Raw genomic sequence first — 115343 nt, 5'->3', positions numbered from 1 at the left:
CAAACGAATTGCTCATCAGGTAGCGGGAAGAGGCCGGTGCAAGCCGGGTATCTGCAGTGGTCCAGTTCAAGGCGGGCAGTTCGGGATCGGGCTGGCCGTCCCAGAGGTGCGGCGGCAGCGCCTGTGCGGTGTTTTCCGGCGCCAGGCTCAGCCAACAGAACGCTGCCTCCAATGCACCGGCCGCGCCCAGGGTGTGGCCGGTGAGGGGTTTGGTCGACGAGCAGGGCACGCCCTGCGGGAAGATGGCGTTTACGGCCAGGCTTTCCATGGCGTCATTATGACTGGTCGCGGTGCCGTGCAGGTTCAGGTAACCAATCTGCCCGGGCTTTACCCCGGCGCTGGCCAGTGCCTGTTGCATGGCTTGTTGGGCGCCACGGCCGTTGGGCTCGGGGGCGGAGATATGGTGTGCGTCGCAACTGGCGCCCGCGCCGAGCAGGGCGATCGAATGCTCGTCGCCCGGTTCGCGGGTCATCAGGAACAGCACGGCGGCTTCGCCGATATTGATACCGTCGCGGTTTTGCGAGAACGGATTGCAGCGTTGTGCGGAAACCGCTTCCAGTGCGTAAAAGCCGTTCAGCGTGAGCTTGCACAGGGTATCCACGCCGCCACACAGCACGGCGTCACACAACCCCATGTCCAAGGCCCGGCGAGCGCTGAGCAGGGCGCGAGCGCTGGAAGTGCAGGCGGTGGAAATCACGTAGGCCGGGCCGCTCAGTTGCAGCCAGTCGGCAAGGAAATTGGCCGGTGCGCTGAGGACCTGCTGCGGGTACTGATAGTCGGCGGGGAACTGCTGGTCGCGCAGCCAGGCAGCAATCCCCCGACCGGCCTCATCGATGCCCGAGGTGCTGGTACCAAGGATCACGCCGATACGATCGCGCCCGTAACGCTGGATCGCCTGCTCAATATCGCCTTCGATCTGCTGAGTCGCGGCCAACAGCAGTTGATTGTTGCGGCTCTGGTGGGCGGCGAGATCGGCTGGCAGCTGCGGTAGTTCGGCTTTCACCGCGCCCACTGGCAGGTGGCGTTCCGGCACCCAGCCGCTTGCTGCGCACATGCCCGAATCATCGGCGGCGAACAGCTTGCGGGAGACCTCGGCACGGCCTTCGCCCAAGGCGCAGATCAGGCCCACGGCGTTGAGATAGGCGGTCATGGTGCGGTCTCGCTGTTCAGCGGGCTGACGCCATAACTGACCGCCGGGCTGTCTTGATCGCGTCTGACGTCCAGGTCGAAGACATTGGCGCTGTGGTATTCGACTGTCCAGCGCTCCTCCAGGTGGCGATGGGTGCCCCGACGTTGCGCCTCGGGATAGTTATTGCGCAGTTCGGTGTCGGGTGTCAGGGCGAACAGCAGCGCGGCGAACAGTTCGCGGGCTTCGGGATTGGGCGGCAACAGGCCGTCCGCCTGCCACTGGCCGTTGATCAACAACAGCCGCGCCTGGGGAATGCCCAACGGGTCCATCATCGACCAACGCAGCCCCTGGGGTTCCTGCTGAATGATCAGCAGCCAGTCCTGACGCTGTTCGCCCTGTTGGCGCTGGATATGCAATTGCAGCGGCGTTTGCAGGTGCGGCAGGATCGTCGGCAGCGGCGCCTGATGCGTGGAGCAGGCACTCAGCAGCAGGACGCAGCACAGCAACAATGCGCGAATCATGGAGTTGCCCCGTCGAGTGGCTTGCGCGCCACCACATTGACCAGGGTCTCTTCGCGCTGGCCGAACGGCTTGGGCTTGCGCAGCTTCAGACGTTCCAGCAGGCCGAAGTCCTTGGCCCGGCTCCACCACAGATAGGGGTAGGAGACGTTCTGTGGACCGAAGGCAAAGCCCTGGTCGCGAATCATCTGCAAATATTGCGCGGCGCTTTTCTGTACGTGCATCGGATGGCGAAAAAACCAGCGAATCACCCAGGTATCGATATAGGCCTCGGTGGATTCGGCGAACAGCAGATAGCCGCCGGGCTTGAGCACACGATAGAACTCGGCCAGGGCCCGCTCCTGCTCGACCAGATGATGGAAGGTCTGATGGCAGAACAGCAGATCGACACTGGCGTCGGGCAACTGCAGGGCCGCGCAGTCGCTGCCGATCAGCTCGATATCGATACCCTGGGCACGGGCTTCGGCACGGCTCGTGGTCAGGCTGTCAGGGTCGGCATCCACGCCCAGCAGGCGCGATGGAGCGAATACCTCACGCAGGCGGCGGAAGGATTTGCCCTGGCCGCAGCCCGCATCCAGCAGCACCGGGGCATTGGGCAACTCGCTATCGAACAGGTTGCGCAGATCGTTGATCGCTACCCGCAGCACATGATGCTGCCAGGTATGGCTGCGCAGGAACCACAGGCCGAAACGGGTTTCCTCGACGTAGCTGTCGCTCAGGAACGGACCGCTCATGCCGCACCTCCAGCGCAGTGTTCGGCCAGCATGCGCAAGCGTCGCTTGGGTTCGCTGACAAAGGGGTTGCGTTCATCCCAGGCGTAACCGGCAAGGATCGAACTGATCATGCTGCGAATATCCTGCGTGCTGTCGGGGTAGAAAATCACGTCCTGGAAGCTGCCGTCGTACCAGCCTTCAACGTAGGCGCGGAAGGTATCCACGCCGCGCTTGAGCGGCACAGCGAACTCGCTTTGCCAGTCCACGGCCGCTCCCTGCAACTGGCGATGCAGCAGGCCGGCGGCCATGCTCGCCGAACGCATGGCGATGGTTACGCCCGAGGAGAATACCGGGTCGAGAAATTCGGCAGCGTTGCCCAATAAGGCGAAGCCTGGGCCGTGCAGGTTTTTGACGTTGGCCGAGTAGCCACCGATGGTGCGCGCCGGAGTATCCCATACAGCGTTTTCCAGCAGGCTCTTGAGGTGCGGCGTTTCATCGACGAACTGACGCAGGCAGGCATCCAGGTCGGCTGGCTTGTCCTTGAAGCGTTCGGCAGCAGCGACCACGCCCAGAGAGCAGCGGCCATTGCTGAACGGAATCGACCAGAACCACACGTCGCGGTGCTCGGGGTGGATACTGACGAGGATTTTCTCGCGGTCGAAGCGTTTGCTGTCGATACGGTCTTCGATGTGGGTGAATACCGCCTGACGCAGCGGAAAATTCGACGGTGCTTCCAGATCCAGCATGCGCGGCAGCACACGGCCATAACCACTGGCGTCGAGAACGAACTGCGCCTCGACGCTGTACTCGCTGCCGTCCAGGCGCCGTACGGCCAACACGGGGCAGGTGGCGCTGAAGTCGGCGGCAATGATCTCTTGCTGGTAGCGAATCTCCACGCCCTGCAGCTCGGCCTGATCGGCCAGCAGTTTGTCGAACTCGCCGCGCTGAACCTGGAAAGTCGTGGGCTTGCCCTGGCTGAAGGTATCGCCGAAGTCGAATGCGCTGTAATGATCCTTCCAGGCGAAGGCGGCGCCGTTCTTCTTCTGGAAACCGGCGGCGTTGACCGCCTCGAGCATGCCTGCTTCTTCGACGAAATCCAGGCAGTGGGACAGCAGGCTTTCACCGATGGAAAAGCGCGGAAACTGCTGGCGCTCGATGATCAGCACGTCGTGACCGTTGCGTTTGAGCAGTGCAGCGGCGATGGCCCCGGCCGGGCCTGCGCCGATCACTACAACGGTACGGCTTTCTCTATCCGTGTCTTGCCTGTCAGTTACGGGCACAAGATTTCCCTGCCTGTTCGATTGATTTGGGAGACGGCACACGCCCCATGCCGGCCAGCGCGGGCAGCAGGGTGGCAGTCAGGCTCATCAGCATCAGCGCGAAGTACAACGCCGGGCTGATCAGTTGTTGTTGCAGCAGCAGATTGAGGAAAACGATTTCACTCAGGCCGCGAATATTCAGCAGCAGACTTTCGCGCCAGCGGCTGGCGCCACTGAACGATGGCGTGGCCCAGCGCAGACCCAGCCAGTTGCCAAGGATTTTACTGGTGATGGGCAGCAGGATCAGCATGGCCAGTTGCAGCCAGCCCAGTTCGACCATGGCGCTGTGCAGGTTGATCTGGACAATACCGAACGTGAGGATCAGCGGGATTGCCAACAGGTTCTGCAAGCGTTGCAGCCATAGCGGATTGATCGGCGCCACCCATGGCTGTTTCAGCCCTGCCATGCACAGCAGATAACCAATGCCGAAGATCAGCGCATTGAGTTTGTAATGCTCGGCCACCACCAGCAAGGCGAAGAAGGCGGTGCTGTAGAGCTTTGGCTGACGCAATTGCAAGGCGCGCAGGAGTAACGGCACACAGGCACCGAGCAGCGGCAGCAACAGGCTGCTCAGATGCAGGCTGCCCTGGGCCAGGCCGAACAGGCTCCAGCAGGCCAGGTCGATGAGGATCGCGGTCTGCACCAGGCGCTTGATGGCGCTGGGCGGATAGTCGATATGGCGCAGATACAGGTACAGCACCGGAATGGCGGTAATGGCGAAGACCAGGCCGATGGCCAGATCACTGAGCCAGGACTGTTGCGGCAGCAGCCACAGCGCGCAGGCCACTCCGGTGACGAAGGGCACGGTAAAACTGGGCAGGGCGATCTTCAGGCTCTGGCGGTCCAGATGCAGGTCAATCACATCGCTGAGGATATGCCCCAGGACAATGGCGAAACTCAGGCCGTACAGGGATTTCAGCCAGGTCGGGCTGATCAGTTGCGCGCCGCTGAGCTGCCAGTGAGGTTCGATCCAGAACAGCATCAACAGCGGCAGGCCCAGACTCGCCAGCAGTAACTGACTGACGATGGGGATCAGCCCCAGCCGCCGACCCAGGCGCGTAGCCAGGGCGAACAGCAGCAGTGTCATCAGCCAGAACAGCAGGATCATCATGGCGTGGCCTCTGCGCCAGCCGGCACCGCCACCGGCTTGTGCGCGGCCCAGGGCGCGAGCATGAAGCTGAACGCCAGGCCCAGGCTGACCGACAGGCCGAAGTTGCTGATGGCTGGTGTATTGGACACCGCCAGCAGGCCGAAGGATAGCCAGGTGGTCAGCGCGGCCAGCAAGGTCCCCAACAGGCTGACGGCAGCCCCGCCGACCTGTTCGCGCATGAGGATTGCGTAATCGACGCTGATCGCCGTCACCAGCAACAGGCCGAACAGGCTGAACAGCGTCAGCGGCTGCCCCAGCCAACCGAGGCTGGCCAGGCTGCACAAGGCCGCCAACAGCGGCAGCGCGACGATGCGCAGGGCGCCGCCGAAGCCGAACGGTGCGATCAGCAGCAGGACGATCAATGCGCAGGACAGCAGTTTCAGTTCGGCCGCGCTGACCTGGGTCTTGGCGAACACACTGTTCAGCTCACCGAGCCGGTCAACCAGCACCACGCCTTCAAGCCCCTGGGCCTGAACACGCATCAGCATGGCATCGTTAAGGCCTTGCAGGCTGACGATCCCGGCGACACCGTCCTCATTCGCACCCAGCCACAGCGTGCGCCAGGGCTCACCCAGCGGTCCGGCCAGGACGCTGTCGATATCGGCGATCGGCAAGGCCTGGAGCTTGTTCAGCTCGGCCTGCAAGGCATCGGCGGGAACGCCCAACTCAAGCAGTGGCTGCCAGAGCTCGGGCAGACGTTTCAGGGCCTGGCGTGTGGCCTGTTGTTCAGCAGGCGAGGCGACGATCTGGTTGAGGGACAGATAGCCTTGCAGCTTGTTCATATCTACCAATTGGTCGAGGCGCTGGCCCAGAGCCGCTTCCCGTTCCAGCAGCTGTTGCGGGTCCTTGCCCCGCACCAGGAAAAACTGGCTGGTGGGCTGGAAGCCGGTGATGCGGGCGATGCTTTGCGCTTGCTGGGTCAATTGCGGCGGTGCGGAAATCCATTGGCGAATATCGTTGCGGGTGGTCAGGTGCCAGAGGCCGCCAATGCAAAACAACAACAGCAGCGCCAGCAGCCAGGGCGTGCCGATGCGCCGCAACAGAGCTTCGCGACAGGCCAGTAGGCGCTCGCTAAAGCGCAGCGGCCAGTGCGCCGGGCGCAGTTCGACGTTATTGAATAGCGCGGGTAGCAGGCACACGGCGGTCAGGTAGGCGCCGACCAGTCCGGCTGCTGAAAACACCGCGATTTGTGTGAGTGCCGGAAAGGGCGTCCACGCCAGGGCCAGGTAGCCGATGCAACTGGTGGCCAGGCTCAGGCTCAGGCCGGGCAGGGTCAGGCGCAGGGCGGGCCAGCTTTTCCATGGCTTGAGGGTCCAGCTCTTGGACAGATAGTGAAGCGGGTAGTCCACCGCCACGCCGATCAGGCTGGAGCCCAGGACCAATGTCATCACATGCATATGGCCGAACAGTGCGACGCAAGCCACGGCACCAAACACCATGCCCACCAGTACCGGGACGAAGGCCAGCAGTACTCGCCAGCGGCGGAAGGCCAACAGCAGCAACAGCAGAATCCCCGCCGTGGCGCCGCCGCCGACCCAAGTGATTTCCCGGGTGGCCTGACGCTGACCATCGGCGGCATACAACAGGCCGCTGGCGGCCAGCATTTGGCCGTGATCCTGCATAACCTGTTGGCGAGCGCTGTCCACCAGATCCGCGACCCGCAACGGCAGGTGCATATCGAAGGCATCGCCCTGGGTACGGGCGCGCAACAATACCCAGCTGATGCCATCGCTGCTGGCGATCAACGCGCCGCTGCCGATATCCGGCTGCACCGAACCGTGCCTGGGCATGCCGCTCTGGATTCGTCCGGTCAGACCCAGCCAGTCGTCCTGGCTCGGCACCAGACTGAAGCCGCCGAATGGGTCGAAGAGGTTTTGTACGCGTTGCTGGATAAAGGCTTGAGGTTGTTCGATCAATTGCCTGCGATCGGCCGCAGACAGCATCGCCAGACGGCCTTGCAGCAGTTGCGTGCGCAGCGCTGGCAGATCGGCCTGCAAGCTCCATTGGACCTTCTCGAACAGCCCGCTGGCCTGCCATTGCCCTGCCAGGGTCTGCGCCAGCTTGATCGCCTGTTCGCGGTCAGCGTGGCCGACCAGCACCAGCATCTCCCGGTTCAGCGGCTCCTGCATGCGCTTTTCCGCGAGCAATTCCAGGGCATCAGGGGCGGTACCCGGCACCAGTTCCATGAGATTGGCCGACAGCGGCGCAGCACCGCGCCATTGCCAGCCCGCGACGGCGAGTACCGCCAGCAGTATGATCAGAAACAGGCGCGGCAACAGACGTTCACTGGGCAAAGTCATTACGCTCCGCATCGCTCAGGGCCGGGACGCTCTGGCTGTCGATCATCTTCAGCACGGTGCTGTCGCCCTGGGTTTCCAACAGTTCGATACGCTGTACCAAAGCACCGCCATCGATATTGATTTGCTTGAACACCTGTTGCAGCAGCAGCGACCGCGGCGTCAGGGTCAGTTGCCAGGCCTGGGGATCGCCCTTGAGTTGCAGGTCGAAATCCCGTTGCAGGCCGCTGCTGTCGCCTTGCAGTACCGCCAGGAACAGGCGGTTCTGTTCGGCTCCGGCACTTTTGTTCGGCAGCAACTGCCAGCTCCGCCCGTCACGGCGCGAGATACCTGCCGGGACGATGCGGTAGTCCTGCTTGAGCGGGGTATCGAGCAGCCAGAGCAAGCCGAACTCCTTGGCCAGGACAAACCGGCCCTTGCTGATCAAGGGTTGCGGCAAGGCTCTTAGATGTTTCTCCTGAATGAAGTTCCCGCGCACCACCACTGGCCTGGACAGCTGTTCGCTCAGCTGAGGCAGATCGAACGCGTGAGCCAGGGGGGCCAGGGTGATGAGGGCGAGGACGCACAGAATGCGGCGCAGGATGTTTTTATGAAACAGCGCAAGACCTGCTGAATCACCGGAACTCTGTGGCAGCGAATTCATTCGCGAAAGCGCTGTTTCAGGCGATAAACATGCGTCGGATGTACTGGCCTCTTCGCGGATGAATTCGCTCCCACAGATTCGTTCCCACACTGCGCTGCGTTTGATGAGGCTGAAAACGCTCATGACAACACCTTGGCGACTGCATCGGTAAACACCTTGGGCGAGGCCAGTTGCATCTCCCGGGTCTGCATATCGACGGCCACCTGCACCGTGCAGGCGCGGGTCAGGCGTTCGCCGGTCACGGCATCGCTGATCAGGTAATTGATCTTCAGACGGTTTTCCCACTCCACCAGGCTGGCCCGCACCGTCAGCTTCTGGCCGAACACCGCGCCGCGTACGTAGCGCAGTTGCAGGTCGATCACCGGCCAGGCGTAGCCGGATTCCACCATCTGCGTGTAGTTGTGGCCGATCCGATCAAGCAGCGCGCAACGCGCCACTTCCAGGTATTTGACGTAGTGGCCGTGCCAGACGACGTTCATGGTATCGACGTCGAAAAACGGCACCAGCACCTCGGTGTCGGCGTGGAAAACCCCTTTGCTACGCATGCAGCCTCCAATGGCGTTCGGCGATCCGTTGCAGGCACAGGCGCAGTTCGCCTTCCAGGGCGCGGTCTTCGATAACCGGCGGGAAGTCGGCAGCCAGTTGTTCGTGCATCGCCGCCAGTGCCGGTGGCAGCGGGCGCGCATCGGCGGCCTTGCTGCGCAGCCAGACACCCTGATTGGCGGCGATCAGCGTGGCGGCGGCGACCTGTTCGGTCAGCTCCAGCACGCGAATGGCGTCGCGGGCGGCGATGGTGCCCATGCTGACCTTGTCCTGGTTATGGCATTCGGTGGAGCGCGAGAACACGCTGGCAGGCATGGTGTTTTTCAGGGCTTCGGCGGTCCAGGCGCTGGTGCCGATCTGCACCGCCTTGAAGCCGTGGTTGATCATCGCCCGGTCCGCCGGGGCGCCGGACAGATTGCTCGGCAGGCCATGGTTGTAGCGTTCATCCACCAGCAGCGCCAGTTGCCGGTCCAGCAGGTCGGCGACGTTGGCCACCAGCGTCTTGAGACTGTCCATGGCAAAGGCGATATGGCCGCCGTAAAAATGCCCGCCGTGCAGCACGCGCTCGGCTTCGGCGTCGATGATCGGGTTGTCGTTGGCGCTGTTCAGTTCGATTTCGATAAACGAGCGCAGCCAGTTCAGGCTGTCGGCCAGCACACCCAGCACATGGGGCGCGCAACGCAGGGAGTAGCGATCCTGCAGGCGATGCAGCGGCGCGGTCGGCGCGTCGATGGCCAGGTCCTGGCGCAGCCAGGCAGCGACTTGCATCTGCCCCGGATGAGGTTTGGCGGCAAACAGGCGCTCGTCGAAATGCTCGGGGTTACCTTGCAGGGCGACCACGTTCAGCGCGGTGATGCGGGTCGCCAGTTGCAGCAGGTAATCGGCGCGGGCGAAGGCCAGGCAGGCCAGGCCGGTCATCACCGCCGTGCCGTTCATCAGCGCCAGGGCCTCCTTGGGCCTCAGCACCAGCGGTTGCCAGCCCAGTTCGCGGTGCACATCGATGGCCGGGCGGCGCTCGCCTCGGAACATCACTTCGCGCTCGCCGGACAGGGTCGCGGCAACGTAGGACAGCGGGGTCAGATCACCGCTGGCGCCCACCGAGCCTTCTTCAGGGATCAGCGGCAGCACGTCCTGATCGAGGAAGGCTTGCAGACGCTCCAACAGTTCGACCCGCACTCCGGACACGCCATGGCACAGCGACTGCAAGCGCGCAGCCAGTACGGCGCGGGTCGCCTGGGCGTCGAGCAGCTTGCCCAGACCGCAGCCGTGGAAGGTATACAAATGGCGCGGCAGGGCCTCGACATGTTGCAGCGGCACGGCCACCACGCAGGAGTCGCCATAGCCGGTAGTGACGCCGTAGATCACGCCTTCCTTGTCCAGCAGCGAATCGAGGAACTGCGCGCCCTTGGCAATGCGTTCGCGGAAGGCACTGTCGCTCTGCAGGGTCGTGGGCACCTGGCGGTTGGCCAGGGCCAGTACGTCTTCGATCTGCAATGCACGCTCGCCGAAGGTAACCGGCTCAGGAACTTGATTCGTCATCGGACTTCCAGAAAGGGTAGAAATTGAACCACTGCTGCGGCGCTTGCAGGCAGTAGTGGCTAAGACGGTCGGCGTAGCGCTGGGTCCACTGGGCGATCACCTGCTGGCGGTCACTGCGGCGCCACTCGATGGCTTCGGCAAAGCGCTCCAGGGTCACTTGATAACCCTGAGGGGCCTTGAGGCAGAAAATCAGATTGATCGGGCATTTCAGCAGCCCGGCCAGCAACCACGGGCCTTGGGGGAATGGTGCCTGGCCGCCGAGAAACTCGACCCGCACATTGCGCCCGCCATGCAGCGGCACGCGATCCCCGGCAATGGCCAGCCACTCGCCATCGTCCAGACGCTGGCTCAGTTGCAGCATGATCGCCGGGTCCAGCTCGCTAACCTGAATCAGCCGCAGGTTGGTCGCTCCGGCCTCGCCCAGCAGGCGATTGAACTGCTCGGCATGCTTGGTGTGGACCAGCACGTTCATGGTGACCTTTTCCCCCAGTTCGGCCAGGGCCCGGCAGACCTCAAGATTGCCCAGGTGCGTGCCTACCAGCATCTGCCCGCGACCGCTGCGTAGCTCACTGCGCAAGAGGGTCGGGTCGATGATTTCGATCTGGGAAATCTTCAGCTTGCCGTTCCACAGGTCGAGTTTGTCCAGCAGCGAATCGGCGAAGGCCATGAACTGGCCGAACACCCGCCAGTGGCTGGGGCGCAGCTCCGGGCGTTGGCTCCAGTCGGCGAGGCGCTGCTGATACTCCCAGGCACTTTTGCGCGCCGATCGGCCGAACAGGAAGAAATACAGCACGATACCGTGCAATAACGGGCTCAGCACCCGCCTCCCCAGGTGTTTGGCGGCCCAGGCGGTGAGCTTCATCAGCAGGAAGCTGCCGCGCTCTTCATGGTTGGCCCAGTGCTGCTTGTCGGGGGCGTCACTCATGGCAATACCCGTCTGAACTGGATTGGGATCCTACGGGCGCGTGATTCTTGTTTCCGCTCATGGCAACCACCGCCGCCACAGAATCAGCGGAAAGCGCCCAAGCATGCCGAAGAACAGTTTGGTGTGCATTTTCGAGATCAGGGCGTTGTCATGGAACAGGCGGAAATGCGAAAGACCGTCCTCTGGGTAGTGCACCCGGGTCGGCAACCACTGCATCGTTTGATTGCGCCAGGAAAGGCGCACGAGGATTTCCGAGTCGAAGTCCATGCGCTTGCCGATCTGCACGTGCTCGATCAAATGCATGACCGGTGCCAGCGGATACATGCGAAAGCCGCACATGGAGTCCTTGATCTGCAACGACAGTGTATTGACCCAGACCCAGAAGTGCGTGAGGTAGCGCGCATACAGGCGGCCCTTGGGCACGCTGGCATCGTATTGCGGGTAACCGCAGATCAGCGCATCGGGCTGGGCGCGGGAGTGGTCGATAAACAGGGTGATATCGTCCAGATCATGCTGGCCGTCGGCGTCCACCTGTAAGGCATGGCTGAAACCCAGGCGTCGGGCTTCGTGAAAACCCGCCATCACCGCGCCGCCCTTGCCCTGATTGACCGGCAGGCGGACCAGGTAGACATTTTCGCCCGCAGCCAGCTGTTGCATTACAGCGGCGCAGGCCGGGCTGCTGGCGTCGTCCACCAGTATGCAGGGCAGGCCAGCGGCCAGCACAGCGTGCACGACCCTGGGCAGCGGCAGTTCGTGGTCGAAGACGGGGATGATTGCGCAGGGGTTATGCATGCAGCCCCCGCTGTTCTCGGATTTGTGCAGGGGCATTTTGTGGGGGCGAATTCAGTGGGAGCGAATTCATTCGCGAAAGCAGTGTTTCATGCGATGAAGATGTGCCAACTGGAATGGCTTCTTCGCGAATGAATTCGCTCCCACAGAATTTGTACCCGCCGGGTATGGCGCGTTGTTCAATCATCCGCGTTCTCCAGCAGAATTCGGCCGCTCGAACAGGGCGCATCACCATTGCGGAAGGCGAAGTACAACTTGCCGCGCTCGGTATCGAAACGCAGTGTCAGGCTGATCCGGTCGCCGGGGCGTATCAGTTGCTGGAACTTGAGCACTTCCATGCCGGCGAATCGAGGTGGCAGGTCGAGCAACCGACGGCCAAGCGCGATGGCCCAGTCGACTTGCACAACGCCCGGCAACACGGGTACGGAGGGAAAGTGCCCGCTGAAATACGCCAGGTCTGGTGGCACGCTCAGCTCAAGCTGCCACTCGCCATCGATGTGCTGCTGGCTGAGTACGTCGGGTTGCTTGCTGCGCGGGGCCATGAGCAACGCCTGGACCTCGGCTTGCGCCAGCTTGCCCTGTGCGTTGAACGGAAGCTGGTGCAGCAGACGCCAGCGGCGAGGCAGGGCCAGGGTTTCGCAGTGCGGGATGAGGTGTTGGCGCAGGGTCTGGGTCAGGGCACGACGGCCGCCGTTGCGCAGGGCATACAGACCTTTTTCGCTGAGTACGACCAAGGCGCCCAGAGACGCCCGGTTCTCCTGGACCACCCCCAGCCGCGCTTCGCTGACCCAGTCATGGGCCGCCAGCGCCTGCTCCAGCAGGGGCAGGGAGATGCGTTTTTCTTCCAGCTTGACGATACGGTCCAGCCGGCCGAGCAATTCAAAGCGGCCATCCGGACTCATGCGTGCGGCATCGGCGGTGTGCTCGATATGGCCTGCAGGCATATAGGTCGAGCTGATCAACAGGGCACCGTCGGCATCCTGACCCAGTTGCACGCCCTCGAAGGGCAGCCACAGGCTGTCGCCCTGACGCCAGGCGATGCCGCCGGTCTCTGAGCTGCCGAGAACTTCCGTCGGCCATTGCCCCAGGCGTTGCTGCAAGCTGGCGGCGGCATCGGCAGGCAGCGTGCCGCCGGAGGAAAATACCCGGCGCACGGCACTCAGGCCCGGCCAGTCGAGATTTTCGCCCATGCGCTTGAGCAGAGCCGGGCTGGCCACCCAGGCGAAGTTTTCGAACTCGCGGCTGGCGCGCTGCAAGTCCTCGGGGAACGGTAACTGTTTGCGCACGAAACGGCGTCCGGCGCTCAGGGGCCAGAGCACGCGGAACAGCAGGCCGTAGATATGCTGGGCGGCGACGCTGCCAATGATGCACGCGTTGCCCAGATCCTCGCCCCATAGGCGCTCCAGCACCTCGATCTCATTGACCAGTTGGCGCAGGCGCTTTTCGATCAACTTGGGTTCGCCGCTGGAGCCTGAGGTACACAGGCTCAGACGGCATTCATCCGGATCGAGGAGGGCGGCGGGCAGCGGCGCGGCTTGTAACTGCTCAAGGCAAAGGTCGTCTGGCTGATCGGTCAGCCAGCCATCCACGTGCCGCGACCAGCGTTCACGGGTCTGGGCCTGCAGGTCGGCGGGCAGCAGCACGCTGACCCCGGCTCGCCAGGCGCCGAACAGGGCGACGGCCAATTCACCGGCATCTTCCAGGTGCACGGCCAGGCGCTTGATGCCGCAGGCTTGCAGCCCGGCAGCGATGCTCAGCGCCTGTTCGCAAAACTGCGCGTGGTTCAGCGCCGGGGCCTGTGTCAGCGCGCGGGCCGGCTGCGGGTCGAGCAGCAGGCGCTCGGAGGGTATCCAGTCAACAGCCATGCGGTTCACGTGTTCCATTTCATGCGCCGCCTCTGACTCGGCGGCGGACCATCCATTCACCTGCAAACAGCAGGCCCATCAGTGCGTAGGAAAGCAACCCGGTCCATAGCGTCCACCACGCCAGGGGTGCCCATAGCGTAAGCGTCGCGGCAATCAGGCCATTGCCGAGGAAAAACCAGCACCAGACTTGCGTTACCTTGCGTGTGTAGGCAATCGCGACATCCGGCAATTGCGGCTCACGCAGGCGCGCCAGGCGTTCCACCATCGGCGGCCCGTAAACCAGACTAAGACCGAACAGACTCAGCATCGACGCGCAGATCAGCACCGGGTACCAACGCAACAGCGCCGGGCTGTCGAACACGCCCAGCAACAGGCAGAACACGATGGCGACCGCAGCGGTGATCATTGCGCCGGGACGCTTCTCGGTCGTCAGCGCCCGCCCCAGCCATAGCACACCGAGCAACAGCGCAAACTGCCAGGGCGCGAAGTGCCCCATGCCGTAGTACACGGCAAACGGATACAGTACACCGACCACTATCAGGCCCAGGCTGGTCAGCCGCTTCATGCGGCGCTGTTGACCAGTCGATAGACCGCCTCGACCACGTCATTCACGGTACGTACTGATTTGAATTCTTCAGCGGCGATTTTCTTGCCGGTCTTGCGCTTGATGTGATCGATCAGATCCACGGCGTCAATGCTGTCGATTTCCAGGTCCTGATACAGGTTGGATTCCAGACTGATGCGCTCGGGTTCAAGTTCGAACAGTTCGACCAGTGCGGCACGCAGGGTCTCGAAAATATCTTCACGGGTTTGCATGTTCAGTCCTCAGGCCGCTTGTCGGGCGCTGATGAACGCCGCAAGGCTGTCCACGTTGGCGAAATGGTCACGGGTGTCCTTGGCGTCGGCGTCGATCTTGATGCCGTAACGCTTCTGGATGGCCAGGCCCAGTTCCAGAGCGTCGACCGAATCCAGGCCCAGGCCTTCACCGAACAGAGTCTGGTCATTGCCAATGTCGTGCACGCTGATGTCTTCGAGGCCCAGGGCGTCGATGATCAACTGCTTGATGTCACGATGTAGATCGCTCATCTGCGGCGAGCTCCTTGATGAAGTAGTGATGCAAGTAATCGTTGAGCTTGCGTGAGGCCACCGGTGGCGGCCCCATTGCAGCAAAGGCTTGTGGATCTATATCGGCACCGACACGCAAACTGAAGTGCACGCGGCGCAGCGGGATGCGGTACCAGGGCTCGGCTTTGGTCAGGGTGGTGGGGCTGACCTGGATCACCACCGGGGTAATCAGCGCCGCGCCGCGCAGCGCAATGGCCGACGCGCCGCGATGAAACTCGGGGGCGTGGCCCGGGCGGCTGCGGGTGCCTTCGGGGAAAACGATCAGGGTCTGGCCGCTGCGCAGCACCTGGGCGGCGTTATCGAGCATCTCGGCACTGCCGTCGTTGCTGATGTAGCCGGTAGAGCAGACGGGGCCGCAGGTGAACGGATTTTCCCAGAGCTTGCGCTTGACCACGCAGTTGGCGTCCCGCACCAGGCCGATGAGGAAGACCACATCGATCAGCGACGGGTGGTTGGCGATGATCATCTGGCCGGGGCGACCCAGGCGCTCGGCGCCCTGCACCTCATAGGTCAGTACGCCGGTGCGGGCCATCAGGCGGATAAACAGCCAGAACAGCCGGCTGATGGTGTGACGGGCGCGCTGGCGACGGCGCTCGGTATCACCCGGCAGCAGATTGAGCAGAGGGAATATCACCAGGCGCAGACACAGGCCGCCCAGCCCGAACAGGAAAAAGCACAGGGCGGTGGCCAGCAGGCGCCAGTAGTAGGCGTCGCGGCGTTTGCTCAATGGCTGCGTTGCCAGTTCCATACTCGTCTTTTCCATGAGTGTCGGCACACGCTTTGAGCGCTGTTCAGGGTGCGCAGCAGGTTCAGGGCGTTTGGCCACTGGCTGCCCGATAGCTCTTCTTCGCAGGGACTGTCATCGATGCTGTTGAGTGACAGACTCCAGTCCGTGCCGGGAGTCAGCAGCAGACCAACGGCATAGGGGAAGGGCACGTCGTCGATCCACTGTGAATAGGCTTGCGGTGGTTGTTCTTCGGTAATGATCAGCAACACGGCGGCGGCGCCTTCGGCCAGCAGCGCGGCAGCTTCGAACACGCCGTGTTCCAGGCCATCACCATCGGCGGCCAATGCGGTCATTTCGCTGGTTTCGCCACGCAGGATCGACCACAGGCCAATCACCGCGTTATGCACCGACAGGCTGAACTGGGTCGGTGAAAGTGGTTCGCTATTGGCCACGTCGCAGAGGATTTCAAAGGTGCGCGGGGTTTCGCCGTGACGCGAGACAAATACCAGCGGCAGGCGCTCATGGCCTTCGGCCAAAGGCCAGCCCACGGCAAAGGCCATGCGCGCCAGACGCCCCAGGCGTCGGCGCTGCATGGCCGGCAGGAACGATACGTCCGGGGCCTCATCGCTGTTGTGCAGATGCGTGGGCTGCTGGCACCACTGCTGCCACTGTTCGACGCTCGCCAGACCGGGTGCCCAGGCGCGCCATTGTGCGATGTTGAAGGTGATCAAATTCTCATCCCGCCCCTGTGGGCTACTTCTTGTTGCTACTGCGGTGCTGCCGGGCGGCTGACCAGTCATCAATCCTGGGTGCGGCAAATTGGCCTGGTGGCGGGAATTATCCCGGTGGCGGCGAATAGTAGCAATTTGTAAGGGAGCAAATGTAGGAAGTAGACGACCGCATCGGTCGGATTATTCTTTGTCTTGGCCGGCAAGTGCTCGCCCTTGTCATGAGCATTGCTTAGACTCGGCCTCTTTCATCGTATTCATGCAACAGGGAGGTCGATCCATGCGTCGCGTGGTTTTCAATCAGAAGGGAGGTGTCGGCAAGTCCAGCATCGCCTGCAATCTGGCGGCGGTCAGCGCTCATGAGGGGTATCGCACGCTCTTGATTGATCTCGATGCCCAGGCCAACTCCACCCAGTACCTCACGGGGCTGACGGGCGATGACATTCCCATGGGTATTGCCGATTTCTTCAAGCAGACCCTGTCCGCAGGGTTCGGCAAGAAAAACCATGTGGATATCTACGAAACCCCCTACGACAATCTGCATGTGGTCACCGCCACTGCCGAGCTTGCCGACCTGCAACCCAAGCTTGAGGCCAAGCACAAGATCAACAAGCTGCGTAAGTTGCTTGATGAGCTGGATGGTGAATACGAACGCATCTACCTTGATACGCCGCCAGCCTTGAATTTCTACGCCGTTTCGGCGCTGATCGCCGCTGATCGAGTACTGATTCCGTTCGACTGCGACAGCTTTTCCCGTCAGGCCCTGTACGGCCTGATCAAGGAAGTCGACGAACTCAAGGAAGATCACAACGAAGGCCTGGAAGTGGAAGGCATTATCGTCAACCAGTTCCAACCCCGGGCCAGCCTGCCCCAGCAGATGCTCGACGAGTTGATTGCCGAAGGCTTGCCGGTATTGCCGGTGTACCTCAACGCCTCAGTGAAGATGCGCGAGTCCCATGAGGCCAGTACACCGCTGATTCATCTGGACCCGCGGCACAAGCTGACCCAGCAGTTCGTGGAGTTGCATCACTGGCTGGAAACCAACGCGCAGCGTTGATTAGCGGGCTTGGTTCCAGTCAAGCGATCTGACACGCCGTGGTTCTTTTGAAGCAAATGCTGGGGGTTGTGGGAGCGAATTCATTCGCGAAGGCGTGGTTTGAGGCGACACAAATGTGTCGAGTTTACCGGCCTCTTCGCGAATGAATTCGCTCCCACAATCGCTCACCGCTACTGGCGCTCGACGTTTAGACGTTGCCCAAACGGCGACAGCGTCTTGGGGTTGAACGTCCCTTCACGAATGTCCCGATTGATGCGCTCGGCCTCCTTTTGCGCCTTTTCGGCCAGGTCCTGCGGGATTTCGATGGTGGCTTCCATATCGGCGCTGAGGGCCTGTTGCGTGGCGATCACGGTATGGCTGCCCGGCATGCAGGCGCATTTCACCACATTGCCGTGGGTGCATACGGCGACGAATTCATCGACAAAGGTGGGGTTGCCCTGGGCGACATAACCGACGCTCTGGCATGCCGCGCACCACACCGGATCGCCCATCCGCGCGACCCGTTGCAGATCGACCAGATGGCTGGACGAAGCGCTCATGATAAATCCGCCGGTGCTGGTGGGGTCGCCTTCCCTGACTGCATAAGACATAACGATTGATACCCATGGTTGAGTCGGAAATCGCGATGCTAGGGGCAAACCGGGGCGGCGTGGGCGTCGAAAAGTGGAATAGGACAAGTCCTACAGAAAAATCGGCTAACTCTCTGGCCTTGCTTCTATTTTCCAACAACTCTGGGTTTATGACCGTTGGAGCGATCAATGAATACCTTGGCTACCCAGCCAGGCCATCAATTGCTGCAACGGAAACGCGCCGCTCTGCCGCGCCACTTCCCGCCCGTTCTTGAACAGGATCAGGCTGGGGATCGAGCGAATGCCCAGTTGCGCCGACAGTTGCTGATTGGCTTCGCTGTCCAGCTTGGCCAGTCGGCAGCGCCCCGACAGTTGCCGGGCAGCCTGTTCGAAGGTTGGTGCAAAGGACTTGCACGGCCCACACCATTCTGCCCAGACGTCCACCAATAGCGGCAGGTCGCCCTTGATCTGACTGGCGTAGTCGCCCTGGGTCAGGTTGAACGGGGTATTGAGCAGCACCGGCTGCTTGCAGCGCCCGCACTTGGGCTGGTCGGCCAGGCGCTCATTGGGGATGCGATTGAGGCCGTTACAGTGGGGGCAGGGAATAATCAGAGGATCGGACATGAGCGGCTCCGGTGTCGGAAAAGGGCATTGCCCCTTATCTGGAGCCGCGTCCACGGGATATCAACCGTTGAATGCACGCAATGAAGCTTCGAGCAGGCCCCCACCCATCTCCAGTTCGCGGTTGATCATGGCGACCAGCGAACGCATCTGACGCAGATCGGCATCCACCGCTTCAGCGCACAGTGCCTGGGTATGGCCGAGTACCTGGGCCAGTTGCTCCAGGGCATCGCGCACGGGAACGCCGGATTGCACGGCGAAGACATTGCCGAAAGGGGTATGCAGAGTGGTTGGAGGTTGATTCATGGGCCTGTCCTTGGTTGGCGGCCACCCTTGTGAGGGGTGGCAGCTATACGCAGGTTGACGGACCGGTGAAACTGAGTGAAAAAACCGGCGCACTTTGAGGGCGCCCCACGTATAGCAGCCATAACAGACCTGTTTTTCACTCAATTGCTTTCAGGCCGTCAAACCTGATCACGGGATATCCGTGACGGCGGCGAGGATAGGCGGAGAAGTTGGAGAGAACAATATGTTAAAGAAATATCAGATTATTCCTACAGTGTCGGGTTATTAGGTCTTACATGTTGTAAGTAGTCTGTGGGGGCTGCTTTAGCCGGGAGTGCGGTTTTCCGGCTAAAGTCGGGCTCACGGGTGTTTTTCCTTTCGGACTATCCGTTCGAGGAGTTGTTTGCATCTGTTTTATCGCGATAGCCTTTTTGCATTCTTTAAGTAAAAAGGTGTTCAACATGAACCGTTGTAATAAATTGAAATTGGCTACTTGTGTCGGGGTTGTATTTGCATACGGGATTGCTTGGGCAGGGCCGCAAGTCAATGTGACATTTAAAAATAATGGCGGCGAAAGGGCGTATTATAGTGCGGTGGGTAGTAATGGCACGATGACCTATACCAATGCGAGTCCCAAGCCCGATAGCGAGGTGGAATCCGGAACTCAGAGCGCTTATGGCGTGCGCAGCAGTGTGTCCCCGGATATGGGCTACGCGGTCGTCGATTATCGGATGGGCAGCAAGACTTGCCGGTTTTCCACGACCTACACAAAAGCATTTACCAATGGCGTACGCACCCCTAAGTGGAATAAGAGTGCAGTAGCCGGAGGCGGTGCTCAATGTGATGTCAGAATTACCTCTGTCGATTATGCCTCTCACAATTGGTCTGTCGAATTCACCATGCAGTAATGTTATTGCCTGGGCATTCGCAACGAATGCTCAGGCCTTCTTTCCAGGGAGGTCGAAATGACTAATGGTATTCAACTAGATAGATCAATTGGATCTGTCGTAATGACACTTGCCAAAGTTTCCAGTGCTGGCGTTGAAAAAAGTGCAGGTTCCAAGTGCACCGAGGCCTTGTCTGCCACCCCAAAGCTTTCCAGCCTTGCCCGCCAATTGAGCGAAAGCGCCGAGCGCGCGCGAATCCGGGACAGCACGTTAAGTCGCCAGCAACTGGGGGAGCTGGGTCGCGAGATTGGATATAAAGTGTCGAACGGTTGTGCGCCGGAAATAAAAGCCAGGCGCGCTCAGGAAGTGCCTGACACGGATGATCCCGAGCGGCTGGAGCGTGCGGTCCAGGCAACCCGCTTTGTAGCCAATAATTATCAAGCCGATTCACGTGTCATCAATCCTTTTGCAGGGCTGTCCCGTGAGCAGTTGACCTTGATTGTTTATGACGAGCATGGCGGCTATACCCTCAACGAACGGGACGCCGCCAAGGTCGGCATCAAGCAGCTCGAGCGGCCATGGCGTGAACGAGTATTGGCCGATGCTCAGCTCGAGAGAAGCCAGACTGGTGGCGCCCCGAACTTCTACAGAGCCTGCGTTGCCCATTACCGGGCTTTGCCAAAGATTGAGCAGGCAATGCATCACCCTGACTACGAGGCCAATAATCTGCGTTTTATTGAAGAGGACCTTGAAGCACAGAGATCCGGCAAGAAAGATCAACCCATGCTGACCCTGATCGAAGTGCTCGCGCGCATGAACAGAAAACTCCCCATTTATGTGGCGGGCGGTGAAAATCCATCACCTGCCGTCAGGATCGACGATGCAAAAGAGATCAAGGCGTAGGCGCCGGCTGGCTGGCGACCGGTGAACTCTGTGGGAGCGAATTCATTCGCGAAAGCGGTAATACAGGCCATGCAAAGGTGTCGGGTGTATTGGTCTCTTCGCGAATGAATTCGCTCCCACAGGATTTGCTTACGTGCCCTGCCTACGCAACCTGTGCCCAATCAGCTATTCACGACGAACAACTGATCTCCAGATGCTTGCCCCAATCCGGCGGCCGCTGGGCATAGCGCTCCATATCGGTTTGTTCAGTGAACGGATTGCACAACACGCGGTGCAGGCGACGGACTTCTTCGTAGTCGCCGCCTTCGGCAGCTTCGATGGCTTGTTGGGCCAGGTAGTTGCGCAGGATGTACAGGGGGTTGACGGCGTGCATGCGGGTGCGGCGTTCGGCGTCGCTGCCCTGGTCTTCCTGGGCGCAGCGGCTCTGGTAGTCGTCGGCCCAGACGTCGAAGCCGCGCATGTCGACGAAGTCATCGCGCAATTGGCGCACGGCGTCGGCGGCGGGTTGCTCGCCCAGGCGGCGGAAGAACAGGCTGTAGTCCACACCGCTGTTCTGCATCAGTTTGAGCAGGCGGCTGATCAGCATTTCGTCGCCATCCTGCGCTGTTGTCAGGCCAAGGCGGCGGCGCATCAGGTCCAGGTAGTGAGCCTGGTACAGCGGCAGGAACAGACCGATGGCTTCGCGCAGGGCATCCACTTCAATGAACGGCGTCAGGGCCTGGGCCAGAGCACTTAGGTTCCATTGGCCGATGGGCACCTGGTTGCTGTAGGAGTAGCGGCCTTCGTGGTCAGAATGGTTGCAGATGAAGTTCTGGTCGAAGTCATCGAGAAAGGCAAATGGGCCGAAGTCGAAGGTAATGCCCAGGATCGACATATTGTCGGTGTTCATCACGCCATGGCAGAAGCCATAGGCCTGCCACTTGGCGATCAGCTCGGCGTTGCGCTCGACGATTTCCTTGTACATCGCCAGATACGGCTCCGGCTGTTCCAGGCATTGCGGGTAGTGCAGGTTGAGCACGTGATCGACCAGGGTTTTCAGATGGTCGTGCTGCTTGGTGTAGTAGAAATATTCGAGGCTGCCAAAGCGCACGTGGCTGGGTGCCAGACGCAGCAGCATGGCGCCCTGTTCCTGTTTCTCGCGCCAGACCGGAGTGCTGGAGCCGATGACACAGGCCGCACGGCTGCTGGGAATGCCCAGGGCGTGCAGGGCTTCGCTGGCCAGGAACTCGCGGATGGACGAGCGCAATACGGCGCGACCGTCGCCCATGCGTGAGAACGGCGTCTGACCGGCGCCCTTGAGGTGCAGGTCCCAATGCTCGCCCGCCTCGTTATACACCTCACCCAGCAACAGGCCGCGGCCATCGCCCAGGCGCGGGTTGTAGGAGCCGAACTGATGGCCGGAATAGACCATGGCCCGGGCGTCGGCATCGGCCCAAAGCTTGTGCCCGCTGAAAATCTCGGCGAATACGGTTTCTTCGGCCTGCGCTGGTTGCAGATCAAGCAGCGCCAGGGCCGCATCGCTGGCCACGACCAGGCGTGGCTCGGCCAGGGGGTCGGGCAGTACCGAGGTGGAGAAAACGTCACCCAGGCGGGCGAAGCGATTGTCGAAGGTCAGTTCGTCGAGGGCTTTCAAAGGCCACCTCCAGCAAAATGTCCGAGCATTTTGCTGGGGTTAACCCTGCCGCGTCCACTGACTAATCAGTCCAGGCGCAGTTCCGGTGGCTCCGGGGCATCCTTGGGCGCGGGTTTGATCGGCGCCTCTTTAGTGACTGGCATGGCTTCGGGAGTGCCTTCCTTGAGCGGCACCAGCTTGTATTCCTCGCCGTGCAGGTTCTTGAGGTAGACCTCCATCTGCCGGAAGGAGATGTTGATGTTCTCTTTCTTGAACTCGCGGTTGATGAAGCGGTTGATCTCGTCGATCACCGGGTTACGGTCGCCCAGGTCGCGCACGTGCATGCGCAGTTCGTGGTCCAGGGTGCTTTCGCCGAAATTGAGGAAGTAGACGATCGGCGCCGGATCCTTGAGTACACGCGGATTGTCCTTGGCTGCCTTGAGCAGCAGGGTACGCACCAGGTCCAGGTCCGAGCCGTAGTCGACACCGACCTTGAGGGTGACCCGGGTCACTGTGTCGGTCAGCGACCAGTTGATCAATTGTCCGGTAATGAATGTCTTGTTCGGGACAATGATGTCCTTGCGGTCGAAGTCGGTGATGGTGGTGGCACGGATGCGGATCTTGCTCACCGTACCCGACAGGTTGCCGATGGTGATGGTGTCGCCGATCCGTACCGGGCGCTCGAACAGGATCATGATGCCGGAGATGAAGTTGGCGAAGATCTCCTGCATGCCGAAACCCAGGCCCACGGACAGTGCCGCGACCAGCCATTGCAGCTTGTCCCAGCTCACGCCCAGGGTGGACAGGGTCGAGACGAAGCCGATTCCGGCGATGGCATAGGACAGCAAGGTGGTGGTGGCGTAGGCGCTGCCTTGCGCCAGGTTCAGGCGCGACAGCACCAATACTTCCAAAAGCCCTGGCAAGTTACCGGCCAGGACGAAGGTAATGGCGATGATTACCGCTGCGCCGATCAGGTCGCCGAGGCTGATGGGCACCATGCTCATGGTAGCGCCGGTGCCGCTGGTGTATTCGTAGAGGGTGATGTTGTCCAGATACGAGAACACCGAAATCAGATCGGCCCAGACCCAGTACAGCGCGCCGACGAAGCCGGCCAGCAGGGCCAGGCGGATCAGGCGCAGGGACTGGCTGTTGACCTGTTCGATATCCAGAGTCGGCTCTTCAATGACGCCTTCGCCGTCACCGCTTTCCTTGGCTGCCTGGCGCTTGGCCAGTGCACGCTGGTAGGCCAGGCGCCGGGCTGCGACGCCGAGGCCGCGAACGAAAGTCGCTTCGATGACCAGCCAGAGCATGATCAGGTACAGGGTGTCGATCAGACGATCGCTGAGTTTGAGGGCGGTGTAGTAGTAGCCGAAGCACACGGCCAGGAACAGCGCCACAGGCAGGGCGGTGAACGCCAGGGCCATCGCCTTGCGAAACAGTGAGGCGTTGTGATGGTTGGGGCTTGCCAGCAGCAGGCGGCTGAGCAGCCAGGTCATCAGCGCATAGCAGGTCAATACCACGCCAATACCGATCACATCGTCAGCCAGGGCGGCGGGTTGGTGTTCGGCCACGGCGACGACCGTTACCAGCGCCAGTACCACCAGGCCCAGGCGGCGGATCCAGCCGCGCAGGAACTCGACCTGGACTTTCTCCCAGCGGAAATGCAGTTGCGCGACACCGTCCGGTGCCAGGGTTCGATAGGCGGTGTAGAACACCAGCCAGGCCAGAGCCAGTTGCAGCAGCGCCGCACCCATATTGGCGTTCTGCCCACGGGCGTCGACCTGCAGGGCATAGGCGCACAGGGCCAGGGCCAACGCCACCGGCATGGCCAGCAATACGTTGATCAACAGCGCCAACGGGGTTTGCCACCAGTTGTCACGGCGGAAGTGGCCGATATTGGCGTGCAGGCGTGTCAGCTTGTGATAGAGCGCATTGCGTTTCCAGGTCAGTACGCCAATCACCAACAGCAACGGCAGGAACAGTAGCGGGCGCTGGATCAGGCCGTCGGCCAGTTCCGTGACGCTGGATGTCCACGGCAGCGTCGTGACCTGTTTCTGCAGACGCGGCCCGATGCCTTGCAGCCATTCCAGATCCAGCGGCTTATTGCTGGGGATCCAGAACATCTGCTCGTCGAGGGTGGTGCGCAGGCCGATGGCGGTGCTGACCAGTTGTTTCTGGTTCAACTGCAAGGTGATGGATTCGTTGAGCAGGGCGCTGAGTTCGCGGTTCAGCCGTTCGAGCAGGTCGCTGCGCGTGGTTGCCAGGTCGAGCAGGGTCTTGCGCAGGGCCGGGGTAACGTCCTGAGGCGCCTGGGTCGTCAGCAGCTTGTCGACGTAGGCGGTGGGGCTGCTCATTTGCTCGCGCTGCTGGTTGATGTCGAACTGGTACAGGCGGATATCGGCGATTTCGTCGGCCAGGCCCTTGTCCAGGACCAGATGCGGCAGGGCCTGCTTCTGCTTGTAGAGAATCTTGGACAGCAACAGGCTGCCGCGCAGCACGCTGATCTGCTCGTCCAGGGTCTGGTCGCTCTGGGTCAGGGCATCGAGTTGCTGCTTTGCCTTGAGGTTCTGCTGGGTCAGCTCGTTGAGGCGGTCGGTGCCGCGCAGCAGGTAGTCGGAGAGCTTGAGATTGGCCGCGCTTTCACTGGCCAGCAGGCTGCTGCCGCCGGATTTTTCCGCTTCCAAGGACAGCTCAGTGACGGTTTTCTGCGACTGTGCCCGGCGCTTGTCGTTGATCAGGGTTTGCAGGTCCTGAATTTCCTGATCCATGCGCGCGGTTTTTTCCGTCAGCAGGTCACGCTGGCTGTTACCCAGATCCTGTAACTGGCTGTTGCCTGCCAGTTCCTGTCGCCGCAACAGGTTCAGTGCGTTGATCGAAGCCAGTTCGGCATTGAGCAGGTTGCGCTGGTCGGCGTTGAGCAGCTTGCCGTTGTCCTTGCCAGCCTTGAGCAGCATGTTGATCTGCTGGATGCGGTTCTGATTGGCGCTGATCTCGGCCTGTGCCCGTTCGGGGCGGGTCTGGGCGGTGATGGTCAGGCTGTTGGCGTCGTTGAGGGCCTTTTGCAGATCGCTCTGCTGCGCGCCGCGCTGGGCCAGCATCTGCTCAAGCTGCGGCACATCAAGGTTGCCATAGCGCTGCGCCACCGGTGTGGTCTTGGCTTCCTTGAGCCTGGCCAGTTCGCGCTGGTTGTCGGTGGTCTGCTTGGGCGCCTGGCTCAACTGCTGCTTGAGGTCGTTAAGCTTCTGCCCGCTGTCCTGCTGGGCATCGATGAAGCTCAGGGTCTGTTCCAGCACCTGCTGCAAAGCTTTCTGATCGGCGTCGGCGAGTTTGCGATCAGCGATTTTGTCCAGGCTTTGCTGGACGGCATCGCGAGAAGGCGGATCGGCCGCCAGGGCGGAGAAGGTGGACAGGCAAAATCCGAACAGCAAGGCCGTAAACAGGGTACGCAAGGACAAGATAGACACCGGTCGAGCTAGGCAAGAAAAGGGAGTGTAGGGCGTGTTGGTGTTTCAGGACAAATACCGAGTACCAATCAACTGGAGGCGAATTCTGTGGGGGCGAATTCATTCGCGAAGAGGGCCGTACAGTCGAAGTAGCTCCGTTGTTTGAACCCCCCGCCTTCGCGAATGAATTCGCTCCCTCAGAGCTTCCACAAAATTCGCTCCTACCCGCAATAGAGCGTTTTAGAGGAATAACCCGGGACCCGGGCGGCTTCCTTCGGGGAATCTGACACCGACTTTTAGAATTTTGTTTCCGTCCATGACCGCAACTGTCCAGATTGTGCCGTTCCACTCGATCTGGTCGCCTACAACCGGTTCGCCGCGGTTCTTCTGCACGATGAACTGGCTCAGCGGTTGTTGCGGGTCCAGACCGTCGAGTTTCAAGCCATACAGGGCCGCAACCGCACCCAGTTGCGCATCGCCTTCGAGGACGAAGTCGCCGAAAAAACGCAGATCCAGGCCACGTTGCGGCGCCTGGCTGAACAGTTTGCCCAGGGCTGGCAGGTCGTGTTCATGACCGATGACGCAGAGCAGGTCATCGACTTCCAGCACCGTACTACCGGAAGGGTGCAGCAGTTGCTGGCCACGGAACAGCGCGGCGATCCGCGTACCGTCGGGCATCTTCAATTCGCGCAGGGCGGCGCCTATGCACCATTTCTCGGCGCCAAGGCGATAGACGAACAGTTCCCACTCACTGGTGACGTGCACTTCCAGGGCCGCGCGAGAAATCGGCGCAGGCTCTGGCGGGACGGTCACTTTCAGCAGCTTGGCCACCCACGGCAGGCTCGTGCCCTGTACCAGCAGCGAGACCAGCACGATAAAGAACGCCAGGTTGAAATACAGCTGCGCATGGGGCAGCCCGGCCATCAACGGGAACACCGCCAGAATGATGGGTACCGCTCCGCGAAGGCCGACCCAGGCGATAAACGCTTTTTCGCGACCATGGAAAGCTTTGAAGGGCAGCAGGCCGGCCAGCACCGACAGCGGCCGCGCCACCAGAATCATCCACAGCGCCAGGCCCAGGGCGGGCAGGGCGATGGGCAGCAGGTCATGGGGGGTGACCAGTAGGCCCAGTACCAGGAACATGCCGATCTGCGCCAGCCAGGCCATGCCGTCGAGCATATGCAGGATGCCGTGGCGGCTGCGGATGGGTTGGTTGCCCATGACCAGGCCGCACAGGTACACGGCAAGGAAGCCGCTGCCATGGATGGCGTTGGTCAGGGCGAATACCGCAAGGCCGCCCGCAATTACCAGAATCGGATAAAGACCGGCAGCCAGATTGATCCGGTTGACCAGCTGCAGCATCAGCCAGCCGCCGCCCAGACCGATGATGCCGCCGATGCCGAACTCCCGCACCAGATGGCCGAGCAGGCTCCAGTGCAGACCGGTTTCGCCGCTGGCGAGCATGTCGATCAGGGTCACGGTGAGGAATACGGCCATGGGGTCGTTGCTGCCGGATTCGATCTCCAGGCTGGCGGTGACCCGTTCGTTCAGGCCCTTGCCGCCAAGCAGCGAGAATACCGCAGCGGCATCCGTGGAACCGACGATGGCGCCAATCAGCAGACCCTGGATCAGGTTCAGATCGAACAGCCAGGCCGCAACCAGACCGGTCAGGCCGGTGGTAATCAGCACGCCGATGGTGGCCAGGGACAGCGCCGGCCACAGCGCCACGCGGAAACTGGCCACTCGCGTGCGCAGGCCGCCGTCGAGCAGGATCACTGCGAGGGCGAGGTTGCCCACCAGGTAGGCGGTTGGATAGTTGTCGAAGACGATGCCGCCGCCGTCCACGCCAGCAGTCATGCCTACAGCGAGGATAATGACCAGAATCGGGATGCCGAGGCGCGAAGACAGAGAACTGACCAGAATGCTCGCCGCTACCAGCAACGCGCCGATCAGGAACAGGCTGTTGATGGTGGTGGCATCCAAAGGCGGTACTCCATAAACAACGAAAGGGGTTAACGCACACGGATAGACCATGCAGTCAACGTGCCAAGGGATTCTAACCTGTTGAATTGGTTCGCTGTCAAAGCATTGCTAATGATTAATCAGAAGATCGTGCGTCTGTGGGACCGGCTTTAGCCGGGAAGGCGGTATGTCTGGGCAATAAAGATGGGATGAATAGGCCGACCTCTTCCCGGCTGAAGCCGGTCCCACGGATTTTCGCTAGCTGGATATGAATAATTACCGCTTGCCCCCTCGCTCAATCTGCTCACGTGCATGCCTTTCTCTCTACAAAGGAAAGCACCATGCATCGCCCCCAAATCGAGCCCTCGTTCAGTTTTACCCAAGGGACCGCCGATGTGCGTTATGTCCGTGACGAACAGCGCCTCAAGCAGATGGCGCGGCAGTTCGTCGACGATTACCCGGACGTGCACGGCGTGGCCTATGCCGAAGCGGGCAAGCTGTTGCAGCGTCACACTGGCAGGCGACTGGATCCGGATAAAGTCTATTGGCACCGCTTTGCCAGCGCCGCCAGCAGCCCGAGGACCTTCACCGGCTGGCAGCACGCCGGGGAGCCGGTAGAGTCCATGACTTTTGTCGAACTGATGCTGCATCGCTTCTCGGCCCATGATCAGCAGGCCAGCGACGAGCTCTCCCTTTACGGCGGCTTTTACACCGACGGACCGCTGCACGGCGTTTACGATGAGCGCAACGAAGTGGCGCTGTTGCCGCAGCAGGTCCTGACGGATTTCTGGGCGCTGGATTTCAGCGCCCTGTTCCATGAGCGAATCAATGACTTCTGGACGCAACACGGCAACACCTTCTGCACCCTGGCCCGTTCCCGCTTTCTCGCCGCAGCCGGTCATCAATTGCGCGTGGGCGGCCTTACTGTGCCGCAGTTCAAGCAGCTGACCGGCGCCGTGGTCGGCACGTTGCAGCCGGTCATGACCCTGCATGCGCTGCAAGTCACCCTCCATACCGGGCCGGGTGTGTCCCTGCACACTTTCGATATTGGCGGCCACGTGTGCAGCGATAGTTTCCGTATCGTCGGCAATGGCTGGCAGGTTCTTTATCTGCCTGGGGATGCCCAGGTGTTCTATATCTTTGCCTCTCAGCGCGAGTTGTATCGCTGGGTGCGCTCGCGCCTGACTTCTGCGGCAGCCCGCAATGCCTTCAAGGCGATGTTTTTGCGCACCGATGGGCAAAGGCGGCTGCATGGCGATACGTTCGACGAGACTCTGCGGCAGATCGTTGCTACACCCTGGCATGCCGGGCAGAACCTCGTGAACAGCGCCGACAGGATCATCAGTGGCGATGTCTTCGAATATCTACGCGACGTTGCGCAACAGCAAATGCTCAGCGATGCCCAGGTTCTGATGACGACCAATAGCGATCTGCGCAAGCGCATGTGGATGGGCTACCTGAGTGCCTGTATCACGGTGCTCGGCAGCTTCGCCCCGCTGGGCTGGCCGGTGGCGCTGACGCTGGTGGGGGCCGGGATTGCCAACGTCGCATTGCATGTTGACCAGGCCATCCACGGTAAAAATGCCAGGGAGCGCAAGGCCGGTTTGATCGGCGCCATCTTCAATTCGATTTTCCTGGTGTTCAATCTGCCGGTGCTGGCGGGCCTGAGCAGGGCTGCCGCAGTCAGCGCAGCCAGACAGGCTGTCTTGCCGGTGGCCGATGATGTCGGCGTGACGTTCGAATTCAGCTCTACCAGTGACCTGTCGGGGCTCGAAGGTAATGTAGTGCTCAATGCCGAGCCCACGCATATCCTGGGGCACATGCGCGGCGTGCAGCAGCTGGCCAACGGCGAAACCTGGATCAACCTCGATGACATGCCCTATCGGGTGGGTTACAGCGAAGAGGCCGGCCACTGGAGCATTGTCGATCCGGACGAGCCGGGGGGCAGCGCGGCCCTTGCGGTACGCCTCAATACGCTGGATGAGTGGGAGTTGGTGCCGGTTGCAGGCGATTTGGCCATCGGCGCAGGACCCGGCCAGATCAGGTCGGTACGTTCGGCGTTCTGGGATGTGTTCATGCAGTTCAATTTGCCGGACGAGACCTTGCAGTCGCAACTGGGGCTGGCCCGTCAGGAAGCGGCCATCAACCTGCCTGAGGTCGAGCCAGGCGGGCGCATTGGCCGGGATGCCAGCGCCGATGAAATCTACATCGATGCCTGGGGCGATGTGCATCGGGTGTTCAAGACCGCAGACGGGCGCTATGTCGGCGGGCGTATCAAGCTGTATACGAGCGAGGACTTGGCATTCAACAACTATCTGCGCACGGGTGTGCCTTCAGGCCCGGGGCAGGCCCGGTTGATCGAAGAGCTGGCAGACGACCTGCAAGCGGTCGGGCATAACAACAACGTCACGCTGTACCGCGGTGGCAACGGCGTGCGCGGCACCTCTGGCAGTTTTTTCCGTAATAGCGGTGTCAGGGCCGGCGACGTGCTGGTCAACACCGATATCAGCTCATTCAGCGAAAATCCCTACCTGGCCCGAGCGTTCTGCAGCAGTCAGGCGGGCCGCAATTCGCCTGACTTCGCCCTCAGCGGCGAGGCGATCATCTTTGATGACACGTCTGTGGTATTCGAACTGCCGGAAAAACACTACCTGGGCGCCACACCCATCGCGCCCTTTTCCACGGATCAGGAGGAAGTCGAATCGATCTTCCTGCCCGGCCATTACTTCCTGATCGACGGCATTCAACAGGTGACAGGGCTCAACTACCGCTTCATCAGGGTGCGCATCACCGAAATCCCCCAGCCCAAGGTCTGGCACAGGCTCTATGACATGCGCACCGGCGAGCCCTTCAGTCGCGAGCAGTACGCGGCGAAACTGGGCGAGGAAGGCAGTGTACTGGTAGAGCGATTTTTCCCGCTGCAACCCGCTGGCCTGCGCTATTAAAACCAGCCTTCCTGCATGCCCAGGCAAACATCATCACGGCTTTCCAGAATCGCCAGTTCGTGATGGCAGCCGGGGATTTCCCAGGTCAGGAAGTAGCGCGCCGCCTGCAACTTGCCCTGATAGAAGTCCGTGTCTGCCGGGTTGCCCCTGGCCATGCCCTGTTCGGCGTGAATCGCCTGCTCCAGCCAGCGCCAGCCGATCACGGTATGGCCGAAGACCTTGAGATACAGCGCCGAATTGGCCAGGGTCGAGTTGACCTTGCCCTGGCTCAGGTCGCCAAGCAGGCCGAGTGTCACGGCTTGCAGGCGTGCCACCAGTTGTTCCAGAGGCTGGCGCAGGGCATCCAGGCCCGGATAGCCCTGGGCCCGCTTGGCAGTGCCCGCAATCAGGCGCAACAGTTGCTTGAGCCCGGCACCACCGTTTTGCGCGAGCTTGCGCCCCAGAAGGTCGAGGGACTGGATACCGTGTGTACCTTCATGGATCGGGTTCAGGCGGTTGTCGCGGTAGTACTGCTCCACCGGGTATTCACGGGTGTAGCCGTGACCGGCGAGGATCTGGATCGCCAACTCGTTGGCCTTGAGGCAGAACTCCGAGGGCCAGGATTTGACGATGGGCGTCAGCAGGTCCAGCAGTTCATGGGCCTGCTGACGCACCTCCTCGGTCTCACCGGTAGTGGTGTCGTCGAATAGCCGGGCGGCATACAGCCCGAGGTCGAAGGCGCCCTCTACATAAGCCTTTTGCGTCAGCAGCATGCGCTTGACGTCGGCGTGGCGGATGATCGGCACCGGTGCGCTGTCCGGGCTCTTGCTGTCCGGCAGCCGGCCCTGTGGGCGTTCCCGGGCGTATTCCAGCGAATACAGGTAACCGGCGTAACCGAGCATTACCGCGCCCATGCCGACGCCGATGCGCGCCTCGTTCATCATTTGGAACATGCAGCTCAGGCCCTGATGCGGCTTGCCCACCAGATAACCAACACACTCGCCGTTATCGCCGAAGTTCAGCGCAGTGGAGGTGGTCCCGCGCCAGCCCATCTTGTGAAACAGCCCGGCCAGGATCACATCGTTGCGGGGGCCGAGGCTGCCGTCTTCATTGACCAGGAACTTGGGCACGATAAACAGCGAAATGCCCTTCACTCCGGCAGGCGCGTCGGGCAGCTTGGCCAGGACCATATGCACGATGTTTTCCGACAGCGGATGGTCGCCGCCGGAGATAAAGATCTTGTTGCCGCGCAGGCGATAAGTACCATCCGCTGCGGGTTCGGCGCGGGTGCGGATATCCGACAGCGACGAGCCGGCGTGGGGTTCAGTCAGGGCCATGGTGCCGAAGAAACGGCCGTCGATCATCGGTTGCAGGAACAGGCGTTTCTGTTCGTCGCTGCCGAAGCTTTCGATCAGATTGGCCGCGCCCATGGTCAGGAACGGATAAGCCGTGGTTCCCGCGTTGGCGGCCTGGAAATGGGCAAAACAGGCCTGGGACAACAGCGTCGGCAACTGCATGCCACCGGCTTCGAAACTGCGTGCGGCGTTGAGAAAGCCCGCCTCCAGAAAGGCATCGACCGCAGGCTTGACCTCGGGGATCAGCACCGCTGCGCCATTTTCGTAGCGCGGCTCGTTTTCATCAGCCTTGCGGTTATGCGGGGCGAAATACTTCTCGGCGATGGCGCGGGCTGTGCCAATGGCGGCATCGAAGGTCTCGCGATTGTGCTCGGCGAAACGCTCGCGCCGGGTCAGTGACTCGGCATCCAATACCTCATACAGCTCGAAAGCCAGATTGCGGGAATTGAGCAGCGTCTCGGACATGGCGGCCTACCTTTTGTTGGAATGCTGTGAGTCTAGGTCGGTGAATGAAAGGTGAATAGCATGATTGATGAGGATGATGATTGGCCCCAAATCATGTGCGGTCAGGATCCTGCAAAGACCGTATTCCAATATAAAGACGCCGACGCCCATCAAAGAACGCTGATCCGGGTAGGAGCGACTTGTTCGCGAGCAGGCCGGTCCACCCGCCGCATCTCTGTCTGTCGTAATTGGCGTGCAGCCGCCCATCCATTGATCAAGGCCCTTCGACCACGACGTATAAGCTGATTAATAAAGAAGTCAGGGCAGATAATTGATCAGGAGGAAGATCATGGCCATTTCTACAGCAGGAGAGCTGGATCCTGATTTTGCCGATCGCGGGCGATTGTTATTGGGGCGTGATTTTCATGAGGCGCAATTGCGTAAAGTCTATGCACTTGAGTCCAATTGCTCGCTGTGCATAGGCAGCATTCAGCTCAAGAATGAAAAGACTCACCGTTTCGCCGCTGCCCGGACAACGCCCGCGGGAGAGCTGGACCGCTCCTTTGCCGATGGCGGCTACTTGCTCGGCGAACCGGCGCGGGTATCGGTCCATCGATTTTCCGGCCTGGCCGGCAGTGACCGTGGCGACGTGTTTCTAGTGGGTAATTTTGCTGATAAGTCCCGGGACGAATTGCTGCGCTATACAGCCAAGGGCCAGTGCCTGAATCGCTGGCAGTTGACCGCTCCCAGCGCCAAATCCAACACTACCCATCCCATGATCACCACGGGACAGGGCGGTTGCCTGTGGTTGTGCTCAAGCACCATGCACAACGGCAAATGCGGCGGCGCCTTGTATCGCCGTTTGCCCGGCGGCGAGCGGGACGAAGGTTTCGCCGACAATGGAACCCTGGATTTTTGTCTTGATAACACTTACGTGCGTTTCAACGACCTGGCCATTACCGACGAACAGGGTTATCTGGTTGTGGCCGCCGATATTCACCCCTGGACTTCTTCCGACTCGAGCCTGTCACTTTGTTGTTTTGACCGGGATAACGGCGAGGTTGTTTCGGAGTTTGGGGTGAATGGTCGTTTTACTTACCCACCGAGTCATTCGCTGTATCGCTTGCTGTCGATTCAGCGCGTGATCACCAGCCGCTTTGGTTTGCTGGTGATCATTCAGGCCTACGACGGTCAGGGCGCTATCTACTCATGTTTTATTCGGGTGACGGAGCAGGGCGAGCTGGACGTCGGCTTCAACGCGGGCAAGCCTATCGTCATTGCCGGCGCCTATTCAGACGTGGCGGTGCAGTCCGATGACAGGATTGTGGTACTGGCAAGCAATCTCTACCCCGACACAGTGGTCAGGCGCTATCTGATCAATGGCGAGCAGGACCGCAGCTTTGGCAATGGCGGCGAGGTGCTGTTGGGGCAGCCGGGCGAACGCTTGTACGCCCTGGCGATACAGGCGGACGACAAGATTCTGGTCAGTGGAGTGGGGCGCAGCAGCGTGCTGTACCGGCTTCAGGGTTGAATAAAAACGGGGAAGAAACCTGAGCTTCTTCCCCGTTGTCCGGTTACCGGCCGATGACTTAACCGATGGTCATCAGGCTTGCATTACCACCTGCAGCTGCGGTGTTGACGCTCAGGGCGCGCTCGATCACCAAACGCTCCAGGGCAATGTTGCTCTCGCCATGGGACAGGCCATTGACGCCGACGATAGCACCGGCGCGTTGGGCGACCTGCTCACAGACCGAGCGCAACTGGTCCGAATCGCCGTGATGCAGCACGGCATCGAACACCACTTCGTCCTTGGTCCAGTCGGCCACACGCTGAATGCGCGCCTGTACTTCTTTAGGCAGGCGGGCAGCCAGGGTGCGACTCAGTTCGCCTTCCGGCCAGACTGCGGTGCTACCCACGGCCAATACGGCTGCCAACTGTGCCAGCAGATCGGTTTCGTCGTCGGCCAGGCACAGCACATGTTCGCGCGGCAGGATCGCATAGCTGTTGCGTTCGCCGGTCGGGCCGGTGAGCAGGCGGGTGATACCGCTTTGCGACTGGGTGGCAAAGTTGCTGCACAGCGCCTTGAGATCCGTGAGGGTCTGGCTCTCGGCCCAGGTTTGCAGGGCGGCCAGTGGTTTGCCCATGGCATCGCGCAGACGCACGTCTGGCGTGCTCAGGGCATCGCCACGGGCGAACGACTGTTCGATTGCATCTGCCGGGCGGGTCGACAGCAGGCGGTAAAGGTACAGCGGACCACCAGCCTTGGGCCCGGTACCGGACAGACCTTCGCCGCCGAAGGGTTGCACCCCGACCACGGCGCCGACGATGTTGCGGTTGACGTAGACGTTACCGGCGTTGACGTTGTCGATCACCTTGGCGATGGTTTCGTCGATGCGGGTATGCACACCCAGAGTCAGGCCGTAGCCGGAAGCATTGATCTGGCCGATCAGGGCGTCGAGTTCCTTGCGCTTGTAGCGCACCACGTGCAGAACCGGGCCAAAGATTTCCCGTTGCAGCTCGTCGAAGCTTTCCAGCTCGATCAGGGTGGGCATTACATAGGTGCCGCGCTTGATTTCTTCGCTGTCGGCAATCGCCATCTGGTAGACCGTGCGGCCTTTGTCGCGCATGGCCTGGATATGTTTCTCGATGCCGGCCTTGGCTTCGGCGTCGATCACCGGGCCAATATCCACGGACAGGCGCTCCGGATTGCCGAGGCGGCTTTCGGCCATGGCGCCCTTGAGCATTTCGATCACACGGTCTGCCGAATCTTCCTGCAGGCACAGCACGCGCAGGGCCGAGCACCGCTGGCCGGCGCTGTCGAAAGCCGAGGATACGACGTCGATGACAACCTGTTCGGTCAGGGCTGAGGAGTCGACGATCATCGCGTTCTGGCCACCGGTTTCGGCGATCAGCGGGATTGGCCGACCCTGGGCGTCCAGGCGACCGGCAATGTTGCGTTGCAGCAGGCGGGCCACTTCGGTGGAGCCGGTGAACATAACGCCTTTGATCCGATCGTCGCCGACCAGACGGGCGCCTACGGTTTCACCGCGACCTGGTAGCAGTTGCACCACGCCTTCGGGGATACCGGCTTCGAGCAGGATGCGCACCGCTTGCGCAGCGATCAGCGGTGTCTGCTCAGCGGGCTTGGCCAGCACCGGATTACCGGCGGCGAGTGCAGCGGCGACCTGGCCACTGAAAATCGCCAGCGGGAAGTTCCACGGGCTTATGCAGACCACCGGACCGAGTGGACGATGGGCGTCGTTGCTGAAGTCGTTGCGTGCCTGCACTGCGTAGTAGCGCAGGAAGTCCACGGCTTCGCGTACTTCGGCGATGGCGTTGGCGTAGGTCTTGCCGGCTTCACGGGCCAGCAGGCCCATCAGTGGCTGGATCTCGGCTTCCATCAGGTCCGCGGCACGCTCAAGGATCGTGGCGCGTTCGGCGGGTGGCGTGGCCTGCCAGATCGGCCCGGCATTGAGGGCGCTCTGGATGGCCGTATCGACGTCGTCCAGACTGGCTTCCTGAGCATGGCCAACTACGTCGCGCAGATCAGACGGGTTGAGTACTGGCGCAGCAGTGCCTTCGCTGACGGTGCCGCCGAGCATCGGGCCGGCTTTCCAGTCGGTGTGGGCCGTGGCCAACAGCGCCGAGGACAACGACGCCAGGCGGTGTTCGTTGGCCATGTCGATGCCGCTGGAGTTGGCGCGGTCCGGGCCGTAGAGATCTCGTGGCAACGGGATACGCGGGTGCGGCAGGCCGAAACCGCCTTCCTGGGTCGCCATGTGCTCAATGCTGCTGACCGGATCGGCCACCAGTTCCTGGATGGAAATGGACTGGTCGGCAATGCGGTTGACGAATGAGGTGTTGGCGCCGTTTTCCAACAGGCGGCGAACCAGGTAGGCCAACAGGGTTTCGTGGGTGCCGACCGGTGCGTACACCCGGCACGGACGGTTCAGCTTACCTTCGGAGACTTTGCCTACAACCTGCTCGTATAGCGGCTCACCCATGCCGTGGAGGCACTGGAACTCGTACTGACCGGGGTAATAGTTCTGACCGGCGATATGGTAAATGGCTGACAGGGTGTGGGCGTTGTGGGTAGCGAACTGCGGGTAGATGACTTCCGGTACCGACAGCAGTTTGCGGGCGCAGGCAATATAGGACACGTCGGTGTACACCTTGCGGGTGTAGACCGGATAGCCTTCCAGACCTTCGACCTGGGCGCGTTTGATCTCGCTGTCCCAGTACGCGCCTTTCACCAGACGGATCATCAGGCGATGACGGCTGCGGCGAGCCAGGTCGATCACGTAGTCGATCACATACGGGCAACGCTTCTGGTAGGCCTGGATAACAAAACCGATGCCGTTCCAGCCGCTCAGTTGCGGTTCGAAGCACAGGCGTTCGAGCAGGTCCAGGGACAGCTCCAGGCGGTCGGCTTCCTCTGCGTCGATGTTCAGGCCGATGTCGTATTGCTTGGCCAGCAAGGTCAGTGACAGCAGGCGCGGATACAGTTCGTCCATGACGCGCTCGTACTGGGCGCGGCTGTAACGCGGGTGCAGGGCCGACAGCTTGATGGAAATGCCCGGGCCTTCGTAGATACCGCGGCCGTGGGAGGCCTTGCCGATGGAGTGAATCGCCTGCTCGTAGGACGCCAGGTATTTCTGTGCGTCGTGTTCGGTCAGGGCGGCTTCACCGAGCATGTCGTAGGAGTAACGGAAGCCCTTGGCTTCGAAACGGCTGGCGTTGGCCAGGGCTTCGCCGATGGTCTCGCCGGTGACGAACTGCTCGCCCATCAGGCGCATGGCCATGTCCACGCCCTTGCGGATCATGGGTTCGCCGCTCTTGCCGATGATGCGGCTAAGGGACGAGGTCAGGCCGGTTTCGTTGTGGGTCGAGACCAGCTTGCCGGTCAGCAGCAGACCCCAGGTTGCGGCGTTAACGAACAGCGACGGGCTGTTGCCCAGGTGCGGCTGCCAGTTACCGGTGCTGATCTTGTCGCGGATCAGAGCGTCACGGGTGCCCTTGTCCGGGATACGCAGCAGCGCTTCGGCCAGGCACATCAGGGCCACGCCTTCCTGAGACGAGAGGGAGAATTCCTGCAGCAGGCCCTGGACGATACCGGCACGGCCGCCGGCGCTCTTCTGGTTACGCAGTTTTTCCGCGATGGACGCTGCCAGCTTGTAGGTGGCGTCGGCCATGGGCGCGGGCAGGCGCGCCTGTTCCAGCAGCATCGGTACCACTTCCGGCTCGGGACGGCGATAGGCGGCGGTGATGGCGGCGCGCAATACCGATTGCGGCAGGATGCTTTCGGCGAAATCGAGGAAACACTGGTGAACGGCATCGACCGGCGCGTCGGTCATGTCATCGCCGTCCTTGCCACCCGAACCGTTGAGTTCCGACAGGGTTGCACCCGCTTCCAGCTTCTCCAGGTAATTGAAGATGGCCTGCTTGATCAGCCAGTGCGGCGTACGATCAATCGAATGGGCTGCTGCTTTCAAGCGTTCGCGGGTCGGGTCGTCGAGCTTTACACCCAGGGTGGTGGTCGCCATGTGTTGTCCTCAATGTCGGCCACTGTGGGTGTGGCTTCGGCTTTGCCCAAGATTAGCGGCGCATGTGTCGGGGTGCAACCGGGTGCAACCTGTTTTTGGCAGTTTAATTTCCTACGGGTAACCCGAGCGAAACCATCGGCGACCCTCGCCGCACAAAGCTAGTGCTTTTTCTTCTGAAAAAAACGCCTGTTGCTCCGAAAGGGAGCAAGAAAGGTCTTCCAACACTTTATTTGTGAATAAGGTGCAACTTGTTCTCAAGTAGGGGTTGCACCTTGTTTGTCTTGTTGAATAGGATGCCCGCCTTCAGTGCCAACAGGATCTGAAACGTTCATTGGCTGTTGTTTTCCCTGGGAAAAATCAGTCACGTCGCCGGTGGCAAAGACCCCGGCGCTCTATAAAAACAAGCCAAGGCAAAATCAATGAGTGTCAGCAACCCTACCTTGATCACCTTTGTGATCTACATTGCCGCCATGGTCCTCATCGGACTCATGGCTTATCGCTCGACCAATAACCTTTCCGACTACATTCTTGGCGGACGCAGCCTGGGCAGCGTGGTCACGGCCCTGTCGGCCGGTGCTTCGGACATGAGCGGCTGGCTGCTGATGGGGCTGCCGGGCGCCATCTACATGTCGGGGCTGTCGGAAAGCTGGATCGCCATCGGCCTGATTGCCGGGGCCTACCTCAACTGGCTGTTCGTTGCGGGCCGCCTGCGGGTACAGACCGAGCACAACGGCGATGCCCTGACCCTGCCGGACTACTTTTCCAGTCGTTTCGAGGACAGCAGCGGCGTCCTGCGCATCATCTCGGCCGTGGTTATTCTGGTATTTTTCACCATTTACTGCGCCTCGGGCATCGTCGCCGGTGCGCGGCTGTTCGAAAGCACCTTCGGTATGTCCTATGAAACCGCCCTATGGGCCGGTGCAGCGGCGACCATTGCCTACACCTTTGTCGGTGGTTTCCTGGCCGTAAGCTGGACGGATACCGTGCAGGCCACGCTGATGATTTTCGCGTTGATCCTCACGCCGATCATCGTGCTGCTGGCCACTGGTGGCATCGACACCACCTTCCTGGCCATTGAAGCCAAGGACCCGAACAGCTTTGACATGCTGCGCAACACAAGCTTCATCGGCATCATTTCGCTGCTGGGCTGGGGGCTGGGCTATTTCGGTCAGCCGCATATCCTCGCGCGTTTCATGGCGGCGGATTCGGTCAAGTCGATTGCCAATGCCCGTCGCATTTCCATGACCTGGATGATTCTGTGTCTGGGCGGCACCGTGGCTGTTGGTTTCTTCGGCATCGCTTACTTCTCGGCCCACCCTGATGTCGCCGGGCCGGTGACCGAAAATCATGAGCGCGTGTTTATCGAACTGGCCAAGCTGCTGTTCAATCCATGGATCGCCGGTGTGTTGCTGTCGGCGATTCTCGCTGCGGTCATGAGCACCCTGAGCTGCCAGTTGCTGGTGTGCTCCAGTGCCTTGACTGAAGACTTCTACAAGACCTTCTTCCGTAAGAACGCCTCGCAGTTGGAGCTGGTCTGGGTCGGTCGCGCCATGGTGCTGCTGGTTGCGCTGATTGCCATCGCCCTGGCCGCCAACCCGAATAACCGCGTACTGGGTCTGGTCAGCTATGCCTGGGCCGGGTTCGGCGCCGCGTTCGGGCCGGTGGTGCTGATTTCGGTACTGTGGAAAGGCATGACCCGCAACGGCGCCCTGGCTGGTGTGCTGGTAGGTGCGCTGACCGTGATCGTGTGGAAACAGCTGAATCTGCTGGGTCTGTACGAAATCATCCCCGGCTTTATCTTCGCCAGCATCGCCATCGTGGTGTTCAGCCTGATCGGCAAGGCGCCATCGGCGGCCATGCAGGCGCGGTTTGAGGCGGCAGAGAAAGAGTTCAAGAACGCCTGATCGTCAGGCCGTTGGAGCGAGGCTTGCCCGCGAGGAGGCGGACAAGGTTTGTCAGATAGACCTTGTTGCGCCCTTCGCGGGCAAGCCTTGCTCCAACGCCTTGTTTATTTATTGTGATCGATATCCAGCTGGTAGAAGGTGGCCTTGCCGCCTTCGCTGGTGTAGCCGGTGTTGTCCTGGGTATATACCCCTGCCTTGAAGTACAGCGGCTTGTCACGCCAGGTGGCGCTGATCGGGCTGCTCCAGTTCATGTTCCGGGCGCTGACGCTGAGTTCGCCGCCGGGGCTCAAGTGTATGATGTACTTGAACGGCTCATTCATCGGTACGCCTTCGGCGATCTGGATAACCCGGCTGTGCTTGTCGTCGAAGCGATTGCGCACTTTGGCCACGATGTTGCCGGTCCCGGTGGCGTCCTTGAATTGATATTCCACTTTCAGCAGCGGTTCGGTGCTGTTGTAAGCATGGATCTGGCCGATGACGATGCGCCCGGATGACGGCACCTGGTTGACCGCCACCGTGGCGTTGAGGAAGTTGTCGGCGTCGGGGTACAGCCAGTTGTGCAACTCGCCGTTGGACCAGGTCTCGCGAAGCTCGCTGCGCGGGTAGATCGCGTTAGCAGTCCGTGAGCCCGTTACCGGCGCCCAGAACCAGATCACGTCCGAGCCGGAGTGGAAGTATTTGCCATCGTAACCTTTCATCAGCTGCGAGGTTTCGATAGTGGCAGGTGGCGAACCGACAGGGATGCTCAGGTTCCACGAAGCCATATCAATCATTTGAGTGCCTTATAACTGTCTCATTGCCAGCAGGAAGCGTCTGGCTCACCCTTCGCGGGTGTTCCTTATACGTTTCAGCAGGTGGGCTGTTAATACCGTTCCGTCGAACGGATGGCGTCAAAGTGCCGCCATTTTTGGCAGAAGCAGCGTATCCGCGGCCTGTGCGAGCATACCGTTAGTCGGTTAGCTTGAGGTTTAAAGGTGGCTATTCGCTAGCTGGCTACAGTTTCCTGTAGAGCGGTCTAAAGTGACGTTCACTCAGATGAGGGGCCTCAGGCTCTGTACGAAAAGTCGGCGAGCGAAGGCCAGGCAAGGAAAAAACAGGCGAGCAAGCGCAGTTTTATCCACTCAATGAACATGCCGAGCCTGCTTTAACGCAGCATGGGCGAGCGCAGCCACTTCTCGTACAGAGTCTGGAGCGGCTTGGCGTGAAATAACCCACATAGAGAAGCGGCATGGAATGCGTGCAACCCAAGGCAGTTGAAGGCTGCTCGGTTTTATTGGTCGTGGACGACTACCCGGAAAATCTGGTGACGATGCGTGCGGTTCTGCAACGAAAGGACTGGTGCATCATCACCGCCAGCTCTGGCGTTGAAGCGTTGGGCGTGCTTCTGGAGAAGGACGTCGACCTGGTGCTGCTCGACGTGCAGATGCCCGGTATGGATGGCTTTGAAGTCGCGCGCCTGATGCGCGGCAGTCAGCGAACGCGCTTGACCCCGATCATCTTCCTGACCGCGAACGAACAATCCCAGGACGCGGTGCATAAAGGCTATGCCAGCGGCGCCATCGACTACCTGTTCAAACCTTTCGACCCTGCCGTGCTCAGGCCCAAGGTCACAGCGCTGCTGGAACAACAGAACAATCAACGTGCGTTGCGACGCCTCAGTCAGGAGCTGGAACAGGCCAGGGCCTTCAATGCCTCGGTGCTGGACAATATTGACGAAGGCATTCTGGTCGTCAGTGAGAAGGGCATCATCACCTTCGCCAATCCGGCGATCTGCCGTCTGCTCAAGGGCACCGTGGAGAGCCTGTGTGGCACCGAACTGACCGATTATCTGGTCGAGCCCAATGTAGTGGAGTGGAACGACTCGGGGTTCTATCGCTATTACCGCAGCGCCGATACCTACCGCGTGCACGACGCTATCCTGCGTACACAGGGTGGTTGCCAGTTGCCTGTGGCATTGTCCTGTGCGCCGTTGCCGCTCGAACAGAAAGCCATGGTGCTGAGCATTCTCGACATGTCGGTGGTGCGCGATCTCTATCGCCAGCTTGAGCATCAGGCGGTAACCGATTCCCTGACCGGCCTGCTCAATCGCCGCGGTTTCTACCAGACGGTCGAAAGCATGCTGCTGCGCAACGACCATGTCGGTAAATACCTGGTGGTGCTGTACCTGGATCTGGACGGCTTCAAACGGATCAATGACTCTTTCGGCCACGATGCTGGCGATCAGGTATTGCTCTGGGTCGCCGGGCAACTGCGCGACTGCCTGCGCCCCTACGACGTTCTGGCACGTATGGGGGGCGATGAATTCACCGTGGTGATCGACGGCCTCAGCTATCCCGAACAGGCGGCCAAGGTGGCCGAGAAGCTGATCGAGCGGGTTTCCGGACGTCGGCAGTTCGATGGCGTGGAGGTCAGTCTTGGCGTCAGCATCGGCATCTCCACCTATCCCGATTGCGGCTCCAACCTCGATGGCCTGCTGCGCGCCGCTGATATCGCCATGTACGAAGCCAAGCGTGCCGGGCGCCAACAATACCGTTTCTACGATCAGGAAATGAACGGTCGGGCCCGCTCGCGGCTGATGCTCGAAGAAAGCGTGCGCACGGCCATCGACGGCAAGGACTTCTCCATGGTCTATCAGCCCCAGGTGTATATCGCCGACGGTCGCCTGCGCGGCTTCGAAGCGTTGCTGCGCTGGCAACACCCGAGTGCCGGAGATGTGCCGCCGGGGCTGTTCATTCCGCTGCTGGAAGAGACCCGGTTGATCAACAAGCTTGGCGGCTGGATCTTCGAACAGGGCGCCACCCAGCGGCAGATCTGGGGCGAGGTCTTCCCTGATGATCTGGTGGTCAGCATCAGCGTCAGTGCCACCCAGTTCAGCATGCCCAACCTCGCCTCGGAATTGCATCGCGCGGTCAACCGCTGCGGGCTCAAGCCCGGCCAACTGGAGGTGGAAATCACCGAAAGCTCTCTGGTGCAGAACCTTGTCCACAGCCGCAAGCAATTGCAGATGCTGCACGAGATCGGCGTGCGGGTGGCGCTGGATGACTTCGGTATCGGCGAGTGTTCGTTGGCTCACCTGCGCAATCTGGAACTGGACACCCTCAAGCTCGACCGCCACTTTATCGCCGGCATGCTCGACTCACCACGAGACAGAGTCGTGGCTCACAGCATCATCGAACTGTGCCGCAACCTGGATGTGCTGGTGATTGCCGAGGGTGTGGAAACCTACGAGCAATACCTGTGGTTGTCGGAGAATGGCTGCCAGTTGATTCAGGGCTTCCTGGTGGCGCACCCGATGATCGCCGATGATGCGGCGCGGTTTCCCCAGCCGTTCAACTGGGCCGCGCTCAAGCACCATTGAATGATCGGCGCAGCGCGCTTTTTGTGGGACCGGCTTTAGCCGGGAAGAGGCCGGTACATCCGCCGAATTTTTTCGCCAGAGATACCTCTTTCCCGGCTAAAGCCGGTCCCACAGACATTAGGTCGGATGCTGCTCAGAAATTGAGCATCACCCCGTGTAGCGTGCTTTGCATATCGCCGACGTCATTCACATACAACTGCACCTCGATCCCCGGCTTGCCCGGCACTTCGCCAACGTAACAGTCGGCCTGCCCCTGGCTGCAATAGAGATAGGCATGGGCACCCTGCAGGCCTTCGCGGTCGGCGAGGGTGCGGATGTCCTTGAGTGTGGTTTTGTCGTCGATGCCCACCTGATCAAGTTCCAGATAACCAGTGAATGGCCTGGCCGGTGTATCCCTGGCATCAAGCACGGCGGGGCCGCTGTTGTTCAGGTGCAGATAGACCCAGGTGATGGGCTGGTCCTCGTACTTGTCCGTCGGATTGAATTCATGCACATGTGGCCATTCGGACTGCACGGTAATGCCCAGTGCATCCCAGACACGGGTACCGTTATAGCCTTTGCGTGAGTTCGGGCCGAGGACGTCCAGGGCGCGTTGTAGCGTGTCCCCTGGCTTGAGGGTTTGTCCGGCGAAGGTAAAGCCGTTGGCAAAGCGCGGGTCACCAAATTCATCGACGCCGCTGCGGAGGATCAGTACCTGCGGCTCGGCGCCACGGGGTGCGCTGCGGGCCTGGCTGCGGGCTTTTTCCCGGTCCTCGTCGCCCCAGCGATTGAGCAGGTTGCCGGACCATTGCAGGGCCCGGTCTAGCTGTTCGCCGATCCCGGCGTGGGCCAGGGTGCAGATGAGCAGCAGGGCACTGGCGATCATGGCTTTACTCATGGCTCATCCCGTTGCATTGGCCGCTTCTGTACACTGGCGTCTTTCCATGACTTGTCTTGCGACCCCATGACTGCTCCCGTTCTCAAATACCTGCAAGCCTATCCGCAAGGGTTGCAGGATCAGGTCCGTCAACTGATTGCCCAGGGCAAGCTGGGTGATTATCTACAGCAACGTTACTCCGAACGCCACGATGTGCAGAGCGATAAGGCCCTGTATGCCTACGCCCTGGCGTTGAAGCAGGAGCATCTGCGCAACGCGCCGAATATCGACAAAGTGTTGTTCGACAATCGACTGGACCTGACTCATCGCGCCCTCGGTTTGCACTCGACCATCTCTCGGGTGCAGGGCGGCAAGCTCAAGGCCAAGAAAGAAATCCGCGTTGCCTCGCTGTTCAAGGAGGCCGCGCCGCAATTCCTGAAAATGATCGTGGTGCATGAATTGGCGCACTTCAAGGAGTCCGATCACAACAAGGCGTTCTACCAGTTGTGCGAGCACATGCAGCCGGGTTATCACCAGCTGGAATTCGATCTGCGGGTCTACCTGACCTGGCGTGACCTCAAGGGACAAGACGATGGACGTCAGTAAAACCAAAAGCAGTTTTTACCGCCGCCTGTACGTGGCCTACCTGATCGACAGTCAGCTGGCGAGCAGCGTTCCGGCGCTGATGGAGGTCACCGGCATGCCGCGTCGCACGGCTCAGGACACCATCACCGCCCTGGCTGATCTGGATATCGAGTGTGTGTTCGAGCAAGAGCAGGGCGCGCGCAATCATGCCGGACGCTATCGCATTCTGGACTGGGGCGCTATTGATCGGGACTGGATCGCCTTGCATCTGGCCCGGATCAAAACGGTGCTGGGCTACCCCTGAACGCACCGATATGGAGGTATCACTCCAGATCGCGACGCATGCCGATATGGGGGATTTCGTCCTCCAGATAGACCTCACCGACGGGGTTGAAGCCGTAGCGGCTGTAGTAGCCCTGTAGATGCGCCTGCGCCGACAGATAGATCGGTTGGTCGGGCCATTTCTTCTCAGCCTGTTCCAGTGCCTGGGTCATCAGTTGATGACCCATACCCTTGCTGCGCACTGATGGCGCTGTTACCACGCGGCCAATGGTGACATCGCCGTCCTGCTGAATTGGGTCGATAAGACGCAAATACGCGACCAGTTGATCGTCCTGCCAGGCCATCAGGTGGCAGGTGTCACCCGACAGATCCAGGCCATCGACGTCCTGATACCAGCACTGTTGCTCGACGACAAAGACTTCCGAGCGCAGCTTCAGGATGGCGTAGAGCTGCTCCTTGCTCAGATCGGTATGGTGTTTGCAGATCCATTTGATTGACATGTCGCTGACTCGCAGAGGAGAACCTGAACGCGATACTAACGTATCTGCACGCTTACCCAACAAACGCCGACACGAGAAAAAAATCAACGTCAGGGATCGGAGTTTTTCATGATGAACCGCACAAAGGTCACAGTGTTATGAGTTGTGCAATGCACGGAATGCGTCTTCAATAGAGGCTGATCGCCATTAGCGTGGCGACAACACGCTCGTCAGTTGGATGTCGGGCTCAGGCTCGCCTAAGGATTTTCGCGCATGTCCCGATTGCTTCGTGCCATGGGGTTTTTGGCTGCACTGATGGTCATGCAGCCCGCCTCTGCCGAGGTCCTGCGACTGGCAGGTGATGCATGGGCACCCTATGCCGATACTTCGCTGGTCAATGGCGGACTGGCAACAGACTTGATCCGTACCGCTCTGGCGCGGGCCGGTTACACCACCGAGTACGACCAGGTACCTTGGGCCCGAGGGCTGCTGGGTTTGAGTGACGGGCGCTACGACGTGCTGATTGATACCTGGTACAGCGAGGAACGCACCCATATCGGCCTGTTTTCCAAACCGTTCCTGATCAACCGTCTGGGCTTTCTCAAACGCAAGGACTCCTCCATCAGCTTCGTCCGGCTTTCCGATCTGTATCCCTATTCAGTGGCTACGGTTCGTGGTTACGCCTACTCACCCGAGTTCGACAACAACCCGAACATGAAGAAAGTGCCCGTGGCCAGTTTCTCCATGGCCTTGCGCATGCTGGCGGCAGGACGGGTGCAACTGGCCGTGGAAGACGAGTTCGCCGCACGTTTTGCCCTGTCCCGCGAATCAGCTGACGTCCGTGATTCGATCGATTTTCTCACCGTGCCGCTGAGCGAGAACAACCTGCATATCCTGGTCAGCTTCAAGAACCCTCGCTATGCCGAGATTGTGGCCAAATTCGATCGTGAGATTGAGGCGATGAAGGCCGATGGCACGTATGAGCGATTGTTCAAGTTGCATGATTTGTAGCTGCTTGCCAGAGGCGACTTTGTGGGACCGGCTAAAGCCGGTCCCACACTGTTCTCCATTGGTTCTACGCCGCAGCCGCCTCATGCTCCTTGATCAGATGCGCCGCCAGAGTCCGCAATGGCCCCAGCTGACGACAGATCAGTGCCAGTTGGGTCTGTACCAGACGCTGATTTTCATCCATGTCGTCGGGCATCTGTTCAAGCTCGGTGGCCAGGGCCTCTTCGCTGTCGCTCTGAATGGCCACCGGCTGTTTGTCGGCCAGACTCCGGGCGATTTCGTTGATGCTTTCTGCCAGCTTGACCCCGGCACCGTCGATCACATGCTCGCGCATCTCGGCGGGCAGTTCGGTACCGCGGTGCGCGCCGAGGCCTGACAGGTAACTGAGCAGGGTGTGGGACAGCACCAGGAAGCGGAAACCGGTATCGGCCTCCTTACGGAAGTGCCCCGGCTCCATCAGCATATTGGCCAGGGTGGTCGACAGGGCTGCATCGGCATTGTGGGCGTTGCGCCGGGCCAGGCGGTAGGCCAGGTCGTCGCTCTTGCCCGCAGCGTACTGCTGCATGATCTGGCGCAGATAGATACTGTTGCAAGTCAGGGTGTTGGCCAGCACCTTGTTCAGGCGCCGACCCTGCCAGTCCGGCAGGAACAGGAACACCGCAAGCCCGGCGATCAGGCTGCCGAGCAGGGTATCGAACAGGCGTGGCAGGAACAGCCCGTAGCTGTCGCCGACCTGATTGAAACAGAACAGGATCATCACCGTGATCGCCGCCGTGGACAGGGTGTAGCGCGTGGTGCGGTTGACGAAGAACACCACCCCGGCCAGTACTGCGCACATCGATTGCAGCAAAGGGCTGCTGATCAGGTCGAACAACGCCCAGCCGACGGTCAGGCCGATGGCTGTGCCGATGATCCGTTGGCCCAGCTTGCGCCGCGTGGCGCCATAGCTCGGCTGGCAGACGAAGACCGTGGTGAGGATGATCCAGTAGCCCTGAGACGGATGGATCAGATGCACCATGGCGTAACCCACGCAGACTGCCAGGGGCAGACGCAGGGCGTGGCGGAACACCAGGGAGGTCGGCGTCAGTTGCAGGCGCAGGCGGTTCCAGATGTCCTTGAGGTTCTGTGGCGAGCGATCCAGCAGGCTGCTGTCGGTGGCATCGGCCAGGGCGTCCGGGTTGCTGGCATCGCGCAGCAGGCGGTCGAGGGTGCTGAGGTTGCTGGTCAGGGCGCGTAGCGAGCGCAGCAGGCCGCGCCAGGCCGGGTTGCTCTGGATGCGCAGGTGCTCCAGAGAGGCGTGCAGGTCTTCCATGGCGTCAGCAAAACTGTCGTCGTAGACGAATGGCTGGCGCAGCTGGATCGACTCCGACAGCGCCTTGCACGCCGAACCCTGCTGACGCAGCAGGCGTTGGCAGCGGAACAACACGTCGCTGTGAAAAAACGCTTCGGCCAGGGAGTTGTAGGGGTAGTGCGAAGAGCTGGCACGCTCGTGGATGTCCTGAGCGAGGAAGTAAAGTTTCAGATAGCGGCTGACCTTGGACCCGGGGCGGTTGCTGCCGACCCGGTGCAGGATGATTTCCTTGGTTGCGTTCAGGGCTGCGACGACCCGGCCATTCTGCTTGGCCAGTTCCAGGCGCCGGGCTTCGACGTCGAGGGTGCGGATCGGTTCGAACAGCGACGACTTGAGCTTGAGATACAGCCCCAGCTCACGGAACAATCGGGCCAGGGCCTGCTGCACCGGCTGGTTGGAAAACAGTACCTGCCATAGCACCGAAAGCAGGCCATACCAGGCCGCACCCGCCACCAGTAGCATGGGTTCGTGCCAGAAGTCGGTAACCTCGCCGCCGCGCTGGTCGACGCCGATCATGGTGTAGACCGACAGAATCAGGGTGCCGTAGGCAATCGCACCGTAGCGCTCGCCCAAGGCGCCGAGCATGATCAGGCAGAAGGTCGCCACCGCCAGGGCGACGATAAAAAGCATGGGGTAGGGGAACAGTAACTCGACCGACAGCGCGGCGATGCTGAAACACACCAGCGTCACCGCGAGGGCGTTGAGGCGGCCTTGCCAGTTATCGTCGGTCTCGGCCAGGGCGCTGGCGATAATCCCCAGGAACAGCGGGATTAATAATCCCATTTCATCCTGATACCAGCACAGCGCCATGCTGCCGGTCAGGGCGATGAACACCCGCACGCTGTAACTGAATTTGTCCAACGCCCACAGACGGCGGAAGGTGTGACGCAGGGAGGTCGATGCCATAGAGGAACAAAGCAGCCTTGTACGCAGTTAATCGATTTCGCTGAACGAATATGTACAGCCCGGAAGGCGAGCTGTACATCGCTTACGCAAAATTTATTCCGGGCAGATCACGCAGGACGAATGCAGGACAGGCTTTAGCCGGGATTACGGTGTATCCGGCAATACGAATCTGTTGGCTGTACCGGCGCCTTCCCGGCTAAAGCCGGTCCCACCAAATCCCTATCAATCTGTCAGACGTACTGCGCCGCCGCATAAGCCGACGCCCAGGCCCACTGGAAATTGAAACCGCCCAAGTGGCCGCTGACATCCAGTACTTCGCCGATAAAATACAGCCCCGGCGATTTCAGCGATTCCATGGTCTTGGATGACACCTCGCGAGTATCGATCCCGCCCAGGGTCACTTCAGCGGTGCGATAGCCCTCGGTGCCGGCGGGGACCACCTGCCAGCACGCCAGTCGGTTGGCGATTTCGGCAAGCTCGGCATGGGTGTACTGCTTCATTGGTTTGGATACGAACCAGTGCTCGGCTATCAGGTTCGCCATCTTCTTGGTGAAGATCTCGCCGAGCAGGGTTTTCAGCTCGCTGTTGGGCCGCTCGCTCTGTTGCTCGGCCAGCCACTGTGCGGCGTCATGGTCGGGCAGCAGATTGATCTCCACGGTATCGCCGGGTTGCCAGAACGAGGAAATCTGCAGGATTGCCGGACCGCTCAAGCCGCGATGGGTGAACAGAATGTTCTCGCGAAAGCTCATGTCATTGCAGCTGACCAGGCAATCCACCGAGGTGCCGGACAGCTCGCTGCACAGTTCCTTGAGCTGGTCGGTGATGGTGAAGGGCACCAGTCCGGCACGGGTCGGCAGCAAGGTATGGCCGAACTGCCTGCCCACCTGATAACCGAAACCGGTCGCACCCAGGGTCGGGATCGACAGGCCGCCGGTGGCTATCACCAGAGAGGTGCAATCGAGCGTGCCGAGGGTGGTGTCCAGGGTGTAACCGGTTTCGCTCTTCTCGATCTGCTGCACGCTGGTGTCCATATGCAGGCTGGCACCGGCCTGGCGGCATTCCTCAAGGAGCATTTCCAGGATGTCGCTGGACTTGTTATCGCAGAACAGCTGGCCGAGCTTTTTCTCGTGATAGGGCACGCCGTGCTTGCCGACCATCTCGATGAAGTCCCACTGGGTGTAGCGGGCCAGAGCGGACTTGCAGAAATGCGGGTTCTGCGAGAGGAAGTTGCCAGGCTCGGTATACATATTGGTGAAATTGCAGCGCCCGCCGCCGGACATGAGGATCTTCTTGCCGGGCTTGTTGGCGTGATCGATCAACATCACCTTGCGCCCGCGATTGGCGGCGGTCAGGGCACACATCAAACCGGCGGCGCCGGCGCCGATGATCACTACGTCAGTAACGGGCACAGCATGTTCCTCAAGATTGCAGAGATTGTTGGAGCGAGGCTTGCCCGCGAAGGCGATATTTCAAGTCAGAATTTGTATAGGGTGAACCGGCCTCTTCGCGGGCAAGCCTCGCTCCAACGAATAGAGCTCGCTCACCCGTGGTATCGCGACTGCTTTAGAGAATACGCACGCGCAACGACTTGCCCTTGATCTTGCCGTTGTTCAAACGCTCCAGCGCCTGTTTGGCGACGCTGCGCTCGACCGCGACATAGGCCTGGAAGTCGAAAATGGCGATCTTGCCAACCTGGGTACCGGGGATGCCTGCTTCACCGGTCAGTGCACCGAGAATGTCGCCGGGGCGCAGCTTGTCCTTGCGCCCGGAACCGATGCACAGGGTGCTCATGGTCGGCAGCAATGGGCCGCCGCCAGCGTTCTTCAGGTCATCCAGTTGCTTCCATTGCAGGGGGGCTTTCTGGATTTCCTCGATGGCGCGGGCGCGCTGGCTTTCCGACGGTGCGACCAGGCTGATGGCAATACCGGTCTCACCGGCACGACCGGTACGGCCGACACGGTGGATGTGCATTTCCGAATCACGGGCCAGTTCGACGTTGATCACCATATCCAGCGCGTCGATATCCAGGCCGCGGGCGGCGACGTCGGTGGCGACCAGTACCGAGGTACTGCGGTTGGCGAACATGGCCAGCACCTGGTCACGGTCGCGCTGCTCCAGGTCACCGTGCAGGCCGACGGCGGAAATGCCCTTGGAGGTCAGATGATCGACCACTTCCTGGCACTGCTGTTTGGTGAAGCAGAACGCCACGCAGGACTGCGGACGGAAATGCGCGAGGACTTTGACGACAGCGTCCAGACGATCTTCCGGGGAAATCTCGTAGAAAATCTGCTCGATCTGGCTGTCGGCATGCAGCGCCTCGACCTTGACCGTCTGCGGGTCGCGCATGAACTTGGACGACAGCTGCTTGATCCCCACCGGGTAAGTTGCGGAGAACAGCAAGGTCTGCCGCTTGGCCGGGGTCTGGCTGATGATGTCGGCGATGGCGTCGTAGAAGCCCATGTCGAGCATGCGGTCGGCTTCGTCGAGGATCAGGGTATTGAGGCCGTCCAGGACCAGAGAGCCTTTGCGCAGGTGCTGCTGGATACGCCCAGGGGTACCGACGATGATGTGCGCGCCATGCTCCAGGGAGCCGATCTGCGGACCAAACGGCACGCCGCCGCACAGCGTCAGGACCTTGATGTTGTCCTCGGAGCGGGCCAGGCGACGGATTTCCTTGGCGACCTGGTCAGCCAGTTCACGGGTCGGACACAGCACCAGTGCCTGGCAGCCGAAGTAACGAGGATTGATCGGGTTCAGCAGGCCGATTCCGAACGCAGCGGTCTTGCCGCTACCGGTCTTGGCCTGGGCGATCAGGTCCATTCCTTTGAGAATCACCGGCAGGCTCTGCGCCTGAATCGGCGTCATCTCGGCATAACCAAGGGACTCCAGGTTACCCAGCATGGCGGCGGACAGGGGCAAAGTATTGAAAGCGGTGTTGGTCACGGTCTGAACCTGCAAAACAAAATGTTGCGCAGTGTATCAGGTCGCAAAGCCATCGGGCTGGCTCCCGCCGGGTGGACCTTATGAGTTTAAACAAACCTGTGGGACCGGCTTCAGCCGGGAAGACGTTTGATCCGACTCTGCAAATGCGGCGGATGTACGGGCTTCTTCCCGGCTAAAGCCGGTCCCACGTTTGTTGCTAATGCTCGACATCCGTCGGCTGCCGTGCTGGCTGGGTCGCTTCCTTGGCGGTCGTCTTCGCCGGCAGTTGCAGGAAGATCCCTGCCGCGAACATCGCCAGCACGCCCACCGAGAGGAAGGTCAGCTGGAAGGCGCCCAGTACGCTGCTGACTTCGCCGGTGGCAACCTGATCGGTGAAGCCGCCGAGCAGGGCGGCGGCGCAGGCCACGCCGAAACTCAGGGACAGTTGCGCCACCACCGACAACAGGCTGTTGCCGCTGGCGGCGCTGGCGTCGTCGAGGTCGATCAGGGTGACGGTATTCATCGCCGTGAATTGCAGCGAGTTCACCGCGCCCAGGCAGGCCAGCAGGGTCAGCAAGGCCCAGTACGGCGTTTCGGCACCGACCAGTGCCACACTCGCCAGCAGAATGCCCAGCAGCAGCGTGTTGCCGGTGAGGATGATGCGATAGCCCAGGCGCTCGATCAGCCAGCGGGCCAGAGACTTGGCGATCATCGCCGAGGCGGCCAGGGGCAGCATGCTCATCCCCGCTTCGGCAGGGGAATAACCCATGCCCACTTGCAGCAGCAAAGGCACCAGGAACGGCAGGGCACCGCTGCCCAGGCGGGCGAACAGGTTACCGAGAATGCCGACGGCGAAGGTACGGGTGCGAAACAGTGACGGCGAGAACAAGGGCGCATCAGTGTGCCCGGCGCGCAGCCAGTAGGCCGCCAGGCAGCCCATGCCGCCGAACAGCAGCAACACTACCCGCAGGTGCGACAGGTGCAGTTCGCCCAGGCCTTCAAGGGCAATGGTGATCAGCACCATCGCCGCGCCGAACAGGACAAAGCCGACACCGTCGAAACGGGTCCGTCCGCCGCCCTGCAAGTCTGGAATAAAGCGCTTGATCGCATAGCAGCCCGCCAGGCCCACGGGGATATTGATCAGAAAAATCCAGTGCCAGCTCAGGTACTGGACCATCCAGCCACCCAGAGTCGGGCCGAGCAGCGGGCCGAGCAGGCCGGGTACGGTGATGAAACCCATGATCCGCACCAGTTCTGAACGCGGGTAGGCGCGCAGCACGATCAGCCGCCCGATGGGCAGCATTAGCGCGCCACCCAGACCCTGGATCACCCGCGCGCCGACCAGCAGGTTCAGCGACCAGGACAAGGCGCACAGCAGCGAGCCGAAGCTGAACAGCAGCACGGCACTGAAGAAGATCTGTTTGATGCCGAAGCGATCCGCCAGCCAGCCTGACGCCGGGATCAACAGGGCGATGGTCAGCATGTAGGCGATGATCACCGACTGCATGCGCAGCGGGTCTTCGGACAGCGAGTGGGCCATGGACGGCAGCGCGGTGTTGAGAATCGTGCCGTCCAGGCTCTGCATGAAGAAAGCGATGGCGACCACCCAAGGCAGCCAGCGCAGGGTTTGGGCATCCAGAATCGGCGTGGTGGTGGGCATGTGGGACAGGGGTCCTTTGATTATCTTTAGAACTGAGTCTTGTGTACGTGAATTGTGGAAACCTGCTGTGCGAGGGCGGATTGTGGGAGCGAATTCATTCGCGAAAGCGGTGTTTTGGCAGATACAAATGCATCGCGCGCACCGGCCTTTTCGCGAATGAATTCGCTCCCACGGTATTTGCCCCCCACAGAACCGGCGCCCATAAATCCACCCATAAACCGGTGTTCGGCTACTACAGCGTCAAAGTCAGGCGGCTGATCAGCGCCCCTGGCAGATGACTGGAATCGGTCTGGCGCTGGCTATAGGTACTGGTCGAGAGCAAGAGTTCCCGCTCTGTAGTCAATTCTTCCAGAGCGGTTCCCAGCAGGCTGTACACGCTGTCATCGAAACGCATGGTGCTGACCGGCGCCTGGATCTTGCCGTTCTCGACCCAGAAAGTAGCGAAGCGGGTCATGCCGGTCAGGCGCGCGGCCGGTTGGTCCGAGTAGTTCAGGTACCAGAGGTTGCTGATATATAAACCGGTGCCGAGCCGTTGCAGAATGTCCTCGATCTCCAGCGTGCCCGGCGCCATGCTCAAGGCACTGGGCGATTCGCCCCAACCGGCACCGTTGGCTTCGAGGCCGTACTCGGCGGCGCTGCGTGAGCCGACCAGTTGCTCCCTGGCCACGCCACCGGCGATCAACGACAGATCCCGACGCGGGTAGCCTTCACCGGAGAAGGCGGGCGACAGCGAACCAATGACCTGCTCATCGATACTCACCAACGGGCTGAGCTGCACGTCGCCGTTATACAGGCGCTGTAACGGGCTGCTCTTGCTGGCCAGATCCTGTGCGGAGAAACCGCCCCAGCAGAGCATGCTCATGACTTCTTCCAGTGCGGCCGGTGCCAGGTAGGCGCGGTATTGCCCGGGTGCCAGGGCGCGCAGGGGTTGGCCGAGGAACTCCAGTTGCTCGCGTGCCAGTTGCAGGCGCCGGGCGAAGGTGTCGTCGTCCCAGGTGTGCCCGGCATAGTTGGCTTTTACTGCCTGACCGTTGGCGTGAAACAGGCTCCAGTCGAAATTGAAACTATTGGCCTGATGCCAACCCAGCGCGCCCCAGGAACTGGCGAAGCCGCGATAAAGCGGCCCGGCGGCATAGAAACCAACCAGATCCAGACCCTCGGCCAGGCTGTCTATACGTTCGACCACGTGGGCGGCGTCCGGCAGTGGCTGGCTCTGCACCTGGCTGCTGAACCAGTCCTGGGTATTGGGCAGCAGATAGGGGTCGCGTGGTAGCAGCACCAGTGTTTCGCGCAGTTGCTGCAAGGCGTCTTGCAGGCGCTGGCGGTCCACCTCGGCATCGCCTGCCAGGGTCAGTTGCAGATCGGCATGGCGACCGTCATCGATCAGCTTGAAGCTCAGGCTCGCCTGCTGCACCTGCCCGGCCTGGCGCACCTTGGCATGGTTGAAACGAATGAAATCCGAGACCTCGGCGTTGTAGGCCAGGGTAAATTGTTCCGTGCCGGTCAGGGCGCCTTTGAGCGTCGCGACCAAGGCTTCAAACTGCTGTTGATGGGCCATCAGGCATCCCCTCCAAACACATCGACCGAAGAGAACACGCAGGCCGGGGAGGCATGCCCGACCCGCACCACCTGATTGGGTTCACCCTTGCCACAGTTGGGCGTGCCGAGCACCTTGAAGGTCGTGGCATCACCCACGGCGCTGAGATTGCGCCAGAACTGCGCGGAAATCCCCCGGTAGTTGGGGTTCTTGACCACGCCCTTGAGTTCGCCGTCTTCGATCAACTGGCCCCACTCGCAGCCGAACTGGAACTTGTTGCGCGCATCGTCGATGGACCATGAACGGTTGGTCGACATCAAGATGCCGCGTTCGATGCCGCCGATCAGTTGTTGCATCGACTGGTCGCCGGGCTCGATATTGAGGTTGGCCATGCGATCGATGGGCGGGCGATTCCAGCTGCAGGCGCGGCTGTTGGCCACGCCCGGCAACCCGGTGCGGAACTGCGACAGCGCGCCGCCCAGCGGACGTTCGAGCAGGCCATCGCGGATCAGGAACTGCTTGCTGGCGGCGCTGCCGTCATCGTCGTAGGCGTAGCTGGCGAGCTGCTCGGGAATCTCCGGATCGAAGGTCACGTTGAGCAGGCTGGAGCCGTATTGCAGATGGCCGAAGTCGCTGGCCTTGACGAAGCTGGTGCCGGCGTAATTGCGCTCGTCACCGAGGATGCGGTCCAGTTCCAGTGGGTGTCCGATGGATTCGTGGATCTGCAGGGTCATCTGGTCTGGCAGCAACAGCAGGTCACGCGGCCCCTGCGGTGTATTGGGTGCCATGATCAGTTGCAGGGCCTGGTCGGCAACCTTGCCCGCCGCACCGATCAGCCCGCACTGGGCGATGACCTCGGCGCCGCCCTGCTGGCCGAAATTTTCCCGACCGAGGCTGCGGCTCTGGCTGTCCTGACCGTCGTAAGCGGTGACGCTCATACCCGGGAAGACAAAACGCTGAGCCTGACGAATCTCGGCGCCTGCGCTATTGAGATAGATCTGTTCGACGTTTTCCAGGCCCAGGCTGACTTGCCAGTTCACCAATCGCGAGTCAGTGGGGACGGCGGCTGATTCTTGCGCAAGCAGTGCGTAGCAATCGCTCAGGGACGCAAACAACAGGTGCTGATTGGGCGACAGGTAATCGGCACGGGCACTCGATACCGCTTGCTCGCTCAGATCGAGCAGGGCATGGGGTGCCAGGCGTCGGGCCTGTTCCTCGGCGTGCTCCAGCGCCGCCTGTAAGCCGCGCTGCGAGACGTCATTGGTCGCGGCGTAGGCTTCCACGCCATTGAGGCGCACGGTCAGCATCGCCCCTTCGTCGCTGCTCAGGTACGGCGGCTCGGCAACGTTCTTGCGTACGCAAAGGTGTTGGCTGGTCTGTTTGACGTAACGCAGGGAGAAGAACTGGGCTCGGCTGTGCAGGGCGGCAAACCGCTGCTTGAGCTGGGCGGAGAGATCGAACATGCAAGGCAGCTCCGGCGGGGGAGGAGTCGGATCCGGCGAGGCGGATCACAGTATGGCGTTGAAACAATCCGTCTAGAGTAGGCCTCTGGAGGCGCAGCTACAAGAGATGCGCATCCCTGTGGGACCGGCTTTAGCCGGGAAAACGGCAGAACAGGCGATAGAAATATATCGATCGTGCCACTGCCTTCCCGGCCAAAGCCGGTCCCACATCATCAGTGCTCCGGGTAGGGGTTACTTGATCTCCCGTACCGGTTTGCCTCGCACCGGCCGGTCTCCGGCAACGAAGTATGCCGCCGTGCTACGCGGCAACGGTTTGCGCCCACGGATCTTGTCGGCGATTTTTTCGGCGATCATGATTGTCGGCGCATTGAGGTTGCCGGTGGTGATGATCGGCATGATCGAGGCATCGACCACGCGCAGGCCTTGCAAGCCATGCACACGGCCTTCGCTGTCGACCACGGCCATGTCGTCGGTGCCCATCTTGCACGAGCAGGACGGGTGGAACGCGGTCTCGGCGTGTTCGCGGACAAATTTGTCGAGTTGCTCGTCGGTCTGCACTTCGATGCCGGGGCTGATTTCACGACCGCGATACGGGTCCAGTGCAGGCTGCTGCATGATCTCCCGGGTCAGGCGGATGCCGTCGCGGAATTCCTGCCAATCCTGTTCGGTGGCCATGTAATTGAACAGGATGCTCGGATACTCGCGCGGGTCCCTGGACTTGATCTGTACCCGGCCACGGCTTGGCGAGCGCATCGAGCCGACATGGGCCTGGAAGCCGTGCTCCTTCACCCCGTTGCTGCCGTTGTAGTTAATCGCTACGGGCAGGAAGTGATACTGAATATTCGGCCATTCGAATTCCGGACGGGAGCGGATAAAGCCACCGGCCTCGAACTGGTTGCTGGCGCCGATACCCTTGCCGAGGAACATCCATTTCGCGCCAATGGGGGGCTGGTTCCACCACAGCAACGACGGATACAGCGACACCGGTTGGGTGCAGGCGTATTGCAGGTACATTTCCAGGTGATCCTGCAGGTTCTGGCCAACCCCCGGCAGGTCATGGACCACGGGAATATCGAGCTTTTTCAACACATCGGCCGGGCCGACGCCGGAGCGTTGCAGCACCTGCGGCGAGGCGATGGCGCCGCTGCACAGCAGCACTTCCTTGCGTGCGCGGGCCTCGGTCGGGGTGTTGCTGTCGCCGACCAGATACGCCACGCCGATGGCACGCTTGCCTTCGAAGAGGATGCGGTCGGTCAGAGCGTGGGTGACGATGGTCAGGGTCGTGCGCTTTTTCGCTTCATCCAGATAGCCGCGAGCGGTACTGGCGCGACGGCCCTGCGGGGTCACGGTACGGTCCATCGGGCCGAAGCCTTCCTGCTGATAACCGTTGAGGTCGTCGGTACGCGGATAGCCTGCCTGCACGCCCGCTTCGACCATGGCGTGGAACAGCGGGTTATTGCCCGCCTTGGGCGTGGTCACGCTGACCGGGCCGTCGCCACCGTGGTAGTCGTTGGGGCCGATATCACGGGTTTCTGCCTTGCGGAAATATGGCAGGCAGTCGAGATAAGTCCAGTCTTCCAGGCCCGGCAACCTGGCCCAGCCGTCGTAGTCCATGGCATTGCCACGGATGTAGCACATGCCGTTGATCAGCGACGAGCCGCCCAGGCCTTTGCCGCGACCGCATTCCATGCGGCGGTTGTTCATGTGCGGCTCGGGGTCGGTCTCGTAGGCCCAGTTGTAGCGGCGCCCCTGCAACGGGAAGGCCAGGGCGGCCGGCATCTGGGTGCGGAAATCCAGACGATAGTCCGGGCCACCCGCTTCCAGCAGCAGCACGGTGACGCCCGGGTCTTCGGTGAGACGGGCTGCCAGGGTGTTACCGGCGGAGCCGGCGCCGATGATGATGTAGTCGAATTCCAAGGGATATCTCCATGGGGAGCTGCAAGCTGCAAGCTTCAAGCTGCAAGGAAAAGCAGTTCGCGTGTTGCTGCGGTCGATGAGCGGTAGTTCAAGCTGCGTTTGATCTGGCTTGCCGCTTGAAGCTTGCCGCTTGGAGCTGCTTAAAAGACCGAGGCGTAATCGCCCAACTCAACCTGCACCGACTTGATCCGGGTGAACTGCGCCAGCGAGCTGATCCCGTTCTCACGGCCCACGCCCGATTGCTTGTAGCCGCCGACCGGCATTTTGGCGTCGGATTCGCCCCAGGCGTTGATCCAGCAGATACCGGCTTCGAGCTGATGAATCACGCGATGGGCGCGGTTCAGGTCGCGGGTGACGATACCGGCGGCCAGGCCGAAGTCGGTGTCGTTGGCGCGGCGGATGACTTCCTCTTCGGTTTCATAGCTGAGGATGCTCATGACCGGGCCGAAGATTTCTTCGCGCACGATGGTCATGTCATCGGTGCAGTCGGTGAATACGGTCGGCGCGACGAAGGCGCCCTTGCCCAGTTCGCCTTCGGTCAGGCGTTCACCGCCGCACAGCACGCGGGCGCCCTCTGCCTTGCCCTTGGCGATGTAGCCGAGCACGCTTTCCATATGGGCGAAGCTGACCAGCGGGCCGAAGTTGGTGTTTTCGTCCTGTGGGTTGCCGACGCGTACGCGCTTCACACGCTCGATGATCTTGGCTTCAAACGCCGCTTTCATTGAACTGGGCACGAACACCCGGGTGCCGTTGGTGCAGACCTGACCGGAGCTGTAGAAGTTGGCCATCATTGCGGTGTCGGCGGCGCGGTCCAGGTCAGCGTCGTCGAAAATGATCAGCGGCGACTTGCCGCCCAATTCCATGGTCACGTCCTTGAGCGACGAACTCGACGCGCTGGCCATGACTTTCTTGCCGGTGTCGGTGCCGCCGGTGAAGGAGACTTTTTCGATGCGTGGGTGTTCGGTGAGCCAGGTGCCGACTTCACGGCCGCTGCCGGTCAGAACGTTGAACACGCCATTGGGTACGCCTGCAGCGGTATAGATCTCTGCCAGCTTGAGGGTGGTCAGGGACGTCACTTCGCTGGGCTTGAAGATCATCGCGTTGCCGGCGGCCAGGGCTGGGGCGGATTTCCACAGGGCGATCTGGATCGGATAGTTCCAGGCGCCGATACCGGCCACGATGCCCAGGGGCTCGCGACGGGTATAGATGAACGAAGTGCTGCGCAGGGGGATTTGCTCGCCTTCGATGGCGGGCACCAGACCTGCGTAGTATTCCAGCACATCGGCGCCGGTGACGATATCGACATAGCGGGTTTCCGACACGGCCTTGCCGGTGTCGAGGGTTTCCAGGTCGGCCAGTTCATCGTTGCGCTCGCGCAGGATCTCAACGGCACGGCGCAGGATGCGCGAACGCTCCATCGCGGTCATGGCGGCCCAGATTTTCTGGCCTTTTTCCGCGCTTTGCACGGCACGTTCGACATCGGCCTGGCTGGCACGCTGTACCTCTGCGAGAACTTCACCGTTAGCCGGGTTGATGGCTTCAAAGGTCGTGCCACTGGTGGCATCGACGTAGGCGCCATCGATGTAGAGTTTTTGCAGTTCGAAACGGGCCATAGAGTCCTCGCGGGGTTCGTTGAGTTGCCGGGCGTGTCAGCGCGTCAGTGCAGCGCCTTGGCCAGTTGGAAATCCATATATTCGTAAGCAATCTGCTGCGCCTGCTCCGTGTCGAAGGCATCCCCCGACAGCGCGCCGCGCAGCCATAAACCATCGATCAATGCCGCCAGGCCACGAGCCGACGTACGCGCCTGCTCCAACGGCAGCAAACGGCGGAACTGGCAGCACAGGTTGGAATACAGACGGTGATCGTTGATCCGCTGCAACCGGTGCAATGACGGGTGGTGCATGCTGGAGGCCCAGAAGGCCAGCCAGGTTTTCATCGCCGGGCCATTGACCTGGCTGGCATCGAAGTTGCCCTCGATGATCACTCGCAGATGCGACCGCGGGTTGTCGTCGCGCAGCGCCAGACGGCGCAGGGTGACGCCTTCGCTCAGGGCGCGCATCAGGTAACTCATGGTCGCCGCGATCAGGCCGTTCTTGTCCTGAAAGTAGTGGCTGATAATGCCGTTGGAGACCCCCGCGAGCCTTGCGATCAAGGCAATGCTGGCGTCGCCCATGCCGACCTGATCGACCGCGCTGAGCGTGGCATGGATCAACTGTTGACGACGGATGGGTTGCATTCCGACCTTGGGCATAACGGTGTGTCTCCTTGTGTCCGGAGTAAATGCTGGGCCATTCAAGGCATTGACCAGTCTAGGGTTTTTTTATTGAACGCTCAATCAACAAAAAACCATGGACGTGACAAAAAGCAGTTAACTGCGGTGTATCCGGTCAGCATCCGGCTGACTTCTGGTATTGCGTGGTACTGGTCTGCCCCGGCGACTGTGGGACCGGCTTTAGCCGGGAAGAGGCCAGAGTTGTCGATACATCTCTGGCGTTTTCACCGATGCCTTCCCGGCTGAAGCCGGTCCCACAATCAATAACTGCCGAGTCAACCGTGATTCTTGCCCAACAACGCGTGATACAGCTCGGTGTCGCCGAGGATGCCAACCACCTGGTTGCCCTCTTGCAGCACCAGTTTATTACCGGTCTGGTAGCGAATCTGCAATGCGTCACGCATGCCGATATTGGAGTGCACGACAGTCGGACGACGGTCCAGGCCTTCTACCGGTTGACCCGGTGTCCAGCTTTGCAGGTCGAACTGGGTAGCGCCCTGACGTGCGCCCTGGATGGTGTTGCCATCCTTGAGGCTCAGCCATGAGTCGCCGCCCGGGTCCAGGCACAGTTCGCCGTTGACTCGCGTGCAGTTGTCCACGGTGCGCATCAGGCTGCGGCCGCACAGCACGTTGAGCGGGTTGGTGTGGGCGACGAAAGTGCGGACATATTCGTCAGCCGGGTTGAGGACGATTTCTTCCGGAACGCTGTACTGGATGATCCGGCCATCTTTCATGATGGCAATACGACTGCCGAGCTTGAGGGCTTCGTCCAGGTCGTGGCTCACGAATACGATGGTCTTGCTCAGTTTGGCTTGAAGGTCCAGCAGCTCATCCTGCAGACCCTGGCGGATCAGCGGGTCGAGGGCCGAGAACGGTTCATCCATCAGCAGGATGTCGGCATCCATTGCCAGGGCGCGGGCCAGGCCGACGCGCTGCTGCATGCCACCGGACAGCTCGTCCGGCTTCTTGTTGCGCCATTGGGTCAGGCCAACCAGTTCCAGCTTCTCGTCCACCAGCTTGCGCTGTTCTTTCTCGGGACGACCCTGCATTTCCAGGCCGAAGCTGATGTTCTCGCGAACCGTCAGCCAGGGCATCAGGGCGAACTTCTGGAACACCATGGCGATGCGTTTGGTACGCATCAGTTTCAGCTCTGCCGGGGTGCAATGGGCGATATCGATCTGTGCGCCTTCATGCTCGACGAACAGCTTGCCGCGGCTGACTGTGTTGAGGCCGTTGATGCAGCGCAGCAGGCTGGACTTGCCCGAGCCGGACAGGCCCATCAGTACGCAGATTTCACCTTTCTCGATTTCCAGGCTGGCTTTTTCCACGCCGACGATCTGGCCGATCTTTTTCAGGATCTGCTCGCGGGTCATGCCCTCGTCCAGCAGTTTCAAGGCTTCGCGTGGATCCTTGGAGAAGATCACATCGACGTTGTCGAATTTGATGATGCTCATGCGTCAGCCCTCACCTTGGCGTCAGGTTGTTTGCAGATGCGGTCGAGCATGATTGCCAGCAATACGATCGCCAGACCGGCTTCGAAGCCCAGGGCGATATCAGCGGTGTTCAGTGCGTTGACCACGGGTTTGCCCAGCCCGTCGGCGCCCACCAGTGCAGCAATTACCACCATCGACAGCGACAGCATGATGCATTGGGTGATACCGGCAGCGATGCTCGGCATGGCATAGGGCAGTTCGATGCGGGTCAGCAACTGGCGGCGCGAGGAGCCGAAGGCTTTACCGGCGTCGAGCAGCTCATGAGGAACATCGCGGATGCCCAGGTAGGTCAGGCGGATCGGCGCGGCGATGGCGAACACCACCGTGGAGATCAGGCCTGGTACCACACCCAGACCGAACAGGGTCAGGGTCGGGATCAGGTATACGAAGGTAGGAACGGTCTGCATCAGGTCAAGGACCGGACGCATCATTGTGTAGAACATGGGTTTGTGTGCGGCGACGATGCCCAGCGGCACACCGATCACCACGCAGACCAGGGTCGCGAACAGGACTTGAGCCATGGTTTCCATGGTTTCCTGCCAGTACCCCAGGTTAAGGATCAGCAGAAAGGAAATGATGACGAAGGCGGTCAGGCCCCACTTGCGTTGAATGTAATGAGCCAGCAGTGCGATCAAGCCAATCAATACCAGCGGATTGAACCAGGTCAGTGCGAACGTCAGGCCGTGAATCATCGCTTCCAGGGTGGAGGCGATTGCGTCGAAGTAGTTGGCGCCGTGCCGCGTCAACCATTCGACGAAGGCGGCGATGTACTGCCCCAGGGGGAGTTTGTGATCAGTCAGCATGGTATCGATTGTCCACATACGGGAGAAAATTAGGACGGCAGGCGGGCGCACCCGCCTGTCATCCGGATTACTTCAGTTTGGCTTCGACAGCCTCCAGACCAGGCTTGCCGTCGATGGTCGTAACGCCGGCCAGCCAGGTTTTCAGCGTGTTCGGGTTCTGCTTGAGCCAGGCTTTGGCGGCAGCTTCAGGCTTCATCTTGTCGTCCAGGATGTTGCCCATCAGCGAGCTTTCCATGTCGACGTTGAATTCCAGGTTTTTCAACAGTTGACCGACGTTGCTGCATTCGGTGGTGTAACCCTTGCGGGTATTGGTCGCCACGGTTGCAGCACCGAAATCGGCACCGAAGAAGTCATCGCCGCCGGTCAGGTATTGAATCTTGAAGCGCTTGTTCATCGGGTGTGGCGCCCAGCCGAGGAAGACCACGTCTGTGTCGCGTTTGGAGGCGCGATCAACCTGGGACAGCATGCCCGCTTCGCTGGACTCGACGACCTTGAAGCCGGCGTCTTTGAGGCCGAAGGCGTTCTTGTCGATCATGCTCTGGATCAGGCGGTTGCCGTCGTTGCCAGGCTCGATACCGTAGATCTTGCCGTCCAGTTCCTTCTTGAACTTGGCGATATCGGCAAAGTCATGCAGGCCTTTGTCGTACAGCGCCTGTGGCACTGCGAGGGTGTACTTGGCGCCCGTGAGGTTGGTCCGCACGGTTTCCACGGTGCCGGCATCACGGTAAGCCTTGATGTCGTTTTCCATGGTCGGCATCCAGTTACCGAGGAACACGTCCATGTTCTTGCCGTCGGCCAGGGACTTGTAGGTCACGGGTACGGAAATCATGGTGGTCTTGGTTTTGTAGCCGAGGGATTCAAGTACCACGCTGGTCACTGCGGTAGTGGCCGTGATGTCAGTCCAGCCGACATCGGAAAAGTTAACGGTGCTGCACTGCGCGGGTTCGGCGGCCTGTGCCAGTACTGGCAGGCTGAGGGCTACGGCCAGCAGCAGCGATTGGGAACCTTTCATGGGTGGTGGACTCCTGTGGTGTTTTCTTCTCGTCATCAGCGCAGATGGCTGTGGCGGTTCTAGGTGTGGCAGCTGAGTGGCGACACTTTTTCACGACAGCTCTATCACTGCGCCGGCGATCGAGTCGGACCGATCATGTAACAGGGAAAATCAAACGCCTACAGGGGGAGTCGTAACCAGTACACAGGGGGTCGTATCCAGTGTTGGTGACGTCGTTTACAGATTTTTTCTGCCACCGAGGGCTGGTTTTCCAGCCTCCATGCGGCAAAAAGCGGCCCCCGCCTGTCGTAAACCGCTATGGCTTGACGCTCCCTGTCACTGGCGACGTTGCTGGGCATGAGTGAGTCGGTGTGAGACGTTGTGACGCAGGGCAAAAGCCCGATGATGCGGCCATTCCGACGGACGCGAGGCTCAGCGTAGCAGCTCCGTCGCCGGTTGCTTTATGCGCCGGGAGTCCCGACCACAGAGGTTCATCAGCAATGGCTATCAGCGTTTTCGACCTGTTCAAGATCGGCATCGGCCCCTCCAGCTCGCACACCGTAGGACCCATGCGCGCCGCCGCATTGTTCGTCCAGGGCCTGCGTGACCGGGGGCAACTGGCGTCGGTACGACGGATCGAAGTGCGCTTGTACGGCTCGCTCTCGGCCACCGGTGTCGGTCACGGCAGCGACAGCGCGGTGATCATGGGCCTGATGGGTGAGTGGCCGGATGCCATCGACCCGTCCCAGATCGGCTTGCGCATCGCCGCCCTGCGCGAAACCGACACCCTGCTGCTCGACAACCGACTGCCGATTCCTTTTGTCTGGCAGCGCGACATGCTGCTGCTCGACGAGAACCTGCCTTTCCACCCCAACGCCATGACCCTGATTGCCGAAGGCGAGGGTGGTGAACTGCATCGCGACACTTATTATTCGGTGGGCGGCGGTTTCGTCGTTGATGAAGCCCAGGCCGCCAGCGGCGTGCTGGACATGGACACCACCGTGCTGCCTTATGACTTCTCCAGCGCCGAAGAGCTGCTGCGCCTGTGCCAGCAACACGGTCTGCGGGTGTCGGAACTGATGATGGCCAACGAAAAAGTCTGGCGCAGCGAAGATGAAATTCGCAGCGGCCTGATGAAGCTCTGGCATGCCATGCAGGATTGCGTCGAACAAGGTCTCAAGCATGAAGGCATTTTGCCCGGCGGCCTCAACGTCCGTCGCCGCGCGGCCAAGCTGCACCGCAGCCTGCAGGAACTGAACAAACCCAACGTGATCGGCTCGACCCTCAGTGCCATGGAGTGGGTCAACCTGTTCGCCCTGGCGGTCAACGAAGAAAACGCCGCCGGTGGCCGGATGGTCACCGCGCCGACCAATGGCGCGGCAGGGATCATCCCGGCGGTGCTGCATTACTTCGTCAAATTCAGCGATGAAGTCAGCGAAGCCAATGTGGTCGACTACTTCCTCGGTGCAGCCGCGGTAGGCATCCTGTGCAAAAAGAACGCGTCCATTTCCGGCGCCGAAGTGGGCTGCCAGGGTGAAGTCGGTTCGGCCTGCGCCATGGCCGCTGCGGGGCTGGCTGATATCCTTGGTGCTACCCCTGAGCAATTGTGCAACGCTGCGGAGATCGGCCTGGAGCACAACCTCGGCCTGACCTGCGACCCGGTCGGCGGCCTGGTGCAGGTGCCGTGCATCGAGCGCAACGCCATCGCTGCCGTCAAGGCCATCAACGCCGCCCAGATGGCCCTGCGCGGCGATGGCCAGCACTTTATCTCCCTGGACCGGGTGATCCGCACCATGCGCGACACCGGCGCCGACATGCATGACAAGTATAAAGAAACGTCCCGCGGTGGCCTGGCGGTCAGTGCGGTGGAGTGCTGATCGTCTCCAGGTAAATCCAGTAGACGTGAGCGCGGTGGGAGCGAATTCATTCGCGAAGAGGCCGGTACATTCGACGCTAATCTGTTGCCTGAACTACCGCCTTCGCGAATGAATTCGCTCCCACAATTCGCTCTCACACGGCCTGCACATTTTGCGCATGCAAGTTAAGCGCTCCGTCATCGAACACCGCTGCATCCGCCCGCCACCTTTTGGCGCGCTTTAAGTAATGTCACAGTGAAATCAGCGGCCTCGTCCGACGCCGCCTGTCACCCGTGAAGGGCAGTGACACTCCGTTTCGAGTCGCTGCCCTGCGCGTCACCCGAGTGCTACCGAAGTGCTCACCCCCACAAGCATTTACACGGCTTGTAAATCCCATAGGTCGCTAATGATTACATCAGGTCGCAGCTGACTAGACGCATCGCGACGTCGTTTTCAGGGTTTATTGAATGCACATCCAAGTTTAGGCACGACAATTGCGATGCATTGCGTAAAGCCCTGTTACGAGAAGGGCAATAAAACAAGAGCCCAGCCTGGGGCCTACAACCGCTTGTGTGAGGAGATACCGTGATGACTTCGTTCAATGCAGGGGCTCAACAGCCTCAGAACCGCGCACCACAATCCATCGGCTTCCTGCTGCTGGATAATTTCACGCTGATCTCCCTCGCATCGGCGGTCGAACCTCTGCGTATGGCCAACCAGTTGTCGGGCCGCGAACTGTATCGCTGGACCACTCTGAGTGTGGACGGTAGCCAGGTCTGGGCCAGTGATGGCCTGCAGATCACTCCGGACGCTTCGATGCACAAGGCCCCGGCCCTGGACACCGTGATCGTCTGCGGTGGTGTCGGCATTCAACGCACTGTTACCCGCGAACACGTCAGCTGGCTGCAGAGCCAGGCGCGTCAGTCCCGCCGCCTGGGTGCCGTGTGCACCGGCAGCTGGGCCCTGGCCTGTGCCGGCCTGCTCGACGGCTTCGATTGCAGCGTGCACTGGGAATGTCTGGCGTCGATGCAGGAAGCCTTCCCGCGTGTCGCCATGAGCACCCGCTTGTTCACCCTGGACCGTAACCGCTTCACCAGCTCCGGCGGCACCGCGCCACTGGACATGATGCTGCACCTGATCAGCCGCGATCACGGTCGCGAACTGTCTGCTGCAATCTCCGAGATGTTCGTCTACGAGCGCATTCGTAACGAGCAGGATCACCAGCGTGTGCCGCTCAAGCACATGCTCGGCACTAACCAGCCAAAGCTGCAGGAAATCGTGGCGCTGATGGAGGCCAACCTTGAAGAGCCGATCGACCTCGACGAACTGGCGGTGTACGTTGCCGTATCGCGTCGTCAGCTTGAGCGTCTGTTTCAGAAATACCTGCACTGCTCACCGTCGCGCTACTACCTCAAGCTGCGCCTGATCCGCGCACGGCAGTTGCTCAAGCAAACGCCGATGTCGATCATCGAAGTGGCGTCGGTCTGCGGCTTCGTCTCCACGCCGCACTTCTCCAAGTGCTACCGCGAATACTTCGGTATTCCACCGCGTGACGAGCGCGTCGGCTCCAACACCGCCCAACAGGTGGCGATGATGCCGATCCCGCAAGCCATGGTCCTGGCACCGCTGTCCGGGCCGATGTCGGCGTTGAGTCAGGCGCGTAATGAGTCGACGTTTGCCAGTGTGCGTCTTTAAGACATAACGCCGCACAACGCATCAGGCCTGACGCACGACGTCAGGCCTGAAGACCTCGCGAACAGGTTCGCGTCTACCCTGCAACGCTGTCGCGGCGGATGGCATGTCGAGCCATCCTTCCAGGTAATGGCGACCGAGATGTTGTTCAAAACCTAGTAGTTCTGCCAGTAGACACTTTTGGCCGGTGTCGTAAAAAATATTCCTGAACCTGATGGCTCGGGGAATGATCGTATGGCGACCTACCACGACAACCTTTTCTGCCGCTATCGCTATGACCCGCTGGATTGCTTGGTGGCTAATGTCTTTTCCGCGCAAGCCCCTGTTCGACGGTTCTATCAGAAAGATTGCCTTGTTACCGAAATTCAAGGCGACACCATGCGCTCGGTCATGCAGTACGAAGGTCAGTTGCTCGCTGAGCAGCAGAGTCATGAGGGCCGTTTGCAGGCCTGCCCGTCAGCCACCGATCTGCAGCGTTCGGTATTGAGCATGCTAGATGCCACTCAGCCGCGCCCTCTCGTCTACACGCCGTACGGTCATTCATTCCGGCACCAGGATTCACTTGGCATGCTCGGCTTTACCGGCGAACGACCGGACTTGATGACCGGCCACTATTTATTAGGCAACGGGCATCGAGCGTTCAATCCGGTATTGATGCGCTTTAACTCCCCGGATAGCTTGAGTCCGTTTGGCAAAGGTGGGTTGAATGCCTATGCGTATTGCTCAGGCGATCCAGTGAATCGGGTGGATCCGAGTGGGCAGTTTTCCATTGCGCCGTTTTTTAGAGCGTTACGAGGCGTTGGGGAACGTAATTTGCCTCGTCGCATATATCAGCCAATTTTTGGCGTAGTAAATAAGCCTATAGACAATTTTCGAAAAATCGCCCCTGGGATAAGTGTTTTTAAAGATGCTTATAAAAATGGTCGTCGTTTAAATATACAGGCACATGGTCAAGTAATAGATGTTGGAGGCGGAACTCGCTCTTATATGTTTTCTGGCGATCAGCCTTTAAATCCAGAGGAGCTTTTTGAATTGCTTACTCGAAATCATATGCGACCCAAGGATTACGATAGTATTAGGCTTATTTCCTGCCACTTGGCCGACGCCGACTACTCTTTTGCTGCAGGTTTTTCACACATTACCGGAAGGCCGGTAAAAGCGTTTTCAGGCGAGATAAGAGGAGTGTGGGTTTCACCTGAAGGAAACGCCCCGGTAGGTTTGGATGTTACTGGAAAAATGAGTATTGCATTATATAAAAAGCGTGGGCTGGGGCGTTGGGTAAACGATTATAAACCCCAAGTATTTAGACCTGTAACATGAATCATGCCAAGTTAATGCTATCGATATTGGCGCTGGGGCTGTCTCCGAGGTATTAAGAGCATTCGCAATATGTTCAGTGCTGGTTTGGTCATTTACTGCCAGACAGTCACACAATGTGTTGCGCAGATCTGGCGACTGCGCAACATCATTCACCTTCACTGATAAGCGCTTTCAGCAATCACCCATGCTGTTGCCGATACTGCGCCAACGCTGGCAACAACTCCTTATCAATCGCCTGGCGCACCGCCGGCAGGATCGTCGCGCTGCCGGTCAGCAGTTGCTCCACCATTCGGCGCAATGCCGTCGCGCGGTCGTTGGTCAGGCCGCAGACGGCCTGGGCGCAGGCTTGTTCTGCTGTGGCGCCAGACGGCATTTCGAAGCCAATCGAGCGCAGCTGGCTGATCAAGTCTTCCTGGTCTATCAAGTCCACATGCATCATGACGTCTGTTCCTTTCAATCGGGGTTGCAACGATTCTGGTAGCGCGGGGTGATGTCGGCAACCCCGATCTCCGCCAATGTCAGAGATGGCTATGAGTATGTCGTTTTCGACTAACTCACCTGTCGGTACAGCGGGCACACTGGCTTCGCTTACCAGGCGCGGGGCATGGTTTGGTCACCCTCTGCACCGCGTGGCTATCTCAGGCAATCCCTCCAGCCCCGGTTATGTGACGGCTTGACCGGGGCGTTTTTTTGCCTGGGCGTTTATGACAATCACCGCTGCAAGCATATGCGCCTGACGGCCGAGCCTTAGTCAGGGAAAATGTTGACGCATGTGTCTGATCTTCTGCCGCCGGGTTTTGCTAAACTGCCGGGCCTTGCAGGAGTCGCCATGAATTACCGTCACGCCTTCCACGCCGGCAACCACGCCGATGTGTTCAAACACCTGGTTCTGTCCCGCCTGATCGCCCTGATGGCGCGCAAGGAACAGCCGTTCGCCTATCTCGACACCCACGCGGGCCTGGGTCTGTACGACCTGCAAGGTGATCAGGCGACGCGTACCGGCGAGTGGATCGAAGGCATCGGCCGCCTGTGGGACGCCGACGACCTGCCGGAATTGGCCGCGGACTATATGAACGTGCTGCGCCGCATGAACCGCAAGGAAGACAGCCTGCGCTACTACCCCGGCTCCCCGGAGCTGGCCCGGCGCCTGACCCGTTCCCAGGACCGTGTGCTGCTCAACGAGAAGCACCCCGAGGACGGGCAACTGCTCAAGGACAACATGAAGGGCGACCGCCGCGTGGCCGTGCACCTGGGCGAAGGCTGGCATGTGCCACGGGCCTTGCTGCCGGTGGCGGAGAAGCGTGCGGTGATGCTGATCGACCCGCCATTCGAACAGCTTGACGAGATGAAGCGCTGCTCTGTGGCGTTGAAAGAAGCTATCGGCCGTATGCGTCAGACCGTGGCGGCGATCTGGTATCCGGTCAAGGATCAGCGCCTGCTCAAGCGCTTCTATCAGGACCTGGCCGAAACCGGGGCGCCAAAATTGCTGCGGGTTGAACTGCATGTGCATCCACTCGATACCCCGGCCAGCCTCAACGGCTCAGGCCTGGCCATCGCCAACCCGCCTTGGGGGCTTGAGGAAGAGTTGCGCGAGCTGATGCCGTATCTGGCGCAGAAACTGGGCCAGACCAAGGGTGGCTGGACCATGGATTGGTTGATTGCGGAGTAGCCGCCTTGAGGGAGTTCACTGCGTTGATAACTCGGTGGGCTCTCTTTGATGAGTATATATAGATCTTCTGCTGTCGGTCTTGAGATGTAAGTATTTCGAATGAATCTAACGCCCTAGTATTTTTACTAGTGGTTTCGAATAAGCAATCGCCCTACTATTCAGTTTCCTGATGTTTTGGCATTCAGTCGTTATTTAATAAGAATCCACAGTTGTTGCAGTGATGTGCCAGGCGAAGTGATTTTTCCACATGTATTATTGAAGTGGTCGTGTAACTTGAAGTGAGTGTCTGATCGGTTGATGAGATGATATGGAGGTGATTGCGATGAATAAATCAAACAATAATTTTCCCTTGCCTGATCGCTCGTTGCCGTTCCCGGCTAGCGTTAAAGTAGCGCCAGGGTTGAATAGCGTGCTGCCGCCTATTGTTGTTGAAGCGTACGAGAAAGATGTGCTTTATCCCTGTGCCGTTGCGGAGTCTGGGGCGGTTATGCGGATGGTCGGCTACCCCAGAATGCGGGCCGGTGATATAGTCATGGTCGCATGGATGGGGGGCGGCGGTTATTTTGGCTCTTGTGAAGTCGGGAAGGAAGACCGCTATATCGATGTGGTCATTCCGAAGGCAGTAGTATTGGATACCGCCTTGCAATCATCCGCCGCTAACGCATTTGGTCATGTTAAGTTTGTTGATGGGACATCACAGGTTTCTCATGTTATTTCATTCTCGGTACCTAATGTCACGAAAGGACTTCCGCCCGTCAATGTTCCTCAGGCAGTAAATGGTGAGTTTACACCGCACGATATTCCTGAACCGGGCCTGAGGGTAGAGTTTCCAGGGCCAGTATCGGTAAGAGCAACATGGTCGAGTTACGGTGTTGATGGGCGTTTGATGGCAATGCTGCGATTTGGAGTTCCGCCGGGTGCGACATTCGTTTATATCGAGCGAGTGACGCTGGAGAGAACGGAGCCAGGGGGTGAGGTGCGGATCAGTTATTATTCGGAAAATTCCGACGGTGTATTAGTTGAGTCGTTGCATACCGCTTTGCGTGTTCTAGGCTAGGAGAAGCCTGGAGGCGAGCGAGTCTGACGCTTCAACACGCTCGCCGGTGTGCCTTAGTTGCTGCGAGGCGATTTGCAAGTGTGTCCATTTGGCACACCGTCCAGCCCCAACGGCTCAGGCCTGGCCATCGCCAACCCGCCTTGGGGGTTTGAGGAAGAGTTGCGCGAGCTGATGCCGTATCTGGCGCAGAAACTGGGCCAGACCGAGGGTGGCTGGACCATGGATGGGTTGATTGCGGAGCAGCCTGAAGACGGTCCTCATCTGTGGGAGCGAATTGATTCGCGAAGAGGCCACGACATCCCATGCATTTTTTCAGGCTGAAACACTGCATTCGCGAATGAATTCACTCCCACAATTCACGTCATGACTTCGCTCCGCTCGATCCGTACTTTTCAGTTTCCTGCCAGGCTCGGCGGCATGCACACACCCGTTCCGCCAATGCCGCAATAACCCTGCGGGTTCTTGGCCAGGTATTGCTGGTGGTAGGCCTCGGCAAAAAAGACGGTGGGGGCCTGGTCGATTTCGGTGGTGATCTCGCCCAGCCCGGCCTTGCTCAGTTCGGCCTGGTACACGGCTGCGCTGGCCTTGGCCGCATCGAGTTGTTCGGGGGTGGTGCAGTAGATCACCGAGCGGTACTGGGTACCGATGTCGTTGCCCTGGCGCATGCCCTGGGTCGGGTTGTGCAATTCCCAGAACATGGCCAGCAGCTCTTTGTAGCTGATGACTTCCGGTTCGTAGACCACCAGTACCACTTCGCTATGGCCGGTCAGGCCCGAGCAGACTTCGTCGTAGGTCGGGTTCGGGGTGAAGCCGCCGGCGTAGCCGACCACGGTGCTGACCACGCCTTCTTTCTGCCAGAAGCGCCGCTCCGCCCCCCAGAAGCAGCCGAGGCCGAAGATGGCGAAGTCAACGTTGGCGGAGAACGGGCCCAGCAGTGGGTTGCCATTGACGAAGTGGGTTTCCGGCAGGGACATCGGGGTTTCGCGGCCCGGCAGGGCTTGTTCTTTGGTAGGCAGGACGTTTTTGTTCACAAGAATTTCCGAACGCAGGGCCATGCAGGATTCCTCTGGATGGGAGTCAGGCCTTGTGGGAGCGAGGCTTGCCCGCGAAGAGGCCGGTACATTCACCACAGCTTCACGACATGGGCAACCGCGTTCGCGGGCAAGCCTCGCTCCAACGGGGCTGAAGAGAGAGGGGTAGTGTGCCCGAAATACCCGGATACGGGAAAGGTGTCAGTCCGACGGCCCGCGTGGATAGCGGCGCAGTTTCTCGATCAGCTCTTCGCCGGGGATTGGCCGGTCGAACAGATAGCCCTGGCCGACGTCGCAGCGGTGGCGGCGCAGGAAGGCCAGTTGGGCGGCGGTTTCGATGCCTTCCGCGACGACCTTGAGCTTGAGGTTGTGGGCCATGGCGATGACCGCCGAGGTGATTTCCATATCGTCCTGGTCATCCGGAATATCGCGGATGAAGCTGCGGTCGATCTTGATCACGTCGATGGGGAATTTCTTCAGGTAGCTGAACGACGAGTAGCCGGTACCGAAGTCATCCATGGCCAGAGACAGGCCGAGCTTTTTCAACGAATCGAGCTGCTGGCGGGTGTCTTCGGTGGCTTCAAGCAGCAGGCCTTCGGTCAGCTCAAGCTCGAGCAGCGACGGGTCGAGTTTTTCTTCCTTGAGGATGGCGGCAATCGAGGCTACCAGTTCCGGGTCGGAGAACTGTTTCGGAGAAACGTTGATCGCCACCTGCAGATTGCCGAAACCGGCAGCGGTCAGGGCCTTGCTCATGCGGCAGGATTCCCGGGCGACCCATTTGCCGATCGGGATGATCAGGCCGGTTTCTTCGGCCACACTGATGAATTGGTCCGGGCGGATCATGCCCTTTTCCGGATGGTTCCAGCGCAGCAGCGCCTCCATGCCCAGCAGGCGGCCGGTGAGCAGGCACAGCTTGGGCTGATAGAAGACTTCCAGTTCGTTCTGGGTCAGGGCGCGGCGCAGGTTGTTCTCGACGAACAGCTTGTAGCTGGCTTCGGCATTGAGGGCTTCGGTGAAGACCTGGACCTGATGCTTGCCGTTGGCCTTGGCCTTGTGCAGCGCGAGACCGGCATTGCGCATCAGGGTCTGCGGATCGCGGCCATGCAGCGGCGCGCAGGCCAGGCCCACGGAACCGGTGACGCTGATCAACTGGTTGTCGACGAACATGGGTTTGTCGAGGGTCATCAGCACCTGGCTGGCGATGCGCTGCCCGGCTTCGAGGCTGGTATGGTCCAGCAGTACGGCGAATTCGTTACTGGCAAAGCGCGCCAGGACGTCGGTGGAGCTGAGGCTGTTGCGCAGCCGTCGGGCCAGGCTGATCAGCAGTTTGTCGCCGGTCTGGTGGCCGAGGCTGTCGTTGATGCGCTTGAAATTGTCGATGTCGACCAGCAGCAGGCTCATGGGCGTATCGGCATCCCGGGCGAAACGCTCGTCGAGATTGCGGATGAACGCCGGACGGTTGCCCAGGTTGGTCAGGTTGTCGGTGTACGCCAGGCGCTCGATACGCTGTTGTGCCAGCTTGCTCTGGGTGATGTCTTCGTAGATGCCGATGTAGTGGGTCAGTTCGCGGTTGTCGCCATAGACCTTGGAGATCGACAACTGGCCCCAGTAGGGTTCCAGGTTCTTGCGGCGGCTCTTGAACTCGCCTTGCCAGCTATTGCTGGTGCTCAGGCTGGAGTTGGCGTCGAGCAGCAATTCGCTGAGGTTCTCCAGGGCGGGCAGCTCGGAGAGCTTATGACCGTGGACTTCGTCGGTACTGTACTGGGTGATCGCAGTGAAACTGGGGTTGACGTATTCGACCACGCCGTCGCAGTTGACCAGCAGGAAGGCGTTGGCACTTTGCTCTACCGCGCGCTGGAACAGATGCAGTGCGCTGGTGGCGCTGCGTCGGTTACGGTTGTTGATGACCTGGGCGAAGTGGTCGGCCAGTTCTCCTGCAAAGGCCACTTCATCCGAGTGCCAGGGACGTGGCAGGCCTTTCTGTTCCAGACAGAGCACACCGACCACCTGGCCGTCGATGCGGATGCTGGCGTCGAGAACGGCGCTGGTGTCGCCGATGGTCAGGTCGCTGGCGATCTCACGGGTGCGCGGGTCGTGTTCGTAGTCGTTGGCGTCGATGGCGCGGCTGTTGTGCAGCGCTTCCAGATAAGACGGGTAGCGGCTGACGTCGATAGGCTCGGCGACGTGGTATTCACCGCTGGCGAGGCTGAAACCGGCAATCGGCTCCAGCAACTGGCCATTGAGGTTCCATACCCTGGCACCGGCGATGTTGTAGATCTCACAGGCGCTCTTGGTAATCAGGCGTGCAGCTTCCTGCACCGGATCATCAGTGCTGTAACGATGACGCGCCAGACGCAGAATCAGGCCCTGCTGGGCGCGTACGCGCTCCAGGTGCTCGAGCTGTTCCTGTTGAGCGCGCTGGTTGAGTTCCAGGGCGATCTGCAGACGGCTGTTCTGGGTTTCCAGATCCGGGGTACCGGGGACGGCGTTGGTGTCGAACAGTTCATCGACGACGATCAGGTAGCCGCGCAGAAGTTCACGATTGTGCTGTTTGTAGCGTTCGCCGATTTCCAGAATAGCGAGTGGACCTCGGCTGGTATGCAGGGTGTAGCGGACCAGGTAATACGGGGCGGTGGCGAGCTGCAGTTGCACGGCATCGTGCTGGACGTAGCGAGCTTCGGGTTCCATGAGGCTGGCGTAGGGCGAGCCGACCAGAGCGCAAAGCTCGACGGCGGGCAGGCCGAACTGCTTTTCGCAGTTGGGGTCCAGGTACAGCAGGGCCCAGTTGGCTTCATTCAGCCGTTCGAAACGCAGCATGCCCAGGCGCGAGGGCACCGGCAGTTGCGTCACTACCTCGGCAGCCGTTCTTCCGGCTGCATCGGGTTGGCTTTTCATGAAGAAACTCGCTTTCGGAATTCTGGTCGCGCGAGGGCGTTAAGCCCGTTTCGAGGTCGCGTGTGGCAAGGTTGCATCATGCGGAGCGGGCTGACAAGTCGGCGCAATGGCTCAGTGCTATAAATGTGTCGGCCATTTGCTGCGGATCTACAGCGCATTTGGTCGGACCGCTGATGGCATAGGGCCTCCATGGGTGGTAGTGGTGATTTGTCGCAGCAATACCCGAGGCAAAAAAAAGCCCCGCCAAACGGCGGGGTTGAGGTTCGAGCGTGGCAGCTCGGTGAAACAGTGTGGCGTTCGCAATCGGTGTGGGACCGGCTTCAGCCGGGAAGACTGCTTCAAGGGCAATACAGAGGTATCGATCTTGCTGGCCTCTTCCCGGCTGAAGCCGGTCCCACAATGGGCTACCACATGGGCAGCCACAGGTAGTGCGCTTACAACAGGATCGTGCGGATATCAGCCAGCAGGTCGCTCAGACGCTTGGTGAAGCGTGCGGCGGCGGCGCCGTTGATGACGCGGTGATCGTAGGACAGCGACAGTGGCAGCATCAGTTTTGGCTGGAAGGCTTTGCCGTCCCAGACTGGCTGCATGGTGGCCTTGGAGACACCCAGAATCGCCACTTCCGGCGCGTTGACGATCGGCGTGAAGCCGGTGCCGCCAATGTGACCGAGACTGGAGATGGTGAAGCAGGCGCCTTGCATTTCGTTGGCCGACAGCTTCTTGGTACGGGCTTTTTCGGCCAGTACAGCGGCTTCGGCGGCCAGTTCCAGCAGGCTTTTCTTGTCGACGTCCTTGATCACCGGGACCAGCAGACCGTCCGGGGTGTCCACGGCGAAGCCGATGTTCACATATTTCTTGCGGATGACCGCTTTGCCGCTTGGTGCCAGGGAGGCATTGAAGTCCGGCAGTTCCTTGAGCAGGAAGGCGCAGGATTTCAGCAGCAGAGGCAGGATGGTCAGCTTGACGCCGGCTTTTTCGGCAACGGCTTTCTGTGCGACGCGGAAGGCTTCCAGGTCGGTGATGTCGGCCTGGTCGAATTGCGTGACGTGCGGAATGTTCAGCCAGCTGCGGTGCAGGCCGGTGGCGCCCAGTTGCATCAGGCGGGTCATCGGCACTTCTTCGATTTCGCCGAAACGGCTGAAGTCGACTTCCGGAATCGGCTGGATGCCCATGCCGCCGCTGGCGCCGCCAGCTGCCGGAGCTTCCTTGGCCTTCTGCATCATGGCCTTGACGTAAACCTGTACGTCTTCCTTGAGCACGCGACCGTGCGGACCGGTTGCGGTGACTGCGCTCAGCTCGACGCCGAACTCACGGGCCAGTTGGCGTACCGCCGGGCCTGCGTGAACCTTGGCGCCATCTTTGGCAGGCGCAGCCGGTGCTGCAACAGGTGCCGCAGCAGCAGCGGCCGGAGCGGCAGGCGCTTCAGCTTTGGCAGCGGGTGCGGCAGCCGGTGCCGGTGCGGCAGCAGCCGGAGCTGCTGCTGGCGCTGCGCCCGCGACTTTCAGTTGCAGGATCAGGTCGCCGGTACCGACTTCGTCTTCGAGCTTGACGCTGATGCTCTCAACCACGCCCGCCGCTGGAGAAGGAATCTCCATCGAGGCTTTGTCGGATTCCAGGGTGATCAGGGATTGATCGGCTTCGATGCTGTCGCCGACCTTGACCATCAGCTCGATGATCTTGGCCTTGCCCGACGAGCCGATATCCGGCACGTGGATGTCTTGCACCGTGGCAGCAGCAGGTGCGGCAGCCGGAGCAGGCGCGGCGGCAGGGGCAGCCTCGGCCTTGGCTTCTGGCGCTGCGGCAGCCGGAGCGGCAGCAGCGGCCGGAGCAGCGGCGGCTTCACCTTCCACTTCCAGCTCGAACAGCTCGTCGCCTTCTTTCAGGCGATCGCCCAGTTTGACCTTCATGGCCTTGATGACACCGGACTTGGGCGCAGGGATTTCCATGCTGGCCTTGTCCGATTCAAGCGTCAGGACGCTCTGGTCAGCTTCGATGCGATCACCGACCTTGACCATCAACTCAATGACTTCACCTTCACCGTTGCCGATGTCGGGTACACGAATCAGTTCACTCACAATGTCTCTCCTTCGGAGAACCTGTTCATTCTCGGCTGCACTGCCTGAGGGTAGTTGCAACAAGACAGCTTGGGATGCTCATTTACCCGGTAATGACCTGGGGAAATTCCGCATCCTTCGGCTGTCTTGCGCCCCGCAGACGGTGCGCTATGCGATGTTGACCAGACGCTTAGCAGTCCAGTGGGTTGCGTTTTTCCGGGTCGATACCGAACTTGGTAATGGCTTCCGCAACCACTTTAGGTTCGATGTCGCCACGGTCGGCCAAGGCTTCGAGGGCGGCCAGCACGATGAAGTTGCGGTCCACTTCGAAGAAGTGACGCAGTTTCTTGCGGCTGTCGCTGCGGCCGAAGCCGTCAGTGCCCAGGACTTTGTATTCCTTGGTCGGAACCCACTGACGGATCTGGTCAGCGAACAGTTTCATGTAGTCGGTCGATGCAATCACCGGACCTTTACGGCCGTTGAGGCACTCTTCAACGTAGCTCAGCGCCGGCTTCTGGCCAGGGTGCAGGCGGTTATTGCGCTCTACAGCCAGACCGTCGCGACGCAGTTCGTTGAAGCTGGTAACGCTCCAGACGTCAGCGCCGACATTGAATTGCTCACGCAGGATCTTCGCCGCTTCGCGAACTTCACGCAGGATGGTGCCCGAGCCCAGCAACTGGACGTGGTGCGCCGCTTCCTTGGTGTCTTCTTCGAGCAGGTACATGCCCTTGACGATGGCGGCCTCGACACCGGCCGGCATGGCTGGTTGTACGTAGGACTCGTTCATCACGGTCAGGTAGTAGAAAACGTCCTGTTGCTCTTCGAACATCTTCTTCATGCCGTCCTGGATGATCACCGCCAGCTCATAGCCGTAGGTTGGATCGTAGGTGCGGCAGTTCGGGATGGTCGAGGCCAGCAGGTGGCTGTGACCGTCTTCGTGTTGCAGGCCTTCGCCGTTGAGCGTGGTGCGACCGGCAGTACCGCCGACCAGGAAGCCACGGGTGCGGCTGTCGCCGGCGGCCCAGGCCAGGTCACCAATGCGCTGGAACCCGAACATCGAATAGAAGATGTAGAACGGGATCATCGGCTGGTTGTGGCTGCTGTACGAAGTACCGGCAGCGATGAAGGAGGACATGGCGCCCGCTTCGTTGATGCCTTCTTCGAGGATCTGGCCCTTCTTGTCCTCGCGGTAGAACATCACTTGCTCTTTATCGACTGGCTCGTAGAGCTGGCCGACGGAGGAGTAGATGCCCAGTTGGCGGAACATGCCTTCCATACCGAAGGTCCGGGCTTCGTCCGGGATGATCGGAACGATGCGCTGACCGACTTCCTTGTCCTTGACCAGTTGCGAGAGGATCCGCACGAAGGCCATGGTGGTGGAAATTTCGCGGTCGCCGGTACCGTCAAGGATGGCCTTGAGGGTGTCCAGTGGCGGGGTCGGCAGGCTGAAGCTGGACGCGCGACGCTGTGGCACGAAGCCACCCAGGGCGGCACGACGCTCGCTCAGGTAGCGGGCTTCGGCGCTGCCTTCTTCGGGTTTGAAGAACGGCAGTTTTTCCAGATCGGCTTCGGACACCGGAATGTCGAAACGGTCACGGAAGCTGCGCAGGCTGTCGACGTCGACTTTCTTGGTGTTGTGCGCAGTGTTCTTCGCCTCACCGGCGCCGGTGCCATAACCCTTGATGGTCTTGGCCAGGACAACGGTCGGTTGGCCCTTGTGGTTAACAGCCTGGTGGTAGGCGGCGTAGACCTTGTACGGGTCGTGGCCACCGCGGTTGAGCTTCCAGATCTCGTCGTCGGACAGGTCGGCAACCATCGCCTTGAGTTCAGGCGAGTTGAAGAAGTGTTCACGTACGAACGCGCCGTCTTTGGCTTTGTAGTTCTGGTACTCGCCGTCGACCACTTCATCCATGCGACGTTGCAGGATGCCGTCGACGTCCTTGGCCAGCAGGGAGTCCCAATGACGACCCCAGACCACCTTGGTGACGTTCCACTGGGCGCCACGGAACACGCCTTCGAGTTCCTGGATGATCTTGCCGTTGCCGCGAACCGGGCCGTCGAGGCGCTGCAGGTTGCAGTTGACGACGAAGATCAGGTTGTCGAGTTTTTCACGACCGGCCAGGGCGATGGCGCCCAGGGATTCCGGTTCGTCGGTTTCGCCGTCACCCAGGAAGCACCAGACTTTCTGCTTGCCTTCCGGGATGTAGCCGCGATGTTCCAGGTACTTCATGAAGCGTGCCTGGTAGATCGCCTGGATCGGGCCCAGACCCATGGAAACGGTCGGGAACTGCCAGAAGTCTTTCATCAGCCACGGGTGTGGATAAGACGACAGGCCCTTGCCGTCGACTTCCTGGCGGAAGTTGTTCATCTGCTCTTCGGTGATGCGGCCTTCCATGAACGCACGGGCGTAGACGCCTGGCGATGCGTGACCCTGGAAGTAGATCAGGTCGCCGCCGTGTTCGTCGGTCGGGGCCTGGAAGAAGTAGTTGAAGCCGATGTCATACAGCGTGGCGCTGGAGGCGAAGCTGGAGATGTGGCCGCCCAGATCCGGGTCGTTCAGGTTGGTCTTGACGACCATGGCCAATGCGTTCCAGCGCACCAGCGAGCGAATGCGGCGTTCCATGAACAGGTCGCCAGGCATGCGTGCTTCGTGGGTGACAGGAATCGTATTGCGGTACGGCGTGGTGATGGCGTAAGGGAGTTGCGAGCCACTTCTGGTGGCGAGCTCACCCATACGGGTCATCAGGTAGTGAGCACGGTCTTCGCCTTCTTTGTCGAGAACCGATTCCAGGGCGTCCAGCCATTCCTGGGTTTCGACGGGATCGAGGTCTTGCATGGCTTGCTCCAGGGCGGAAAGGCTTCCAGAATCGGTTGCCTGAGTTTGCGACTGGCCTTGTGGGCAGACGACATAAATTCTTGGATGACCGGAGGTTGTACCGGCGTCGTGTAGTTTTACTACAAATCGTCGACCATTTCAGCCTTTCGAAAACTGTGGTCAGTAGTAAAACTACAGAGAAACGCTGAAAAAGCTCCTGTCCGCTTGTGAAGAAAAACGTTACCGTTGGTTGAAATGGTTCGCAATTAATAAAAAATCATTACTGGGTGCTGCCAAATTCGGTTTTTCAGCAATTTCTGACTTTTGTTCGACAGTCCGTCACGAAGCGTGAAACTTGCCATTGCAGCAGACAGCCCTTTTGCACGCCCATCAAGGATAGACCATGAGCCTACCTTCGCTGGCTGATCTTCCAGCCATCCTGCTGCCCATCGCATCCCGCGTTCAACAATCGCTACGTACCGCTCTTGTAGCGCTTGAAGATGACAGCCTCGCGCTTTTCGATGCCTGGCCTGCTTCACGTCGCACAGCCTGGGAACGGGTATGCGCGGCCAGTGACTTCGTCGCCGAGCAGTGCATTCGCGATCCGCGGATGCTCATTGACCTGGCTGAATCCGGCGAGCTGGAGCGCTCTTTCGCCGATGGCGAGATGCGTGCGCAGATTGCCGAGGCGACTGCGGCCGCCACCACCGAAGATGAGCTGGGGCGTAATCTACGTCGCCAGCGCACGCGCCAGCAAGTGAGGATTATCTGGCGCGACCTGACGCGCCAGGTGGACCTGGTGCAGACCTGCCGCGAGCTGTCTGCCATGGCCGATGCTTCGATCGATCTGGCCTATCAGTGGTTGTACGAACGTCATTGCCAGCAGTTCGGCGTGCCTACCGGGCGCCGCAGCGGGCTGGCGCAGCAAATGGTCATTCTGGGCATGGGCAAGCTCGGTGCGGTGGAACTGAACCTTTCGTCGGATATTGACCTGATATTCGGTTATCCCGAAGGCGGCGAGACCGTTGGGGTGAAGCGGCCACTGGATAACCAGGAGTTTTTCATCCGCCTGGGCCAGCGCCTGATCAAGGCCCTGGACCCGGTCACGGTCGATGGCTTCGTGTTCCGCGTCGATATGCGCCTGCGTCCTTATGGCTCGGCGGGGGCGCTGGTGCTCAGTTTCAACGCTCTGGAACAGTACTATCAGGACCAGGGCCGCGATTGGGAGCGCTACGCGATGATCAAGGCGCGGGTGGTCGGCGGCGATCAGGTGGCCGGGGCGCAGTTGCTGGAGATGCTGCGGCCCTTCGTCTACCGGCGTTATCTGGATTTTTCTGCCATCGAAGCGCTGCGCACCATGAAGCAGCTGATCCAGCAGGAAGTGCGGCGCAAGGGCATGGCCGACAATATCAAGCTGGGGTCCGGCGGCATCCGCGAAGTCGAGTTTATCGCCCAGGCCTTCCAGCTGATTCACGGTGGCCGCGACCTTAGCCTGCAACAACGACCGTTGCTCAAGGTGCTCAAGACCCTCGAAGGCCAGGGCTACCTGCCCGGCGCGGTCACTGATGAACTGCGTGAAGGCTACGAATTTCTGCGCTACACCGAGCACGCCATTCAGGCGATTGCCGATCGCCAGACCCAGATGCTGCCCGAGGGCGACCGGGATCAGGCGCGCATTGCCTTTATCTTGGGTTTCCCCAATTGGACCGCCTTCCACGAAAAGCTTATGTACTGGCGTGGTCGGGTCGACTGGCACTTCCGGCAAGTGATCGCCGACCCGGATGGCGAGGACGCGCCGGACGATGAGGCCGAAATCATTGGCGGTGAGTGGCTGCCGCTGTGGGAAGAATCGCAGGATGAAGAGAGTGCCTGCCGTCAGTTGAGCGAAGGTGGTTTTGCCGACGCCGCCAAGGCCCTCAAACGCCTGACCGATCTGCGCCACAGCCCGCAATTGCGCGCCATGCAGCGTTTGGGTCGGGAGCGGCTGGATGCCTTTATTCCGCGCCTGCTGGCCCAGGCAGTGGAACACGATAATCCCGACCTTGTTCTGGAGCGGGTGCTGCCGCTGGTCGAGGCGGTGGCCCGGCGTTCGGCTTATCTGGTGCTGCTCACGGAAAACCCCAACGCCCTGCGCCGCCTGCTGACGTTGTGCGCTGCGAGCCCCTGGATTGCCGAGCAAATCGCCCGTTTCCCGCTGCTGCTCGACGAGCTGCTCAATGAAAGCCGTCTGTTCAGCCCGCCCCAGGCGCTGGAGCTGGCGGCCGAGTTGCGAGAGCGCCTGACCCGTATCCCGGAAGACGACCTTGAGCAGCAGATGGAAGCCCTGCGCCACTTCAAGCTGGCCCACGGCCTGCGCGTCGCCGCATCGGAAATCACCGGCAGCCTGCCTTTAATGAAGGTCAGCGATTACCTGAGCTGGCTGGCCGAGGCGATTCTGGAGCAGGTGCTGGCCCTGGCCTGGAATCACTCGGTCGCTCGTCACGGCACCCCGGCGCGGCCTGATGGCAGCCTGTGCGACCCCAGTTTCGTGATTGTTGGTTACGGCAAGCTGGGCGGCATCGAACTGGGGCATGGCTCGGACCTGGATCTGGTCTTCATCCACGACGGCGATGCCCAGGCCGAGACCGATGGCGCCAAGCCCATCGATGGCGCGCAGTTCTTTACCCGTCTGGGCCAGCGCATCATTCATATGCTCACCACCCAGACCAACTCCGGGCAACTGTATGACGTCGATATGCGCCTGCGTCCGTCCGGCGCATCGGGCTTGTTGGTAAGTTCCTTGGGCGCATTTTCCCGCTATCAGGAAAACGAAGCCTGGACCTGGGAGCACCAGGCGCTGGTACGGGCGCGGGTACTGGTCGGCAGCCCGGATGTTCGGGTCGCCTTTGAAGGGATTCGTGCGCAGATTCTGGGGCGCGAACGGGATCTGCCCAAGTTGCGCCAGGAAGTCAGCGAGATGCGTGCCAAGATGCGCGACAACCTCGGCACCAAGGGCACAACGGCCGGAACCGGGGCCAACGCCTTCCTGGCCACTTCGGCCTTTGATCTCAAGCAGGATGCCGGTGGTATCGTCGATATCGAATTTATGGTGCAATACGCGGCCCTGGCGTGGTCCAGGGAACACCCGGCACTGCTGCGTTACACCGATAACATTCGCATTCTGGAGACACTGGAGCAGCTCGGCCTGATGACCGAAGCCGATGCCAGCCTGCTGCGTGAGGCCTATAAAGCCTACCGCTCCGCCGCCCACCGCCAGGCCCTGCAGAAAGAGGCCGGGACCGTGCGCGGTGACCAGTTCGAGATTGAGCGGCGTGAAGTAATGCGGATCTGGGCGGTGATGGGGTTGAGTTGAGGCGCAAATGTCTGGCTGAGTTTGTGGGAGCGAATTCTGTGGGAGCGAATTCATTCGCGAATGGATATCCCAAGCTCTAGAGATACGTCGGTTCTACCGGCCTCTTCGCGGATAAATCCGCTCCCACATGGATTGGGTTGATCCCCCCGCCCACCGATTTGAAAGCTATGACAGGGAGGCATCAGCCTCCCTGATCGTTTCTGGTCGTTTTTGGATAAAGCATGAGAATTTTGATCATTGGACCCAGCTGGGTCGGTGACATGGTGATGGCACAAACCTTGTTCCAGTGCCTGAAACAGCGTCATCCCGAGTGCGAAATCGATGTGCTGGCGCCGGAATGGAGCCGACCTATCCTTGAGCGCATGCCCGAAGTGCGCGCCGCCTTGAGCTTCCCGCTCGGCCATGGCGCACTGGAACTGGCCACTCGCCGCCGTATCGGCCGCTCGCTAAAAGGCCAGTATGACCAAGCCATTCTGCTGCCCAATTCGCTGAAGTCGGCACTGGTACCGTTCTTCGCCGGTATCCCCAAGCGCACCGGCTGGCGTGGCGAGTTTCGCTATGGCCTGCTCAACGATGTGCGCACCCTGGACAAAGCCCGCTATCCGCTGATGATCGAGCGCTTCATGGCCCTGGCCTATGAGCGCGGCGCTGATTTGCCCACGCCTTACCCTCGTCCAAGCCTGCGTATCGACCCTTTGAGCCGCGATGCTGCGCTGGCCAAGTTCGGCCTGAGCCTGGATCGTCCGGTACTGGCGCTATGCCCCGGTGCCGAGTTCGGCGAATCCAAGCGCTGGCCTGCCGAGCACTACGCCGAGGTCGCTGAAATGCGTATTCGCGAGGGCTGGCAGGTCTGGCTGTTCGGCTCGAAAAAAGACTTCCCTGTGGGTGAGAGCATCCGCGAGCGGCTGATTCCCGGCCTGCGCGAAGAGGCGAGCAACCTCAGTGGCGATACCTCCCTGGCCGAAGCCATCGACTTGTTGTCGTGCGCAGATGCCGTGGTTTCCAACGATTCCGGGTTGATGCATGTTGCAGCGGCACTGAACCGACCGCTGGTGGCGGTCTACGGCTCGACGTCGCCGGGCTTCACACCGCCTCTGGCCGATCAGGTGGAAATCGTGCGCCTGGGGCTGGAATGCAGCCCTTGTTTCGAGCGCACCTGCCGCTTCGGCCACTACAACTGCATGCGCCAATTGGAGCCTGCGCCGGTGCTTGAAGCTCTGCAGCGCGTAGGCGGCCAGCCGCTGGAGGTCATCTGACTTTGCGGGTCCTGCTGATCAAAACGTCGTCACTGGGCGATGTGATCCACACCTTGCCTGCCCTGACCGATGCCGCACGCGCCGTGCCGGGCATTGAGTTTGACTGGGTGGTGGAAGAAGGCTTTGCCGAAATCCCCGGCTGGCATCCGGCGGTCAACACGATCATTCCGGTGGCGATTCGCCGCTGGCGCAAAAACCTGTGGCAGACCTGGCGCAGCGGTGAGTGGAAACGCTTCAAGCAACGTTTGCGTGATACCCCTTATGATTTGGTGATCGACGCCCAGGGCCTGCTGAAAAGTGCCTGGCTGACCCGTTATACCCGCGCGCCAGTGGTGGGCCTGGATCGTGATTCGGCCCGGGAGCCCATGGCCAGCCGCTTTTATAAGCAAGGTTATGCGGTGCCGCGTGGCCAGCATGCGGTGGAGCGGGTGCGCCAACTGTTCGCCCAGGCGTTGGGCTATGAAGTGCCTGCGGCCACCGGTGATTACGGTTTGCAGCGCAGCCGCCTGGTCGAAGCTGCCGATGGCGCACCTTTCGTATTGTTCCTGCACGGCACCACCTGGGCCACCAAGCACTGGCCTGAGCTGTACTGGCGGCAATTGGCCGAACGCCTGATCGCCCAGGGGCTGCAGGTGCGCCTGCCGTGGGGCAATGCCGCTGAGCGCGAGCGCGCCGAGCGGATTGCCCAGGGGCTGGAGCAGGCGCAGGTGCTGCCGAAGCTGAATCTGGCGGGGGTCGCCAAAGTGTTGGCCCAGGCCCGGGCCTGCGTGGCGGTGGACACCGGTCTCGGCCATTTGGCCGCTGCGTTCGACGTACCGACCCTGTCGCTGTACGGCCCGACCAATCCAGGCCTGAGTGGCGCCTACGGCAAGTCCCAGGTGCATCTGGCCGGCGACTACCCGGCGTGCGCGCCCTGCCTGCAAAAGAAATGCACCTATCAACCGACGCCCGATGATCAGGCGCGGCTGGACCTAAAACGCGAGTGGCCAGTGTGCTTCACTCGTTTGAATCCCGAGCGGGTAGCGAGCCAACTGGGCGCGCTGTTGCTGGCAAAGGAAGCAGGCTGATGCAACTGGCTTTTGTGCTGTACAAGTATTTTCCCTTCGGCGGCCTGCAACGCGACTTCATGCGCATTGCCCTGGAATGCCAGCAGCGCGGGCATCAGATCCGTGTCTACACGCTGATCTGGGAAGGCGATGTGCCGCCCGGTTTCGAGGTGCTGGTGGCGCCGGTCAAGGCATTGTTCAACCATCGACGCAATGAAAAGCTTACCGACTGGATGAACGCCGACCTGGCCAAGCGTCCGGTGGACCGGTTGGTCGGCTTCAACAAGATGCCGGGTCTGGACGTGTACTACGCCGCCGATGGCTGTTTCGAAGATAAGGCGCAGAACCTGCGCCACTCGCTGTATCGCCACTGGGGCCGCTATCGCCACTTCGCCGAATACGAACGTTCAGTGTTCGGCAAGGACGAGAAAACCCAGGTGCTGATGATCTCCGAAGTGCAGCAGCCGCTGTTCATCAAGCACTACGCGACGCCGCTGCAGCGCTTCCATCTGCTGCCGCCGGGCATCGCCCAGGACCGCCGCGCGCCGAGCGACGCGCCGCAGATCCGCGCCGAATTCCGCAAGGAGTTCGGTCTGGCCGACGATGACCTGCTACTGGTGCAGATCGGCTCGGGCTTCAAGACCAAGGGCGTGGACCGCAGCCTCAAGGCCCTGGCGGCCTTGCCTGCGGAGCTGAAAAAACGCACGCGGCTGTTTGTAATCGGCCAGGACGACCCCAAGGTATTCCAGTTGCAAAGTGCCGCATTGGGTCTGGGCGACCACGTGACTTTCATGAAGGGGCGCAGCGATATCCCGCGCTTCCTCTTGGGTGCCGACGTGCTGATCCATCCGGCCTATAACGAAAACACCGGTACTGTTCTGCTGGAGGCTTTGGTGGCCGGGCTACCGGTGCTGGTCAGCGCGGTGTGTGGTTATGCCCACTACATTGCCGAGGCCAACAGTGGCCTGGTGCTGGATGAGCCGTTCGAGCAACACCAGCTCAATGACTACTTGAGCCGTATGCTCCAGGACAACGCCGCGCGCGGTAACTGGGGGCGCAACGGTCTGGCCTATGCCGAGACGGCAGACCTTTACAGCATGCCGCAGCACGCTGCGGATGTGATTCTGGCGGAGCACTACGGATGAAACTGATCCTTGCGGAACCGTTCAAGAGCCTGTGGCGCGAGCGTGATGCGTTCGAAGCCGTCGAGGCTCTGGACGGCAAGGTCTATCGCGAACTCGATGGTCGGCGCACCTTGCGTACCGAGGTCGACGGGCGCGGCTATTTCGTCAAGATCCATCGCGGCATCGGTTGGGGCGAAATCGCCAAGAACCTGATCACCGCCAAGCTGCCGGTATTGGGCGCGGGCAAGGAATGGGACGCCGTGGAGCGCCTGCATGAAGTCGGTGTGCCGACCATGACCGCCGTGGCCTATGGCGAGCGCGGCAGCAATCCGGCCGAACAGCATTCGTTTATCGTCACCGAAGAACTGGCCCCGACCGAAAGCCTGGAAGACGTCAGTATCAACTGGCGCAACCAGCCGCCCGAACCGCGCATGAAATGGGCATACATTGCCGAAGTGGCGCGACTGGTCGGCATGATGCATCGCGCAGGAGTCAATCACCGCGACTGTTATATCTGCCACTTTTTGCTCCATACAGACAAGCCGGTGACGCCTGAAGACTTCAAACTCTCGGTGATCGACCTGCACCGCGCACAGACCCGCCGGGTGATCACCCCGCGCTGGCGCAACAAGGACCTGGCTGCGCTGTACTTCTCGGCGTTGGACATTGGCCTGACCAGGCGCGACAAGCTGCGCTTTCTCAAGGGCTACTTCCAGCAGCCGCTGCGCCAGATCCTGGCCGAAGAGGCGAAGCTGCTGAAATGGCTGGAGGTCAAGGCCGAGAAGCTGTATCAGCGCAAGCTGCGCTATGGGGATGCGTTGTGAGGGTATGGGTTGGCCTTTTTTACCGGGCAATGGGATCGGCTTATGTGGGACCGGCTTCAGCCGCAAAGAAGGCGTTGGCCTGGAGTGAGCTTTCCCGGCTAAAGCCGGTCCCACAGGAACTCGATAATTTTGTGTTGTTTGAGACGAGGGCCAAATGAGCCACTTCATTGCAGGCACTGACCAGCCCTTGCTGGCCCGCCACGGTCTGGCCGATTTCCAGTCGCTGTGGGATGTTCAGCTCGACGCGGTTGACGAGCCCAACACCGGGCGCGGTGGCTGGAGCAGTGTGTTTCGTCTGGAACTGGAGGGCAGCGGTTTTTACCTCAAGCGCCAGAGCAACTACCTGACCCATACCTTGCATCATCCGTTTGGTGAGCCGTCGTTTTCCCGGGAATTCCGCAATATCAGCCGCTATCAGAAGCTCGGCATCCCTGCGCTGCAGGCGGTGTTCTTTGGCGAGCAGAAGATCAAGGGAGAGCGTCGGGCGATCCTGATGACCCGCGCTCTGGACGGCTGGACCGATCTCGATACGCTGTTGCAGGGCTGGGCCGAGCACTCGCCGCCTGCCCGCCGGGCGATCCTGCAAGCCTGCGGGCAACTGGCGCGCACGCTGCACGGCGCCGGGCAGATCCATGGCTGCTTCTATCCCAAGCACATCTTCCTGCAGGCGGTGGGTAACGCTTATCGCGCGCAATTGATCGACCTGGAAAAGACCCGGCCGATCCTGTTCGGCCAGCGCGACCGTATCAAGGATCTCGAACCGCTGCTGCGGCGTGCGCCGATGTGGCAGGAGGCGGATATTCGCGAGTTGCTTGCGGTGTATCTGCATGGCGACAGCAACAGTGCCGAGGCCGATACCTGGTTCCAGCGCCTGGGCCAGCGCGGCAGCCACAAGCGCCGTGAGCAGCACAGTGCCTGACACTATCGCGCAACAAACTCTGTGGGACCGGCTTCAGCCGGGAAGGCGCCTTCCCGGCTGAAGCCGGTCCCACAGGGAATGCAGAGCTCATTGATTATGTGTTTTTTGACGAGAATCCCCGCTGATGCGTTTGTCTGAACTCAAGTCGGCCGGGCGTGCCCCGGCATTGCCGATCAGTCTGGCCCTGGCCGATGCCGCCGGGCCTGCCGAGCTGCAGTTGTTGACCTTGCTGCGGGTGTTGCCGGGCCAGCGTTACGTCGGCGCAGGGGTCTGGCGCGGACGGCCGGTGCTGGCCAAGTTACTGGTCGGCAGCAAGGCGGCGCGGCATTTTCAGCGTGAGCGTGACGGCGCCCGGCTATTGGCCGAACAAGGCATGACCACGCCCTTGCTGCTGGCTGACGGTTTGCGCGAAGGCGAAGGCGGCTGGCTGTTATTCGAGCTGCTGGAAAATGCCCAGGGCCTGGGCGATGCCTGGGCTGCTGTCGAAGACCTGCCAGCCCTGGCTGACGAGCAAAGCGCGGTGCTCAGCGAGGCACTGGCGGCGATCGGCCAGTTGCATGCCAAGGGCTTGTGGCAGGCCGATCTGCATCTGGACAACCTGATGCGCGCCAACGGCCAACTGTATCTGATCGATGGCGGCGGGGTCATGGCCGAGCAGGCTGGGCAACCCTTGTCGCGGCAGAAGGTCCTGGAAAATCTCGGCGTTTTCTTTGCCCAGTTGCCGCGTTCGCTGGAACCATTTACTGAAGAACTGCTGGTGTATTACCTGCTCAGCAACGGCGAGCACGCCCTGCCGCTGGAAGCCCTGCAAAAGCAGATCGATAAGGTGCGTGACTGGCGTCTGAAAGACTTTCTCGACAAGAGTACCCGGGACTGCAGCCTGTTCAGCGTCAAGGACACTGCATTCGAACTGCGGGCGATTCGTCGCGAAGAAGAAGCGGCGATGCTGCCGGTGTTGGCCCAGTCTGATGCGCTGCTTGATCAGGGACACCTGTACAAGACCGGCGGCGCCGCGAGTGTCGCGAGGGTCGAAGTGGTGGGTCGGGCACTGGTGATCAAGCGCTACAACATCAAGAACTTCAGCCACTGGCTCAAGCGCTTCTGGCGCCCGAGCCGGGCCTGGCATTCCTGGCGTGAGGGCAATCGTCTGGCGTTCCTCGGTATCGCCACGCCCAAGCCGCTGGCATTGCAGGAGCAGCGCTTCATGGGCCTGCGGCGCAAGGCGTATCTGATTACTGAGTTTTTGCCGGGGCCGGACATCATCGAACGCTTCGCCCCTTATGTTGAATCGGGCGCGGTGCCGGAAGATGAATTGCAGGCACTGGATACACTGTTCGCGCAATTGCTGCGCGAGCGCATCAGCCATGGCGATTTCAAGGGCCATAACCTGTTCTGGCATGAAGGACGCTGGGCCATGATCGACCTCGATGCCATGTGCCAGCACCGCTCCCAGAGCGCTTTTGCCTCAGCCTTCGCCAAGGACCGGGCGCGCTTCATGCGCAACTGGCCGGTCGACAGCGCGCTGCACCAATTGCTGGAGCAGCGCCTGCCGAAGGTGCCTGTGGCTTGAGTGGGGCGGCCTCAACGAGCGAGGTTTAATCCCGCTCGCTTGAGGCCCGTGATCAGAGCCTCAAGGTCGGCGAATGTCCGGCCGCTGATGGTCTCCCACCGGCTTCTTTCAAGATAAACCCGGCCCTGGGCATCGGTCTGTATTGGCGTGCGGTAAATCGCCAGGTCTCGAGAACGATGCACAACGCTGGGCCGCCCGTCTGTGCCTGGTTCGATCAGGAACATGCCGGGGCGGGTCAGTCGTTCCTCGATCGGGCTTACCTTTGCATTTGTCGCTTGTACGGTTTCCAGAGTGATCCGGAAATCAGCCTTGACGAAGTGCTGCTCCGGACTAAGCCGATCCCTGAGCAGTTCACCTGTATCTGCCATCACCGTATTGCCAGCCCCGGGCTTTACGTCGATCACGCGCACACCGATACCGCCCTGCAATTCGGCAATGCCCGGCACGAGCTTTTTGTAGGTGTTGGTATGGCTGTTGCCAACCAGGGCAATCCATTTGTGCGGGCCCATGACCTGCTGATGTCTGGTGATCTTGCGGTCAGCGAAGTAGCTGAGTATCTGTTGCCGCGAGGTGGGTGCCGGATCGCGCAGGCCCTTGAGGTAGTAGCTGGCCGCGCAATCGATGGTGCATATTTCCATGCCGTTTTCCCGAGCCTTGATCACCAGTTTCTCGAAGGTATAGACCCCGGCCTGATCGGTTTGGTGGCCATGGTCGAGGCGTTTGAGGTCATGCAGCAGCCGCTTGCTCATCTGGCCGCTATCGGCGAAACGATCCAGATCAGCCTGATGCAGATCGCCCAGCAAGTGCTCCATATACAAGGTCTTGACGTTTTGTCGGGACAGCACGGGCAAATTGTCGATCAGCAGTTTTTTGCTGGCGATAGAGCTATGGTATTCACCTATGACCACGCCATCCGTGTGTTGGTACAGCCCGGCGAGGAAATCTGCCGGGGCGATGTCAGGCTGCACCTCGGGCAGGGGCGGGCGCGGCGGCAGTTCGCGAATGACGATTTGTTGTGCGTCTTTCTGTAGCGCCGTACGTCTGGCGAAGAACAAATCCTGAACCACCTCTTGTTGATTTTCTGAATGCCGGTAGTTCTGATCCAGGCCGCGCTTCTGGAAAATCGCCAGGTCGTGCAGGTCATCGCCATGGATAGCCGGTATTTCGTAGTCACCATCCATCAGCGACAGCTGGATCGCCGTCGGCGTACGGTCGGTTGACCAGTGCTGCGGGTCGACACGCTGCCAGCCATTGCCCTGCGTCCAGATGAAGCCATGTTCACCGGCATAAGGATTGCCGATGTCGAGGGCGCCATCTTTCGTCAGGTACTGCTGCAGAGCGTCATCGAGTTTGTTGCCGGGGGCAGGCATCTCAAAGGTTGCCAAGGGGCTTGCCTTGCCAGCCGCAGCGGTCATCTCCACGCTGAAATCGCTCCTGATGGTCGCATTGCCCACTTGCGCCCCTTCGATATCAGGGCGAATAAGCAGGCTGCCCGAGCCGGTTTCACCGTGCACACGCACACTGATGGCGCCTTCCAGTTCGCTGATGCCAGGCACGCCGTTATAGGTATTGGCCAGTTTCTGATCGAGCAAGGCGACCCAGCGGCGTTGCGGATGCTCCTGGATATCTGCGGAGATCAGCTGGTGGCCGAAGTAATTGCTCATTTTTTGTGCAGCTGTATCGTCGCCTGCGGCGCTCGGCAGCGGATGATGGGTGTGGGGATAGCTGACGTTGGAGCTGAACGGGCGCACTTCGATGTCATGCCGATGCGCTGACTTGACCAGATGGTAGTAGTCGAAATCGCGGGAGGTGTTGTCCAGCGCGCCATCGTTCAGCCAGGCGAAATGCTCCTTGATCTCATGGGAGCCAGCACGGCTGCTGCTGGCGAGCTTGCGGTATTTGGCCAGCTTCTTCATGTGCTGATCGGTGAACAGGTGCTCGATATACAGCACTTTCACGTCCTGTTGTGCCAGTGCCGCCATGTTCTCCATCAGCAGGCGTTTGCTGGCGATCGACTTGGGTGCTTCGCTGATCACCAGGCCATTGCTTTGCTTGAAGCACGCCTGAATGAGCCCTTCAAAGTCGGCCGTCGTTCCCAGGTCCGGCAGGGCCGGTCGTGGGGGTATTGCAGGGGTGGCAAACCAGGCCTTGGCATCGCTGTAGAGTTTTTCGCGCATGACGGCGTACTGCCTGCGGGTATCGGCGAAGATAACGGCGAAGTAGTCACTGATGATCGGATCGACGTGGGTCTTGTTGCCGACGATGTTGTGGGCGTGGATGTGCATGTTTTCCGGGAGCTGGTAGTCGTCCAGGCGAGGGATGGCGGTTTCCTGCAACGGGATCCGCTCAAGCGGCAGCTGGCCGTACCTGTCCATGCCGCCACGCAGGCGCAAGGACGCGCTGAGTTGCCACTTGCCTGACGCGTCCAGATGCACCGGCTTCTTGCCGAAAAAGGCGTACGGGTTGGTCGGGTCGATGATGTTCCAGGTCTGCCGTCCGGCGTCGTATTGCACCTCATAGATTTGCCCGTTCAGCTCGATGCAGGGCTTGTTGTCGACGATGCGCACGCCTTTGGCGTGAGGGGCTTGGGCAGGCCGGGCGTCATTCAGAGAGGCCTTGAGCGGCGTCGGTGCGGACGGGGAGGCGTCCTGGCCCAGCGGGCGCCAGACACCACTGGCGTCGCGACGGGCAAACTGGCCTGTGGCGCGCAGCTCCTGTGAGCCATCGAACAGCGTTCGGAACAACGGTGCGTAACCTTCGGCGACGGGTTTGCCCAGCCAGAAGCGTTCTTCTGCCAGGATCACCGGGTACAGGTCTATCTGCCTGCCGACATGCGCCGCTCGCTTGATTGGTTGCAGTGTTTTGACACGATTGTGGTTGGGCTTGAATTTGTGCAGCAGACCGCCGAAGCCTTTGAAGCCTGCGTGCAAGTCGCCGGCGGCGCCGAAGGTGTTGAGCAGCGAAGTCAAAACGTACGCACTGGCCGCCTCGCTGTTGCTGTTGGTCAGAGCGATCACTGCGCGCACGCTATCGTGGAACGCCAGCATGGCGCCTACTGCGAAGCTGGCGGGGGGGAAGGGCAGGGTCACGGCACTGGCAATCAGCTCGATGCTGGTCCAGATCAGCCCGGCCAGCATGTCGTGACGGCCGGTGGTGGTGTCCTCCACGTCGCGGATTTTGCGCTCCAGGGGGCGGTTGTAGCAGATCTCCTCAAGGTCGTCGCACCACTCCCGAGGGATGAACGGAGGCTTGTTGGGGCCGCCCTTCTTCATGTCGTTGAGGAAGAACGACAGGGTCTTGCGTGCTGCCAGTCGGCAACGATCCTTGTAGTAGTCGACCATGCCAGCCTTTTGCAACGACGTAATGAAGTCGGCAAACAGGCGGAACTCGACACCATCCGGCGCCTGGGGCGTGTACAGCAGGGCGGCCTGACGGACCTGCGTCGGCAAGACGATGAAACAGCCTTGCACGGTCTCGATGTGAATCAGCACCGGTGCGGGAATTACCAGTTGGTCGACACCTTCGAGCCCCGAGCCTATAAAGGGTTTGTCGATGTGCAATTGCAGGGGAAACAGCGGGAAGTCTTTGCGGGTTTGCCGGTCGTTGAGGTGCAGTTTGTCCAGCGATGCCCGCAGCCACTGATATTGTGGTGCGCTGATATGGCCCTTGAGCAGGCTGCGCAGAGCGGCTGCCTGCATGTGCAACTGGTTGATCAGCAGGCTGGTCTGGCGGCGATAGTCATAGCCGGTGGATTGGGCATTCAGCAATGTGGTGCGGATCTGCGCGATGTAGTCGTCAGCAAGCCATTTGCCATGAACCGACCTTGCCACTTTTTCTGGCGTCAGCGGGCTCAGATCCACGCCGTCCGGGCCGCTGAAAGTGGCCACGGTATCGGCGCTGGCGCTTAGCAGGCCGAGGCTGTCGTCATAGCCGTTGCGCAGCATCCCGGTGTAGCTGAGGGTTTCGCGCTCGGAGGTGATGATGATCTGGTCCGGGTCAACCTGACCGTCGGCGAGGTTCAGCAGTTGGTTTATCTTCTGGCTGGCGCGTTGATGCACATAGGTTTCGAACGCTTGCACCTGAGTATGGGATTTGCCGTTGTAGTTCTCTTCGGCGCCCTTGGCAGCCTGTTCAAGGGCGAACAGTTCCTGACGCTGCTCGGCGCTGGCCTGGATGAGCCATTCAGGCGTGTGTCGGGCCTGTTCGGCCATGGCGACGCGCAGTTGCTCCAGGACCAGCTTGCTCAAGCCTTGGCTGTAGTCTCCCGTCGTCAGCAGTTGCATGAAGTTTTCCGGCGGGTAGGGTTTCACCCGCAATTGCGCGAGCTGCGTTTGCAGTCGCGTCTGTCTGGTTGCCTCTATTTGCTGGGTCAGGTAATCACTCATCTGCTGCGAAGTGCTCCAGCTCACCAGCTCATGCAGCAGTTGTGTTTCGTTGGCAAACCCCTTGAACAGCTGCGCCCTCGGCGCGTCGGCGGCAAACAGCAGCAGGCGCTCGGGACGACCCTCGGCATCGTTCCTGCTCAATACCAACAGCTTGCTCGGGATGTCCTCGCCGTTGAGCCTGATCAGGTGCAGCTTCACGGCTGGATCTTCTTTCTGACCGCAAATGCGCTCGACCATGTCCAGATCCTCTTGCGGGATATGGCCTTGCATCCAGGCGGTGAAGGCCCGAGCGCCCAGTTGCTTGCGCAGCAGCTCACGAATCAGCTGCTGCTTGTGCTTCAGGCCGTAAATGCGACGCTGGAACTCGCCGAAGGTGACGCGCAGATTCAGTTCGTCGATCAGGCGAGCGATGTAGGCCGGGGTCAGCAGCGGGTAATCCGTGGCGACGGCGGCGTCGTCCAGGCTGATGCGGGTCTGGGTCAGGAATGCCGAACCGTCGCTGCGATCCTGTGGGTGCAGGCCGTATAGCGCCAGTTGCAGCAACGAATGACTGACGGTATAGCTTTCGCCGGTCAAGGGCAGGGCGCGTTGGGTGCTGATCATGATGTCCTGGGGGTTCAGGTCGTACCCCAGGTCAGTGGCCAGGCTTGTGCGCAGACGGATATCGGCGAATTGCTGTGGCGAGTCCGCGCCGTCCATGGCGCTGAGTAACATGTTGCGGGCCTGATCGTAGTCTTGCAGACGCTTTTGGCAGGTCTGCTGGTCGACGCTATTGGCATGGCGGAACCAGTGCGGTAGTTGCTTGCGCTGGCTGGCTTCGATGTAGGCCAGTTCGCGCAACTCCAGCACGGCGATGGGACCGAACAGGCCGGGCATGGCAATGGCCTGGTTGATCCGGGTCTCGTGCTTGCCTGTTACGCAGGCGTAGCGGAGGTCCTCACTCTGTTTATGCCGCTGACGACCCAGGCTGTAGTAGAACGGGTTGCCGGTGACCGCCTGCAACTGCACGTCGGTGGCCTGGAAGGCAGGCAGGAACAGCTCTGGATCGTCGTTAATGATGCTGAACAGGTCTTGATGACGGTGTTCGGCATTCCTCAGCAGGGTGCCGCGCAGGTTGCTGTCATTGAGCCAGGAGGCGATGGCCTCGCTCATGGCGCTACGACTGGTGAAACCCAACTGACCGATGCCGGGCAGCCATAGCAGGGCAGGTCCCAGGCCATGGCACATGACCAGCGCCCCGCTGATCTCGGCGTCGCGGTCTTCGTTGAGTTGCACATACAGGGCGAACACCGACACCGGGCCCTCGGGCTGCGGTTCGGAGGTCGCGGGCAGGCAGGCGATGTAGCGGGGGTCGAGATCACCTTCGTGGACCTTGAGCGTCATTTCGTCGCGCAGGGCCTGTTCCAGGCTGATTGCCATGGCGTCCTGGCGTGCCTTCCAGAAATCATCCAGTTGTTGCAGCAAAGCGTCGAGACAGGGTTCGAGAGCGACCCTGTCGCTGTGTGCGACCGCATCCAGTAGCTCCGTGCCGACCTGAGGCAATGACTTGAGTTGTTCGTCGAAGTTGATGCTCAACTGGTCAAGACGTGCCAGTGCGGCAGAGGCGACAGCCAGGGCAGTGCCGCTGCCAGTGGAGATGGGGGTATAGGTTGACATGGGATCCTGCTTGTCAAAAAGGTATGGCGGCAGGGGCGCCACGGCCCCTGGATTCATGAGGGGCAATGAATCAGGAGTCGGGCAGGCGTTGGGAATAGATAGTTAAACGAAAGGGGATTTGGCGGCGTCCATTTGCCGTTTTGTCGCGTGGTAAAAATACCGAAGCGTGTAGGAGATCCCCCCGCATCTTCGACGCGACGCTGTCGCGCGGCAAACATCGGTCCGACGGGAGCAGCGGCACCCGCGGGGCATGGGTTTGCTGTTCGATACTGCGCTATCAGGGATATAAAGGCTGGGCTAGCGGGATTTGCGCGCCCCCGACCACATCCCTTGTCATTAGGCTATAATCCCGCGCTTTAGCTGCTCACCGCCCCCCTGTGCGGGAGCGCATATTTCCCAGGCGCCTGCCGCCTGCAAGCAGACTCAAGAGGCTAGACCCAGTGGCATTGACGATCCTTGGCCTGTCCGGCGCCCTTAGCCATGATCCTTCCGCAGCCCTGTACATCGACGGCAAGCTGATTGCGGCCGCAGAAGAAGAGCGGTTTGTACGCGACAAGCACGCGAAGAACCGCATGCCCTACGAATCGGCGAAGTTCTGTCTGGAACAGGCGGGTATCAAGCCTTCCGATGTCGATGTCGTGGCTATTCCCTTTGCGCCGATCAGCCTGTTCGGTAAAGCCCGCTGGCACTATGCCAAGCGCTACTGGTACGCACCGGATCGCGCCCTAGATGCATTGCTGATGGGCAATCGTCGCTACAAGCGCTATCGCAACAAGATTGTCTGGTGCCTCGAGCAATTGGGCTTCGACCCGAAAAAGATCAAGATCGAGCCGGTCGAGCACCACCTGGCCCATGCTTCCAGCGCCTACCACTGCTCCGGTTTCAAAGAGAAAACCGCGATCATGGGCATCGACGGCAAGGGTGAGTACGCCACCACCTTCTTCGGTTATGGCGAGAACGGTCGCATTCACAAGATCAAGGAGTTCTTCGACCCGGACTCCCTGGGCGGCCTGTATGGCGCGATCACCGAATTCCTCGGCTTCGAAATGCTCGACGGCGAGTTCAAGGTCATGGGCATGGCGCCGTACGGCGATGCCAGCAAATACGATTTCTCGCGTCTGGCGACCTTCGAGAACGGCGAACTGGTGATCAATACCGAACTGGCCAACGTCATCGGCCTGCGTCGTTACAAGGAGAAGGGCAAGGGCTTCTACTTCTCGCCAAAACTGATCGAGTGGCTGGGACCGAAACGCGAAGGTGATATCGCTGACGAGCCCTACATCCACTACGCCGCCAGCATGCAGGCGCTGTTCGAGAAACTGGCGCTGCAGATGATGGACCATTACCTGGGGGATATCCTCAAGGAAACCGGCAAGATCGCCTTCGCCGGCGGCTGTGCGCTGAACGTCAAGCTCAACCAGCGCATCATTGCCCGCCCCGAGGTCAAGGAGTTGTTCGTGCAGCCTGCTTCCGGCGACGCCGGTACTGCGGTGGGTGCGGCGGCTTATGTGTCCCACGCCCGTGGCGTGCCGGTTGAGAAGATGGAACACGTCTACCTTGGCCCGGCCTACAGCAATGAGGACGTGATCGCCGCCTGCGCCCGTCACCCGAGCAAGCCGGTATGGCGCCAGATCGCGAACACCCCCGAGCGTATCGCCAAAATCATGGTCGAGGGCAATCCGGTGGCCTGGTTCCAGGGTCGCATGGAGTTCGGTCCGCGTGCCCTGGGCGGTCGCTCGATCATCGGTTGCCCGAGCGTCGCTGGCGTGGCTGATCGCATCAACCATCAGATCAAGTTCCGCGAGCGCTGGAGGCCTTTCTGCCCGTCGATGCTCGACACCGTGGCGCCGCAGATGATCAAGATCGACCATCCGGCCCCCTTCATGACCTTCACCTTCGAAGTGGCTGAGGAGTGGAAGACCCGCGTGCCGGAAGTCGTCCATGAGGACGGGACCTCACGGGCCCAGGTGCTCAAGCGCGAGTACAACCCGCGCTACTACGACATGATGAAGGCCCTGGAAAACCTCACCGGCAACGGTGTGTCGTTGAACACCTCGCTGAACCGCCGTGGTGAACCGATGATCTGCTCGCCGACCGATGCACTGAACATGTTCTTCGGCTCGGATCTGGAGTACCTGATCATGGAAGACATTCTGGTGGTCAAAGACGGCGTGGAACTCTATGACACGGTCGGCTGAACGCCGTGTCCTGCAGTTCTGCCACGGCTATGACGGGCCGTTTCTCGACTGTGCCCGGCAATACGCCAGCCTGTTCGCGGGCAAGGGTTACCGGGTTACCACGGTCTTCCTGACCGGGGCGGCCGACTCCGGGGTGGCGGCGTCCTGCGCCTCGGATGAAGTGCTGTTCATGGAATACAGCTCCCAGGCCATTCGCGGCCTGAAGCTGGGGGCGATCCGCGATCTGCGGCGGATCGTCGCTTCACGCAATTTCAGTTTCTGCATCGCCCACCGCTTCAAACCGGTTTATATCGCCCTGCTGGCCACCCGGCTTCCGGTGATTGGCGTACATCATGCCTTTGGCGATTATCAGCGCCGTTCGCGCAAGCTGTTTGCCCATCTGTTTCGCCAGCGCCTGAGCCTGCTCGGCGTGTCCGATGCGGTGCGCGACGATATGCGTAAAAGCCTGCCGAAATGGCCGCAGGAGCGCATCGAGACCCTGTACAACCGCATCGATATCGAGCCGCTGCAAGCCAGTCAGTTATCCGCTCCCCAGGCCCGGGAAGAAATGGGTCTGGGGCCGTCGGCCTGGGTGGTCGGCAATGTCGGGCGGCTGCACCCGGACAAGGATCAGGCCACGCTGCTGCGTGGTTTTGCCAGGGCATTGCCGGATTTGCCCGCCAACAGTCAGCTGGTGATCCTCGGCAAGGGCCGTCTCGAAGAACGCCTCAAGCAACTGGCACTGGAGTTGGGTATCGGCGCTCAGGTGCTGTTTCCCGGCCAGATCCCGGACGCTCGCCGCCTGTTCAAGGCATTTGATGTGTTTGCCTTGAGTTCTGACCATGAGCCATTCGGCATGGTCCTGCTCGAAGCCATGGCCGCCGGTGTGCCGGTTATTGCTACGTCCTGTGGCGGCGCCAGGGAAGTGGTCGAAGGTGTTGGCGTGCTGTTCCCGTTAGGTGATGACGAACGTCTGGCCCAGGGCCTGGTGCATCTGTCGCGCCTGGATGACGCTCAACGGCGGGCCTGCGCCGAACTCATGGACCTGCGCCTGCGCGAGCGTTTTAGCGATCAGGCGGTGCGTGATGTGTTCTGGCATTTGCCGCAAGTCAGCCGTCTGCTCGTGGGGTCTTGATGTTCAATCGACTTCAAGGCTTGCGTGAGCGTGGCTGGGACCTGGTCGACGCAGCGACCTATGCGCAAGCCTGGCAGCGCTTTGGCGGCAGCGTGGCGACCCATCCGCTGGTGGTGGAACGTCTGGCCGACCTTGCCGGGATTCCCGTGCGCTATCTGGCCTGGCAGCACAATGGCGAGTTGCAGGCGGCGATTGCGACCTGGGGCCGCTCACTGGCGCTGTCCAAGGACGTACTCAAGCGCCACGGCAAGAAAGGCCTTTTCGATCTGGGTAACGCCGAGTTGATCCTGCCCGTGGCCGAAAATGCTCAGGTGCCTGTGCGTCATGCCGCACGTTATCTGTCTGAACTCAATCAGGGGCGTGTCAGCACCCTCAAGCCCCAGAGCGAATCCCTGGCGATGGCCCGGGCGCCGGAAGACTTGTCGAAGAAGTTTCGCTATAACCAGCGCCGTGAACTGCGGCTGCTGGAGGAAGCGGGCGGCGTGGTGCGGCCGGTCAGCGACTTCAGCGGTGCCGAGCTTGCGGCTATCTATTGCGACCTGTTCCAGCGGCGTTGGGGTTTTCCGGCGACGGGTGCCGAGCGCATGGCTGAGGTGGTCGAGCTGCTGCGCGAGCTGTTGATCGGCTCGGTGCTGTTTCTCAATGACGCGCCGATTGCCGTGCAACTGGTCTATCGCGTCGAAGCGCCGAAGTGGATCAGCGTCGAGTACATCAACGGTGGCGTCGATCCAGAGACCCGTGAATTCAGCCCCGGGAGTGTCTTGAGCTTCCTCAATACGCAAAGCGCCTGGGAGCACGCTCGCGCCCTGGACAAGCCACTGCGTTTCTCTTTCGGTCGGGCCGACCGTGAATATAAAGACCGTTGGTGCAACCCCGTGCCGGTGTTCCAGCTATGAGCCGCAAGCAGCAGTTGCTCAAGCGCCATCGCCGTAACAAGCGCTTGGCCTTGGTGGTTGCCCTATTGCTGCTGATCATCTCGGGCGTGTTGTTGGCCTGGTGGCTGATTCCGTTGCTGGCCGTGCTGGGCTGGGTTGCCCATGAGGCGTGGTTTGCCGATCACCTGTTCTATTCACCCGGTGACGATTATCAGTACAACCTCCCTGCGGACAACGAAGTGGCAGGTGTCACCCTTGAGGGCGGCCGGTTGCAGGTCGTTGCACCCATGGCTTTGCAGGGGGATGAAACCCTGGTACTGGGGCTGACGGTGAAAAGCTCGTGGCTGGGGCGCTTTTTCGATCCGGTGATTGAACTGAACGGCAGCGGTTTCGAGGATCGCCAGACGTTCGAGCGTGGGGTCGACGGGCTGCGCTACCTCAATCTTACCGGCATGGCCGAGGCCCTCAACAGTGGCAGCCTGCACTTGCGCGGGCGTTACTGCCGGGTGCAGGGGCCGCTGCGGTTGTGGGTGTTCCGCCATGCCGATGCGCGGCAGCAGCGGGTGATGGTCATTGCTCCCCATGCCGACGACGCCGAGCTGGCCGCGTTCGGTCTCTATAGTCAGGCCGTCGATACCTGGATCGTGACCCTGACTGCCGGCGAGATCGAGGCTGAGCATTATCAACAGATGGGCGTGACGCGCCCGGAAGCGGCGCGTCTGAAGGGCCGTCTGCGCGCCTGGGACAGCATTGCCGTGCCACGTTGGGGCGGTGTACCCGAGGCGCAGTGCGTGCAGTTGGGCTATTTCTGCCTGCAACTGCCGGCCATGCAGGCTGCACCGGATCAGGCCATCGCCTCGCGAGAGGCGGACTTGAGCGATACCCGCCTGTTCCGCCAGTTCAATCCCATGACTTTACCGGGCGATATCGACGGCGCGCCAACCTGGAACAACCTGCTGGCCGATTTGCGGGCACTGCTTTTGCAGGCACGCCCGCAGGTATTGGTCATGCCACACGCGACTATCGATCCCCATCCGGACCATATTTGCGCCCAGGCCGCAGTGATGCAGGCGTTGGAAGGGCTTGAGTGGCAGCCGCAGACGGTACTCGGCTACGCCAATCACCTGCATGACAATGATCGCTGGCCAATGGGCGATGCCTACAGCGGCATCGCCTTGCCGCCCGTGTTCGACCCCGCGTTGCCGCTGGTTCCCTACAGCCTGACTCTCTCTGCCGAGCAACAGCGAGACAAGGCCATGGCCCTGGGCATGATGCATGACCTGCAACCGCCGATGCCGCTCAAGCGCAAGCTGCGGCGTGGCCTGCAGCGCCTGTTGGCGGGGCGACGCTGGCCGGCAGAAGGCGAGAACGAATTCTTCAGAAAGGCGGTACGCCGGCACGAGTTGTTCTGGCGCAGAGATATTTGAATCAGCGGTCTGTGGAGGCCGCGAGGAAAACAATGAAAGTTCTATTGCTGGTCCAGAAAGAGCAGCGGGCCATTCTGGATCGCCTGTACGAAGGTATCGCCGCCCATTGCGAATGCGACACGCGCTGGCTGACGTCGGCCGAACAACGCAATCTGCGCGGCTATTTCCGCCGTGAAGTGGATGTCACGAAGTACGATCGCATCGTGTTTTTCCTGCGTTTCAAGCAGGAAATTCGTCAGGTCGGCTTTATTCGTACGATTCCCAATCTGGTCATCCTCGAACACGACGCCTACCAGAACTACATTCCCTGCAAGTACACCGGCAAGTTCAGCGCCCATTACCGCAAGTTGCCGTGGGCGCGAGTCCTGAGTTCCGGCTTTGTGGTCAGCGAGCGGTTGCGTGAAGAGGGCTTCGACGCGGTGTTCGTGCCCAAGGGTTACGACCAGACGTTGTTGCAGGACCAGAGCCTTGAGCGGGATATCGAACTGGCGTTCGTCGGCAGTACCAACAGCGTGGCCTACAGTGGCCGCAAGGCTTTGCTTGATGAACTGGGGCAGGTCGAACCGCTGGTGGTCACCCGCACCAAGTCCGGTGAGGAGTACTGCCAGACCCTGAACCGCATTCGCTTTTTCGTCAGTGCCGATGTCGGCATGGGCGAGTACATGATCAAGAATTTTGAAGCCATGGCCTGTGGCTGCGTGTTGTTGGCCTACGATCAAGGGGATGCGGAAAACCGCGCCCTCGGTCTTCAGGATATGGAGAACGTGGTGTTCTATAGAAATATCCCACAACTCCAGTCGAAATTGGCGACCTTACGCGTCGACCCGGAATTGGCGGCCCGTATTGCTGTCAATGGCCGTAATCTGGCAATGTCGCAGTTCAGTTTTGCAACCATCGGTCAGCGCATTGTCAAAGAGCTTGAGCCGGCGCTACGGAAGGCGGCTGCAATAAGTTGGATAGAGCGTTTGCGAGCAGTACTGGGAATCTGAAGCTGCTCTCGTGAATGTACGAGCGCTCAGGGGCTGAAAGATTTGACTATTCAGGGCGGCGCCGGAAACGGCGAAGCGATTTACCTACTGTTTCGGGCTTCACAGGTGTGTTCCGGTGTGGCGGGCGACATGGGTCGCTCAGCCCCGGAACCATTGAAGACCGGGCTTACGCGGCTGTCTGGAGTGTGCATTGGCTTTACCAACGATTGATTGCGCCTGCGTGGACGCGGTGATTACGACATCGGGGTTCGATACCCGATGACCATCATTAATATCATGTGGTCCAGTGGTTCGCCGTTTTCATCGGTGCACAAGGTCCATCAGCAAATCGTCTCGCAACTGGATCCGGCCATCGAGATCAAGACCTGGTTTCTCCAGGGTGAGGTCAATGGCTGCACCGAGCCGGTCACGGACGTGCACGAGTGGCGCTTTTCCTCGCGTCTGCTCAAGGAGCGGCATGTCTGGCGCCTGCTCAAGCCCTGGATGCAGTCACGCCTGCGCAAGGCGCTGATCCAGAGTGGTGCCAGGGTGGTGCTGCTCGACGGCCTCGGCGTGGCCCGTGTGATGTTGCCCATCCTCAGGCAAATGCCGGATATCCGTGCCGTGGTGGTCTTCCACGGCGCTACCCGCTTGCGCGAAGAACATCTGGAACTGTTCCGTACCTTTCCCGCCGAACGCATGACCCTGGCCGCCGTATCCCAGACCCTTGCCGGCAAGCTGCAGGAAAACCTGCGTCTGCCGGTCCAGGGGCTGCGCAGTGCCTTGCAGCCCGAGACATTCCGCGCGCGGCTGCTGGAGCGCAAGCAGGCGCGCCGGGTATTCGACCTGCCGCAAAGCGGCGGGCGGGTGCTGGGGGCAGTGGGGCGCCTGGTGGCTGACAAGGGCTTCGACTATCTGCTCGACGCTTTCGCCCGCTCCCTGGCAAAGCACCCTGACATCAGCCTGGTGATCATCGGCGAAGGCCCTGACCGCAGCATGCTTGAGCGCAAGATCAAGCACCTGGGGCTGGGTGGGAAAGTCTTCCTGCCGGGGCACAAGCCGGGCCTGGCCAAGCTCTATCTGGGCTTCGACTGGGTGGTGATTCCCTCGCGGGAAGAGGGCCTGGGGTTGGTGCTGCAGGAAGCGGTTATCGCCGGGGTGCCAGTACTGGTCAGCGACCTGCCGGTATTCCGCGAGCAACTGGGGGATACTGGTCATTACGTGCCGGTGGGCAATGTCGAGGCCTGGGTCCAGGCCCTGGAGGAGGTGGCCGGGCAGGATGGCGCCAGCGTTGCCAGCTCCCAGAACCAGACCCTGGCGCCGGATCAGGCCTGGCAGCGCTTCTGTGAGGATTCACGCATTTTGCTTTCCGTGCATTAAAAGGGCGTGCTGTCAGCTGAGCACGCCTTCCTCCAGTGTCTGCAACGGAAAGGCTTCGGTCAGCTGTTCGCGGGCAATATAGCGGGCGAAATGCTGCAGGTTGCGTTTCTTCAGGCTGCTCGACAGTGGCCCCCGGAAAAAACGCATATCGGCGACGTCGATCAGGCCCAGGGTGTTCTCCGGGGTGACGACGATGTTACCCAGGTGCAACGAGCGGAAATAAATCCCCGATTGATGCAGGCTGCGGATCAAATCGATCAGCGCAGGCATCGACTGCTGCCAGCTGAAACCTTCGTGCTGGGTGATCTGGCGCAAGGTTTGGCCGGGCAGCGGGCGGTACAGCACGGCGGTCATGCCCGGCTGGTCGAGGGTATAGAAGTTGGTGACCTTGAGGGTCGGCACGCCGAGTTTTTCCAGTTTTACGGCATTATCAATGAAGCGCCGGGAGTACGGACGAAGCAGGGCGGAAGAGAACCAACGCTTGCGACGGAACAGTTTAAGGATTTTGCCATCCTGCAACATGTACACTTTCGCGCCAAAGCTGTCGGCCTCCAGAACTTTGGCACCGACAATCATTTGATTTAAAGCGGCTTTAGAGAGCCGAAAGCATTGCATCAGTAGAAGCCTTGTAAGGAACGCGAGCGGTTTGGCCGGCAATGATGCCCAAAAGTGACGGGTTGCACCACTGTGGGACCGGCTTGAGTGGGGCCGCCTTCAGTCGGGAAGGCGTATTCCCGGCTGAAGCCGGTCCCTGCGTGGTCCTCGATTAAATGGTTGCGCGTTCCGAATATCGTTTTCAGAGGAGTCAGGATGTACACGAACCGTTGGGCACAGGCCTGGTTATCGACCGGGTTGCTATGGTTTTTGCTGGCCATTGCCTTCGCGCCGACCAACAAGATCTATCAACAGGGTCTGGTCGCCTTTCTTTGGGTACCTGCCCTGGCGTTGGGCTGGTCCGCCCGCGAGCGCATTGGCGAGTTTTGGCGTGCCCAGCGTTTTCTCTGCGTGTCGATGCTGCTGCTGGCGGTCTGGTCGAGCCTCAGTCTGACCTGGGGCCATGCCGAAGAGCCGGACCGGGAATTCAAGCGCATCCTGTATATCGCCGTGTTCGTCCTGTTCTTCCCGATCCTGGCCAATGCCAACCCCGACCGCGTGGTCCGACTGATGCAATGGGGTGGCATAGGCATGGCGCTGGCGGCGCTGGCCTCTATCGTGCGGTTCTATGGCATCGACGGTCATCCTTGGCTCGCCCGGGCGGAGGGCATCGGTGAGCTGAGCCATCCGATCCTTGGCGCCTATGTCGTCGGCATCGCCGCCGTCTGGACGCTGCTCTGGCCGCCAAAGAATCGTGCAATGTTGCCGGTCTGGGCGCTGACGTTGGTCCTGACTGGCGCGTTCGTCGTGTTGTCCCAGAGTCGCGGCGCGATCCTCGCCTTGTTTCTGACCGTGGTCGCCATGCCGATCTGGTGCCGGGATCGCCGTAGCTACCTGCTGTCGGGGCTCGCTATCGGCGTGGCCGCGATGGGCTTCTGGCTGCTGGAGCCGCTGATGCTGGCGCGGGGTTCGTCCTATCGCCCGGAAATCCTCGCCGCGGTGATGAAAATGGTGGCGCTGCATCCCTGGACCGGCATCGGTCTGGGCGCGCCCTACGATGTGGTGGTGGCCGACGGTCTGAAGTTCGATCATTCCCATAATTTGTTCACCCATACTGCCATTCAGCTGGGTATTCCCGGCATGCTGCTGTGGGCGTGTGTCTGGCTGGCAGTGCTGGTCCAGGCCTGGCGTGCCCGGCATACGGTGCTCGGCCGCGGCCTGATGGGCATCTGGCTGTTCTCGACCCTGGCCATGCAGTTCGACGCAGCCAGCCTGACCGGTTCGCCACGGGCCGAATGGTTTATCAGCTGGTTGCCGATCGGTCTGGTCAGCGTGCTGGTCTGGGCCAAAGCGCAAATTGGCGGCTGTGATAAAATCCCGCGTTCTTCAACTTCAGCGAGCTTTACGATGAGCGACAAGGCACCCATTGCCGGGCAAAGCTCCAGCCTGAAAATATATTTTCGACTGCTCAACTACGTAAAACCCTACATCGGCATCTTCCTGCTGAGTATCATCGGGTTCATCATTTTCGCCTCAACCCAGCCGATGCTTGCCGGGATTCTCAAGTATTTCGTCGACGGCCTGGGCAACCCGGAAGCCGTGCTGTTCCCCAATGTCCCGTACCTGCGCGATCTGCAACTGTTGCAGGCGGTGCCGCTGCTGATCGTGCTGATTGCCGCGTGGCAGGGCCTGGGCTCGTTCCTGAGTAACTACTTCCTGGCCAAGGTCTCACTGGGTCTGGTGCACGACCTGCGTGTAGAACTGTTCAACAAGCTGCTGGTCCTGCCCAACCGCTATTTTGATACCCATAACTCCGGCCATCTGATTTCCCGTATCACCTTCAACGTGACCATGGTCACCGGTGCTGCGACCGATGCCATCAAGGTGGTCATCCGCGAAGGCCTGACGGTGGTGTTCCTGTTCATCTACCTGCTGTGGATGAACTGGAAACTGACCCTGGTGATGCTGGCGATCCTGCCGTTGATCGCCGTGATGGTCAGCCGTACCAGCAAGAAATTTCGCAAGCAGAGCAAAAAAATCCAGGTAGCCATGGGCGATGTCACTCACGTTGCCTCGGAAACCATCCAGGGCTATCGCGTGGTGCGCAGCTTCGGCGGCGAGAGCTACGAGCAGGATCGCTTCGCCGGGGCCAGCAGGAGCAATACCCGCAAGCAACTGAGCATGAACAAGACCGGCTCGATCTATACACCGATGCTGCAACTGGTGATCTACACCGCCATGGCGGCGTTGATGTTCCTCGTGTTGCTGCTGCGTGGCGAAGCGACCCCCGGCGATCTGGTGGCCTATATCACGGCGGCGAGCCTGCTGCCCAAGCCGATCCGCCAGCTGTCAGAAGTCAGTTCGACTATTCAGAAGGGTGTTGCTGGTGCCGAAAGCATCTTCGAACAGCTGGATGAAGTGCCGGAAGTCGATACCGGTTCGGTGGAGCGCGACAGTGTCACCGGCCAACTCGAAGTGCAAAACCTCAGCTTCACTTATCCGGGGACCGAGCGGCAGGTGCTCAATGACATCAGCTTCTCTGCTGCGCCTGGGCAGATGGTGGCGCTGGTCGGGCGCTCCGGTAGCGGCAAGTCGACCCTGGCTAACCTGCTGCCGCGTTTCTATCAGCATGAAGTCGGGCATATCCTGCTCGATGGCGTCGACATCAACGAATATCGTCTACGTAACCTGCGTCGACATATCGCTCAGGTCACTCAAAGCGTGACGCTGTTCAACGACACCGTTGCCAATAACATTGCCTATGGCGATCTGGCCGGTGCGCCGCGGGCCGATATCGAGGCAGCGGCTGCCGATGCCTATGCCAAGGAGTTCGTCGACCAGTTGCCTGAGGGTTTCGATACCCAGGTCGGCGAGAACGGCGTGCTGCTTTCCGGCGGCCAGCGCCAGCGTCTGGCGATTGCCCGTGCACTGCTCAAGAACGCGCCATTGCTGATACTTGACGAAGCGACGTCGGCCCTCGATACCGAGTCCGAGCGTTACATTCAGGCGGCGCTGGATCATGTGATGAAAGGTCGCACCACCATCGTCATCGCCCACCGCCTGACCACCATCGAGCGCGCTGATCTGATTCTGGTCATGGATCAGGGCCGGATCGTCGAACGCGGCACCCACCGCGAGCTACTGGCGCAGAACGGCTACTACTCGCGCCTGCATGCCATGGGGCTGGATGAGCCTGTGCCGGTAGGCGCGGTCTGAGCCGCTGACCCTGGACCTTTGCGGGATCAATGTGGGACCGGCTTTAGCCGGGAAAGCGAAGTGCATTCGATAGATATATATCGGTTGTATCGGCCTCTTCCCGTTTAAAGCCGGTCCCACAGTCTTTGTTGCAACCGGTCTCGCAACCACGACAGCTACAAACCCTGTGCTAAGATTCCGCCCCTATTCATTCTTGGTTACGGGTTGTTCGATGAAGTTGTCCATGCCGCGTTTCGATCAGGCACCAGTCTTGGTGGTGGGCGATGTCATGCTCGACCGTTATTGGCATGGCGGCACCTCAAGGATTTCCCCTGAGGCGCCGGTGCCGGTGGTCAAGGTCGAACAGATCGAAGACCGCCCCGGTGGTGCCGCCAACGTCGCGCTGAACATTGCTGCCCTGGGCGCTCCTGCTTCTCTGGTCGGAGTAACCGGTGAAGACGAGGCCGCCGACAGCCTGGCCAACAGTCTTGAGGCCGCCGGAGTGCGCGCGCGTTTCCAGCGCATCGCCCATCAGCCGACCATCGTCAAACTGCGCGTCATGAGCCGCCATCAGCAGTTGCTGCGCATCGACTTCGAAGAGCCCTTCGCCACCGATGCCCAGGCTCTGAGCGCCGAGGTCGATGACCTGCTCGACGGTATCAAGGTGCTGGTGCTGTCCGATTACGGCAAGGGCGCGCTGAAGAACCATCAGGCGCTGATCACGGCGGCCCGTGAGCGCGGCATTCCGGTGCTGGCTGATCCCAAGGGTAAGGATTTTTCGATCTATCGCGGTGCCAGCCTGATTACGCCGAACCTCAGCGAGTTCGAAGCCATTGTTGGCCATTGCGTGGACGAGGCCGAACTGGTCGCGCGAGGCGCCGAGCTGATGGCCGATCTGCAACTGGGCGGCCTGCTGGTCACCCGTGGCGAGCATGGGATGACCCTGCTGCGCCCGGATCAGCCCGCCTTGCACTTGCCTGCCCGCGCCCGTGAAGTCTTCGACGTGACCGGTGCCGGTGACACGGTGATCTCCACCCTGGCGGCTGCCATCGCAGCCGGTGAAGACCTGCCCCACGCCGTGGCCTTGGCCAACCTGGCGGCCGGTATCGTGGTCGGCAAGCTGGGTACGGCAGCTATCAGCGCGCCGGAGCTGCGTCGGGCGATTCAGCGTGAGGAAGGTTCCGAACGCGGCGTACTGAGCCTTGACCAGTTGATTCAGGCCGTGGGCGATGCCCGGGCGCACAAAGAGAAGATCGTTTTCACCAACGGCTGCTTCGACATTCTTCATGCCGGGCACGTGACCTATCTGGAACAGGCCCGCGCCCAAGGTGACCGGCTGATTGTCGCGGTCAATGACGACGCTTCGGTCAGTCGCCTGAAAGGCCCCGGTCGTCCGATCAACAGTGTTGATCGACGCATGGCGGTGTTGGCTGGTCTGGGCGCGGTGGACTGGGTAATCAGCTTCCCTGAAGGCACGCCGGAAAACCTGCTGACCCACGTCAAGCCCGACGTGCTGGTCAAGGGCGGCGACTACGGTATCGACCAAGTGGTCGGCGCCAGTATCGTCCAGGCCTACGGTGGCGAAGTGAAGGTGCTGGGGCTTGTTGAGAACAGCTCGACCACGGCTATTGTCGAGAAGATTCGCGGGCAGTAATTCCGAATTCGAATCAGATTCGTTGGAGCGAGGCTTGCCCGCGAAAGGGCGGCACATTCGACACATATTTTGTGCCTGAATATCGCCTTCGCGGGCAAGCCTCGCTCCAACGAGCCCACGTTATTTACTGAGGCTGCTACGCGCCATCTGCAGCAGTTGCCGGGCCTTGCCGGTCAGGCTCTTGATCCCGCTTTTCTTCGGCGGCGTCAGGCCCTGTTGGCGTAGCCAGTCCTTCCAGCGAATTCGTTCGTCGCGCACTACCCAACCTTCCTGAGCCGCGAAGCTTTCCGCCAGATAGAGCCCGCGGGTGCTGGCCGGGGTCAGTTTGTCGCGTTTGAGGGTGTACAGCTCCGGCAGCGGCACGCCGTTTTCCAGGGGCATCAAATACAGGTCGGGCTTGCTGCGGTTGAGGCGGGCGACCAATTGATCGTCTTCCAGCATTTCATCGACATGAAACAGGCTCAGAGGGCGGGCTTCCCTCGGCACTTCAAGGCGCAGGTCGTAGATCAGTTGCAAAGACGCCGTGGGCAGATGGACATAGGCCCGTGGTCGTTCAATCAGGGTCATGTTGCCGCAACGTACCGGCCGCGCCGCGCCGGACAGCGGCGTCAGGCGAAAGGGCATGGCTTCGCGATAATGCAGGGCGGCGGCGTAGGGCGCGGGCAGCCAGGTGTCGTTGAAGCGGCCGCTGAGCCAACCCTGGGGCGTCTCGATCAGGCACTCCTCGGCAACTTCCTGAATGGCCGTATGCAGTGGCAGGGCCAGTTCCTGGGCCGGCACATAGCCGGAAATCAGCTTGAGCACCACATCGCCGCGGTCCTGACGACGCTGGCGAACCAGCACCCAGTAATCGCGGTTCTGCCAGCTCAGGGTCAGGCGTACCGAAACCCCAAGGTTGGCCAATTCTGTGGAAAAACGCTCGCTGTCAGCGACTTCGATCTTGCGTCGGCGTTGCAGTGTCTGGGTGAAATTCAACGGCATGCCGACGCTCTGATAGCTCAGGCCCTCGGGGGTCGCTTCGACGAATAACGGCAGGGTTTTGAAGTTGCTGGGGTTTTTTCGAATCAGGGTTCGCGGCATGTCGGCTCCTTCTTGCGTTGGGGTCGGCCGCCCAAATCAGGCTTGACGGCGAATGACAGCGGCAGCAATGGCTGCGTTATGGGCCAGATGCAGCGGGTTGATGGTCCCGACAATAGCACCGGCAACGCCCGGATGTTGAAACAGTAGCGTGAAACTTGCCTCGACCGCATCGACCCCGGGTGTCAGGCAAATATGCCCGCTGGCAAGGGCCTTTTTGATCAAGATGCCTTTGTTGTGTTCGCCAGCGTAGTCGAGCACTGGCTTTTCAGCCTGCTCGTTAAGGTTATAAGTGACCATCGCACAGTCGCCGTCGCGCAAGGCGAGCAGGCCGCCCTCGACGGTTTTGCCGGAAAAGCCGAAGCCGCGGATCTTGCCCTCGGCCTTGAGCGCGGCCAGGGTCGGGTAGACGTCGCTGTCGTTGAGAATCGCCAGGTCGTTGCCGTCCGAATGCACCAGCACCAGGTCGAGGAAATCGGTTTCCAGGCGCTTGAGGCTGCGCTCCACCGACCTGCGGGTGTGGGCGGCGCTGAAGTCGTGGCTCGACTGGCCGTGCTCGAACTCTTCACCGACCTTGCTGACGATCACCCAGTCGTGGCGCTGACCGCGCAACAGCGGGCCCAGGCGTTCTTCGCTGGTGCCATAGGCGGGGGCAGTGTCGAGCAGGTTGATGCCCAGGTCCCGGGCCTGGCCGAGCAGCAGCCGCGCGGTGTCATCGTCAGGAATAGTGAAGCCACTGGGGTATTTCACTCCCTGGTCACGACCCAGCTTGACCGTACCCAGGCCCAGGGGAGAAATGTTCAGGCCGGTGCTGCCCAGGGGGCGATGCAGGCCGTGCAGGGTTGGCAGAGTCATGGCAGCAATTGATCCCAAATCGGTATGGCGCGCGGCGGGCGCGGCAAGGTCGGCAGCGGCGGCTGTGGCGTGGGGTGGATTTCGTCGTGGGCGAGGGCGGCCAGCACCCGGTCGGCGAAGTCCGGCACCAGAGCCAGTTTGGTCGGCCAACCGACCAACAGGCGGCCTTGCTGATTAAGGAAAGCGTTATCCGGGCGTGTCAGGCCGCTCTGCGTCGGCTCGGCACGGTCGACGCGCAAGGTCGCCCACTGCGCCTGGCTCAAGTCGATCCACGGCAACAAACCGGACAGTTCCTTTTGTGCGGCGGCAATCTGTGCCGCTGGCTCGCGGGCCACGCCCTCGGCCTCGGCGACATCACCGCCCAGGTACCAGACCCACTGGCCGTCGGCCGCCGGATGGGTGGTCACGGTAATGCGTGGCTTCGGCCCGCCACCCAGGCAGTGCGCGTACAGCGGTTTGAGGGTCGGCGCCTTGACCATCACCATGTGCAGCGGACGGCGTTGCATGGTCGGCTGGGACACGCCGAGGGCGGTCAGCAGATCGGCCGTGCCAGACCCGGCACTGAATACGATGCGCTGGGCGACGATATCGCGGCCATCGACGCGCAGGCCGATCAGCTCTTCGCCGTCACGCAGCGGTTCGATGGTCTGCCCGGCCAGCAGGCTGTCCCCGGCCAGTTCGGCCAGACGGTCAAGCAGGCTGGGTACGTCGATGACCAGTTCGGCCAAGCGGTAGACCTTGCCCTTGAATTTGGGGTTTTGCAGCGCGGGCGGCAGCTCGTCGCCCTTGACCTGGTCGACCCGGCCACGCACGGCCTTGCTGGCGAAGAAGCTGGTGAGGTTGCCGGCCAGAGTGCCCGGCGACCAGAGATAATGGGCTTCGGAAAGCAGGCGCACGCTGGAGAGGTCCAGCTCGCCCTTGCCCGCCAGTGACTCACGCCAGCGCCGCGGCATGTCGGCAATGGCCTCTGAAGCGCCGGACAAAGCGCCATGCAAGGCGTATTTGGCGCCGCCATGAATAATCCCCTGCGACTTCAGGCTTTGTCCGCCACCCAGGCTGGCGCTTTCGACCACGACCGTGGAAAAACCCTGACGTCGCAGGCGAGCGTTGAGCCAGAGACCGGCGGCACCGGCGCCGACGATCAGAACGTCAGTGGAAATAGCAGAAGGCATGGGCACCTCAATGGCGACAGGAATGCCGCCATTATAGGGGAATGGTCCTTCAATGCCCGGCGGTTTTCGAGAACAACTGGATAACCACCACGCCTGCGACGATCAGTCCCATGCCGAGCATGGCCGGAATATCGAGCTTTTGCCCATAGATGAACAGCGCGGCGACGCTGACCATGACGATGCCCATGCCCGCCCACACGGCGTAGGCGACCCCCACCGGAATGCTGCGCACCACCAGGGTCAGCATCCAGAACGCGATGCCATAACCGGCGACCACCAATAGCAGAGGCACAGGTGTACTCAGACCTTTGACGGCCTTCATGGAAACGGTGGCGATGACTTCACAGCAAATGGCAATGGCCAGCAGGTAGTAGGCGCTCATGGTGAATCTCCTCTGCGATGGCCTGCATTTTAGTGATTGCCCGGATGCGGTAAAGTCATTACCTATCTGAATTGGATATAGGTTGCTGTGATCGTGCAATGGAATCTTGAGCACATACGCCTGTTTGTCAGTGTCGCCGAGCAGCGCTCCTTTTCCGCCGTCGCGCGGGACATGAAGCGCGCGCAGTCGGCGGTCAGCAATGCCATTGCCCTGTTGGAGGCGGACCTGGGCGTCAGCCTGTTCGAGCGCAGCAGCGGGCGCCAGCCTCGTCTGACCGAGGCGGGCAGCGCGTTGCTCGAAGAAGCGCGGGAGGTCTTGCGCCAGTGCGAGCGTCTGGATGGTCGTGCGCTTGCTCTGTTGCGGGGAGAGGAAGCGCGCCTGCGCCTGGCCCATGACGAAGCCATGCCTTATCTGCCGGTGCTCGATAGCCTGGAAGCCCTGGCCGAGCGTTATCCCAGTGTAGAAGTGCAACTGGCCAGCGCGGCTCAGGGCGATGTGGCGCGCAAGCTATTGGAGCGGCGCGCCGATCTGGGCCTGCTGTTTCACCACGAGCAAATGCCCGAAGCCCTGGAGCGTCAGGTGCTGGGCAGCGTCGAGATGGTTACGGTCTGCGCCGTCGGCCATCCGTTGGCTTGCGAGCGGCGTATAGGCCGCCAGCAATTGGCCCGCCACCGGCAGATCGCTCCGCAGCAGAGTGGTTACCCCGGCAGTGAGCAGCTCAGCCCGCAGATGTGGCGCGCCGACAGTTTCTATTTCATGGCCGAACTGCTGATGCGAGGGTTGGGCTGGGCCTGGCTGCCGCGCCATGTGGTGCAGTATCCGGCGTATCAGAACCTGATGGTCGAGCTGGTCAGCGACTGGACACCGCCGTCACTGGTGGTGGAGATGGTCTGGCGCCGCGACCAACCCTTGGGGCCAGCCGCCCGTTGGCTGGCCGAATGTTTTGCCCGGCATTTGCGGGCCATTGGCTGATAGACTTCGCGCCCATGAATAGAACGCTATATACCCTGCTGTTTCATCTCGGTTTGCCACTGGTGGCGCTGCGCCTGTGGCTGCGCGCGCGCAAGGCACCGGCTTATGCCAAACGTATTGGCGAGCGCTTTGCAATCGGCCTGCCTGTCATGCAGCGCGGCGGCATCTGGGTGCATGCGGTGTCGGTAGGCGAAAGTATCGCCGCCGCGCCGATGATCCGCGCGCTGCTGCAACGTTATCCACAGCTGCCGATCACCGTCACCTGCATGACTCCCACCGGTTCCGAGCGCATCCAGGCGCTGTTCGCCAACGAGCCGCGTGTTCAGCATTGCTACCTGCCTTATGACCTGCCGTGGGCGGCGCGGCGTTTCCTTGAGCATGTGCAGCCGTGCCTGGGCGTGATCATGGAGACGGAGCTTTGGCCCAACCATATCCATCAGTGCGCAAAACGTGGCATTCCTGTGGTGCTGGCCAATGCCCGGCTATCCGAGCGCTCGGCCCGTGGCTACGCGCGTTTTGCCGGGTTGACCCGGCCGATGCTCACCGAAATGAGCCTGTTCGCCGTACAGACCGAGGCCGAGGCCGAGCGCTTCCGGGCCTTGGGCGCGCGGCCTGAGTGCGTGACGGTGACCGGCTCGATCAAGTTCGACCTGACCATCGACCCGCAATTGCTCGAACGCGCCAGCCAGCTGCGTGAACAATGGCGGGCCAGCCAGCGCCCTGTGTGGATTGCCGCCAGTACCCATATCGGCGAAGACGAAAGCGTACTTGCCGCCCATCGCCAGCTGCTTGCCAGCCATGCCGATGCGCTGCTGATTCTGGTGCCACGTCATCCTGAACGCTTCGATAGCGTATTCGCCCTCTGCCAGCAGCAGGGTTTCAGCACCGTGCGTCGGTCCAGCGGACAAGTGGTGGATATGGCGACCTCGGTGCTGTTGGGCGATACCATGGGCGAGCTGCTGTTTCTCTACGCCCTGGCCGACAGCGCCTTTGTCGGCGGCAGCCTGGTGCCCAACGGCGGGCATAACCTGCTTGAGCCGGCAGCACTGGCCAAGCCGGTATTGAGCGGGCCGCACCTGTTCAACTTCCTGGAAATTGCCGCGATGCTGCGCAATGCCCAGGCTCTGGTTGAAGTCTGCGACGGCGTCAGCCTGGGCGCCGCCGTGCAGCGCCTGTTCGAGCAGCCGCAACAGGCGCGGCAGATGGCCGAGGCAGGGCTGGCAGTGATGAAGGCCAATCAGGGCGCCTTGAGCCGTTTGCTTGAAGGGATTGCACGGTTGATGCCTTAGTTGATGGCCGGGAGCAAAACCGGGCCGGCGGGCGAATTCATTCGCGAAAGCTTCATTCCTGACGCCGCCAACGTGTTGGATGTACTGGCCCCTTCGCGGATGAATCCGCTCCCACGGATCCGACGATATGCACGCGCTACTGTGGGAGCGAATTCATTCGCGAAAGCTTTATTCCGGACGCCGCCAATGAGTTGGATGTACTGGCCCCTTCGCTGATGAATCCGCTCCCACGGATCCGACGATATGCACGCGCTACTGTGGGAGCGAA

83 protein-coding genes and 2 pseudogenes (1 of these 85 running past the window's edge) are annotated in these 115343 nt (G+C 60.8%); 34 read left to right on the top strand and 51 right to left on the bottom strand.

Features of this window, described 5'->3' with window-relative positions:
- From ACCD02_RS21620 to ACCD02_RS21540, 17 genes are all read right to left on the bottom strand, one after another.
- Window positions 1-1150 carry the 5' portion of a beta-ketoacyl-[acyl-carrier-protein] synthase family protein gene (locus ACCD02_RS21620; protein WP_413306298.1) on the bottom strand. The gene continues 47 nt to the left of window position 1, outside the view, so 1150 of the gene's 1197 nt are visible here — the first part of the coding sequence; its start codon is at window positions 1148-1150; its stop codon lies off the left edge, out of view.
- Window positions 1147-1650, bottom strand: coding sequence for a hypothetical protein (locus tag ACCD02_RS21615; protein WP_413306296.1), 504 nt, complete (start codon window positions 1648-1650; stop codon window positions 1147-1149). Before ACCD02_RS21615 ends, ACCD02_RS21620 begins: the two co-directional genes overlap by 4 nt.
- Window positions 1647-2381, bottom strand: coding sequence for a class I SAM-dependent methyltransferase (locus tag ACCD02_RS21610; protein WP_413306294.1), 735 nt, complete (start codon window positions 2379-2381; stop codon window positions 1647-1649). The genes ACCD02_RS21615 and ACCD02_RS21610 overlap by 4 nt, the downstream gene beginning before the upstream one ends.
- Window positions 2378-3640, bottom strand: coding sequence for an NAD(P)/FAD-dependent oxidoreductase (locus tag ACCD02_RS21605; RefSeq protein WP_413306291.1), 1263 nt, complete (start codon window positions 3638-3640; stop codon window positions 2378-2380). The genes ACCD02_RS21610 and ACCD02_RS21605 overlap by 4 nt, the downstream gene beginning before the upstream one ends.
- Window positions 3627-4790, bottom strand: a complete 1164-nt coding sequence (locus tag ACCD02_RS21600; protein WP_413306288.1) for a sodium:proton antiporter — start codon at window positions 4788-4790, stop codon at window positions 3627-3629. The genes ACCD02_RS21605 and ACCD02_RS21600 overlap by 14 nt, the downstream gene beginning before the upstream one ends.
- Window positions 4787-7123, bottom strand: a complete 2337-nt coding sequence (locus ACCD02_RS21595) for an MMPL family transporter (RefSeq protein WP_413306332.1) — start codon at window positions 7121-7123, stop codon at window positions 4787-4789. The genes ACCD02_RS21600 and ACCD02_RS21595 overlap by 4 nt, the downstream gene beginning before the upstream one ends.
- Window positions 7113-7769 carry an outer membrane lipoprotein carrier protein LolA gene (locus ACCD02_RS21590; protein WP_413306285.1) on the bottom strand — a complete coding sequence of 219 codons (657 nt, stop codon included), beginning with the start codon at window positions 7767-7769 and terminating at the stop codon, window positions 7113-7115. The genes ACCD02_RS21595 and ACCD02_RS21590 overlap by 11 nt, the downstream gene beginning before the upstream one ends.
- A 119-nt stretch (window positions 7770-7888) precedes the next feature.
- The gene (locus ACCD02_RS21585) at window positions 7889-8314 is read right to left on the bottom strand and encodes an acyl-CoA thioesterase (RefSeq protein WP_413306282.1); all 426 of its coding nucleotides are present in this window, start codon (window positions 8312-8314) and stop codon (window positions 7889-7891) included.
- Window positions 8307-9851, bottom strand: a complete 1545-nt coding sequence (locus ACCD02_RS21580; protein WP_413306280.1) for an HAL/PAL/TAL family ammonia-lyase — start codon at window positions 9849-9851, stop codon at window positions 8307-8309. Before ACCD02_RS21580 ends, ACCD02_RS21585 begins: the two co-directional genes overlap by 8 nt.
- Window positions 9832-10776, bottom strand: a complete 945-nt coding sequence (locus ACCD02_RS21575; protein ID WP_413306277.1) for a glycosyl transferase — start codon at window positions 10774-10776, stop codon at window positions 9832-9834. Before ACCD02_RS21575 ends, ACCD02_RS21580 begins: the two co-directional genes overlap by 20 nt.
- Before the next feature lie 57 nt (window positions 10777-10833).
- On the bottom strand, window positions 10834-11568 hold the full coding sequence (locus tag ACCD02_RS21570; protein WP_413306274.1) for a glycosyltransferase family 2 protein: 735 nt from the start codon (window positions 11566-11568) through the stop codon (window positions 10834-10836).
- Window positions 11569-11744: 176 nt separating this feature from the next.
- Entirely contained in the window at window positions 11745-13448 is a 1704-nt protein-coding gene (locus tag ACCD02_RS21565; RefSeq protein ID WP_413306271.1) for an AMP-binding protein, read from the bottom strand.
- Window position 13449: 1 nt separating this feature from the next.
- Window positions 13450-13995, bottom strand: a complete 546-nt coding sequence (locus ACCD02_RS21560) for a hypothetical protein (protein WP_413306268.1) — start codon at window positions 13993-13995, stop codon at window positions 13450-13452.
- Window positions 13992-14246: an acyl carrier protein gene (locus ACCD02_RS21555; protein ID WP_413306265.1), complete on the bottom strand. Its 255-nt coding sequence runs from the start codon at window positions 14244-14246 to the stop codon at window positions 13992-13994. The genes ACCD02_RS21560 and ACCD02_RS21555 overlap by 4 nt, the downstream gene beginning before the upstream one ends.
- A gap of 9 nt (window positions 14247-14255) precedes the next feature.
- A complete protein-coding gene (locus ACCD02_RS21550; RefSeq protein WP_413306263.1) occupies window positions 14256-14516 on the bottom strand; it encodes a phosphopantetheine-binding protein in 261 nt (86 codons plus the stop codon).
- Entirely contained in the window at window positions 14497-15303 is an 807-nt protein-coding gene (locus ACCD02_RS21545) for a lysophospholipid acyltransferase family protein (protein ID WP_413306261.1), read from the bottom strand. Before ACCD02_RS21545 ends, ACCD02_RS21550 begins: the two co-directional genes overlap by 20 nt.
- Window positions 15279-16013, bottom strand: a complete 735-nt coding sequence (locus tag ACCD02_RS21540; protein ID WP_413306258.1) for a beta-ketoacyl synthase chain length factor — start codon at window positions 16011-16013, stop codon at window positions 15279-15281. Before ACCD02_RS21540 ends, ACCD02_RS21545 begins: the two co-directional genes overlap by 25 nt.
- A 277-nt stretch (window positions 16014-16290) precedes the next feature.
- Here ACCD02_RS21540 and ACCD02_RS21535 point away from each other — a divergent pair, with 277 nt between their 5' ends.
- A complete protein-coding gene (locus ACCD02_RS21535; RefSeq protein ID WP_413306255.1) occupies window positions 16291-17067 on the top strand; it encodes a ParA family protein in 777 nt (258 codons plus the stop codon).
- Window positions 17068-17237: 170 nt separating this feature from the next.
- Here ACCD02_RS21535 and ACCD02_RS21530 read toward each other — a convergent pair whose 3' ends face one another.
- The 3 genes from ACCD02_RS21530 to ACCD02_RS21520 all read right to left on the bottom strand — a co-directional run bounded on the left by ACCD02_RS21530 (window position 17238) and on the right by ACCD02_RS21520 (window position 18563).
- Window positions 17238-17657, bottom strand: coding sequence for a PAAR domain-containing protein (locus ACCD02_RS21530; protein WP_413306253.1), 420 nt, complete (start codon window positions 17655-17657; stop codon window positions 17238-17240).
- 165 nt (window positions 17658-17822) lie between these two features.
- Complete coding sequence (trxC, locus tag ACCD02_RS21525) at window positions 17823-18260, bottom strand: thioredoxin TrxC (protein ID WP_413306250.1); 438 nt, start codon at window positions 18258-18260, stop codon at window positions 17823-17825.
- A gap of 60 nt (window positions 18261-18320) precedes the next feature.
- Window positions 18321-18563 carry a hypothetical protein gene (locus ACCD02_RS21520; protein ID WP_413306248.1) on the bottom strand — a complete coding sequence of 81 codons (243 nt, stop codon included), beginning with the start codon at window positions 18561-18563 and terminating at the stop codon, window positions 18321-18323.
- A gap of 440 nt (window positions 18564-19003) precedes the next feature.
- Between ACCD02_RS21520 and ACCD02_RS21515 the strand changes: the two genes are divergently transcribed.
- Window positions 19004-19450: a hypothetical protein gene (locus ACCD02_RS21515; RefSeq protein ID WP_413306245.1), complete on the top strand. Its 447-nt coding sequence runs from the start codon at window positions 19004-19006 to the stop codon at window positions 19448-19450.
- Window positions 19451-19552: 102 nt separating this feature from the next.
- On the top strand, window positions 19553-20332 hold the full coding sequence (locus ACCD02_RS21510) for a hypothetical protein (protein ID WP_413306242.1): 780 nt from the start codon (window positions 19553-19555) through the stop codon (window positions 20330-20332).
- A 169-nt stretch (window positions 20333-20501) separates the two neighbouring features.
- Here ACCD02_RS21510 and selO read toward each other — a convergent pair whose 3' ends face one another.
- From selO to ACCD02_RS21495, 3 genes are all read right to left on the bottom strand, one after another.
- Window positions 20502-21965, bottom strand: a complete 1464-nt coding sequence (gene selO, locus ACCD02_RS21505; protein WP_413306239.1) for a protein adenylyltransferase SelO — start codon at window positions 21963-21965, stop codon at window positions 20502-20504.
- A 65-nt stretch (window positions 21966-22030) separates the two neighbouring features.
- Window positions 22031-25402, bottom strand: coding sequence for a mechanosensitive channel MscK (gene mscK, locus ACCD02_RS21500; RefSeq protein WP_413306330.1), 3372 nt, complete (start codon window positions 25400-25402; stop codon window positions 22031-22033).
- A gap of 225 nt (window positions 25403-25627) precedes the next feature.
- On the bottom strand, window positions 25628-27370 hold the full coding sequence (locus ACCD02_RS21495) for a potassium/proton antiporter (protein ID WP_413306236.1): 1743 nt from the start codon (window positions 27368-27370) through the stop codon (window positions 25628-25630).
- Between the two features lie 320 nt (window positions 27371-27690).
- Between ACCD02_RS21495 and ACCD02_RS21490 the strand changes: the two genes are divergently transcribed.
- A complete protein-coding gene (locus ACCD02_RS21490) occupies window positions 27691-30294 on the top strand; it encodes a dermonecrotic toxin domain-containing protein (protein ID WP_413306233.1) in 2604 nt (867 codons plus the stop codon).
- Here the strand turns inward: ACCD02_RS21490 and ACCD02_RS21485 are convergent.
- Entirely contained in the window at window positions 30291-32093 is a 1803-nt protein-coding gene (locus tag ACCD02_RS21485; protein ID WP_413306230.1) for an acyl-CoA dehydrogenase, read from the bottom strand. The two genes, ACCD02_RS21490 and ACCD02_RS21485, sit on opposite strands and share 4 nt — an antisense overlap.
- Window positions 32094-32421: 328 nt before the next feature.
- On the opposite strand from ACCD02_RS21485, the gene ACCD02_RS21480 reads away from it, so the two are divergent.
- On the top strand, window positions 32422-33603 hold the full coding sequence (locus ACCD02_RS21480; RefSeq protein ID WP_413306227.1) for a hypothetical protein: 1182 nt from the start codon (window positions 32422-32424) through the stop codon (window positions 33601-33603).
- 58 nt (window positions 33604-33661) lie between these two features.
- Here ACCD02_RS21480 and putA read toward each other — a convergent pair whose 3' ends face one another.
- Complete coding sequence (putA, locus tag ACCD02_RS21475) at window positions 33662-37615, bottom strand: trifunctional transcriptional regulator/proline dehydrogenase/L-glutamate gamma-semialdehyde dehydrogenase (RefSeq protein ID WP_413306225.1); 3954 nt, start codon at window positions 37613-37615, stop codon at window positions 33662-33664.
- Window positions 37616-38034: 419 nt separating this feature from the next.
- Here putA and putP point away from each other — a divergent pair, with 419 nt between their 5' ends.
- Entirely contained in the window at window positions 38035-39519 is a 1485-nt protein-coding gene (gene putP / locus ACCD02_RS21470) for a sodium/proline symporter PutP (protein ID WP_413306222.1), read from the top strand.
- Between the two features lie 104 nt (window positions 39520-39623).
- Here the strand turns inward: putP and ACCD02_RS21465 are convergent, their stop codons facing one another.
- Complete coding sequence (locus tag ACCD02_RS21465) at window positions 39624-40292, bottom strand: polysaccharide lyase family 7 protein (protein ID WP_413306219.1); 669 nt, start codon at window positions 40290-40292, stop codon at window positions 39624-39626.
- Window positions 40293-40747: 455 nt separating this feature from the next.
- Here ACCD02_RS21465 and ACCD02_RS21460 point away from each other — a divergent pair, with 455 nt between their 5' ends.
- A complete protein-coding gene (locus ACCD02_RS21460; RefSeq protein ID WP_413306217.1) occupies window positions 40748-42877 on the top strand; it encodes an EAL domain-containing protein in 2130 nt (709 codons plus the stop codon).
- 133 nt (window positions 42878-43010) lie between these two features.
- On the opposite strand, the gene ACCD02_RS21455 is transcribed toward ACCD02_RS21460, so the two are convergent.
- A complete protein-coding gene (locus ACCD02_RS21455) occupies window positions 43011-43754 on the bottom strand; it encodes a hypothetical protein (RefSeq protein ID WP_413306214.1) in 744 nt (247 codons plus the stop codon).
- A gap of 66 nt (window positions 43755-43820) precedes the next feature.
- Here ACCD02_RS21455 and ACCD02_RS21450 point away from each other — a divergent pair, with 66 nt between their 5' ends.
- Both ACCD02_RS21450 and ACCD02_RS21445 read left to right on the top strand, forming a co-directional pair.
- Entirely contained in the window at window positions 43821-44339 is a 519-nt protein-coding gene (locus ACCD02_RS21450) for a YgjP-like metallopeptidase domain-containing protein (RefSeq protein WP_413306212.1), read from the top strand.
- The gene (locus tag ACCD02_RS21445) at window positions 44326-44622 is read left to right on the top strand and encodes a winged helix-turn-helix domain-containing protein (RefSeq protein WP_413306209.1); all 297 of its coding nucleotides are present in this window, start codon (window positions 44326-44328) and stop codon (window positions 44620-44622) included. The genes ACCD02_RS21450 and ACCD02_RS21445 overlap by 14 nt, the downstream gene beginning before the upstream one ends.
- Before the next feature lie 19 nt (window positions 44623-44641).
- Here the strand turns inward: ACCD02_RS21445 and ACCD02_RS21440 are convergent, their stop codons facing one another.
- Window positions 44642-45100: a GNAT family N-acetyltransferase gene (locus ACCD02_RS21440; RefSeq protein WP_259104353.1), complete on the bottom strand. Its 459-nt coding sequence runs from the start codon at window positions 45098-45100 to the stop codon at window positions 44642-44644.
- A gap of 252 nt (window positions 45101-45352) precedes the next feature.
- On the opposite strand from ACCD02_RS21440, the gene ACCD02_RS21435 reads away from it, so the two are divergent.
- Entirely contained in the window at window positions 45353-46090 is a 738-nt protein-coding gene (locus tag ACCD02_RS21435; protein WP_413306206.1) for a substrate-binding periplasmic protein, read from the top strand.
- A gap of 64 nt (window positions 46091-46154) precedes the next feature.
- Here ACCD02_RS21435 and yccS read toward each other — a convergent pair whose 3' ends face one another.
- The 12 genes from yccS to ACCD02_RS21375 all read right to left on the bottom strand — a co-directional run bounded on the left by yccS (window position 46155) and on the right by ACCD02_RS21375 (window position 63423).
- Window positions 46155-48344 carry a YccS family putative transporter gene (gene yccS, locus ACCD02_RS21430; RefSeq protein ID WP_413306204.1) on the bottom strand — a complete coding sequence of 730 codons (2190 nt, stop codon included), beginning with the start codon at window positions 48342-48344 and terminating at the stop codon, window positions 46155-46157.
- A gap of 230 nt (window positions 48345-48574) precedes the next feature.
- Window positions 48575-49753, bottom strand: coding sequence for an NAD(P)/FAD-dependent oxidoreductase (locus ACCD02_RS21425; protein ID WP_413306201.1), 1179 nt, complete (start codon window positions 49751-49753; stop codon window positions 48575-48577).
- A 154-nt stretch (window positions 49754-49907) separates the two neighbouring features.
- Window positions 49908-51287, bottom strand: a complete 1380-nt coding sequence (gene dbpA / locus ACCD02_RS21420) for an ATP-dependent RNA helicase DbpA (RefSeq protein WP_413306198.1) — start codon at window positions 51285-51287, stop codon at window positions 49908-49910.
- Window positions 51288-51483: 196 nt separating this feature from the next.
- A complete protein-coding gene (gene mdtD / locus ACCD02_RS21415; protein WP_413306195.1) occupies window positions 51484-52926 on the bottom strand; it encodes a multidrug transporter subunit MdtD in 1443 nt (480 codons plus the stop codon).
- A 232-nt stretch (window positions 52927-53158) separates the two neighbouring features.
- Window positions 53159-54484, bottom strand: a complete 1326-nt coding sequence (locus ACCD02_RS21410; protein ID WP_413306192.1) for a TldD/PmbA family protein — start codon at window positions 54482-54484, stop codon at window positions 53159-53161.
- Window positions 54484-55926, bottom strand: coding sequence for a TldD/PmbA family protein (locus ACCD02_RS21405; protein WP_413306189.1), 1443 nt, complete (start codon window positions 55924-55926; stop codon window positions 54484-54486). Before ACCD02_RS21405 ends, ACCD02_RS21410 begins: the two co-directional genes overlap by 1 nt.
- Window positions 55927-56157: 231 nt before the next feature.
- On the bottom strand, window positions 56158-57843 hold the full coding sequence (gene betA / locus ACCD02_RS21400) for a choline dehydrogenase (RefSeq protein ID WP_413306186.1): 1686 nt from the start codon (window positions 57841-57843) through the stop codon (window positions 56158-56160).
- Window positions 57844-57983: 140 nt separating this feature from the next.
- Window positions 57984-59456 (bottom strand): betaine-aldehyde dehydrogenase, encoded by a 1473-nt coding sequence (gene betB / locus ACCD02_RS21395; protein WP_413306184.1) that lies wholly within the window; start codon window positions 59454-59456, stop codon window positions 57984-57986.
- A 44-nt stretch (window positions 59457-59500) separates the two neighbouring features.
- Window positions 59501-60094 carry a transcriptional regulator BetI gene (gene betI, locus ACCD02_RS21390; RefSeq protein WP_413306182.1) on the bottom strand — a complete coding sequence of 198 codons (594 nt, stop codon included), beginning with the start codon at window positions 60092-60094 and terminating at the stop codon, window positions 59501-59503.
- Between the two features lie 296 nt (window positions 60095-60390).
- Window positions 60391-61569, bottom strand: a complete 1179-nt coding sequence (gene choV / locus ACCD02_RS21385) for a choline ABC transporter ATP-binding protein (RefSeq protein ID WP_413306179.1) — start codon at window positions 61567-61569, stop codon at window positions 60391-60393.
- Window positions 61566-62411, bottom strand: coding sequence for a choline ABC transporter permease subunit (gene choW / locus ACCD02_RS21380; protein WP_413306177.1), 846 nt, complete (start codon window positions 62409-62411; stop codon window positions 61566-61568). The genes choV and choW overlap by 4 nt, the downstream gene beginning before the upstream one ends.
- Before the next feature lie 67 nt (window positions 62412-62478).
- On the bottom strand, window positions 62479-63423 hold the full coding sequence (locus tag ACCD02_RS21375; RefSeq protein WP_259104369.1) for a choline ABC transporter substrate-binding protein: 945 nt from the start codon (window positions 63421-63423) through the stop codon (window positions 62479-62481).
- A gap of 479 nt (window positions 63424-63902) precedes the next feature.
- Between ACCD02_RS21375 and ACCD02_RS21370 the strand changes: the two genes are divergently transcribed.
- From ACCD02_RS21370 to ACCD02_RS21360, 3 genes are all read left to right on the top strand, one after another.
- Complete coding sequence (locus tag ACCD02_RS21370; protein ID WP_413306174.1) at window positions 63903-65279, top strand: L-serine ammonia-lyase; 1377 nt, start codon at window positions 63903-63905, stop codon at window positions 65277-65279.
- Window positions 65280-65846: 567 nt separating this feature from the next.
- Window positions 65847-66953, top strand: coding sequence for a GlxA family transcriptional regulator (locus tag ACCD02_RS21365; RefSeq protein ID WP_413306171.1), 1107 nt, complete (start codon window positions 65847-65849; stop codon window positions 66951-66953).
- A 231-nt stretch (window positions 66954-67184) separates the two neighbouring features.
- Window positions 67185-68270 (top strand): RHS repeat-associated core domain-containing protein, encoded by a 1086-nt coding sequence (locus ACCD02_RS21360; RefSeq protein ID WP_413306168.1) that lies wholly within the window; start codon window positions 67185-67187, stop codon window positions 68268-68270.
- 178 nt (window positions 68271-68448) lie between these two features.
- On the opposite strand, the gene ACCD02_RS21355 is transcribed toward ACCD02_RS21360, so the two are convergent.
- Window positions 68449-68709 carry a hypothetical protein gene (locus ACCD02_RS21355; protein ID WP_413306165.1) on the bottom strand — a complete coding sequence of 87 codons (261 nt, stop codon included), beginning with the start codon at window positions 68707-68709 and terminating at the stop codon, window positions 68449-68451.
- A gap of 390 nt (window positions 68710-69099) precedes the next feature.
- On the opposite strand from ACCD02_RS21355, the gene ACCD02_RS21350 reads away from it, so the two are divergent.
- From ACCD02_RS21350 to rlmJ, 3 genes and pseudogenes are all read left to right on the top strand, one after another.
- On the top strand, window positions 69100-69939 hold the full coding sequence (locus tag ACCD02_RS21350; RefSeq protein ID WP_413306163.1) for a 23S rRNA (adenine(2030)-N(6))-methyltransferase RlmJ: 840 nt from the start codon (window positions 69100-69102) through the stop codon (window positions 69937-69939).
- Window positions 69940-70261: 322 nt separating this feature from the next.
- Window positions 70262-70996, top strand: coding sequence for a hypothetical protein (locus ACCD02_RS21345; RefSeq protein WP_413306161.1), 735 nt, complete (start codon window positions 70262-70264; stop codon window positions 70994-70996).
- A gap of 57 nt (window positions 70997-71053) precedes the next feature.
- A pseudogene (gene rlmJ, locus ACCD02_RS21340) lies at window positions 71054-71236 on the top strand (23S rRNA (adenine(2030)-N(6))-methyltransferase RlmJ); the annotation flags it as partial.
- A gap of 152 nt (window positions 71237-71388) precedes the next feature.
- On the opposite strand, the gene msrA reads toward rlmJ, so the two are convergent.
- The 4 genes from msrA to aceE all read right to left on the bottom strand — a co-directional run bounded on the left by msrA (window position 71389) and on the right by aceE (window position 79812).
- The gene (gene msrA, locus ACCD02_RS21335) at window positions 71389-72051 is read right to left on the bottom strand and encodes a peptide-methionine (S)-S-oxide reductase MsrA (RefSeq protein ID WP_413306158.1); all 663 of its coding nucleotides are present in this window, start codon (window positions 72049-72051) and stop codon (window positions 71389-71391) included.
- Between the two features lie 177 nt (window positions 72052-72228).
- Complete coding sequence (locus ACCD02_RS21330; protein WP_413306155.1) at window positions 72229-74922, bottom strand: putative bifunctional diguanylate cyclase/phosphodiesterase; 2694 nt, start codon at window positions 74920-74922, stop codon at window positions 72229-72231.
- A gap of 434 nt (window positions 74923-75356) precedes the next feature.
- Window positions 75357-76997, bottom strand: coding sequence for a dihydrolipoyllysine-residue acetyltransferase (gene aceF / locus ACCD02_RS21325; protein ID WP_413306152.1), 1641 nt, complete (start codon window positions 76995-76997; stop codon window positions 75357-75359).
- A gap of 169 nt (window positions 76998-77166) precedes the next feature.
- Window positions 77167-79812, bottom strand: a complete 2646-nt coding sequence (gene aceE / locus ACCD02_RS21320; RefSeq protein WP_413306150.1) for a pyruvate dehydrogenase (acetyl-transferring), homodimeric type — start codon at window positions 79810-79812, stop codon at window positions 77167-77169.
- A gap of 382 nt (window positions 79813-80194) precedes the next feature.
- On the opposite strand from aceE, the gene glnE reads away from it, so the two are divergent.
- The 7 genes from glnE (at window position 80195) to ACCD02_RS21285 (ending at window position 89882) form a co-directional block, all read left to right on the top strand.
- Complete coding sequence (glnE, locus tag ACCD02_RS21315) at window positions 80195-83143, top strand: bifunctional [glutamate--ammonia ligase]-adenylyl-L-tyrosine phosphorylase/[glutamate--ammonia-ligase] adenylyltransferase (RefSeq protein ID WP_413306147.1); 2949 nt, start codon at window positions 80195-80197, stop codon at window positions 83141-83143.
- 221 nt (window positions 83144-83364) lie between these two features.
- The gene (waaF, locus tag ACCD02_RS21310) at window positions 83365-84399 is read left to right on the top strand and encodes a lipopolysaccharide heptosyltransferase II (protein WP_413306145.1); all 1035 of its coding nucleotides are present in this window, start codon (window positions 83365-83367) and stop codon (window positions 84397-84399) included.
- A gap of 2 nt (window positions 84400-84401) precedes the next feature.
- Complete coding sequence (gene waaC / locus ACCD02_RS21305; protein ID WP_413306143.1) at window positions 84402-85466, top strand: lipopolysaccharide heptosyltransferase I; 1065 nt, start codon at window positions 84402-84404, stop codon at window positions 85464-85466.
- Window positions 85466-86590 carry a glycosyltransferase family 4 protein gene (locus tag ACCD02_RS21300; protein WP_413306140.1) on the top strand — a complete coding sequence of 375 codons (1125 nt, stop codon included), beginning with the start codon at window positions 85466-85468 and terminating at the stop codon, window positions 86588-86590. Before waaC ends, ACCD02_RS21300 begins: the two co-directional genes overlap by 1 nt.
- Window positions 86587-87393, top strand: a complete 807-nt coding sequence (gene rfaP, locus ACCD02_RS21295) for a lipopolysaccharide core heptose(I) kinase RfaP (RefSeq protein WP_413306138.1) — start codon at window positions 86587-86589, stop codon at window positions 87391-87393. The genes ACCD02_RS21300 and rfaP overlap by 4 nt, the downstream gene beginning before the upstream one ends.
- Window positions 87394-87547: 154 nt before the next feature.
- Window positions 87548-88312, top strand: coding sequence for a lipopolysaccharide kinase InaA family protein (locus tag ACCD02_RS21290; protein WP_413306136.1), 765 nt, complete (start codon window positions 87548-87550; stop codon window positions 88310-88312).
- Between the two features lie 124 nt (window positions 88313-88436).
- Window positions 88437-89882, top strand: coding sequence for a lipopolysaccharide kinase InaA family protein (locus ACCD02_RS21285; protein ID WP_413306133.1), 1446 nt, complete (start codon window positions 88437-88439; stop codon window positions 89880-89882).
- A gap of 11 nt (window positions 89883-89893) precedes the next feature.
- Here ACCD02_RS21285 and ACCD02_RS21280 read toward each other — a convergent pair whose 3' ends face one another.
- Complete coding sequence (locus ACCD02_RS21280) at window positions 89894-95923, bottom strand: dermonecrotic toxin domain-containing protein (RefSeq protein WP_413306130.1); 6030 nt, start codon at window positions 95921-95923, stop codon at window positions 89894-89896.
- 440 nt (window positions 95924-96363) lie between these two features.
- Here ACCD02_RS21280 and ACCD02_RS21275 point away from each other — a divergent pair, with 440 nt between their 5' ends.
- The 6 genes from ACCD02_RS21275 (at window position 96364) to ACCD02_RS21250 (ending at window position 103885) form a co-directional block, all read left to right on the top strand.
- Window positions 96364-98121, top strand: coding sequence for a carbamoyltransferase (locus tag ACCD02_RS21275; protein WP_413306127.1), 1758 nt, complete (start codon window positions 96364-96366; stop codon window positions 98119-98121).
- A complete protein-coding gene (locus ACCD02_RS21270) occupies window positions 98105-99235 on the top strand; it encodes a glycosyltransferase (protein ID WP_413306125.1) in 1131 nt (376 codons plus the stop codon). Before ACCD02_RS21275 ends, ACCD02_RS21270 begins: the two co-directional genes overlap by 17 nt.
- Window positions 99235-100131, top strand: a complete 897-nt coding sequence (locus tag ACCD02_RS21265; protein WP_413306123.1) for an antimicrobial resistance protein Mig-14 — start codon at window positions 99235-99237, stop codon at window positions 100129-100131. The genes ACCD02_RS21270 and ACCD02_RS21265 overlap by 1 nt, the downstream gene beginning before the upstream one ends.
- Window positions 100128-101537 carry a PIG-L deacetylase family protein gene (locus ACCD02_RS21260; protein WP_413306120.1) on the top strand — a complete coding sequence of 470 codons (1410 nt, stop codon included), beginning with the start codon at window positions 100128-100130 and terminating at the stop codon, window positions 101535-101537. The genes ACCD02_RS21265 and ACCD02_RS21260 overlap by 4 nt, the downstream gene beginning before the upstream one ends.
- 32 nt (window positions 101538-101569) lie before the next feature.
- Window positions 101570-102526 carry a glycosyltransferase gene (locus tag ACCD02_RS21255; RefSeq protein WP_413306117.1) on the top strand — a complete coding sequence of 319 codons (957 nt, stop codon included), beginning with the start codon at window positions 101570-101572 and terminating at the stop codon, window positions 102524-102526.
- A 258-nt stretch (window positions 102527-102784) separates the two neighbouring features.
- The gene (locus ACCD02_RS21250) at window positions 102785-103885 is read left to right on the top strand and encodes a glycosyltransferase (protein ID WP_413306115.1); all 1101 of its coding nucleotides are present in this window, start codon (window positions 102785-102787) and stop codon (window positions 103883-103885) included.
- 12 nt (window positions 103886-103897) lie between these two features.
- Here ACCD02_RS21250 and ACCD02_RS21245 read toward each other — a convergent pair whose 3' ends face one another.
- Window positions 103898-104500 carry a toluene tolerance protein gene (locus ACCD02_RS21245; RefSeq protein WP_413306112.1) on the bottom strand — a complete coding sequence of 201 codons (603 nt, stop codon included), beginning with the start codon at window positions 104498-104500 and terminating at the stop codon, window positions 103898-103900.
- Window positions 104501-104695: 195 nt separating this feature from the next.
- Here ACCD02_RS21245 and ACCD02_RS21240 point away from each other — a divergent pair.
- From ACCD02_RS21240 to hldE, 3 genes and pseudogenes are all read left to right on the top strand, one after another.
- Window positions 104696-105622 (top strand): annotated as a pseudogene (locus tag ACCD02_RS21240) (O-antigen ligase family protein); the annotation flags it as partial.
- A gap of 264 nt (window positions 105623-105886) precedes the next feature.
- Window positions 105887-107695 carry a lipid A export permease/ATP-binding protein MsbA gene (msbA, locus tag ACCD02_RS21235; protein WP_413306328.1) on the top strand — a complete coding sequence of 603 codons (1809 nt, stop codon included), beginning with the start codon at window positions 105887-105889 and terminating at the stop codon, window positions 107693-107695.
- 211 nt (window positions 107696-107906) lie between these two features.
- On the top strand, window positions 107907-109328 hold the full coding sequence (gene hldE / locus ACCD02_RS21230) for a bifunctional D-glycero-beta-D-manno-heptose-7-phosphate kinase/D-glycero-beta-D-manno-heptose 1-phosphate adenylyltransferase HldE (protein ID WP_413306109.1): 1422 nt from the start codon (window positions 107907-107909) through the stop codon (window positions 109326-109328).
- A gap of 120 nt (window positions 109329-109448) precedes the next feature.
- On the opposite strand, the gene ACCD02_RS21225 is transcribed toward hldE, so the two are convergent.
- Genes ACCD02_RS21225 through ACCD02_RS21210 form a run of 4 tightly spaced genes read right to left on the bottom strand, consistent with a single transcriptional unit; the run spans window position 109449 to window position 112814 of the window.
- Entirely contained in the window at window positions 109449-110408 is a 960-nt protein-coding gene (locus ACCD02_RS21225; RefSeq protein WP_413306106.1) for a metal ABC transporter ATPase, read from the bottom strand.
- 36 nt (window positions 110409-110444) lie between these two features.
- On the bottom strand, window positions 110445-111260 hold the full coding sequence (locus ACCD02_RS21220) for an aldo/keto reductase (RefSeq protein WP_413306103.1): 816 nt from the start codon (window positions 111258-111260) through the stop codon (window positions 110445-110447).
- Window positions 111257-112432: an NAD(P)/FAD-dependent oxidoreductase gene (locus tag ACCD02_RS21215; RefSeq protein WP_413306101.1), complete on the bottom strand. Its 1176-nt coding sequence runs from the start codon at window positions 112430-112432 to the stop codon at window positions 111257-111259. The genes ACCD02_RS21220 and ACCD02_RS21215 overlap by 4 nt, the downstream gene beginning before the upstream one ends.
- A gap of 49 nt (window positions 112433-112481) precedes the next feature.
- Window positions 112482-112814: a DMT family transporter gene (locus ACCD02_RS21210; protein WP_413306098.1), complete on the bottom strand. Its 333-nt coding sequence runs from the start codon at window positions 112812-112814 to the stop codon at window positions 112482-112484.
- A gap of 93 nt (window positions 112815-112907) precedes the next feature.
- Here ACCD02_RS21210 and ACCD02_RS21205 point away from each other — a divergent pair, with 93 nt between their 5' ends.
- Entirely contained in the window at window positions 112908-113786 is an 879-nt protein-coding gene (locus ACCD02_RS21205) for a LysR family transcriptional regulator (RefSeq protein ID WP_413306095.1), read from the top strand.
- A 14-nt stretch (window positions 113787-113800) separates the two neighbouring features.
- Window positions 113801-115075, top strand: coding sequence for a lipid IV(A) 3-deoxy-D-manno-octulosonic acid transferase (gene waaA, locus ACCD02_RS21200; protein ID WP_413306092.1), 1275 nt, complete (start codon window positions 113801-113803; stop codon window positions 115073-115075).
- Window positions 115076-115343: the final 268 nt, after the last annotated feature.

The sequence above is a fragment of the Pseudomonas sp. Pseusp88 genome (genome assembly GCF_047303955.1).
Taxonomy (GTDB): domain Bacteria; phylum Pseudomonadota; class Gammaproteobacteria; order Pseudomonadales; family Pseudomonadaceae; genus Aquipseudomonas.
This window is presented reverse-complemented; position numbering and strand designations above follow the sequence as displayed.

What these genes read in the sequence shown, in the direction of transcription:
- ACCD02_RS21615 (WP_413306296.1), bottom strand. Translation starts at nt 1,650, where the DNA reads ATGATTCGCGCATTGTTGCTGTGCTGCGTCCTGCTGCTGAGTGCCTGC.
- ACCD02_RS21610 (WP_413306294.1), bottom strand. Translation starts at nt 2,381, where the DNA reads ATGAGCGGTCCGTTCCTGAGCGACAGCTACGTCGAGGAAACCCGTTTC.
- ACCD02_RS21600 (WP_413306288.1), bottom strand. Translation starts at nt 4,790, where the DNA reads ATGATGATCCTGCTGTTCTGGCTGATGACACTGCTGCTGTTCGCCCTG.
- ACCD02_RS21590 (WP_413306285.1), bottom strand. Translation starts at nt 7,769, where the DNA reads ATGAATTCGCTGCCACAGAGTTCCGGTGATTCAGCAGGTCTTGCGCTG.
- ACCD02_RS21585 (WP_413306282.1), bottom strand. Translation starts at nt 8,314, where the DNA reads ATGCGTAGCAAAGGGGTTTTCCACGCCGACACCGAGGTGCTGGTGCCG.
- ACCD02_RS21580 (WP_413306280.1), bottom strand. Translation starts at nt 9,851, where the DNA reads ATGACGAATCAAGTTCCTGAGCCGGTTACCTTCGGCGAGCGTGCATTG.
- ACCD02_RS21575 (WP_413306277.1), bottom strand. Translation starts at nt 10,776, where the DNA reads ATGAGTGACGCCCCCGACAAGCAGCACTGGGCCAACCATGAAGAGCGC.
- ACCD02_RS21570 (WP_413306274.1), bottom strand. Translation starts at nt 11,568, where the DNA reads ATGCATAACCCCTGCGCAATCATCCCCGTCTTCGACCACGAACTGCCG.
- ACCD02_RS21565 (WP_413306271.1), bottom strand. Translation starts at nt 13,448, where the DNA reads ATGGAACACGTGAACCGCATGGCTGTTGACTGGATACCCTCCGAGCGC.
- ACCD02_RS21560 (WP_413306268.1), bottom strand. Translation starts at nt 13,995, where the DNA reads ATGAAGCGGCTGACCAGCCTGGGCCTGATAGTGGTCGGTGTACTGTAT.
- ACCD02_RS21555 (WP_413306265.1), bottom strand. Translation starts at nt 14,246, where the DNA reads ATGCAAACCCGTGAAGATATTTTCGAGACCCTGCGTGCCGCACTGGTC.
- ACCD02_RS21550 (WP_413306263.1), bottom strand. Translation starts at nt 14,516, where the DNA reads ATGAGCGATCTACATCGTGACATCAAGCAGTTGATCATCGACGCCCTG.
- ACCD02_RS21545 (WP_413306261.1), bottom strand. Translation starts at nt 15,303, where the DNA reads ATGGAACTGGCAACGCAGCCATTGAGCAAACGCCGCGACGCCTACTAC.
- ACCD02_RS21535 (WP_413306255.1), top strand. Translation starts at nt 16,291, where the DNA reads ATGCGTCGCGTGGTTTTCAATCAGAAGGGAGGTGTCGGCAAGTCCAGC.
- ACCD02_RS21530 (WP_413306253.1), bottom strand. Translation starts at nt 17,657, where the DNA reads ATGTCTTATGCAGTCAGGGAAGGCGACCCCACCAGCACCGGCGGATTT.
- trxC (WP_413306250.1), bottom strand. Translation starts at nt 18,260, where the DNA reads ATGTCCGATCCTCTGATTATTCCCTGCCCCCACTGTAACGGCCTCAAT.
- ACCD02_RS21520 (WP_413306248.1), bottom strand. Translation starts at nt 18,563, where the DNA reads ATGAATCAACCTCCAACCACTCTGCATACCCCTTTCGGCAATGTCTTC.
- ACCD02_RS21515 (WP_413306245.1), top strand. Translation starts at nt 19,004, where the DNA reads ATGAACCGTTGTAATAAATTGAAATTGGCTACTTGTGTCGGGGTTGTA.
- ACCD02_RS21510 (WP_413306242.1), top strand. Translation starts at nt 19,553, where the DNA reads ATGACACTTGCCAAAGTTTCCAGTGCTGGCGTTGAAAAAAGTGCAGGT.
- ACCD02_RS21490 (WP_413306233.1), top strand. Translation starts at nt 27,691, where the DNA reads ATGCATCGCCCCCAAATCGAGCCCTCGTTCAGTTTTACCCAAGGGACC.
- ACCD02_RS21485 (WP_413306230.1), bottom strand. Translation starts at nt 32,093, where the DNA reads ATGTCCGAGACGCTGCTCAATTCCCGCAATCTGGCTTTCGAGCTGTAT.
- ACCD02_RS21480 (WP_413306227.1), top strand. Translation starts at nt 32,422, where the DNA reads ATGGCCATTTCTACAGCAGGAGAGCTGGATCCTGATTTTGCCGATCGC.
- putA (WP_413306225.1), bottom strand. Translation starts at nt 37,615, where the DNA reads ATGGCGACCACCACCCTGGGTGTAAAGCTCGACGACCCGACCCGCGAA.
- putP (WP_413306222.1), top strand. Translation starts at nt 38,035, where the DNA reads ATGAGTGTCAGCAACCCTACCTTGATCACCTTTGTGATCTACATTGCC.
- ACCD02_RS21465 (WP_413306219.1), bottom strand. Translation starts at nt 40,292, where the DNA reads ATGATTGATATGGCTTCGTGGAACCTGAGCATCCCTGTCGGTTCGCCA.
- ACCD02_RS21460 (WP_413306217.1), top strand. Translation starts at nt 40,748, where the DNA reads ATGGAATGCGTGCAACCCAAGGCAGTTGAAGGCTGCTCGGTTTTATTG.
- ACCD02_RS21455 (WP_413306214.1), bottom strand. Translation starts at nt 43,754, where the DNA reads ATGAGTAAAGCCATGATCGCCAGTGCCCTGCTGCTCATCTGCACCCTG.
- ACCD02_RS21450 (WP_413306212.1), top strand. Translation starts at nt 43,821, where the DNA reads ATGACTGCTCCCGTTCTCAAATACCTGCAAGCCTATCCGCAAGGGTTG.
- ACCD02_RS21445 (WP_413306209.1), top strand. Translation starts at nt 44,326, where the DNA reads ATGGACGTCAGTAAAACCAAAAGCAGTTTTTACCGCCGCCTGTACGTG.
- ACCD02_RS21440 (WP_259104353.1), bottom strand. Translation starts at nt 45,100, where the DNA reads ATGTCAATCAAATGGATCTGCAAACACCATACCGATCTGAGCAAGGAG.
- ACCD02_RS21435 (WP_413306206.1), top strand. Translation starts at nt 45,353, where the DNA reads ATGTCCCGATTGCTTCGTGCCATGGGGTTTTTGGCTGCACTGATGGTC.
- yccS (WP_413306204.1), bottom strand. Translation starts at nt 48,344, where the DNA reads ATGGCATCGACCTCCCTGCGTCACACCTTCCGCCGTCTGTGGGCGTTG.
- mdtD (WP_413306195.1), bottom strand. Translation starts at nt 52,926, where the DNA reads ATGCCCACCACCACGCCGATTCTGGATGCCCAAACCCTGCGCTGGCTG.
- ACCD02_RS21410 (WP_413306192.1), bottom strand. Translation starts at nt 54,484, where the DNA reads ATGGCCCATCAACAGCAGTTTGAAGCCTTGGTCGCGACGCTCAAAGGC.
- ACCD02_RS21405 (WP_413306189.1), bottom strand. Translation starts at nt 55,926, where the DNA reads ATGTTCGATCTCTCCGCCCAGCTCAAGCAGCGGTTTGCCGCCCTGCAC.
- betB (WP_413306184.1), bottom strand. Translation starts at nt 59,456, where the DNA reads ATGGCCCGTTTCGAACTGCAAAAACTCTACATCGATGGCGCCTACGTC.
- betI (WP_413306182.1), bottom strand. Translation starts at nt 60,094, where the DNA reads ATGCCCAAGGTCGGAATGCAACCCATCCGTCGTCAACAGTTGATCCAT.
- choV (WP_413306179.1), bottom strand. Translation starts at nt 61,569, where the DNA reads ATGAGCATCATCAAATTCGACAACGTCGATGTGATCTTCTCCAAGGAT.
- choW (WP_413306177.1), bottom strand. Translation starts at nt 62,411, where the DNA reads ATGCTGACTGATCACAAACTCCCCCTGGGGCAGTACATCGCCGCCTTC.
- ACCD02_RS21375 (WP_259104369.1), bottom strand. Translation starts at nt 63,423, where the DNA reads ATGAAAGGTTCCCAATCGCTGCTGCTGGCCGTAGCCCTCAGCCTGCCA.
- ACCD02_RS21370 (WP_413306174.1), top strand. Translation starts at nt 63,903, where the DNA reads ATGGCTATCAGCGTTTTCGACCTGTTCAAGATCGGCATCGGCCCCTCC.
- ACCD02_RS21365 (WP_413306171.1), top strand. Translation starts at nt 65,847, where the DNA reads ATGACTTCGTTCAATGCAGGGGCTCAACAGCCTCAGAACCGCGCACCA.
- ACCD02_RS21360 (WP_413306168.1), top strand. Translation starts at nt 67,185, where the DNA reads ATGGCGACCTACCACGACAACCTTTTCTGCCGCTATCGCTATGACCCG.
- ACCD02_RS21355 (WP_413306165.1), bottom strand. Translation starts at nt 68,709, where the DNA reads ATGATGCATGTGGACTTGATAGACCAGGAAGACTTGATCAGCCAGCTG.
- ACCD02_RS21350 (WP_413306163.1), top strand. Translation starts at nt 69,100, where the DNA reads ATGAATTACCGTCACGCCTTCCACGCCGGCAACCACGCCGATGTGTTC.
- ACCD02_RS21345 (WP_413306161.1), top strand. Translation starts at nt 70,262, where the DNA reads ATGAATAAATCAAACAATAATTTTCCCTTGCCTGATCGCTCGTTGCCG.
- msrA (WP_413306158.1), bottom strand. Translation starts at nt 72,051, where the DNA reads ATGGCCCTGCGTTCGGAAATTCTTGTGAACAAAAACGTCCTGCCTACC.
- ACCD02_RS21330 (WP_413306155.1), bottom strand. Translation starts at nt 74,922, where the DNA reads ATGAAAAGCCAACCCGATGCAGCCGGAAGAACGGCTGCCGAGGTAGTG.
- aceE (WP_413306150.1), bottom strand. Translation starts at nt 79,812, where the DNA reads ATGCAAGACCTCGATCCCGTCGAAACCCAGGAATGGCTGGACGCCCTG.
- glnE (WP_413306147.1), top strand. Translation starts at nt 80,195, where the DNA reads ATGAGCCTACCTTCGCTGGCTGATCTTCCAGCCATCCTGCTGCCCATC.
- waaF (WP_413306145.1), top strand. Translation starts at nt 83,365, where the DNA reads ATGAGAATTTTGATCATTGGACCCAGCTGGGTCGGTGACATGGTGATG.
- ACCD02_RS21300 (WP_413306140.1), top strand. Translation starts at nt 85,466, where the DNA reads ATGCAACTGGCTTTTGTGCTGTACAAGTATTTTCCCTTCGGCGGCCTG.
- rfaP (WP_413306138.1), top strand. Translation starts at nt 86,587, where the DNA reads ATGAAACTGATCCTTGCGGAACCGTTCAAGAGCCTGTGGCGCGAGCGT.
- ACCD02_RS21290 (WP_413306136.1), top strand. Translation starts at nt 87,548, where the DNA reads ATGAGCCACTTCATTGCAGGCACTGACCAGCCCTTGCTGGCCCGCCAC.
- ACCD02_RS21285 (WP_413306133.1), top strand. Translation starts at nt 88,437, where the DNA reads ATGCGTTTGTCTGAACTCAAGTCGGCCGGGCGTGCCCCGGCATTGCCG.
- ACCD02_RS21280 (WP_413306130.1), bottom strand. Translation starts at nt 95,923, where the DNA reads ATGTCAACCTATACCCCCATCTCCACTGGCAGCGGCACTGCCCTGGCT.
- ACCD02_RS21270 (WP_413306125.1), top strand. Translation starts at nt 98,105, where the DNA reads ATGACACGGTCGGCTGAACGCCGTGTCCTGCAGTTCTGCCACGGCTAT.
- ACCD02_RS21265 (WP_413306123.1), top strand. Translation starts at nt 99,235, where the DNA reads ATGTTCAATCGACTTCAAGGCTTGCGTGAGCGTGGCTGGGACCTGGTC.
- ACCD02_RS21260 (WP_413306120.1), top strand. Translation starts at nt 100,128, where the DNA reads ATGAGCCGCAAGCAGCAGTTGCTCAAGCGCCATCGCCGTAACAAGCGC.
- ACCD02_RS21255 (WP_413306117.1), top strand. Translation starts at nt 101,570, where the DNA reads ATGAAAGTTCTATTGCTGGTCCAGAAAGAGCAGCGGGCCATTCTGGAT.
- ACCD02_RS21250 (WP_413306115.1), top strand. Translation starts at nt 102,785, where the DNA reads ATGACCATCATTAATATCATGTGGTCCAGTGGTTCGCCGTTTTCATCG.
- ACCD02_RS21245 (WP_413306112.1), bottom strand. Translation starts at nt 104,500, where the DNA reads ATGCAATGCTTTCGGCTCTCTAAAGCCGCTTTAAATCAAATGATTGTC.
- msbA (WP_413306328.1), top strand. Translation starts at nt 105,887, where the DNA reads ATGAGCGACAAGGCACCCATTGCCGGGCAAAGCTCCAGCCTGAAAATA.
- hldE (WP_413306109.1), top strand. Translation starts at nt 107,907, where the DNA reads ATGAAGTTGTCCATGCCGCGTTTCGATCAGGCACCAGTCTTGGTGGTG.
- ACCD02_RS21225 (WP_413306106.1), bottom strand. Translation starts at nt 110,408, where the DNA reads ATGCCGCGAACCCTGATTCGAAAAAACCCCAGCAACTTCAAAACCCTG.
- ACCD02_RS21220 (WP_413306103.1), bottom strand. Translation starts at nt 111,260, where the DNA reads ATGACTCTGCCAACCCTGCACGGCCTGCATCGCCCCCTGGGCAGCACC.
- ACCD02_RS21215 (WP_413306101.1), bottom strand. Translation starts at nt 112,432, where the DNA reads ATGCCTTCTGCTATTTCCACTGACGTTCTGATCGTCGGCGCCGGTGCC.
- ACCD02_RS21210 (WP_413306098.1), bottom strand. Translation starts at nt 112,814, where the DNA reads ATGAGCGCCTACTACCTGCTGGCCATTGCCATTTGCTGTGAAGTCATC.
- waaA (WP_413306092.1), top strand. Translation starts at nt 113,801, where the DNA reads ATGAATAGAACGCTATATACCCTGCTGTTTCATCTCGGTTTGCCACTG.